The sequence below is a fragment of the Geobacillus sp. PK12 genome, assembly GCF_004123125.1.
Classification (GTDB): domain Bacteria; phylum Bacillota; class Bacilli; order Bacillales; family Anoxybacillaceae; genus Geobacillus; species Geobacillus zalihae.
Genome location: NZ_SDKL01000030.1, coordinates 1,186 through 101,252, shown reverse-complemented (window position 1 = coordinate 101,252; position 100,067 = coordinate 1,186). Strand labels below are relative to the sequence as shown.

Below are 100,067 nucleotides of genomic sequence, written 5' to 3'. Positions count from 1 at the left end.
ATACAGAAATATCCAGCGTTTTGCATTGCGGGTTCGGCTAGAAATAGCTAACATACTTTCATGACAGGTGCAAGTACAACTTTTGGTGATGAACCAACTATGAGCATACAACTAGAAAAATCAAGTCAGAAGTATTATCATAATTTTTACACAACTCTTATTCAACGCAGGCGGAGGCGTCACATCGCCGCTCCCCCTGCCATTTTTCCTTTTATGGGGGAAGGAGCGTGATTCATGGGCCAAGAAGCATTGTGGACAAAACACTTTGCCAGCCTTTTTATTTGCAATTTTTTCTTGTTTGCCAACTATTATTTTCTTTTGGTCACCATGCCGATTTACGCCATTCATGACTTGCACGTCGAGGAATCGCTGTCAGGGCTTGTGTCGGCTGTTTTTTTGGCGGCGGCCATTATCGTCCGTTTTGCCGCCAACCAGTTTGTCGAACGCTACGGGAAGCGATTGATGCTGAGATGGTCTCTTCTTCTTTTCATTACATCTTCCGTATTGTACCTATTTTCCCACAGCCTGCTCAGTTTGCTTGCCATCCGCTTTTTGCACGGCTTAGGGTTCGGCATTGCCACGATGGTAGGCGGAGCGCTCGTCGCTGATATCGTTCCATCGACACGGCAAGGGGAAGGAATGGGCTATTTTGTTTTGTCCTCCAATCTCGCTATGGTGGCTGGGCCGTTTTTCGGCCTCTTTTCTCTTGAACGCCTTGGGGCGTTTTGGATGCTGATCATTGCGCTTGTATGCACCGTCGCTTCTTTCCTTTCTGCGCTGTCTATCCGTTCGGCAACGCCGCAGGCGAAGCAGTCATCTTCGAAACTGCGAATCCAGCTGTCGCTGAAGCAGATGATCGAGCCTTCCGTGCTACCGCTGGCGTTCATCGGTGCATTGTTCGCTTTGACGTACGCGCCCGTGCTGTCGTTTGTGTCGGTCTACGCCAAATCGCTTCATCTTGGGGAAAGCAGCAATCTCTTTTTCGTGATTTATGCTGCGGTGCTGCTTGTTTCCCGTCCGTTTACCGGGAGATGGTTTGACGCACACGGACCGAAGGCGCTTATTGTATTTTGCACATCTTCATTTGCCGTCGGGCTGTTTTTGTTAAGCATAGCGAAAACGACAGGAATCTTTTTATTAAGTGCAGCTTTGATCGGAATGGGCTGGGGCAATTTGTTTCCGGTTTTGCAGACGATGGCGATTCAATCAGGCTCTTTGTCGCGCAGTTCTTCTTCCCTCGGCACGTTTTTATCGTTTTTTGACGTTGGCATCAGCGCCGGCTCTTTTCTCACCGGCGTGCTGATGGCCTCAATCGGATTCCGACCGCTTTACGCCGGAGATGCATTGTTTCTGCTCGCTGTTTTTGCCCTTTATTTCGCCATGATCGAAAAACGACGAAAACACAAACACCGCCACGCCCAACAACAGCAACGCGCCTGACCATACGACGGTTGCCGCCTGCCGCGAAGTATGGTACATTCAAAATGCAGACTGTACGGAAAGGAAGAAGAGGATGAAACAACTGACATGGATCGCCACATGCATGTTGTCGCTCAGCGTTCTGCTCTCAAGCTGCACCGATGACGGCGTTCAGGAACAAAGCCACTCGCAGATGACGAAAACCGCCACCGGCGATATTCGCGAAACAACAAAATCGATCGAGCATTTGCCAAGCTTTTTGAGCGCGTTTGAAGAAGAGATGGCGGTCTTGTACCAGCAGGCGGCCGAACACCGCGAGCTGCTTGAGAATATCCCTTGCTATTGCGGCTGCGGGCAATCAGCTGGCCATAAGAACAATTACGACTGCTTCGTCTATGAAAATAAACAAGACGGCTCGGTCGTCTGGGATGATCATGCGACCAAATGCGGCGTCTGCTTGGAGATCGCCGCCGAATCGATCGCCGCTTACGATCAAGGGAAATCGATCAAAGACATTCGGCATATGATCGATGAAAAATATAAAGAAGGCTACGCCGAACCGACGCCGACCAAACCGCTCTAATACCAGCAAAAAAAGCGCCAAACTTAGCGCTTTTTTTTTTTCGTTCAGCCGATGCCCTAGGCCAAAACGACATTGATCCTGTAAAATCAACTCTTTGTTCACGGCGAACTCGATCGCTTGGCGAACAATGACCATTCTCCACCAACCTTCCAGCCCTCTGCCCTGCCTAGGAGCGTCAGTGGCGGCTGAGCGCCGCGTACAAATCGTGCAACGTATCGATGCCGCGCCCGTGAAGCTCCTTAAGCAAAATCGCCCATAGCTTCGTCATCGCTTCGACATCGCCGTCGGCCGTATGGCGGCGCGGGCAACGGATGCCGTAACAAGCTAACGCATCGTCAAACGTCGGGCACGAATGGCCGATCAGCGTCATCATCGGCTGCAAGTCAAGAAATCGTCCGCTCCATTTTTGCCGATAATGACGCCAAAGGGCATGGCGCAAAAACGCCAAATCATGACCGATATGATAGCCAATTAAGACGCCGGCGGCAATAAACGGCACAAACGTGCGCAGCGCCTCGGCAAGCGGCGGAGCGAACACCACATCCTTCGCCTCAATGCCGGTCAAGGCGGAAATATGTTCCGGAATCGGCTTTTCCGGCTTGACGAGCGTCATGTACGCATCGGTCACGACTCCTCCAACCGTTTTCGCCGCCGCCATGGCCAAAATTTCATCGCCTTGCTCCGGGGAAAAGCCGGTCGTTTCCATATCGATGATGACAAACGGGATGTCAGTCAAACGGTCATGCCAATCGATGATGTGCTGTTTTTCCTTTTGCAGCGAGCGAAGCCATGTTTCCTGTTGCAGCGAATGGTCATGCCCAAATAAGGCGGATGATGCCTCGCGCGGAACGCCGAGCGACAACAAGCGGAGCGCCCGCTGCCAAAAACGGTGCCGCTCATGCATGAATGTTAGCCACCCGCCGGGCGACAAAGCGCTGCAACCGTTTTGCGGTGCGCATCGCTTGCTTCAGCTGCTTTTGCTCTGTCCGCTCAAGCGTCCGCCATAACACATATTCACGCCCGTCCCCCGCCTCGGTGCTGTACTTAAGACGAATCGAATAGTAAACAGACAGCGCCTCGCAAACGGCGGCGGAAAGCGGCGCCGTCAATACGCCAGCCGCCTCAAGCGTCCGTCGCCGCTCAGCCGTGTCCGCCGCCGGGACGCGCGCAAAACAGGCCAACCATTTTAAGGCATTGGTGAGCTGCACGTAGCCGCTTTGTTTCATATGAACGGCCCCGCTGTGCGGCCCCCATCGCTCCGTTTGCACGTTGCCCAGCCAACCGAGCGGAACCGGAGGAAATTGAACGTGCTCCCCCATGCGCGCCAACAGCGGCGGCCGTTTGGCCACCGCCGAAAACAGCATCCTCCTGCCCTCCTCAGCCAATTCCGTCTCGCCATAAAGCGGACGCATATCCATCGCGATCAACAAAAAGCGAATGTCGTTCGGCCACCCGCTGTCTAAATAGGAAGAAAGTTGTTGCTCCCAACCGCGGACCGACTGCGCCCACCGCTTGTTCGTCGCCATCACGTAACCGGAGCAGTAGGGATACCCAGCCTCATGCAACATGTCCACCCCAACCGCCGCCATATGGCGGATGAATTCATAACAAGCCGCCTCCTCTTCCTCAGGACAGTCGAATAAAATGCCGTGGTCCTGGTCCGTCCAAATCGTCGGCTCCCGTCGGCCGATGCTTCCCATCACATACCAGCACCACGCCGGGGGACGAATGCCGACCGACCGTTTCATCGTCTCCCGCTCCGCAAGGAAAAACGCGCGGCGAAGGATGGCTTCATGCACGCAAACGACGTCGCCTGCAAGCTGCTTCATTTGTTCAGATGCTAGACAGCGCCGCAGTTCGCGCGCCAGTTCATCATGACAAAAACGAAGTTCGGCGGCCGACTCGGCTTGGTTGAGCCGCTCGACCACCTTTGCCGCCAACGATTCCATCACCTTTCCCCTCCTGGCTACTGCTGGGCGAGGGTCTTGGGCTGATACGCCGGATCGAGCTGTTCCGGATAGCCATAAGAACCGTGCTCGCTAATATCAAGACCTGAAATTTCTTGTTCCGCCGTGACACGCAGCCCGATCGTTTTCTTCAGGGCATATAAGATGACAAACGAAACAGCAGCGACATACACCGCAGCGCCGAGCACCCCGACCGTTTGCACAATCAGCTGATCAAATCCGCCGCCGTAAAACAGTCCAGCCTTCCCGATGCCCGTGATCTCGACTAAACGCGGCGAGGCGAAAAACCCAGTTGAAATCGTGCCAATAATGCCAGCGACACCATGGACGGAAAAAGCATAAATCGGATCGTCAATCCCTTTGCGTTCAAAGTAGATGGATGTCCAGAACGTAAACGACCCCGCCACTGCACCGATCACAACCGCCGCCCACGGTTCGACGAACGCGCACGCGGCGGTAATGGCAACCAAAGCCGCGAGCACGCCGTTGACCATCGCTGGAATGTCCGCTTTGCCGACCAAAATTTTCGCCGTCACAATCGCGGCGATCGCTCCCGCCGCGGCGGCCAAATTCGTCGTCAGCGCGACATAGCCGAAAAATCCGTCGCCAACCGCCATCGTGCTGCCAGCGTTAAAGCCGAACCAGCCGATCCATAAAATCAATCCGCCAATGACCGTATATACTTGGTTATGCCCAGGAATGACGTTTGGAGTCTTATCTTTATTGAACTTGCCGATGCGCGGCCCGAGCAAAATGGTAGCCACGAGCGCCGCAATCGCGCCTTGCAAGTGGACAACGGTCGAACCAGCGAAATCTTGCATTCCCATTTTCCCAAGCCAGCCGCCGCCCCACACCCAATGGCCGATCACCGGGTAAATGGCGATCGTAAAAATCGTGCCAAAAAGAAAATAAACAGACAGTTTCGCCCGCTCAGCGAAGCCGCCCCAAGCGATGGCCAGCGACACGCCGGCAAAGCCGAGCTGGAATAAAAATTTGAGCTCGAGCGGCACATTCGCCCACGACAACGAGTCAAACGTTCCTTTTCCTTCTTTTAAAAACCATCCTTCCGTCCCGATGAAGCTATTCCCAGCCCCAAACGTAATCGCAAAGCCGAACGCCCAAAACGCCAATGAGGCGATGGCAAAGCTTAAAATTTGTTTGCCAGCCACATGCCCGGAGTTTTTCATGCGCGTTGATCCAGCCTCAAGCAAAGCAAACCCTGCCTGCATACCGATGACGAGCACCGCCGAAAGCATGACCCAGAGGGCATCCAGCCCAAGCGTCAACGTTTTTTCATCCATTTACGCATCCCCCTTTTTGTTATTTATCATTCCTTTTATATGTCATAATATATAACACAAATACACCAAAAGCAATGTCTGTTTTTGGTTGTAATCGGTTTCATTCACAAAAAACTTGTTAAATTTCCTGACAAAAAGAGAATGCCCTTCATCACGAAGGGCATTCCTCACAGTGTTACGCCACGCGAATCGGCTTGCCAAACGGCACGCGCGGCATATAATCGTCCGGCACAAGCCAAAACACTTCATAGTCGACTTCGAGTTCTTCATAAAAATAGCCGGTTACATCGGTGATGTAAAACAACGTATCGATTTTTTGCGCAGCGGCCCATTCCAGCACTTCGGTGTACGACGATTTCCCGTGCTTGAAATATTGAATCGTCGCCACGCCAACCGGAGATACATCGCGAATTTTAAAATCCGCTTGGACGAGCAGCGTGTCCGGGCGCAGCTTTTCAAACAGCTTCACAATGTTTTGAATGAGCATTGGCCGCTCCGGACGGTTTGATGTGTCGATCGCCAACGCGATGGAATGGTCTTTCCGCTCTTTGAGCAACGCCAATAAAGCCCGCTGCCATCTCACGATGATCATCCCCCTTATATCGGTGAATCGCCGTGCGCACTACTAGTATAGACGACGATGGGGGAAAGTACGAACTGTTTTTCTTTCCTTTTTCCCCTCCCGTTTCACAAACATCAACCAAAACGCCAAGGAACAGCTCCTTGACGTTTCTTACTCCCGCGGAGAAAGGGGGGAGTCTGAGCCATTTTTGTGTTCGATCGTGGCCTCGATGGTTCCCTCCGCGTACATATCGCTCACTTGTTCATGTGTTTCAGCCAATGCTGAACCAAGAAACGAAGCTGCCTCATCATTCGACGGGACATACTGCTGTAAAGCCATCTCAAGCGATTGTTTGTTTTCCGCCATCTGTATTCCTCCTTGTTCATGCCGTTCATTATATTAATGTAGAACAGGGGGGAAATAAAAAGAGGAAGTTTATGGATCATGTATGTATACATCAAGACAAACGCGGCAAACTAACGATAAACAAATGGAAAGAGAGGATGATGGCTAATGAGACATCCAAAGCAAAACAACAGCCCTGAACAACAAGAAAAAAAACAACAACCGGACAAAGACAGGGAAAAACAGCCGGGATACGGCGATAAAAAATTGGAAGGACCAAACCATCCAGCAGAATAAAGGCGGCGAATCCCAATGAGACATTTGCTTGCGTTAGTGCTGAAATATTTGCTGACCGCCACGGTGATGTTTGCCATTTTACCGCTGTTTTTGCGCATTTCATCGGCAGAGATTTTATGGTTTAGCCTTTGGCTGACGCTTGTCGCCTATGCGCTCGGCGACTTGTACGTTCTGCGGCGCCTTGGCAACGTCTCAGCGACGATCGCCGATTTTGGGCTTGTGTTTGTAGCGGTATGGATCGGCATCGGCGCGTTTTATGACATCGCCGGCGCCGCCATATTAAGCGCGGCGTTTTTTTCCGCCCTGCTTGCGGCGATGGGGGAATTGCTGTTTCACGCCTATGTGCTGCGATTTGTCACTGTCGAGCACGGTGAAAAAGACGCCCCGCTCATCGGCCGCCAATGGCAAACGGAGGCGGCGGAAGAGTTTGACGTCCGCGCCGCCCGTCCGGATGACAAAGATCGTGAACGAGCGGAACAAGAAAATGATCGGTACGGTCAAGAGCCTCCTCATCCCCCTATTCTATAAAGAAAATGGAGGCTGCACAGCCGGGATGCCGGCCGCTTCAGTTGACAGTCCGTCCTCCTCCCGTTCAAAACCAAACGGATGGCAAGTGAAAAAAACGGGTGTCTTCTCGTTCGCTAGACACCCGTTTCGCATGAGGCTCTTTGATTTTCTGGCGCTTTCTTCTACAGCCATGGACGGATCCATCGACCGCTTGGCCGCAAGCCGAAACAGGGCAATCTCCTATCCGCCCTTATTGCTCCGGTCGTTTCAGCGCAAGCAGCGTCTGTTTCAATTCCGCTTCCATCGCCGCCAGCTCGCGTTCGGCCTGCTGCCGTTTTAAGCGGCCTTCCGCTTGGATTTTCAACGTTTCTTCGAGCGTAGCGATCAAATTTTCTTGTGTTCGCTTCAACGTTTCGATATCAACCAAGCCACGCTCGTTTTCCTTGGCGATTTCGATGCTGTTTGTTTTTAACATCTCCGAATTGCGCAATAACAGCTCATTCGTCGTTTCGGCGACCTGCTTTTGCGCCGCAGCCGCCCTTTGCTGCCGAAACAGCGTCAAAGCAATCACGACTTGATTTTTCCAAAGAGGGATGGCATGCAAAATCGACGATTGAATCCGCTCGACAAGCGTTTCGTTCATATGCTGAATCATGCGGATTTGGGGCGCAGTCTGGATCGTCACTTGCCGGCTGAGCTTTAGGTCATGCACCCGCTTCTCAAGCCGCTCGGCAAACTGCCGCAAATCCTGTACATCCTGCCATGCCATTTGGTCGCCGGAGCGCTCCGCTTCCGCTTGCTTTTCTGGAATCGTCTTCGTCCGCAGCTCTTCGAGTTTGTATTCCGCTGCCGCAATATAAATATTGAGCGCTTCAAAATAGTCTTTGTTTTTTTCATAGAGCGTCTCAAGCATCATGATGTCGCGAAGCAACAAATGCCGGTGCTTCTCAAGCCGATCAGCGATTTTGTCAATTTCAACGCCGATTTTTTGGTATTTCGCCACCATCTCTTGCAGCGGCTTGGCCACTGCGCCGAACAAGCGGGACAGCCACCCTTTTTTCGCCGGCATTAGGTCATCGGGGTTGACCTCCTTAATTTTGGCCATCAGTTCGCTGATCACTTCGCCGACCGGCCCAGCGTCTTTCGTTTGCACATGATGCAAAATCGCATGAGAAAACTTCGACAGCTCGGCTTGCGCCGCCACACCGTATTGCAAGACGGCCTGATGGTTGGCCGGGTCGATTTGTTTGGCGAGCGCAAGCGCTTTTTCCCGATGCTCAGGCTTCAACGCATCAAGCGCGCGCGCCGGCTTTTCTTCCTCCTTGAGCCGCGGTTCGGCCGGCGAAGAAAACGGCTTTGCAAGCAGCTCATCAAGGGAACTTGTCCGTTCCAGCCCTTGCAGCCAATCCGTCGATTCCATCCCGTGATTCCGTTCGTCCATCGTCATTCTCCTTTCTTTGACAGCGGCAGACGAAGCCCATCCGATTGTCGGAGCGATCGCTCGAGCCATTTCGCTTCCGTTTGCAGCGACCAGATGTCGTTCGATAACACCTCAAGCAACTGCCGTTCAGCCGCTGAAGTCAGCTCGTCAAGCACTCTTTCCGTCTCCTGCAACGCTTTTGCCATATCGGCGCTTTGCACCGGCTGTTGCGCCAAATAAACGTATTTCTCCACCATCTCCACCGCCGTCGGCCATTCGTTTAAGAAAAATGGCTGGGCGAGGCGCAGTTGATGTGGTTGTTGCTCGATGGCGCGAATGATTCGATCGACGATGGCACTCAACCGGGAAACCGTTTGCCACATCACCACAGAACGAAGCCGATAGCGAGCGCGACGCAGCCGCTTCCATAACGCGCGCGCTTCGCCAAGCTGGCTGCGAACGTAGACAAGCTCCTCAGCGGACACATCAGCCGGCAGGCGATGATGCCGCCTTTTCATGATGGCGGACACCCCCCACATCGCCCCCATTCCGGATAAAATCGAAGGCCAAAAGCGAAAATCAGCAGCGATGAATACGATCACCGCGACGATGACCCCTGCGTTCCATGAGACAAACCAACGCCATATCGTACGAAGCAGCTGCTTCATGGTCCCTCTCCTTCTTTAATCTTTTCTTTCATTATAGCATGTCCATTCCATGATACGTACAAGCGCCCAAAGAAGTTTCATCGCCAACTGGACGGCGCGCATAGGACAATGGCCGTTTCGAATAGGCTATAGTAACAGGGCCATCGAAAGGGGAATCGGGATGAAAGCGATCAATTGGCAGCTTGTCTCCTTTGTCGCGATCTCGCTGTTGAAAGAATATTGGTGCTATGCCGGACTGCCGCGCGTCTACTATTGGCAGGCGGCGGATGATGACAAAAAAACTGCCTAACAGCAGAAGGAGGGAACACGATGCAGCCTTGGCACCGCCCCACACCGCCAACCGCCTCCCGCGCCGCACTGACCGTCACCGGCCAAGGGACAGTCAGCGCCAAGCCAGACACCGTCCTCATTGCGATCGGGGTGCGCACCGAACACGTCCATATTCAAGAAGCGCTTGCTGACAACGCGAAACGCACCGACGCAGTCATTGGAGCACTCAAGGCGCTTGGCGTGCAAACAGAAGATTTGGAGACGACGGCGTTTTCCATCTATCCCCAATACGAACATCACAATGGAGCCGACGTATTATCCAGCTATAGAGTCGAACATTGGCTTGAAATCACCGTCCGCGACCCTAAAAAAGCCGGCGCCATTTACGAGGCGGCCGTTGCCCATGGAGCAAACCTCGCCCGCGGCTTGGAATTCCGTCTAGCAAACGAACAAGCCCATTACCAGCAGGCATTGGCGTTGGCCGTGAAAAACGCCAAAGAAAAAGCGCTGGCCATCGCCCGCGCTCTCAGCTTGCCTCTTTATGACACGCCGATTGAACTGAAAGAACAGTCATCGATCCGGCCGTCGCCATACGGTCCGGCTGTTCTCAGCGTTTCCTCATCAGCGCCGCCTGTGCAGACGCAAGATGTTGTCATTACCGCCGTCGTGGAAGCGGTATTTGCTTATTCGTTCATTTCGTGATATCGACTTCATGGACGCGGGCGCCGCCAAACAGCTCGACGCGGACGGTTTTCTTTTTCCCATTCGAATGGACGACGGTTACAGCGTACGCGCCCGGCAAATACGGGCCGATTTTTTTGACAAATGGGTCTTTCGTCGCCTCCTCTTCCGTTTTCACCCCATTGACGACAAGCAACGCCTCCGGATCATCGACGCGCACATGGAGAAAATAGAGGGCTGGCTCAAACACATACCGGTCCTCAAACACGTGAATCGTAAACACCGGCGGGTGAGATGTCAATCCTTTAATATACACGTGGCCGCTCTTGCGCTGGCGGGCAAACTCCCGATCTAGCTGTTCATACGCTTCTGGGTGCCGTTCCACATACGCGAACAACGGCGCCAACGTTTTCTCGTTGATCGGCACGCTTTCCTCCGTCACCCGCAGCATCGCCTGCAAAGCGGCCACATCGCGGTCTTCGATCGCATCTTTTAAGCGCATAATCGCCATTTCTCGGCTCGCGGCCGTCTTCAACGCCCCATACCCGCTCCAAAGAAGCGTGCTCGCCCCCCACAGAACGACGATGGCGACAAGCAGCCAGCCGATGAGACGGTATTGCTTTTTTCTCCTCTTTTCCCGAGACAAAACGCGCGCCTGCTGCCTCTTTTCGCTGCGCGCCAACGCCGCGGCGCCGTTCTGACCGCCGCGGCTTCCCGTTCCCCCCTCAATGGCATCCGGTTCGAACACGCGCGGTTTCATGAGCGCTTCCCCTCTCCTTCTCGCTGTCTAGTTCCACTTTATGTCAGAGACAGGGAATATATGTTACACGAACAACGGTGCGCTTTTTATTATACCCGCCTGAGCGAAAAACGGATAGCCGTTTGCACCGCCCATTATCGCAAAAACGAAGCGTTCGGTCGCTCCATTCGCCGCCCGACTTGTTGAAACATCCAGGCGTATAAGGCCGCGCTTCCTAGCGCCAGCATCCCAAGGACAACGAACGTCCATGCATAGCCGATCCATTCCGCAGCGACGAGCGACAGCGGCGCCAACATCCGCCCGATCGTAAAACGGAGACTGGCGGCGGCAAAATATTGGCCGCGCATCACCTCCGGAGCCAAGCGGGAAATGAACGACTGCTGCAAGCCAGCTGTCATCAGCTCAGCCAGCGTAAACAGCGCCATGACCGCGATCAATCCGAGCAGCGAAGACGTTTGACTAAACAGCCACATCGAAATGCCGTATAAGAGGGATGAACCGACAAACGCCTGCCGCTCCGAGTAGCGAGACATCCAACGCGTCACAGCCACCGTGCATAGTGCGACCAACAGACCGTTTTCGGCAATGAGCCAACTAAAGGCGCTCGCGCCGTCAATCGTCCATCCTGCCAATGTTTCGGCTTCGACCGTTTCTTTTGTATATACCGGGATCAGCAAGTCAAGCTGTTTGACACTCCGCACGGCTAAAGCCGTGGGATTCTTGGGTCATTCGCGTCCTCATCCATTTCTGGTTCGGACCACGCCCAAGATCAGGGGTGTGTCATCACCCCGTCCCATCGGGTTAGAATGTACCCCGATGGGCGGCGCACCTGTGACCAGTGCGCTAGGTTAGGCGGCGAAGCCCGAAATTGCTTTGGCGATGTTGATGGCGCCATTTAAGTCGGCGTGGAGGGTGTATCCGCATTTTTTACACTGAAAGTGGATGCCATTGCGATTTCCCTTTTCCCGATGTCCACATTTACACGTTTGGCTCGTGTAGGTCGGCTTCACCCACTCGACCCGAATGCCTGCCATTTCCGCCTTATAGGCAATCATCGTTTGCAGTTGATGAAACGCCCAAGCATGAAGGCTTCGTCCTGCTTCTTTGGCCGATGTTGCCCGTTTCCGAATGCCCGTCAACTCTTCCATTCGAATCACGCCAACACCGTTGGCGAGCGCAAAATTCACGATTTGACGGCTGATTTTGTGATTTTGATCCTTCATCCAGCGGGACTCTTTACGGCCGATTTTGCGAATCATATGGAGCTTCTTGGCTTTTCCTAATCTCCTTCGCAAAGCCGCATATCGTCGGCGTACAAAGGCGCATTGGTTCCCTTTGAAAAACCACGATTTCGTTCCCACGCTGGCAACAGCGAGATAGCGAAGTCCAAGGTCAACCCCCATCACCTTTGTTTCGTGTCGCGGCTTGACTTCAAAGGTGATCGCGATCGCCAAGCACCATTTCTTTCTCTTTTTGTAGAGCTTGGCCGCCCCTTGTTTGGCGGTTCCGTTCAACAATCGATTCAGCCATGCTTCTTGATAGGGACGCGTGACCACCGGCACACCGACTCGCTTCTCTAATGTTGGGAATGAAACGGTGTAGAACTCTCCTTTCTTTTCCACCTTCACGTTTTGATTGTTAAAGCAACACCATAATGTTCGAAACCTCTTTGTTTTCTGGTTTTTCTTTTGGGACTTCACTTCTCGAATCGTTTGATTCACGACGGCGGAAGGAAATCGTTGTGACGAAAACGCTTTAAAAATTTTACTCGTCGCTTGATTCAGTTCTGGATGATCCAACAGCCAATTCGCAAACTCTGTGTTCACTTCTGTCATCCGTTCATACATTTCCTGTTTGACTTTCGTTGGGTTGTGCAGTTCCAGCCTTAGCGTGATCGTCGGCATGGATTCACCCCCTTTTCTTTTGAGATTCCACATAGCGTTTGATGATTTCACTTGATCCATTCCCTGCTGTACTCACGAAGAAAGAGCGTGTCCAAAGACTTGGCAGATGAGACAAGTGTTGAAATTCTTCCCTTCATCGTCGGGAAGTCACTCCTTTCACTTTTGTCATCATATCTGATGGAGAATCAGAAGGGAGGCCATTCAAGAACAAATGACAATGATCAGGCATCACTTCCATAGCAAGAAAGCAAGAATAATCCAATCATTCTCTTGGCAAATTTCTTCTACTAACTGCCTGAATCGCTCTTCCACTTTGTTCACTAACACTTTTCTTCGATAACGCGGGCAAAAAACAAAATGGTAGTTAATTAAAGATACAGTTGTTTTCGTTCTTCGATATTTTTGTTCCATATTATTAATTGTATCAGTTTAATGGTCATACTCAAACAATTAAAGATAAAAAATGGTTGCTCTAAGCAATCCCATGAAGAGATTACCGAGCAACGCCGTCTTTCATCCCACGATTCAAACCGTGGGCTTTCAGACGGCATTTTCTGTAAAACTAAGAAATCCAACAAACGGCGACGACCACCACGGGGAGCTGGCCAAGGCGAAAACGAAAAACGCCGCCCCCTGTCCGTAGGCGGATAACACCATCATCCGCTTGCGTCCGAATACATCAGCACAATAGCCGCCCATTAAATTGGTGATGACCGAGAACAACTGCGAAACAATCAACAACAACCCCGCTGTCTCTTTGCCAAAGGCATCGGCAAAATAAATCGATATAAACGGAAAAAACATCCAAAAGGTCGTATTCATGAGCGCCTCGCCAAACAGGCGCACTTTTAGGTTGCGGTCCCAATCGCGTATTCGCATCCGCTGTCCCCCTAATCTTTCGTCTTTCGAATTTCTTTGGAAATTATATCATATTTTGATAGGGGATCGGAGAAATATTTTTCAAATAAAAAAGGGCTGAACCAAAAGGGTGTTTTTCCTTAAACGAAACACAACATATTGTTTCATGACTATATAAAAAAGGTGTCCCGATCCTTTTGGGACACCCTCGACTTGCATTTCGTTTGTCTCTTACTTGCGGATGAATTGCTGTGTCCAAATATATCCATTTTCTTCAAAACCAACGCCGATATGCGTAAAGTTTTTGTTCAAAATGTTTGCCCGATGGCCTTCACTGTTCATCCACGCATTGACCACTTCTTGCGGGGTGCGTTGGCCTTTGGCAATGTTTTCCCCGGCAGCCGTGTACGAGATGCCGAATTTTTTCATCATCTCAAATGGAGAACCGTACGTCGGGCTGTTGTGCGAGAAGTAGTGGTTCACCGCCATATCGCGCGATTTTTCGCGGGCGACTTTGCTGAGGGCCAAGTCAACTTGAAGCGGCGGCAAGCCGTATTTTGCCCGCTCTTTATTCGTCAGTTCAACGACTTGTTGCTCATAGGCGTTTAAGCCAGTTGCTTTTTGCGGCGCTGCTGTTGGGGCCGTCGCTGGCGTTTTTGCCGATGCTTGCGTATTCGCAGCCGGTTTCGTCGCTGGCTGTTTGACCGTTGCCGGCGCCTGCGGTTTTGTCGTTGGCTGTTTTGCCGCCGGTTGTTGGGTTGCCGGTTTTACCGGTTGGAACGACACGAACGGGAAGTATTGTTGCAGCCATTTCTCAAAATCTTGAACGTTTGTGCTGACATATTTTACTTGATACGCATTCGCTGTCGGACACGTCGTCCCAGCTGCTTCCGTTTTCGTTGCCGCGAACGAAGCGCCGGCGAGTGCGACCGAAGCTGCGATTGTTGCTACCATTTTTTTCTTCATCGGAATTCCTCCTTGTATCCTCTATTTGAAAGTTTCAGAGATATTGCGTCCGTCAGTCATGCCTACACGATGAGATTCGAAGAGGAACGGTTTCGTTGTTCCCTTGCCTTCGCCCTCATTATAACACGGGTTTTTTGTAATATTTTTGGGCTAAAATGGAAAAAAACGCAGGCTGGCAACACCCGGAAAAACAAGCGCTTGTTTTCATTGCCAGTTGGCTGCCCATCACGGCAGTTGCAACGATTGGAAGCGGCATCCTTTCACTAACTGCCCTTCCTTTTTCCCCTCTATTATTCTAGCCACCCACATTTTTCTAGGAAAAAGGGAGTTGACAGCCTCTTTTTTGGACCATTTCGTTTAACAATTGTTACAGCTGTGTTACAAAACAGGGGAGATATTCACATTCTTGTTTTAAAAAAGAAGCTGGTGGCGATCAGCCCCAGCTTCTGTCATGATCTTTTTCGTTCCTAGTCGACAACGAGCACCGTTTGCACTTCATTCGGCTTCACCTCGACGGCAAACGTCCCGCATTCGTCCGCCGCGAGCGAGTCAAGCGGCTCCTCGTTGAGATTCGCGCGAAAAACGCCCGAAAACGGCTTGTTCCATTGGAACGCCGCCGTCGTTATCGTTGGCGTTGAATTGTAAAAGAGGAGCTTATCGGCATACAGCCGCACCCGTTCGACAAAGCGCATCGATCTCCATCCCCCACCGTCTCATCGTTTGCTACTATTTTAGCAAGAACGGATGGCGGTTGGCTATAGAGCGCCTCTTCTATTGCGATAGTTGATGCCCCTCAACCAACACCGGAATGCGTTCTTTATATTTCTCCACCCATCGGCGGTTATGTTCGTCCGCCCCCTCAATGTTGCCGCTTAAAAAGACGGGCGGCTCAAATCCATTTTCCACCATGAGGACAATCGCCTCGGCGAAAACGGCGTTTAAAATCGCGCTGCCGATCACGGTCGAAGTAGGGGCAAATGGAACGGAAACATTCGGATGAGCTAAAATCGCGTCTCCTCTCACACAATGATTGTCAATCACCAAGTCCACCACTTCATACAATAACCGACCGCTCTTATGCCGCGACGGTTGACTCTTCGAATATTCCAAAGATGTAATCGCGATCGTGTACGCCCCTTTCTCCTTTGCTGCCAACGCCACATCAATCGGAACCGGATTGCGCCCCGATGTGGACAAAACAAAAAACACATCTTCAGGACGGATATCCTCATGATTGATAAAATTTTGTGCCAAATCATTCATTCTCTCCAACATGGACGACCGCACCGCCCCTTCGTGAAGCATCAGCGGCTCGACAAAGATCGGTTTCACCGGAACAAGCCCTCCCGCCCGGTAAAACACTTCCTCCGTCAAAATATGGGAATGGCCGCATCCGAATAACTGAACGATTCCGCCGTTTTGAATCGCTTCGCTTACCATATGGGCGGCCTTTTTTAGATTGTCCTTTTCATGGCTTAAAACGAGTTCCAGATGTTCATTGATTTTTTGGAAATATTGATTGATCATCGGCCATTCGCCCCTTAAGCGCTTGATTTCCTATCCCTAAACTAGATTTAGCCCGCCGCAGCCACGGTTAGACCCGCTCCTGCAGCCAAAAAAACGGCTTCCCCTATAAAGGAAGCCGTCCGTCGGTTCCATCGCATTCCTTGCTTTACTGCCCTGTATATCCGCCAACCGGGATATTGTCCTTCCGCGCCACCCCAGTGCGGTAAGCGGCTTCGATGACCGCTTGTCTGACGCGTTCAACGACTTTGCTGTTGAAGACGCTCGGGATGATGTATGTTTCGTTCAATTCATCCTCCGTCACGACAGAGGCAATCGCCTTCGCAGCGGCAAGCTTCATTTCCTCGTTAATTTCTCTCGCCCGGCAGTCGAGCGCCCCGCGGAAAATGCCCGGGAAGCAAAGGACGTTGTTAATTTGGTTCGGATAATCAGAACGTCCGGTCGCCATAACGCGCACGTACGGTTCGGCCAGCTCCGGATCAATTTCCGGAATCGGGTTGGCCATCGCAAACACGATCGGGTCGCGCGCCATTTTTTTCACATCTTCCACTTTTAAAATGCCGGGAGCTGAGACGCCAATAAACACATCTGCGCCGGCGATGACATCGGACAAGCTTCCTTTCAGATTATCCGGGTTCGTGATTTGCGCATATTCTTGCCAATACGGATTTTCATACGTTTCATCGCGATGGATGGCGCCGTGGCGGTCGACCCCGATAATGTTGCGTACGCCGGCCGCAAGCAAAATTTTCGTGCAGGCGATGCCAGCGGCGCCAATGCCGGTGAGAACCACTTTAATGTCCTCGAGCTTTTTGTCGACGATTTTCAACGCATTAAGCAACCCGGCCAAGAGCACGACCGCCGTGCCGTGTTGGTCGTCATGGAACACCGGGATGTCAAGCTCTTCCTTCAACCGCTTTTCAATCTCAAAGCAGCGCGGAGCGGAAATGTCTTCGAGATTAATGCCGCCAAACGCCGGAGCGATCGCTTTCACAATTTGGATGATCTCTTCCGTATCTTTCGTGTTCAAGCAAATCGGAAACGCGTCCACTCCGGCAAACTCCTTAAACAGCATCGCTTTCCCTTCCATGACCGGCATCGCCGCATACGGGCCGATGTCGCCCAGCCCGAGCACCGCGGTGCCGTCCGAGACGACGGCTACCGTATTCCGTTTAATCGTCAACGAATACGCCTTGCGCGGATCTTCAGCGATGGCCGTGCAGACGCGCGCCACGCCAGGCGTATACACCCGCGACAAGTCGTCCCGCGTTTTCACTGGGATTTTTGAATTTGTTTCAATTTTCCCCCCGATGTGCATCAAAAACGTGCGGTCGGAAACGTTGATGATTTTGACGCCGCGAATTTTTTTCAGCGCCTCAATGATCAAATCGCACTGCTTCGTGTCGAGCGCGCTGACGGTGATGTCGCGCACCGTATGGACTTTGCTTGATGAAATGACGTCAATCCCGACAATGTCCCCGCCCGCTTTGCCAATCGCGGCGGCGATATCACTGAATGAGACGATATCTTTTTCGAACTGGAGACGAATCGTAATGTTCATCGCTGCCCCGCCTGGTAATGCCATAACAATCGTCCTTCCTTTTCTCTATTTTTGTTTAAATCAGTAAATCATCTTACGGTACAAATGTTATCCTATGAACCGGAAAAAGACAACCCTTATTGTACACCCCCTTTCGGCAAACGCATGCATCTTTCCGCCGAACGTGAAACAGCATGCGTCCTGAGCCAGCGCAGCCTTCTTCCCACCGTTCATGTTCGGCTGTTGGCAAAACAGCAACAGGGGTGGCTGACGGCAGAAAAACAACATGCAAGAAGGAAATCAGAGCAGCAATGAAGTAAACGTAAAAGAAAGGAAAAACTAGACAGGAGCGAAAAAGAATGAGAGAAAAGCTGTTTCTCGTGCTGGCCAACTTGTTTTGGGCCGGCAATTACGTCATCGGGAAGTCCATCATTGCGGAAACGGGCCCATTTTGGCTGACGTTGATCCGTTGGTGCGCCGCTTTTATCGTGTTGGCGCCCGTATCGTACTGGCTTGAGCGGCCGCGCTACCAGGACATCATCAAACAATATTGGCTGCCGCTCGCTGCAGCCGGAATTCTTGGCGTCATCGGCTATAATTTGCTTTTATACGGCGCGCTCGCCTATACATCGCCGATGAACGCAGCGATCGTCAATTCGCTCAATCCGGCGATCATCGTCGTGTTGTCGTATGCGCTGCTGCGGGAGCGGCTGTCAAAAACCAATATTGCCGGCTTTTTGTTGTCGCTGGCCGGTGTATTGTTTATTTTAACGGATGGGCATATAGCACACGTCTTCCGAATGAACTACAACCGCGGTGATTTGATGATGCTCGCCGCCGGTGTCGTCTGGGCGCTTTATTCGATCATCGGCAAAAAACTACCCGTCCCACCGATTACAGCGACAACGTGCTCCGTTTTTTTTAGCTTGCTGCTGCTGTGGCCGTTCGCATTCTTTTATCCGTTTCCAGCTGATCACATAAGTGCAGCTGGGCTCGCCGGATTGGTCTATATTTGCTTGTTTCCGTCCATTCTTTCCTTCTTATTTTGGAACATCTCAGTGCAAAAAGTCGGTCCGAGCCATGCCGGTGTATATTTAAACTTAATTGCCGTATTTACCGCTGTGATCACGTTTTTGCTTGGCGGTGCTCTATCCGTCCTGCAGCTGGCCGGCGGCGCAATCGTCTTGTTCGGCGTCTATTTGGCGACAAAAGCGCCGAAAGTGAAGACGGAACAAGTGGATATCGCAGGATGACGGCCGGGCCGTTTGGCGGACAGCATCATCAAAAATAAAACCCGCCATCACAAGCGGGAACCTTTAGCCATGAAAAACAGCGCCGCCCGCCGCACCCAAAACCCTGTTGCATGCACAAGCGGTCTCCCCTCACCCAAAGGGAGACCGCTTTTTGGCTATTGGAGCAATCGAAGGAACTCACGCATAAACGCCGGCAAATCCGGCCACGCATGGGCGGAGACGAGGTTGCCGTCAACGTGGACTGTATGGTCAGACACATACGTCGCTCCTAGCGCCTCAACCCCCGGCTTGCAGGCAATATACGCTGTCAAACTCCGTCCTTTCAACAAATCCGGCATCGTTTCAAAAATGAGCGAGGCGTGGCAAATTGCGGCAATCGGCTTATTCGCCTCAAAGAAATGACGGACGATGCGCTGCACGTTTTCATCAAGGCGAATGTATTCCGGCGCCCGCCCGCCTGGAATGACTAACGCATCGTATTGCGTCGGGTCGATCTCGGCGAACGATGCATGGGCGTCGATCAAATAGCCTTGTTTTTCCACATACGTATCCCAGTCGGCAAAATCATGGACAACGGTGTGCAGTTTCTTTTTCTTCGGCGCGGCAATCGTTACGTCATGCCCTTCCTCCAACAAACGATAATACGGATAATACACCTCCAGCGCCTCAACAGCGTCGCCGGTGATGATCAACACTTTTTTGCTCATGGATTTCCGCCTCCTTGTCCATTTTTTTCTTTCATTTCTATCATACTGGAAACGAGTGAAAAGGAAAAGTAAAATGATTGGTGGAAAGGTATGAAGCAGCAGAAACGAGAGTCGCTATGGTTGCGACAGTAAGGAGGGAAACAGAATGACCATCACCTCATGGCTGGCCGCCTCGCGCCACACCGTCGTGCTGACCGGCGCCGGCATGTCAACCGAAAGCGGGCTGCCCGATTTCCGCTCGCCGCGCACCGGGCTGTGGGCGCGTTTTAACCCGAGCGAACTCGCTACCATCGATGCGCTGTACCATCGCCGTGAATCGTTCGTCGAGTTTTACCAATATCGCATTCGCACCTTGCAACAATGCCAACCGCATGACGGACACCGCTTATTGGCCGATTGGGAGCGGCGCGGGATCGTGCAAACGATTGTGACGCAAAATGTCGATGGCTTTCACCAAGAAGCGGGAAGCCGACGCGTCATCGAACTTCATGGCTCGCTCCGCACCGTCCATTGTCAGCGGTGCGGGGAGTCAAAACCCAGCTTTGTCTATTTGCACGGTGTGTTGACGTGCGAATGCGGCGGAGTTTTGCGCCCGTCGGTCGTGCTGTTTGGCGAGCCGCTGCCGGAGAAAGCCATCGATCAAGCGTGGGAAGCGGCCCGCCAAGCGGACTTGTTCGTTGTGCTCGGCTCCTCTCTGCAGGTATCCCCAGCCAACCAGCTGCCGCTTGTTGCCAAGCGGAGTGGGGCTAAACTCGTGATCATCAATTGGGAACCGACGGAACTGGACGATCTCGCCGATGCTGTCATCCATCAGCGAAAAATCGGTGAAGTGCTGAACGAGCTCAATGAGCAGTTGGCGGAGGTGGATCCATGACCAAAGAAACGATGTTGCAAATGGCGCTCGAATCGATCGGCGACCACTCCCACATCCGCCATTGGCGCCGCGTCTCAGGCGGGGACATCAATGACGCCTATCGCGTCCAAAGCGGCAAGCAAACGTACTTTATCAAAATGCAGCACTTCCCGCCGGCCGATTTTTTCGCCGCTGAACAGATGGGATTGGAGCTGATCGGACAAACGGGCGCCATCCGTGTTCCGCACGTCTTTGGCTCTGGTGAAGCGGACGGCTGGGGCTGGCTCGTCTTGGAATGGGTCGAAGGAGCAGAAACGGAACGGACGGCCGAACAGCTCGGCCGCGGCCTTGCCTGCCTCCATCAATGCCGCGGCCCGGCGTTTGGCCTTGACCGCGATACGTACATCGGGACGCTGCCGCAGCGCAACGGTTGGTACGGCCGCTGGCCCGACTATTACCGCGACGCCCGCCTTAGACCACACATAACGCGAGCGGCGGAGAGAGGCCTCCTGCCCGCCAAGCGGCGCAAACGTCTCGAATGGCTGCTCGAGCGGCTTGACCAATGGCTCCCGGATGACTGTGTTCCGTCGCTTTTGCATGGCGACTTATGGAGCGGCAACTGGATTCCAGGGCCAGACGGAGTGCCGTATTTGATCGATCCGTCTGTTTTGTATGGCCATCATGAGTTTGAGATCGCGTTTACCGAGCTGTTTGGCGGCTTTCCGCTCCGGTTTTATGAAAGCTATCGCGAGCTTATGCCGCTCTCGGCTGATTATCATGACCGAAAACCGCTCTACCAGCTGTTTTACTTGCTCGTTCATCTCAATTTATTCGGCGAAACATACGGCAACGCGGTCGACCGCGTGTTAGAACGGTATGCGGGGGAGTAGTTTCTCCTGCTTTCCCCGCGCCATCTTTATTCAGCACGAATCGCTTCGAGCAGCGCATCCCCGCTTTCGCTCACGCGCACATAGGCAAACCGAACATTCTCTTGCCGTGTCATCCCCGTTTTTTCCGGAATGAAATACGATTCAATGCCATACACGACTTGCGGGCCGTGGAACGTGCCGGTGATGATCACATCCCCAGGCTGCGGCGTGTATCCCGGCCTTTTGTTTCCATTCACCATATATACGCCAGCCAAACGATGCACCCCATCCGCTCCTTTTCGCAGCCCAACTTGCACCCGTCCGCTTCCATCAAGCGACGGAATGGTGGAAATATCGTACCGAAGCTGAATATAATCCCCTTGCAGCATGGAACGCGGATCCACCGGCTCAAGCTCCAGCTTTACGACATCACCATATCGCAGCAATCGCTCTTTTTGCCAAACGGTATAACCTAAAAATGAAAATTGAGCGATCACGACTATGAGCGTCCACAATGAAACGCGCCGCCCCCAGCGCACTCCCTTGGCCCATGTGAAGCCATTCCGTTTCTCGAGCCACAATGTCCATGCAAGCAACGCCACGCCTGCCGCCAGCAAGCTGATCGATTTATGAAGCAAATTCCAGGCGAACTCGTAATATTTCAGCACGAGATAAAGCGCCGTGTACACCCAAGCGGTCTTCCGCTCCAGTTGCCGACCGCGGAAAAGAAAGAAGGCAAGCGCCAAGACCATGACGATATTCAACGCCACGTACAGTCCATCAGCCGCAAATACATCGGCGCTCGTCGCGATCCCAAGCGCTCCGAACGCCAAGACAAGCGGAGTGAGAAACGGCGTTCCGCGAAAGCGGCCATACGCATACAACCCGCCGTTGACCAAAGCCAAGGTGAGCAACACCGTCCGGCCGTCATCCATCGCCGAACTTAAGGCGATCCCGAAATAGACCGTCAGCGCCGCCGTCGTCAACCGGCGCACTCCGCTGTCTGATGACCGGATGATGCCAATCGCAAGCCCAATGGCATAGAGGAACAGAGCCAGCCGCGAGACCTCCCCCGCCATCGCCACCCCGAGCCCATAACCAACAGCCAGCAGAGTATAACGAACGACCGCATTCCAATGCCGGCCCAATGAGGCGGGAACGACAAATCCAAAGATGGAAATGAAAAAGAGCACATAAGGCGACCATGACTCTGTCCAAAGAAAATACAAGCCAAGCAGGCTTTGGATGGCCAACGCGGAAGCCGCAAGTGTGACAATCGCCTGAAACGCCGCCAAAAACCATTTCCCGGCTTTCGTCTTTGCTGAAAACAGCCCCGTGCGCCGCAATAGCACAACGCCCCCGTACAACACGGCAGCAGCCGCCACGAGCCCAATGAGAAGCAACCATGTTCCATAATGATCAGCGAGCAAGCGAATGTATTGAATGAACAAAAACAGTCCAGCAAACAAACTCGTCAACAACACATACAACCGCTGCTTGGCGATGACAAGAAAATAATAAAGCAACACAGCGAGCAACACGGCATACACGTATGGCCACCATGCGTCGCGCCCATAGGAAAACCCGGTTATGTCCATCACAAGCAGCCAACCTTGCATGGCTAGGTAAGCGAAACAACGGATGAGCGGTGTCCGAGCAAACACAACGAGCGCACCGTTTACGATCACGAATAACGACAGCACGCCAAACGAAGACCATTCCGTCCACTCAATCCGATAAGCGGACGGAAAATAATAAAACCAGCACGCAAGCTGCAACAACCCAATCGCGATCACGGACAGCACCCGTTCTTTTGTCAACAGCGCCAACAAAGCGGTTGGCGCAAGCCAGACAAGAAACAGCCAATAACTGTCCGCATGCGAGTTGTAAATTTGGCCGAGCAGCGCCAACGCAATGCCAAATGACAACACTCCGCTGATCAACATCCAACGCCCTAAGAAACGACGGCGGCCCCAAAGCGCCGCGCTTGCGATGTAAAACACCGCCATCATGCCGATGCTGATCCCGACTTTCACCTCTCGCCCCATCTCCGGCCAATTGGCGGCAAAAAAATACACCATCCCGGCAATCATGCACAAAAACGCCAACGCATACCCCGTTTTCACGACGCGGACCGCCATATCGCTTCCTCCCCTTGTGGCTCGAATCTTTCTCTCTATAAAATATGCTGAAAAAGCTGTCTAGAAGACCAGTGAAAACACGCCTCATTCCATCGTATTTTCCTAGTTGCCGCTCACCCTTTAGACTGTTTTCTTTATTGCAGTACAGGACACTATGGTTGGAGATCATTTTTTAAGTGGAAAATGTCCATATCATGCTCTGCCACTTTTTTGATCAAATAGTTGATCGATGACTGTTGCGAAGAGAACTGCCGCGAAGCCATGTCAAGAGCGGCCTGATGCTTATGGAGCATGTTCTCGATATAGCGAAAGTGGCTCCGCATTTCTAGTGTGAGGTTGTCAACTTTTTCTTCGACCCGTTCAACTTTCCCTTCAAGCCGTCGCTGTCCTTCTTTCAATGTTTGCACATCGCCTTTGACCGCATCCATGTCGGCTTTCAATGTTTGGACGTCGCCTTTGACCGCGTTCATATCCGCTTTTAATGTGCGCACATCCTCCTCAACCCGGTGAAGCCGTTGGTCCAAGCGGGCTTGTCCCTTCTGTAACAACTGCACTTCATCTTCCAGCCGCGCCTGTCCTTCCTTGAGCGCTTGCACCTCGCCTTCGAGGCGCGCTTGCCCTTCCTTGAGCGCTTGCACCTCGCCTTCGAGGCGCGCTTGCCCTTCCTTGAGCGCTTGCACTTCGCCTTCGAGGCGCGCTTGCCCTTCCTTGAGCGCTTGCACTTCGCCTTCGAGGCGCGCTTGCCCTTCTTGAAGCGCTCGGACATTTCCTTCGATCCGATCGAGCCGCACGTGGATGGGATTGAGCTTTTGGTCAAGCAGTTCGGCCATCATTTGCACGAGTTCGGCTTGGCTCATCGTTTCTCACCTCCTTTCCCCCATTGTATCATTGTCCCACACAACGTCATAGTATAGAAAAAGAGATTTTCTTCTCCTTTTCGACAAGATCAGACGCTAAATCAAACCGATGAATCGGCTTCATCATCAAATCAACATGGGGCAAAAAATGATTTTTTGATGATCAGCTACAAACGGCCGCCTCGATGAATCCACATCCGATAAAGAGCAAGACAGGCCGCCAAGTAAGCACCGCCAAGCACAAACCCGCCAAGCACATCAGACGGATAATGCACTTGCAAGCTTAACCGGCTTAAGCCAGTTAAGAGCGCCAGCGCCGCAAACACGCCGTAAATGGCCGCCCGTTCTCCACGCTTGGTGCGCGTTTGCGCCAAAAAATACGCTAAAAGCAGCAAGTAAATCGTCCCGATCATCGCGTGGCCGCTCGGAAAACTGAACCCCCCGATCTCGGCATGCGGCGGGCGCTCCCGCCCCACAACATGCTTGATCCATTCGTTGATGCCATACCCCCCACCAACAGCGACGACAACCAACACCATTCCATAGACATCGCGGCGGAAAAACCATAAACCAATGACAAGCATCACACTGATGATGCCTATTGTTTTCCCATTGCCGAGAAACGTAAACGGATCGAGCCATTGCCATGAATCAAACAGCTGCAGCCCACCTTCGTCAGCCGCCTTTGTCACCCCGGCTGCCACGCTTGCCCAAACAGCCAAAAAAAAGACCGCGCCGACAGCCGCTATCATCCATAATCGTCGGTTCACTCTGACTCACTCCTTGTTGATGCTTCCTCACAACCGCATCAGTCGGTTGCCCACCACTGGATATCAAAGTCGATTTGTACGGAGATCAAACCAAAAGGAAACATTGAAAGTTCCTCATTATAACTTAATATATTTTCATGAACAAAAGAAAAATCCTCCTTAAAAAGCAGCACTTTTTAAGGAGGAAACAACCGTTACGACGGCAGCTTCGTCTCTCCCATCAGGAACCGGTCCACTTCACGGGCCGCCCCCCGGCCCTCGTGGATCGCCCAAACGATCAGGCTTTGGCCGCGGCGGGCGTCGCCGGCCGCAAACACGCCCTCGATGTTTGTTGTATATTTGCCGTATGGGGCTTTCACTTTGTTGTTGATCGTTTCAACGCCAAACTGCTTCAACAACGGCTGCTCTGGCCCTTCAAACCCGATGGCGATAAACACCAAATCACACGGCCATACTTGTTCCGTCCCCGGAATTTCTTTAAAGATCGCTTTGCCGTTTTCATCAATGATTTTTTCCATTTGAATCGTATGCAGCTCTTTCACCCGGCCGTATTCATCCCCGACGATTTTTTTCGTCTGGATGCAATATTGACGCGGGTCGGCGCCGAATTTCGCTTTTGCTTCTTCATACGCGTAGTCAAGCGTAAAGACGAGCGGATATTGCGGCCACGGATTATCGTCCGGGCGCTTGTCCGGCAAGGCAGGGTGTTTGCCGAACTGGACGACGCTTTTGCAGCCTTGGCGCAGCGCGGTCGCCACACAGTCGGCCCCCGTGTCGCCGCCGCCGATCACAATGACACGTTTTCCCTTGGCATCGATAAACTGGCCATCGGCAAAGTTGGAATCCAATAAACTTTTCGTCACGCCCGTCAAATAATCCATCGCAAAATGGACGCCCTCCAGCTCACGGCCTTCAATGGCCAAATCGCGTTGCTTTTGCGCCCCGATGCACAAGACAATGGCGTCGTACTTGGCGCGCAGCTCCTCGGCGGTGATGTCCTTGCCAACTTCGGTGTTCGTGACAAACGTAATGCCTTCCTCTTCGAGCAGACGCACCCGACGCTCGACCACTTCTTTTTCCAGTTTCATATTCGGAATGCCGTACATCAACAAGCCGCCGATGCGATCGGTCCGCTCGTACACCGTCACCGAATGGCCAGCTTGGTTAAGTTGGTCGGCACAGGCGAGCCCAGCCGGGCCAGAGCCGACGATGGCCACTTTTTTCCCTGTTCTTGTTTTCGGAATGCGCGGTTTCACCCATCCTTCAGCAAACCCTTTATCAATAATGGCCCGTTCGATTCCTTTAATCGCAACCGCTGGGTCGGAAATGGCCACCGTGCACGATCCTTCGCACGGCGCCGGACAGACGCGACCAGTAAATTCTGGGAAGTTGTTGGTCTTTAAAAGTCGGTCAAGCGCTTCTTTCCAACGACCTCGGTACACCAAATCGTTCCATTCCGGGATCAAGTTGTGCACCGGACACCCCGAGGTAAGGCCGTTTAGCTCCAATCCCATATGACAAAACGGCGTGCCACAGTCCATACAGCGGGCGCCTTGGCGGGCCAGCACGTCTTCGGAAAACGGCTGCGTGTATTCTTTCCAATCATCGAGACGGGAAAGCGGATCGCGCTTTTTCTCTTCCTCGCGTGCATATTCCATAAATCCTGTTGCTTTTCCCACGATGGTTCCCCTCCTTCTTTCCGTACGTATCCTCTCTTCTCTCATGCGGCCTTCCCGCCTGTTGGCCGATCAAAAAGCGGGCCCCGCGAAGCCGCGGAGCCGAAGCGGCGTCGTCACTTCGCGGCCAATCGCAAGCCACAGCGTTACTTCGCCACCGCTTGCAGCTGATGGACGCCGCCGACAGCCGCTTTTTTCTGTTTTGCCACCGTTTCAAACGCCGCCATGACAGCTTCTTCGTGCGAAAGCCCGGACTGTTCGAGCGTTTCGATCGTCTCAATCATCAGTTTGTAATTGCGCGGAATAACTTTGACGAAGCGGCGGACGTAATCGTCCCACTCGTCGAGCACCAATGCAGCCCGCGGGCTTCCTGTATAGCGGTAATGGTTTTCGATCATCCGGCGCACGTCGCGAATTTCTTCCTCGTCTTCGAGCCGCTCAAATGAGACGAGCTCAAGGTTGGCGGTTTGCTGCCAGCTGTCTTCATCGGCAAGAACGTAAGCGATCCCACCGGACATGCCGGCGGCGAAGTTTTTGCCAACCGAACCGAGGATGACAACGCGGCCGCCGGTCATATATTCACAGCCGTGGTCGCCGACGCCTTCGACAACAGCATGGACGCCGCTGTTGCGGACGCAGAACCGCTCCCCAGCGCGGCCGCGAATGTACGCTTCGCCGCTTGTAGCCCCGTAAAACGCCACGTTGCCAATGATGACGTTGTCAGCCGCGGCAAACGGCGCCTCATGCGGCGGACGGACGATCACTTTGCCGCCGGAAAGCCCTTTGCCGACGTAGTCGTTCGCGTCGCCGACGAGCTCAAGCGTCATCCCTTTCGGCACAAACGCTGCAAAGCTTTGCCCGGCCGATCCGGTGAAATGGAGGCGGATCGTATCATCCGGCAACCCTTCCTCACCGTAGCGTTTCGAAATCTCGCTGCCGGTCATCGCCCCGACCGTGCGGTGGACGTTGCGGATGGCGAGGTGAAGTTCGACCGGCTCCTGCCGTTCAAGCGCTGGCTGCACCGCCGGCAAAATTTCTGTATGATCAAGCGTCTCTTCCAAACGATGGTTTTGCCCTTTGATGCAAGTGCGCGGTCCATCGACTTGGTACAGAAGACGCGACAGATCGAGATGTTTCGCTTTCCAATGCGCTTTCGCCCGTTCGCTCACTTTCAAGACGTCAACGCGGCCGACCATTTCGTCGATCGTGCGGAAGCCGAGCTCCGCCATAATTTCCCGCACTTCTTGAGCGACAAAGTACATAAAGTTGACGACATGTTCGGGCTTCCCGGTGAATTTTTTGCGCAGTTCCGGATTTTGCGTCGCCACGCCGACCGGGCATGTATCCAAATGGCAGACGCGCATCATGACACAGCCTAAAACGACGAGCGGTGCCGTCGCAAATCCGAATTCTTCGGCCCCAAACAGCGCCGCCATCACGACATCACGGCCGGTCATCAATTTGCCGTCGGTTTCTAGAACGACGCGGTCGCGCAACCCATTGAGCATGAGCGTCTGATGCGTTTCCGCCAATCCAAGCTCCCACGGCAAGCCGGCATGCTTGATGCTCGTTTTCGGCGACGCACCCGTGCCGCCGTCATAGCCGCTGATGACAATGACATCGGCGTTCCCTTTCGCCACGCCAGCGGCGATCGTGCCAACGCCGGCTTTGGCGACGAGCTTGACGCTGATGCGCGCGTCTTTGTTGGCGTTTTTCAAATCATAAATGAGTTGGGCCAAGTCTTCGATCGAGTAAATGTCATGGTGCGGCGGCGGGGAAATGAGCTCGACTCCCGGCGTTGAGCCGCGCACTTTGCCGACCCACGGATACACTTTATTGGCCGGAAGCTGGCCACCTTCACCTGGTTTTGCCCCTTGCGCCATTTTGATTTGCAATTCGTCAGCGTTAACCAAATAATGGCTTTTTACGCCAAAACGCCCGGACGCCACTTGTTTGATCGCGCTGCGGCGCCAGTCGCCGTTTTCATCTTTCACATAGCGGGCCGGGTCTTCGCCGCCCTCGCCGCTGTTGCTTTTTCCGCCGATCCGGTTCATGGCGATCGCCAGCGCCTCATGGGCTTCCTGGCTGATCGAACCGAACGACATGGCCCCTGTTTTAAAGCGGCGGACGATCGACTCGACCGGTTCGACTTCCTCAATCGGCACCGGTTGCCGGCTCGAATCGAAATCGAACAAGTTGCGCAAAAACGTCAACTGTTCTTCATTGGCCAGTTTCGAATATTGTTTATAGAGGTTGTAATCGTTTTTCCGGCACGCCCATTGCAACAAATGGATCGTCTTCGGATTGAACGCGTGATGTTCGCCGTTGCGCCGCCATTGCAGCTCGCTGCCTGCATCGAGCACATCGTCTTCATGCCGCGCGCCGAAAGCGGCTTCGTGGCGCATTTTCGCTTCTTTCGCAATTTCCGCAAGCCCGATGCCGCCGATTTGCGATGCCGTGCCGGTGAAGTATTCCTCAATGACATCGTCGCCGATGCCGACCGCTTCAAAAATTTGCGCGCCGCGGTAGCTTTGCACCGTCGAAATGCCCATTTTCGACATCACTTTGACAACGCCGTCAACGGCTGCCTTGATGTACGTTTTCGCTGCTTCCCGGTACGACAAGGCGATGACGCCGTTTTCTGACGCCTGGCGGATGGTCTCGAGCGCCAAGTACGGGTTGATGGCGTCCGCCCCGTAGCCGATGAGCGCCGCAAAATGATGCACTTCACGCGCTTCGCCGCTTTCGACCAGCAGGCTGACGTTCGTGCGCGTCCCGTTGCGGACAAGATGCTGGTGAAGCCCGCTTGTCGCCAACAAAACCGGAATGGCGACATGTGTTTCATCAACGCCGCGGTCGGACAGCACAAGAAGCGCCGCCCCGTTTTCGATCGCTTCATCCGCTTTGGCAAACAGCTCATCAAGCGCCGTTTTCAAATCGTCGGTAAATAACGTCGGCAGCACCGCGCACGCAAATTCCGGGTACGGATTGGCTTTTAACGCCGCCAGTTCTTCGTTCGTCAACAGCGGCGTCTCAAGGCGAATGCGCCGCGCCGCTTTGGCGTCCGGATGCAAAATATTCCCTTCTTTGCCGAGCAGCGTCATCGTTGACGTGACGACATATTCGCGGATGGCGTCAATCGGCGGATTTGTCACTTGGGCAAACAGCTGCTTGAAGTAGTTGAACAAGCTTTGCGGCCGCTCGGACAGCACGGCAAGCGGCGCATCCATGCCCATCGCCCCCGTCGGATCTTTCCCCTCCGTCGCCATCGGCAAAATCGTTTTTTCCACATCTTCAAACGTGTAGCCGAACGCTTTTTGCAGTTTGACGAGTTGCTTCGGCGCTTCGACGTCCTCCGGAATTTCCAGATCGCCAAGCGTGATCATTTGCTCGTTGATCCATTGGCGATATGGCTTTTCATGAGCCATTTCTTCCTTGATTTCCTGGTCGGAGATGATGCGCCCTTGCTCGAGGTCAACCAACAGCATTTTCCCCGGGCTCAGCCGTTCCTTATATAAAATGTTGTTCGGGTCGACATCAATGACGCCGACTTCGGATGAGAAAATAATGTAGTCGTCTTTGGTGACGTAATAGCGGGCCGGACGCAAGCCGTTCCGGTCCAAAATGGCGCCGATTTGCTTGCCGTCGGTGAACGAAATCGCCGTCGGTCCATCCCACGGCTCCATGAGACAGCTATGGTACTCGTAAAACGCCTTTTTCGCCCCGTCCATCTGCTCATCCCAAAACCACGGTTCCGGAATGAGCATCATCGCGACATGGGCCGGCTTCCGGCCAGCAAGAACGAAAAATTCGAACGCATTGTCCAAAATCGACGAGTCGCTGCCGTTCGTATCCAAAATCGGCACGACTTTTTCCAAATCCGCGCCGAACGCTTCCGACACAAATTGCTTCTCGCGCGCCGTCATCCAGTTGACATTGCCGCGCAACGTGTTGATCTCGCCGTTATGGATCAAATAGCGGTTCGGATGGGCCCGCTCCCAGCTCGGGAACGTGTTCGTGCTGAAGCGCGAGTGCACGAGGGCAAACGCCGAACGGAACCGTTCATCTTGCAAATCCAAATAAAACGCATCGATTTGTTCCGGCGTAAGCAACCCTTTATAAACGATCGTCCGGCTCGAGAAGCTCGCTACATAGCACTCGTTGTGTTCCACACATTTTTCGAATTGTTTGCGGATCACATACAGCTTCCGTTCAAACGCCAACTCATCAGCCACGTCATCACTTGCCGCGACAAACACTTGGCGGATGAACGGCTGGCTTTGCCGCGCCAGTTTGCCAAGCTTTTCACGATCAACTGGAACTGTCCGCCATCCGAGCAGCCGTTGCCCTTCTTGAGCGACGATCTCATTGAACATCGATTCATAGTACGCCCGTTTCGCTTCCTCTTCCGGCAAAAAGAACATCCCGACCCCGTAGCGCCCTTTTTCCGGCAAGTTCATCCCGCCGCACACCGCTTGAAAATACTCATGCGGAATTTGCGTCATAATGCCCGCGCCATCGCCCGTTTCCGGATCGCTCCCTTGTCCGCCGCGGTGTTCAAGCTGGCGAAGCATATGAAGTGCCTTTTTGATAATGTCGTGCGACGGTTTTCCTTTCAAATGCGCATAAAACCCGATCCCGCATGCATCATGCTCAAATTCCGGGCGATATAACCCTTGCGCTTCCGGTAATCCGTAGTGTTTCATGCTGCCTTCCCCTCCCGTTCCGAATTGTCTGTAATATTCATTGTAGTTTTCAAAATTAATATAAACAATATATAATTTAGATAAAATCCATCTCTTTTTGCGATCAATCAAAAGGAGGGAGAAAAATGGAGCTGCGGCAACTGCAATATTTCGTGGAAGTCGCCCGGCGCGAACACGTCTCCGAAGCCGCCGACGCCCTCCATGTCGCGCAGTCGGCGATCAGCCGGCAAATTGCCAACCTCGAAGCGGAGCTTGGCGTGCAGCTGTTTGAACGGGAAGGGCGAAACGTGAAGCTCACCCCGATCGGCCGCCATTTTTTGCCGCACGCCGAAGCGGTGTTAAAGGCGGTCGAGGATGCAAAGCAACAAATCGAAGAGTATTTGGACCCGGAACGCGGAACGATTAAAATCGGGTTTCCGACAAGCCTGGCAAGCCACATGATGCCGATGGTCATCTCCGCCTTTAAAGCGGAACACCCAAACGTCTCGTTCCATCTCCGCCAAGGGTCGTACTATTATTTAATCGAAGCGGTGAAAAAACGGGAGATCGACCTTGCCTTTCTCGGACCGATTCCGGTTCGTGAAATCGGCATTAAAGGAGAAATTTTGTTTTCCGAACCGTTTGCCGCCCTCCTGCCGAACAGCCATCCGCTCGCCCGCCGCGACCGGATCGTATTGAACGAACTGCGCCATGATCCATTTGTAACGTTTCCAAAAGGATACATTTTGCATCAAATCGTTATTGACGCTTGCCACCAAGCCGGATTTTCGCCCAACATTTCATCGGAAGGCGAAGATCTCGATGCCATTAAAGGGCTTGTCTCCGCTGGCATCGGCGTCACTCTCCTGCCGGAAAGCGCCCTGTCGGAAAGCCTCCTTCGCTACGCCGCCAAAGTGCCGATTGAGATGCCGCAAGTAAAGCGAAACGTCGGCATTATCATTTCCGACCACCACGAACTCGCTCCGTCGGTGAAAGTGTTTTACCAGTTTGTGAAAGACTTTTTCGCGGAGCTCGAGCGGTATCAATTGAGGGGGTGAACGCTCCCCCGCCTACGCTCACGTCGAAAAACGGATTCGAGATCACAAAAAAAAGACGCAGGTGCTTCACTCTGCGTCTTTCCTTTCTTCTTCTGCACACTTACCCTTTCCGGCGCCTTCACTCATCAAGGATCATTCAATAAAGAAGATGTGGAGAGCACCAAATTCGGACGCTGCTTCAGTTAGATTGCGTCCGAACGTCATCCTAACCGCACGACCGTCCGGCCGCGCAGTTCGCCGCGCAAAATGCGCTTAAGCGCTTGCGGCAATTCAGCGAGCGAAATCTCTTGAGCAATCCGCTCCAAATCCGGCTTTAAGTCGCCAGCGAGCCGCTCCCAAATGCGGAGGCGCAGCTCCATCGGGCAATAGACGGAGTCGATGCCAAGCAAACTGATGCCGCGCAAAATGAACGGATGGACGGTTGTCGGCACCTCGACGCCGCCTGTCAACCCGCTCACTGCCACCGCTCCGCCGTAGCGGATGCGGCTTAACACCGTGGCCAGCGTCCGACCGCCGACCGGGTCGACCGCCGCCGCCCAGCGCTGCTGATCAAGCGGACGAATGCGTTCAGCCGTGACGTCTTCGCGCGTCAACACTTCCTTGGCGCCGAGAGCACGCAAATAATCGTGCTCCGCCGCTTTTCCTGTGCTTGCTTCCACCGTATAGCCGCGCTTCGCAAGCATCGACACGGCCAAGCTGCCGACGCCGCCCGTCGCCCCCGTGACGAGCACCGGTCCGCGTTCCGGCGTCAGCCCCTGCTCCTCAAGACGGTGAATGGACAGCGCCGCTGTAAACCCAGCCGTCCCAATCGCCATCGCTTCTTTCAACGTCAACCCTTTCGGCAGCGGCACGAGCCAATCGCCATGCAGCCGGGCGTACTCGCTGTAGCCTCCGAAATGCGTCACGCCGATTTCATAGCCAGTCGCAATCACCTCATCCCCTTCGCGGAAACGCGGATGGTGCGACGAAACAACCACCCCGGCCAAATCAATTCCCGGCACAAATGGATACGTTTTCACAATTTTGCCGTCCGGAATGGACGCCAATCCATCTTTGTAGTTGACGCTTGAATAATGGACGCGGACAACGACGTCTCCTTCCGGCAAATCATCGATGGACATCGTCTGCACACCGGCAGTAAATTCTGTTTCGGTTTTGTTGACAACGAACGCTTGAAATACGGACATCATTCTCTCCCTTTCCCATACATTTTTCACTCATGTCATTCGACAACCAAACGCCAGATTCCTTTTCTGAACCAAAAAGCCCCTCACTTCCACCTGTGAGCGTAAGCGAACGATGAATAAACGTCTAATGAAAGGTCCTCCCTACACTTCCTTGATTTCTTTTGGTACACTGTAAACAAGCGTATCTTTAAAATGAAAGAGGGTGGAACAATGGGCAATATCCCTGACTCGAACAAAATTTACACGTACGCTGACTGGAAAACATGGGAAGGCCGCTGGGAACTGATAAATGGAAAAGCCTATAATATGACACCTGCTCCATCTTCGGAACATCAATTTGCCGTCGGAGAATTGTATTTTGCTTTGCGCCATTTTTTCCAAAACCAACATTGTTACGTCTTTATGGCGCCGTTTGATGTATTCCTTAGCAAAAATGAAACGTATGAAACCCCTGATGACATTGTCCAACCCGATATTGCCGTGATTTGCAATAAAAAACAGATTGTCCAAAAAGGATGTTACGGGGCGCCTGCGCTAGTTGTTGAAGTTTTGTCACCTTCAACCGCTTTAAAAGATTACAACGAAAAATTTTACACGTACCAACACTATGGCATTGCAGAATATTGGATCGTCGATACGGCTAACAAAATGATTCATGTATACCATTTGCACGAAGGAGCCTATCAACGGCATGCCACATACGGGCAACAAGACACGCTGCATTCCGCACAATTTGAGGACTTAGCTATTCCACTAACGTATGTATTTGGATGGAGTTAAAACGGTTCTGACCATTCAGTGTTCATGATCGATCTTTCGTCAAACGCACAGGAATCGATGATCGGGCAGCCGGCCCTAAGGCAGATGTCTAAGAATCTCCCATCTCGAAACCGGGAGAACGTCCAACCCTAGCGACAGCGGCCTGCTTCTATGTTTTTCCGAATGTCTGCACGAAGGCAAACAAAACACCAGCCTGTCGACCCAAGCTGGCGTTTGTTCTTCTTATTGAATGGCCGCTAGCGCCCCGCTCAAGACGCGGACCACAAACGAAAGTTCATCATCCGTGATGCAAAGCGGCGGCGACAAGGTGAGCACGTTGTTGTACCCGGCGACTGTCGTTCCGTTTTTGCCAATGATGAGGCCGTTTTCTTTGCATCGATGGATCACTTGATTGACAAGCGACACATCAAGAGGCTCTTTCGTCGCCTTGTCAGCGACAAGCTCAATGCCCACAAGCAGCCCTTTGCCGCGCACATCGCCGACATACGGGTGGCCGGCTAGGTTCGTTTTGAGCTCATCAAGCAGCCATTCCCCTGCCTCGCGCGAGCGGTCAAACAGCCGCTCTTCCTCCATAATCTCGATGTTTTTCAGCGCCACCGCGCACGAAGCCGGGTGGCCGCCAAACGTATTGACATGGCGGAAATAGTCGTATTCGCCTGTTCCTTTGAACGCCTCGTAAATCTCTTTCCGAACCGCCGTTGCCGCCAGCGGCAAATACGCGCTTGTAATGCCTTTCGCCATCGTGATGATGTCCGGCTTGACGCCGTAGTGTTGAAATCCGAACGCTTTTCCCGTCCGGCCGAAGCCGCAGATGACTTCATCGACAATAAGCAAAGCGCCGTGTTTTTCACACACTTCTTTGACCGCTTTCATATACCCGTCCGGAGGAATGAGCACACCGCCCCCGGTGATGATCGGCTCCATAATGACGGCCGCAATCGTTTCGCTCAACTCCCACGTCATGACATCATCAATGGCCTTTACCGCCCGCAGTCGGCGCGGATCGTCCGCCGCATCCGGGTCGCGGTACACATCCGGCGGCGGCACGTGGATGAAACCTGGGGCGAGCGGTTCGTATTTGTATTTCCGCTGCGCCTGTCCGGTGGCTGAGAGCGCCCCCATGGAATTCCCATGGTACGCCCGGTAGCGAGAAATGATTTTGTACCGATGATGCTCCCCGCGTTGCTGATGGTATTGGCGGGCGATTTTAAACGCCGTTTCGTTCGCTTCCGACCCGCTGTTGGAAAAGAAAATCACATACTCATCGCCTAACAGTTCGTTGAGCTTTTCCCCGAGCTCGATCGCCGGACGATGGCTTTGCGTGAGCGGGAAATACGCCAGCGTCTTCAGCTGCTCATACGCCGCTTCGGCGAGTTCCTCGCGCCCATAGCCGACGTTGACGCACCAGAGCCCCGCCATCGCATCCAAATACTGGCGTCCAGCTGCATCCGTCACCCAGCAGCCTTTCGCTTCGGCCGCAATCAGCGTTGCTTGTGGGTTATACGGCTTCATCGAATGCCAGATATATCGGTCGTCTTTTTCGAGCCACAGTTGGTGGGGTTGTTCCGTTTTCATCGCCGCTTGACTCCCCTCTATTTAGAATCGTTTCATGTTATAGCCATTATCGCTCAATTCACCATGCTGTTCATTAGACAGAGTGTAAAAACGGTGAACACATTTGCTCCACAGTTTGACCACTGCGTTCACTCCCAACCGCGACCGTAGGATATTTTTAAGCGAAAAGCTTTTTCACGAATCCGTCGTCTTGTCCGATCCTCCTCAATCAGCCCAACGCTGCACATTCCGATGTCTGTACGAAATCTCGTCCGCATCCATCAAGCAGTCGTACGCTTTGATCATCAGCTCAATGGCCAGCCGTTTATCAGGCGCCATGAAATCGGGGCCAAGGAAACTTTCCAGCTTCTCTATACGGTGATACAACGTTTGCCGGACAATAAACAGCCGCTTCGCTGTCTCTTGTTTCGAGCCGTTGCACTGCAAGTACACCTTGAGCGTTTCTAGCAGCTTCCCATTGTACTTCCTGTCGTACTCGATAATCGGCCCTAAATATTGACAGGCCGTTTCGCGCAGATTGCTATATTTATCTAGAACCATGATCATCCGATACAAATGCAAATCCTCGTAAAATGGACTGACCGTTTGATCCTTCAACCGGTTTCGAATTTTCAGCGCCTCCAGCGCGGCTCGATAGCTTTGATTCATGGCAGAAAGAGAGTTGACAAACGTTCCAACGCCTATGGATAAGGAGGGAAGACGCGTCCGTACAAAATCTGACGCCTTAATGGATTCAATTCCATCTTCGACCCGCTTTTTCCACGTGGACTCACCCCGCCAATCAAGGGCGATAAACGCCAGCTGCCGGCCTATCTCCACAGAAAACACGAAAAATCCTCGCTGCTCAAATAGCGAACGACATAAAAGCTTGAAATATGTCAAATCAAAATTTCCTTTTTGATGAGCCCTTTCCACCTTGCAAACCCACACAACTCCCCGACGGCTGTCAAAAGAGGGATGATGATCCAATAAAAAGGAAGAAATCTCTTGGTCTGAGTATTCCCCTTCAAGCCATCCTTTCAGCCACTCGTTTTCCTCCGTGCGCCGTTTCTCCTCAGCATAAAGGTTCCGCAATAAGTGTTGCGCCAAAGCAGTCGCAGTGCGATCCAAAATGAGAAGGTCAAACTCATTGACATCGCGGCCGTCAGGGAGAAGGGCCAGCTCCGCATACTCGGCGCCGAACAAAGAAATCGGCTTGACGACCGCATCTACGGGCCATCCGCTGTTCCCCGAACAGATGCTGGCCTCGCGTTTCTGCCTCGGCCGACATGGAATGTACTCCACATCCCCGCCCTGCATTTTAAAAGCCACGTGATGGCCTAAACAATCATGCAAACACGTTAAAATCTCCCGATGGTCATGAACGGTCAACAGCTTTTTGTTTAACTCTTGGGAATACGATTCAAGCTGGGAAATCATTTGATACTGTTGGTTGATCAAATGCGTATGGATGTCATGGGTGATTTCAACGAACGGGACTTCTTCAAGGAAAAAGATGATCGGGAAATCGTGCTGATCCGCCAGTTTTAACGCTTCATCAGGGATGGAAGAAGCATATGTTCCTAGTTCGATGCACAACCCGGAGGCATCGCATTCGATCAGTTGCCGAAGCAGCGATAAAAACAACGAAGCATCTTCCCGCCATCCGACTCCAGTGGATAAAATCAACTCTTTGCCCCGTAACAAATTGCTGATTTTCGTCACCTCGACGACATGCACCCACTTGACGATTCTGGACAACCCGCCTTTTCCAGCGGCAACAACGGCTCTTTCAAAATATTTTCTCCTTAAAACGTCAGCGACCGTAAGAGGAAAGCTGCATTCCATTCTTGCCTCTCCCCCTTTTGCTTTGTCTTTATTATCACAAATATTCGAAACTTTATAACTAAACTCCTTCTATAGCCGAGACGCCTATTGACAAATCGTCCAATGAAACTCCATTTTTAGTTGGCATTTTGTCTAATGTGTAGAGTGAATTTTTCCATATACACTAAAAACAATCGCGTAGTGAGATTATTTGAAAAATTTAAACTCTTTTTGAGAGGGGGAATAGGGATGAATGATTCCGGTCTGCAAAAAGGATTGAAAGAGCGCCATATGGCTATGATTGCCATCGCTGGGGTCATCGGCGCCGGATTGTTTGTCGGAAGTGGAGCTGTTATCCATTCGACAGGACCGGGAGCTGTGTTTTCCTATGCCTTAGCGGGTGCTTTAGTCGTTCTCGTGATGCGGATGCTCGGGGAGATGGCCGCGGCTCGTCCGACAAGTGGTTCATTTGCTGCTTACGCCCATGAAGCAATCGGTCCTTGGGCAGGATTTACGGTCGGATGGCTTTACTGGTTTTTCTGGGTGATCGTCATCGCCATTGAAGCGAACGCAGGAGCCGCCATCATCCAATATTGGTTTCCTTCCATTCCGTTATGGCTCCTAAGCCTTATCCTGACTATATTGATGACACTCACCAATATTTGGTCGGTTAAATCGTACGGGGAGTTTGAATACTGGTTCGCGTTCATCAAAGTAGCAAGCATTGTCCTTTTTCTTATTCTTGGTTTGGCCTTCATTTTCGGCCTTGCACCGGGCAGCGATCCGGTCGGCTTAAAAAATTTGACTGGTCACGGCGGATTGATGCCGCATGGCATCGGTTCCATCCTTGTTGGCATTGTCATCGTTATTTTCTCCTTCTTCGGAACGGAAATCGTCACGATCGCCGCCGGAGAATCAGCCGAACCGCAAGAAGCAGTATCCAAGGCAACTAAGTCGGTCACATGGCGGATTTTAGTGTTTTACATCGGCTCCATCGCCGTTGTCGTCACATTGCTCCCTTGGAACTCAGCGAGCGTGTTGAAGAGTCCGTTTGTCGCCGTGCTCGAACACGTCGGCGTCCCTGCGGCCGCCCAAATCATGAACTTTATCGTATTGACCGCCGTGTTGTCCTGCCTCAATTCCGGACTGTACACAACGTCGCGCATGCTTTACTCTCTCGCAGAGAAAGGAGAAGCGCCAAAGTCATTTTTGCGGCTGAGCAAAAACGGTGTTCCAGTGCGGGCGGTCATCGCTAGCACGTTGTTTGCGTACATCGCCGTCATCATGAACTACATCTCGCCGGACAAAGTGTTTCTGTTTCTCGTCAACTCTTCCGGCGCGATCGCGCTGCTCGTCTATTTAGCCATCGCCGTCTCGCAGCTCCGCCTGCGGAAAAAACTCGAACGCGAAAACAGCGATTCGTTAAAAATTAAAATGTGGCTGTTTCCCCACTTGACCTATTTTACGATTCTCATATTGCTCGTGATCCTCGCCTCAATGCTGTTTATCGATTCGATGGTGTCTCAGTTGCTGCTGACGTTGCTCATCACCGCCGTCGTCATCGTTTGCTACTTCGCCTTTGCAAGGCGCCGTCTCGCCCCAATCCATGAGCCAGCGTCATCCACAATAGCGAAAGATTGATTTTCACCACATGAACAGGCGTCCATCGGCACGGGCGTCTGTTTTTTCTGTTCCGCCCCGCCCAAACGGCGGCGGAACAGAAAAATGACAACTTTCCAAACTTCCGTCGCCGCCTATTACCTTCGCCGTCATTTCGTTGTATACTGACATTGAGAATAATTTCACAAATCAGGAGGCCTAAACATGATCGTCCACGAACTGACAGACATCGAACATCTATTCACTGAACAATTGCAGGAAGGCTACTACGTGATTCGCGAAACATACCAAAACGTACTCGTGGAGCCGGAAGACGGCGACACCATCCGGCAAGTGGACGCCGGAACGGAAGAAGTCGTCACCATCGTATTTGATCCCGGCGACGAATACTCCCTCATTTGCCTTGACACCTACACGTTCGCCGACGGCATCCCGTCTTTAGCGGAGCTCAAAGAAACGATTGCCGCGGAGTACGACGTCTTTGTCGACCACCGCTGGGCCGCGCCGTCATTGTAAAAAGCGCCTGAAACGACGGACATCAGGGACTCGGACATAGACGCAACGCCTGTTTTACCAAAGCGCTTTTCATCAGCCGAATCGAAAAGCAGCCCGTCCACCTAGCGAGCGGGCTGCTTCGATTTCTTCTCGAACCGAAACACGCGGAAGCCAATATCAAGCTCCGTCTTCCCCGTTTCATAAACGATTTTCTCCCCCGCGCGGCGAATGCGCTCGCGGCCGATGTCGCAAATCGTTCGAAACCCCACCCGATACGCCTCGGACGTTTCCGCAAGCCGTTCGGGAAGCTGCACCATGAGAAACGACCGCCGGCCGCCGTCTTCAGCGTTTTGCTGCATGACGGCATGGGCCGTTGTCGCCGAGCCGGAAAAAAAGTCGAGGATGATGTCATTGTCCTTCGTTGTCAACGCCACCATGCGCTGAATGAGCTTCACCGGCTTCGGGTAATCCATCACCGCCAGCCCGTCGAACAGCTCCTTCAGCTCCTTTTTCGCCTCCTGCGAATGGGACACCTCGTCATGCGTCCAAATCGTAAGCGGCGTCACCGTCGACTTCACTTCGCTTAAAAACCGCTTCAGGCGCGGCACCCCGTTTCCGTCTTTGCCAAACCAAATGCGGTTGTCTTCCACCAGTTCGGTGAAGCGCTCCTTCGTCACCCGCCAGCAATACCCGTTCGGCGGGGAGACGACCCGGCCGCTTGGCGTCACAATCTCATAAATCTTTTCCGGAATCGGCGGACCGACCGACAAATCACCTGACGTCCACGGCCCCCGCGGGTCATTGTCTGGGTTGGCATACCGCCCGTCCGCTTCCGGATGGCGCGGCAAGCCGTACCAAGCTAAACGGTCGATATTTTTCGCGTAACAGAGGATGAAGTCATGGTTGCGCGAGGCAAACTTGTTCATATTCACAGGCGAAAACGCCCGCTGCCAAATGAACGTGGCGACAAAATTCCGCTCGCCAAACAGTTCATCGCACATCTTTTTCAAATTCGCCTGTTCTGTATCATCAATGGAAATAAACATCGCCCCTGTCTCCGCCAACAGCTCTCGCGCCACCCAAAGGCGCGTGTACATCATGTTAAGCCAGCCGACATGGCCGCGCGCTTCTTCCTGGATTCCGCTAGGAACAACGGCTTTCCCCTTGCGCCAATTGTCTTTGTACGTGAGCACTTTTCCGGTATTGTACGGCGGGTCGATGTAAATCATTTGAATGGTTCCTGCATGCGTTGCTCGCAACAGCTTTAACGCCTCTAAGTTATCCCCTTCAATATACCAATTGTTCGTCGTCTCCCACTGTTTGCTCGCTGCCTGATCCGGCCGCAATACTCCGGACGCAGGCAGCTCAGCGAGCCGCCTCGCCTCCGCCTTCCCTGGCCATGTGAACTCATACGATTCTTCCCGGCCCCCACAGCCGAGTTCCTTCCGCAACCGATCCCAATCGATGTCCCCGTCCACCACCGCTTCCGGAAAGAGCTTCTTTACCGCTTCAAGCCTTGCATCCGCTACCTGTTTCCTTCTCCCACCGACGTTTGCCATGGCACGCCCCCTCTCTTGTCGCGTATTCCTAGCACAGTGCTTCTTATCGACAAATCTTATTTCCATTATTTCTCCATGACTCGGCGGTTTCCTCCCTTAATTTTCTTATCAACTATTCACCGTTCGTACATCAATCCCCATTCCGTCCCCCAAAAAATCGCCATGCCCCCTCTTCCGAACCGTGCGCGGCTGCGCTCAGCATGGAAACAAAACGAGCCAACAAACGGAGAAGGCGGCATGGCGGATGGTGACTGCTTATGCGGTTTTTGAGTAAGAAAATGGGGGATTCTCGGATGCATCAAAGAATTTCTCAAGTTGAACAGCGCCTTGATTCATCCTTTTTTCCTGTCAAACTCAGCAGCTTCATAGAGTGTCCATGTTTTCCATCTTCGGACGACTGACTCGGTACATTTGCAGCGCAACACCGTCGACCATAAACGTTTGCGCTTCCCCATGACGTAAAGCGTACTGCTCAAGCCCAACCATAAAGTTGACTCCTTCACGGTATTCCTCGTTGCCGATCACCTGAAGCGGCGGCGACATCAGTTGGCGCGAGAGGAAGAGGATCGCCTTTTTCCGCGCCCGCGTGAGCGACACGTTGAGGCGGTTCAAACTGTAGATGAACTCCCCTTCCATCACAGCCAGTTCCGGATCGGCGACGCCGTAGCTGATGATCGCCGTATCCGCTTCTTGCCCTTGCATTTTATCAACCGTATCGACGAAAAACGGCGGACGCAGTCCTTGGTGTTCAAGCTCACGGCGAATGGCGCGGATTTGCGCCCGATGCGGCGAGATGATAAACAGCCCGCGGCGCCAAAACGCTTGGTCGCCTTCTGATGAGTCATCGTACCGTTTTTCCTCGCTGTCGAGAAGCCGTTCCCGCAACACCTTCGCGATGCTCGCCACCCAGCGCGCTTCCGCCTCGTTTTCTTGGGCACCGTACACGCCGTCATACGTGCAGACGACAAGCGGATAGTCAGGGTCGATCGCTGCTTCCACCCATTCATCGGCAGTTGGGGCATCGGCGAGCGCCAACGTTTGTTCGGCAATCTGGCGGGTGAACGCGGTATACTGGGAGCTGTAAATCCGCTCGGCCGGGTAGCGGCAAAGCGCCTCGTTCATGCGGAAATTGTCCGTCAGTTGGCGGGTATACCGCTTCTCCACATCCGCGTCAAACAGCAGGCGGAAAATCGAGTCGAACAGGTGCGGTTCCCCTTCCGCGGCCGCATACGTCCCTTGAATGATTGGCGGCAGCTGGAAATGGTCGCCGACGATAAGCAGCCTGCCTGCTTTTTTGACATGGCGCAGCGCCAACAGTGAATCGGCCACGCGGATTTGCGACGCCTCATCCAGAATGACGACGTCAAACTCTTCTAGACAGCCTTTTTCATACGCTCTTTGAATGCCGTACAGCGTGGCGCCAAGCACCCGATGCCCACCGTTGCCCAGCCATCGGGGAAGGTCACGGTCCGCCACCTCGGCGATTCCTTTGGCGTTTTCCGTCTGAATCTCACCAAGTTTCGCGATATGGACGCTGCGCCGCGGCGCAAGCTCCTGAATTTTGCGCAGAACGTTTTCGATCGCCGCATGGGTGAAACCCGAAACAAGAATGGCAAGCCTGCGCCCCTGCTTTTCGTAAATCGGCATAAGCAGCCGAAGAGCGACGGCAATAAAATGCGTTTTCCCGGTGCCAGGCGGCCCCCAGACGAGCGTCAACGTATGGCGGAGAAAGTGGAGAAACGCCTGACGCTGGCTTTTTGTCAACCCGCTTCGGCGGAGAAGCGCCTTGACTTCCTCTGCATCCCAGTTGGGACGAAACGTTTTCCGATAGCGAATCGGATCGCGAACTAAGTCCAAGATGCGATGATTGTCCTTATCCAACTGTTGCAACGCCTGCAAGACGCGCGGGGTGGTAAAATCCGCATGCCGAAGCGACAGCCAATACTCCTCTCCTTCCACAAGCGGGAACCGGTCGAGCCATTTGGGCAACTCGAGCTCGAGTTCAGCTGTCTTGCCATTATCTTCGATGGCGCGAATGCGGGTAAAGTACAAATTGACCCGTTGGGGCGTCTTCCATTCACTGGCGTACTTATGATCAGGAAACGTCTGTTGCGCCTTTTCCCCTTCCTCATTGCACTCCGTCAAAAGCCAGCTCGCCTTCTGGTCGATCGCTTCAAGCGCCTGGCGGTTGTTCAATCGGAACCGATCGCCGCCAAGGTACGTGACATGAAGCGTCACTCCGTTCTCAAGCCGCTCCGAAAGCGGAAGCAGGCGCTTTTGGCGAATATCCAAGTAGTTTAATAGCGCCTCATAGCGCGCCATAAACGCCAGCTTGGACACAAGCGGATCACGGTAATCAGCCGAATGAGGAAACGCAAATTTTTCCGGCCAGACCATAAGCGGCGAAGGATGGACGCTCTCGGCCCACGCACGGATTCCTTGAATGATGCTGTGAGCGGCCCAAAGGCGGCGGCTCAGCTCCTTCTCAACCGCTTGTCGTGTTTCCATGTCCCCTGTTTGCCAGGCGTCGTGCAGCACATCCAGTTTCATGGCGTTTGTCAAGCGGAACGAAAAGCGCTCGCTCGCCGAGTACAGAAACGGCGAATCATGGTAGGCCGCAATATACCGCGACAAGTCTTCAAGACGGTACGCAACATGCGTCGGCAAGGCGAACAGCTGGCTCACGGCCGTTGTCAGAACAACGACAGGAAGCGGAACGATTTCATCTGGATGATCGCTGGCGCTTGATAGCACGCTGCTATGGAAATACGACAGCAACCGAACGGCTTTTTCGTTATAGTCTGGATCCAACAAAAGCTCTTGAAGCAGCTGCTGCACATTGTCCCATTCATAGTTGTCGGCGACATACGCCTGCACGGACTTTTGCGCCCGCCACTCTCGCGCTCGGTTGTAATCGTGCACCGTCTGAAGCAGGCGGTCCAGCGCATCGGCAAACTTTCGGCCGACCGCGTCGCATTCCTCAAACGAACCGGCGATAACATGATGCATTTCCGACCCTGTTCCAAACACATCTGTTCCACCAACACGGTACAACGATGCCGCCGCGATCTTGCCCGTCAACGGATCGCGTTGCGCGGTGAGAATCAGACGGATGTCTTCCCATATCGGCATATGCGTCACCGCCCGGTCATACGGAACGACTTTTTCCTCCGCAATCGCCTCAAGCTGCGCTTCAAGCCGCCGAAGTTGGCGCGCCAATCCAGCGTTTTGTTTCAGGACGTGTCTCGTTTCTTTACGCCCAAGAAGTTGGCGAAACTCGTCGATCGTCTCAGGCAGCTGCCGCTCGCGAATAAAGCGGGACGCATGGCTCGATAAGTACGGAACGAGGGAAATATGCGACTGTTCCCGCGCTTTGTCTAAACAATAATCGTAAAACGGGCACCATTCGCAACGGTAATCCAAGTGCCAAAACAGCTCATCAAGTTGCTTTTCGGCCAGTGCCGGCAGTTCGTCGGTCAAAAACGGTTCAAGAAACGGAAGCAACTGACTGATATCGGCTGCTTGCGGCTGCTCGGTTTTGTACGTCCATATCCCCGCTTCGCGCAAATCAACGCTGCCTTTAACGCCGTGCTCCTCTAAAACCGAGGATAAAATCAAAGCATACAACGCCGTTTGCACGCGGTGGGAAAGCTTCAACACATCTGATGATTTGATGTCGATGATGCGGAACACAAAGCCGTTTTGTCCCGGAATGCACTCAATCAAATCCGGACGGCACGCCGCAAATCGGATCGCCTCTGGATCCAACCCGTACTGTTTGTAAAAGCGCGGCGGCGCGATCAATGTCGGCTGGTATAAATAGCGCTTGCTCGGCTGCTTCAGCTCGCGGATCGTCTCCTCTCCATCCAAATAGCAGTGGGAAATCGGTGCGCCAGGCTCTCGCTTCCCCATCTGCACTTGGCCGGCCAAATAGGTCGTAATCACTTCCTCTTCCCACTCAACCCCTCGGCGCAGCACGCTCTCATGAACCGCAGGCTGCTCAAACAGCTCTTCCGGCACATCGAGCTCGCTGCGCCGTTCTTTCGCCAACGACTGAAAATAAAAATTCCGCTCGCACTCGTGATAAAAATAGCTTGCGATTTTGGCAGGAGAAACGTAAAGCATACATCGATCCCTTTCTAAAAACATACTAGCCGACATCCGCACTGGGACTTGTCAGTTTGTTTATTCATTGTATCATATGTTTGTACGCTTTCCTATATACACCATTCGTGCTTGTCCGACAAGAACATATGTGCTATAATGAAGGAAATTAGAATGAAAGAGGGGCCAACCATGAGCGAAGAGATCCTCTTGCAGTTGTTCAACCGCCTTGGTCATATCGAGAACACGCTGCACCTCCTCGTCGAAAGCCACAAACGGCTGGAAGCAGAACAACAAGAAATCCGAAAAGAACAGCAGGAGATCCGTAGAGAACAACAAGAAATGCGAAAAGAACAGCAGGAGATCCGTAGAGAACAGCAAGAAATACGGAAAGAGCAACAGGAGATCCGTAGAGAACAGCAAGAAATACGGAAAGAGCAACAGGAGATCCGTAGAGAACAGCAAGAAATGCGAAAAGAACAGCAGGAGATCCGTAGAGAACAGCAAGAAATGCGGAAAGAACAACAGGAGATCCGTAGAGAACAGCAGGAAATGCGCAAAGAGCAAGAAGAATTCCGGCGGATCCAGCAAGCTCTCCTTGAAGGCCAAAAGCGGTTAGAAGAAGAACAAGCCCATATCAAAGCCGGCCAAAAAGAACTGTATGATCTGATGTCTGCCCTGCTTCACCGCCAGGATGAAACCGACGCCGCACTCGACGCCCTCGCGATGGACGTGCACAAACTTCACGGTGAAGTTTCTTCCATCCACCAAAGACTCGACTCCTTAGAGAAAAAAGTCGATTCCCATGCCCAATCATTCAATGAACAGCTGAACAACATCAAACTTGACATCACCTTCCTCTCGAACAAAGTCATCGAACACGAACGGGAAATCTACAAAATTAAGAATATCATTTTATGACGATAAAGCAGGCGGGCCGCCTAAGCCCGCCTGTCCTTTTATTTCAATCCTTCTTCCACCTGTTTGATCATTTCCGACACCGACGTCAATCCGCCGCCTGAGAGATACCAATAATTTGGATCCAAGTAGACAATGTGGCCGTTTTGATATGCTTTCGTCTTTTTCACAAGCGCATTTTCAATCGTTTGCTTCGCTGTCGGCTTTCCTTCTACAACAGCGTCGCGGTCAATGACAAACAAGTAATCCGGGTTTTTCTTGGCAATGTACTCAAATGATACGCTTTGTCCATGAGGATTCGTCACTTTCAAATTCGGGTCTGCGGCTGGCACGCCGAGCACATCATGGATGAGCCCAAAGCGCGAACCTTTGCCGTACGCACTCACTTTCCCACCGGTCGTCAAAATGATCAGCGCTTTTTTGTCTGCAGCCTTTGTCTTCACTTCTTCGATTTGTTTTTCAATATTGGCCAGTTCCTCATCTACTTCTTTTTCTTTGCCAAACATTTGCCCGATCAGCTTCATATTGTTTGTAAATGAATCCCAATAATGTTGAGTGTCAATCCCTATATACACGGTTGGGCCAATCTCTTTCAACTTGTCATACAAATTTGCTTGACGACCGGAAATAAAAATGACATCCGGCTTGATTTCGCTCAATTTTTCAAAATCCGGCTCCATCAAGCTGCCGACGTTTTGGTAGTCGCTGCTTTTATATTTCTCCAAGTATTTCGGCACGTTCATCTGCGGCAAAGCTGTCACCTTCACCCCTAGTTTATCAAGGGTGTCCAGCACTCCGAAATCAAAGACAACCACTTTCTCTGGATTTTTCTTGACTTTCGCCTCTCCAAGCTGGTGCTTGATCGTCATTTCCTCGGCTTGTTCCGTTTTCTTCTCGTCATTCTTCCCACTTGCTCCGTTGCTTGTATTCTCCTTATTGCCGCAAGCAACCAGTACGACAAGAAGCAAAGCAACCACTACCATCAACCAACGCTGTTTCATTGGCTATACCCCCCTTTGGAAATTCAAATTATATGTTGACGGCTTTCGTATTCACTCGACAAGGGGCGCCCTTTCTTGCCGATGTCAACATGAAAGCCGGCTCAACCATTTTTTACTTAATTGGAATCTTCTTCATTTTGATCGCGTCTCCCCGTCCCATGTTTGAATCCGAGACGGAGCTCTTCACCAAGCAGGCCCATAGGCTTCCACAGCCCGCTTTTTCACTAGTCAAGATGGACGCTTTCTCATGGAAAATTGCTAAAAATACACACAGATGCGCCGATTTTCAATCGTCTGCACGCGCACATCCAAATCATAAATGCCGCGAAGCACTTCATTGCGCATGATCGATGAAACATCCCCTTCACAGACGACCGCTCCATCTTTTAACGCGACCATATAATCGGAATAACAGGAAGCAAAGTTAATATCGTGCATCACCATCACGATCGTTTTGCCAAGCTCATCGACCAGCTTGCGCAGCACCTTCATCATTTGCACGGCGTGTTTCATATCCAAATTGTTCAACGGCTCGTCCAAGAAAATATAATCCGTATCTTGCGCCAACACCATCGCGATATAAGCTCTCTGCCGCTGTCCGCCGCTCAACTCGTCCATATAGCGGTCTTGCAATGGCTCCAGCTCCATATAGCGGATCGCCTCACGCACATAGTCGCGATCTTGGCGCGTCAAGCGGCCGCGCGAATACGGAAAGCGACCGAACGACACCAATTCGTGTACCGTCAAGCGAGCCGCAATGTGGTTGGATTGCTTCAAAATGGAAATTTTTTTCGCCAACTCTTCTGTCCGATAACGAGCAATTTCCTTTCCTTCAATCCAGATTTCCCCGCCATCTTTTGGAATTAAGCGGCTCATCATGGACAAAAGCGTGCTTTTCCCCGCCCCGTTCGGGCCAATGAGCGATGTGAGCTTGCGGCGCGGAACAGATAAAGATACACGGTCAATCACGGTCTTCCCGCCGTATCGCTTCAATACTTGTTTCACCTCTACCATGCTTTTCGCTCCTTTAACAAAAGGTATAGAAAATAGACGCCTCCGACCATGTTGACAATGACAGACAACGTCGTCGAAAAGGTGAACACTCGCTCGACTACCAGCTGGCCGCCAACGAGGGCGATGATGCCGAACAGCGCCGCTCCTGCAAGCAAATAACGATGTTCATACGTTTGAAAAAACGCATACGCCACATTGGCGACTATCAATCCGAAAAACATGATGGGACCAACAAGCGCGGTCGAAACCGACACCAACACCGCCACAATCATCAGCAGCCGTTTGACGACCGTTTCATACGCCACGCCTAAATTGATCGCATGATCTTTGCCGAGCGACAGCACGTCCAACTCGTGAAGATGACGGTATGTATACAATGTCGCAGCCGCAATGAGCAGGCCTGCCGGCCAAAGCAAGTCTGTTTTTATATTGTTGATGCTCGCAAACATTCGATCTTGAATGATGGAAAATTCATTTGGGTCAATCAAATATTGCATGAAAGACGTCAAACTTTGGAAAAACGTACCGAGAATCATCCCAACAAGCAAGATGAAATATAAATTTTGCCCTTCACGGCGAAACAAAAACGAATACAATAAAACTGAAAAACCGATCATCGACCCAGCAGACAAGAGAAAGTGCAAGGTGTTGCCCATCATGGTCAACGTCGTCGAACCGAACAAAAACACCACAGCAGTTTGTACAAGCATATAAACGGAATCAAGCCCAATAATGCTTGGAGTTAAAATACGATTATTGGTCATTGTCTGAAATAAGACGGTCGAAACCGCCCCCGCCCAACCGACAAGCACCATCGCGACAATCTTTTCGCTCCGCGAGCGCAACACATAGTCAAAATCCCCTCGCAAGTGTGCAAACAAAAACAGCACGATCAATCCGAGCGCCAATACCACGAGCACAACCACTTTCATCCGATTAGACATACTGCTTCGTTCTCCTTACGAGCAAATATAAAAAGACACCGCTTCCGATTACTCCAACCGTCAAGCCGATCGGAATTTCGTATGGATAAATGGCGACTCGGCCAAATACATCGCAAATTAGCACAAACAAAGCGCCAAATATGGCTGTCAACGGCAATACTTTGCGCAAATGATCCCCATAATACATCGTGACAATGTTCGGAACGATCAGCCCTAAAAACGGCAGCGTCCCAACCGTCAACACCTCAACAGCAGAAACAACAGCGACAATGAGGAGACCGGTGTAGACAATCGAACGGTAGCGAACCCCTAAGTTCGTCGCCATCTCCTCCCCCATGCCGGCGATCGTAAACCGATTGGCGTATACATAAGCGATTGCCATGAGCGGAACGCTCACATACAGCATTTCATAACGTCCTTGCATCATAACGGAAAAATCGCCGTGCATCCATGCGGACATCGATTGAATCAAATCATATTTATAAGCCAAAAACGTCGTGACAGAACCGACAATATTGCCAAACATCAAGCCGATGAGCGGAATAAAGATCGAATCTTTGTACTTCACACGATCCAAAACCGTCATAAACAGCAGCGTCCCCGCAAACGCAAACACAACGGCAATAGCCGCCTTCACAAGCGGCCCTGCGGCAGCGAATGCAATCATGGACACCAACAGGCCAAGCCGCGCCCAATCCATCGTTCCCGCCGTCGTCGGCGACACAAATCGGTTTTGGCTCAACTGCTGCATGATCAAGCCGCAAATGCTCACGCTTGACCCGGCGATCAGAATGCTGATGAGCCTCGGCAAGCGACTGATCAAAAACACTTCCCACGCCTCACGGTCGCCGGCAAACAGCTCGCGAGGCGATAAATCATGCACACCGACAAACAATGATGCCGCAGCCAAAACAACAAGGAGCACCATCCATTTTTTCATGTTTTCTCATCCTGTCTTCCGTTCTATCCCATCATACAAGTCGAATGACGATGCCATGTCCAGAGGGCTGGTGAAAAACGACCGATTTCGCCGAACCCGTTGCTTTCAGCTGAAAGAGAAGCGTTGATTTTACAGGACTTCTCAATTTGAGAAGAGATTCCGTTTTCCGCGATTTTTCACTAAATCACCAGCCTTCCAGACTCAATTGCTTTACAGGTGCAATTATGATATTGATTATCTTTCCTAATTAAAAAGATAAATTCTGCTTGTGTTGAGAAGCAACCAGCACCGCCAAGATGGCTGGCATCTCCTCAATCGCTGTTCTTTTCAAGTCAAGCCATTCTGTCCGCATGCGGCCACCACATCTCACTCCATTCTTTTGAAAACCATGTTCCCGCCCAAACCTCTAAAAAGAGAAGGATTATCATTTTCACATACCATATTTTAATTGATAAAAATTATCATTGTCAATATTTTCATCATTTTTTTTTCTGTTTTCTTATTTTTTCTTCATTTATCGACAAAAATAAGGTTCTCTTTCGTTTGAGACACCCTTCCTCTAGAAGGACGATGGTGGGCAAAAGAGGGGCGAAATACGTTCAGCCTTCTAAAATTCCTGCACCTCTCGAGGTTGCCAATTTCGGCGCAGCATCCATTGTTGACCAGCAAGATCGGAAGGCTGGAAAATGTTGTACAACATGCTGTTGGTCCCAACATCTTTTTCATCTTGTATAATTCAGCTTTTTCTCGCGAAAATGCTGCCGATTTGTATGCAACAGCATGTTTTGTCCAACCTTCCCGTATCTAGACTTATATTCCTTTCTGCAACTCAATCTCCATCTCGAGCAAAGCATAGCTTAACGTTTTGCCATGCGGGTCAAGGGCCAATGAGGTAGTGACGCCGCCTTCAAGCGCATCTTGACAGACAAATTGCAAGGAGGCGATGTTGGGAAGTTCGTATCGAACCACATCCCCTTTCACAATCGAGCTCAAATGCTCCTTCACTTTTTCTGCGGTTACCATTTGGGACAGCAGAGGATAATCCGTTTCCCGAAAAGGAATAAGCGACAAGATTAACGTATTTCCTTTGTCCCCGGCCCGGCAGTGGGCCAAATCATACAACTTCACTCTCATCGTCGTCACTCCCGGATCGTTATTTGTACATTGACCATTTGGCGTGGAATCAATGTCGAAATAATGCCAATGACCTCATGCACGTATTTCCTTGCCCCGCCGCCGCCTGCCGGGCCGTTTGTGTACAGCGATTCCACTTCCTCACCAATCAGTTCAGCCTGTTCTTTTGTATCCGCTTTCCCTGCCACCCGCAACCGGACTTCATACGGCTCGCCGCCCTGTCCTAAAAATGACCGATGGGCTGATGATAAGCCAATATAGTCCACCTTCAGATTCACAAAACAGTCTTTTAACCGCTCATACACAATTTCCCCGGCAAGCTGCGCCCGCCGCAAAGCGTTCGGCCCCGCATACGAAATTTCGCCTTCCCCGACAAAACCGCCATGATAGCCAATGCTCACCTTTAACATATCTGGTTTTGTTTTGCCACTTCCTCCGGTGATCTCAACACGGTCCGGACCGATTTCGCGCAGTTGGACTGTTGTCAAATCAACAACCACATCAGGGGTGATATAGGCTGTCGGGTCAGTCACTTCATATAACAGTTGCTCTTTGACAGTCATCGGGCAAATGATCCCTCCTGTTCCGTCTACCTTGCTGATCACAGCCGTACCGTCAGGCATCACATCAGCAAACGGAAACCCAAGTCTAGCCATGCCAGGGACGTCTTTCTTTCCCGGATCCGCAAAATAGCCGCCGGTAATTTGTCCGGCACACTCGAGCAGGTGACCGACAATCGCTCCCTTAGCTAAACGTTCTGTATCATCAAGCGGCCATCCATAATGGTAAATCATCGGCGCAAGAAATAACGACGGATCCGCTACACGGCCTGTCACGATTACGTCTGCCCCCGACTGCAGCGCAGGCAGGAGCGCATCAGCACCAAGGTAAGCATTCGCGGATAATATCGTTCCGTAGCTATCGATCGGTTTCCCTGACTCAATTGCCAACATTTGTTTATCAATCTTTTCCATTACATCATCCCCGATGACAGCCGCTACTTTTATTTTTAGTCCCTTCTCCCGCGCCATAGCGGCGATGCGCTCCGCTGCCGCTACTGGATTGGCAGCCCCCATATTCGTAATCAGGCGGACGCGGTGCTTCACAATGAGCGGAAGAAGCAGTTCCATTCTTTTTTCTAATAACGGGTCATACCCGCGGGAAGGGTTTTTCCATTTTTGTTTTTGCGCCAAAGCAATCGTTCGCTCCGCCAAACATTCCAAAACAAGATAGTCCAACTGTCCCTTCTCTACTAAAATCGCGGCAGGCTCCAACCGATCACCGGAAAATCCTGCTCCAGCTCCTATTCTGACCATTTTCTCGCCTCCGTTTGCTTTCTTGTTACATTCCTTGTTATTATCAGAGAGAAATCGCCCCCGTAGCTAAAGCGACAATCGTCATCACAATAGTCGTTCCGAACGCCCATTTAAAAATAAATCGTTGGTGGGCACCAAGATCGACACCTGACAAGCCGATAAGTATAAAGGTGGATGCCGTCAGCGGGCTGAGCGGAAAACCAGTTGTCATCTGTCCCAAAATGGCAGCGCGCCCGATTTCGACGGGATCGATGCCGAATGAAGCCGCCGTTTCGCTTAAAATCGGCAAAACTCCAAAATAATACGCATCAGGGGTAAAGACAAGACTTAACGGCATGCTTGTGACCGCCACTATAAGCGGCAAATAAGATCCCATCGCGTCAGGAATGATCGAAACCATCGCTTTCGCCATCGCATCAACCATTTTTGTACCGGTTAAAATGCCAGTGAAAATGCCGGCTGCGAAAATCATCGTCACCACCAATACAACATTGCTCGCATGAGACGTGAGCCGCTCTTGCTGATCCTTGACATGCGGATAATTAACAAGCAAGGCAATCGCAAACGCAAGCATAAACAAAACCGGAAGCGGCAGCCACCCTTTAATTAAGGAAACGAGCAACACAATCGTCAAAATGACATTAAACCAAAATAAGTTAGGCCGTTTCGCCTCTCCCCCGTCAAGTGACGGTGTCAGTTGTTCCGTATCCAGTTCGACGACTCCCACTCGTTCCCGTTCCTTTTTGCCGAGCCAATAAGCAGCAAACAACACCCAAACAATCCCCGCCAACATCGCTGGAAGAACAGGGTTAAACAACTCGGTTGAATCGACATGCAGTGTTGCCATAGCTCTAGCCGTCGGACCACCCCAAGGAATCATGTTCATTACTCCAGCCCCTAAACAAACGACACCCGATAGTGTAAGCGGATTCATTCCTAAACGCCGATAAAGAGGAAGCATCGCCGAAACGGTAATCATAAAAGTCGTCGCCCCGTCGCCGTCGAGGGCAACCAGCAATGTTAGCGTTGCTGTGCCGATGACAATCTTTAACGGATCACCTTTTACTAAACGAAGGATGCGCGAAACAATCGGATCAAACATGCCGCTGTCGATCATCAACCCGAAATATAGGATGGCGAATGCAATCATAATCCCCGTCGGAGCTACTTTTTGAATTCCTTCCAACATCATCGTTCCCATCTGCGTCCCAAACCCGCCGATCAGCCCAAAAACCACCGGTACAAGCACTAAGGCAATCAATACCGAGATTTTTCTTGCCATGATTAAAGCCAGAAAAACACCAATCGTTAAAAACCCCAATAACGCCAACATTATCCCATTCCCCCTTCAAAATTGTTTCGTTCTATTTTCTTGCAAAATAAGTGCCAATGCCAAAAACAAAAACATCCGCTTTACATTCAATACAGCGGATGCGCCTTTTCTTATTCTTTAGAAAATGAATGGCTAAAACATGAATGCACTCCTTGTTGCTGCTCATTTCTAAAAAACTAGAATCGTTTCTAGGAAATTAAAAAAGACAATGAGCGATTGATTGCCAAAAAAGAAAAACCTTAACAGGCAAGGTTTAGTGGATAGCGCTTACAAATCAAGAATATTTGCTTCACCACAGCTCCCCTCTAATATTTATCATCCGTTAGGAGCAGAAGAAGGCAAATCCTCGGAAATCCCTAACTTTTTCAATTTGTTATACAACGTGGCGAGTGACACGCCAAGCTCTTTAGCCGCTTGTTTCTTCCCTTGTACATCGGTGCCAAACTGACGAAGCGCTTCGACAATCAAACGCTTTTCTGTTTCTTCAAGCATCTTTCGTAACGGTTGGATCGATGTAGAGGAACGGAAAACCTCCGGGTCTTTCATGATCGATGGGGGAAGATGATGCAGATCAATTTCCATTCCATCAGTCATGCAAATGGCATAATCAATCACGTTTTTTAATTCTCTTATATTTCCAGGCCAATCGTATGATTGCAACAAAGCCATTGCAGCCTGGCTGATTGAGCAAACAGGACGCTGTCCCCCACCACCTGAGGCTTGTATTATAGAATGAGCCAAAAGAGGGATATCTTCCTTCCGCTCACGGAGCGGGGGGAGATGAAGCGTAATTACATGAAGGCGATAAAACAGGTCTTCCCGAAAATACTGCTTTGCTACAAGCTGGCGCAAATCCTTATTTGTTGCGGCAATGATGCGCACGTCAATCCTCCTTTCGTGTGTATCTCCAACTTTGCGAATTGTCTTTTCTTGCAGCACACGCAATAGCTTTGCTTGCAAATCATACGGAAGATCCCCGATTTCGTCCAAAAAAATCGTTCCCCCGTCCGCCAGTTCAAACAGCCCGATTTTCCCTCCTTTTTTCGCATGTGTAAACGATCCCTCCACATAGCCGAACAATTCGCTTTCCAGCAAAGCGGCAGGAATGGCCGCACAATTTACAGGAACAAATGGATGTTCAGCACGCGGACCCTCCTGGTGAATCGCCTGAGCAAACAGTTCCTTGCCGGTTCCACTTTCCCCCATAATTAACACTGGCAAGTCCGACTCTGCCGCCCGTTTCGCGATACGGATCATTTCCTTGATCTTGTCATTATGGCCGATGATATGCGCAAACGTATAAGTAGCCCGATAAATCGAATAGACGGTCCTTTTCAATTCATTCAATCTTTCTTTGTTTCGCTTCAGCTCCTGCGTCAATTTGTGCACTTCCGTCAGCCCTTTGCAAACTGATACCGCTCCAATCACTTGGCCATGGACAACAATCGGTGCCATATCAACGACATACTCATTGGAACCTTCCTTGCGGTACACCCCGGTTCTCACTTTCCCGTCCTTCAACGTTTCTGGGAGAAGGGCGTTAGGCCGCACATCGCGCAGCCGTTTACCTATAATCTCGTTTTCCTTCACACCTGTTATGCGTGTATACTCCGGATTGACAAGGCGCACAACCTCACAGTCATCGATCACTAGTACGCCGTCATGGACGGACTGAAGAATGGCGAACAGCCATTGCGCTTGTCCATCAGCATCTTTGACGAGCTTGTCGAAACGACTCACCACTTTCATTCCCCCTTCCACAAAGAAAAAAGCTATTTCTCCCCTTTGTCTTTGATTTCTAAGCGTTTCTGTCAGCCAAGCAACAGCAGACTTTTGGAGCGAAACGTGTTTGTTGTTATTTTGTATGCAGCTTCACCGCTCTTCACGACGTCAAAAACGCAAAAATCTCCTTCACGGAAAAGCGCACCTCGGGAAACGTGGTCGATGCAGCCGCCCCGTTGGCTGCATCGTACACGTCTTCTAGCTGAAACGTCCCCGATTGCCAAACATATTTTTCCATCACCTGGTGCTGATAATCGACAATCCAATACTCACGGACTCCCGCCTTCTCATAATAATGGCGCTTCAGCAGCCGATCGTTGCGGGCCGTGCTTGGCGACAACACTTCCACCACCAGGTCGGGAGCGCCGTAACACCGACCTTGGCGCAGTTTCGTTCGATCGCAAATAATGGATAGGTCGGGCAGCACCGTTACATTTTTCGTTCCTTTTTGTTCATCTTCAAACAAAAGGACGACTTGGAGGTTGCTTCCGAACACAAGACAAGGACTTCCTTTTAACGCCATGCGAAACTCGGCAATCAAATTGGCGACCACCCCTTCATGCTCATAAGGAGCTGGGGACATCAACACAATCGTTCCTTCGTACAGCTCCATCCGCTCATCTCCAGCCAAAGAAAAAAACTCGCCGAGCGTATACCGGCGTTGTTCGCCTGGTTGGCTCATGCCGTTCTCCCTCCCTGCACATGCTCTTTCTTCTATTGTAAGCAAACCGTTTGCTCGCCGACAATCGCCTTCGCCAATGGCTTGACGCTAAAAAAAGCGCCCTGCCTAAACGGCAGCGCACTTTGCTCCATTTCTTATCCTTTGACCAACACCGTTTTCATCGCCGTGAAAAACTCGATGGCCGCGCGCCCTTGTTCCCGCGAGTGGGAGCTGGACTGCTTCATCCCGCCAAACGGCGCTTGCAGTTCGACTCCGGCGCTTTCTTCATTAATCCGGACGAGCCCGGCTTCGATGTCTTGGATGAATGCAAGCATCTTGCCGATATTTTGCGTAAAAATCGAGGCGCTCAATCCAAATGGCGTGTCATTGGCCAGCGTGATCGCTTCCTCGAACGTATCGACTTGGATCAACGCGAGCACGGGGCCAAAAATTTCTTCGCGGGCGATCGTCATGTCGGGCGACACGTTTTCAAAGATGGTCGGCTGCACATAAAACCCTTTTGCCCGTTCCCCATCGGTCAAACGTTGCCCCCCGTAAACGAGCGTCGCCCCTTCTTCGATTCCTTTTTGGATATAAGAAAGGACCGTCTCGAGCTGCTTTTGGCTGGCGCACGGCCCCATCCAAACGCCGTCCTCGAGTCCATTGCCGATGTTCAGCTGCTTCACTTTTGCCAACAATTTTTCCTTAAATTGATCATAGATGGTACGCTGGACGAACACACGGCTTGTCGCCGTGCATTTTTGTCCCGTGGAACGCAGCCCGCCGCTGATTGTTGCCTCGACGGCGCGATCAAGATCAGCGTCCTCGAGCACGATCACCGGATTCTTTCCGCCCATTTCCAGCTGGTATTTCGCCCCTCGGGCCACCGCTTTTTGGGCGATCGTTTTGCCGACTTCATTGGAGCCGGTGAAGGTGATGCCGTGAATGTGGGGATGTTCGGCGATCGCATTGCCGATGATCGATCCTTTGCCTGTCACCAAATTCACCACACCGGCCGGCAGCCCCGCTTGATCAAAGCACTCCACGATTTTCGCTGCCGTGACCGCCGTTTCCTGCGCCGGCTTAAACACCACCGTGTTTCCATAGACGATGGCAGGTGCGATTTTCCAAATCGGAATCGCGACTGGAAAGTTCCACGGCGTGATGACCCCAACCACGCCAAGAGGCACGCGCGTCGTAAACATCAACGCTTCGCTGTCCATGGATGGAATGACCTCGCCGATGGACCGCATCCCCTCCCCAGCATAGTAGCGCAAAATATTGACTCCCCGCTGCACTTCCCCTTTTGCTTCCGGGAGCGTTTTTCCCATTTCTCTTGTCATCGTTTCGGCGATCTCGTCAAGCCGTTTCTCAAGAACGTCAGCCGCGCGGAACAAATACTCTCCGCGTTTCGGGCCGGACAGCTTCCGCCATGCCGCCTGCGCCCGCCGCGCCGCCTCCACCGCGGCGTTTACATCTTCCGCACTAGACTCTTGGACATAGCCGACGATGTCATCGATGTCGGCTGGGTTGAGGCTCGCTTCTGTTTTCCCGGATGCAGAAGGGACCCATTGTCCGTTGATGTAGTTCAAGTATGTTTGTTGCTTTGTGCGTACCGTCATTGCACCTTCTCCTTTCCATAAATAAGATTGCTACCGTATATGATTTGAGAAAGAATTTTCGTTCCTGTCATGTTTCGGAAATATTGCCTCGCTTCCTGTTCACAATCAAACTCAAACATTTTGAAACTGCCATCCGGTGCGTACAAGGTAATAATCCACATTTAGAACACTCTCCACATCACCGTCATGAACGTTGCCCTACTTTTTTTGGGAATCGTTCAAACGCGGTTTGAATGATCGCTTCTAATTGCCGGTAATGTTCCTTTTCCACGCGGACGATAGGCGGACGGACATATGGCCCGACCGGCAGGCCGACAATTTCCATCCCCGCTTTGACAAGAGCGACTTCGTATCCTTTTCGTTGCTTCCGAATGCGATGGATCGGAAGGATAACATGCTCATAAAGCTCTCCTAACAACGCCTTGTCACCGTCAAGCAGCGCCTGATAAAACAACCTAGAAATATGAGGAATGTAATTGGAAATCGCTGATGAATAGCTGGTAAATCCTAGCTGAATATAAGCAGGCATTGTCACCTCTGCCATTGGCATGCCGTTCAAATAATGCAGCCGTGAGCCGATCGTTTGAGTGATTTCAATGTTCAATTCCATATTTCCCGTGCCGTCTTTCAAGCCGACAATTTGCGGATAGTGAAGCAATTTTTGGAGCGTCTCGACTGTTAATACACTATTGGCCCGCTGATAGACAATGGCGTTGAGCGATGTGCTTTTGACAATCGCAGAAATATATTCGTATAGCCCTTCCTGATGGGGTTCAATTAAATAAGGCGGCAAAATCAAATATCCGTCTGCTCCTTTCCTTTCGGAAATCTCCGCCAATCGAAGTGCATAGATAATATTTCCTCCAACCCCCGTATACACAGGAACCTTCCCACCAACGATCGACACGGCTGCTTCCACCATTGCCTCGTACTCTTTTTCGCTAAGCGATTGAAATTCTCCAGATCCACAAGCAATGAAAACGGCGTTTAACCCCTCTTTAAGTAAAAATTGGATATTCCGCTCCAAAGCTTGGAAATCTATCTCTCCATTTTCGCGCATCGGTGTAACCGGAAATCCTAAAATTCCATTTGGTATGTGTTTATTCGCGTTTCTTGCCACTGATTCCTTCCCCTCTCCACAAAACATATTTATATTACAATTTTATTGTAAGACAAATTTAATATAATATCAATCTATATTACGTCAGCGGGGCTGGATTAAATAAACATAAATCATTGTGTATGCCGTGCTGTTCTGCCTTTGTGCGCTTTCCGCTCGCGGTATCAATGATAAAACGGAAAATTTCCCATCCAATCTCTTCTATCGTTGCTGTTCCCGTGGCAATTCTTCCGGCATCAATATCAATTAAATCATGCCATTGCGTCGCCAATTCCGTCCGCGTCGCCACTTTAACGACTGGAGCCATGGCTAAACCATAAGGCGTTCCTCTTCCTGTTGTAAACACATGCACATTCATTCCAGCTGCCAACTGTAGCGTTCCGCATACAAAATCGCTGGCCGGAGTGGCCGCAAACACAAGACCTTGTTTCTTCACCCTTTCGCCAGGGGGCAACACATCAACAATAGCGCTGCTTCCCGATTTCGCAATCGATCCTAATGCTTTTTCCACAATATTGGAAAGTCCGCCTTTTTTATTTCCAGGCGACGGGTTGGCGCTTCGGTCAGCTTCTCCCCGTTGCAAGTATCGGTCGTACCATTCCATTTCTCGAATGAGCGCATGTCCTACTTGTTCATCGACAACTCTTGGTGTCAGCAAATGAACCGCGTCTCTGACTTCTGTCACCTCGGAAAACAGTACAGTCGCTCCGGCGCGAACAAGCAAATCGGCCGCGTAGCCGACCGCAGGATTCGCCGTCACACCGGAAAAAGCATCACTGCCGCCGCATTGCAGTCCAACCACTAACCCAGAAAGAGGACATTCCTGACGTTGACGTTCATTTAACCGTTTTAGCCGCTCCTCTGCTTTTCTCATAATAGTCTCAATCATATCCGCAAATCCTTGATAATCCTGCAAAACGACAAGACTGTCCTCTTCTCCTTTGGCATTGAGCGACTGCGGCGATAATTTCTCACATCCAAGCCCGACGACGAGCACTTCGCCGCCAAAGTTAGGATGGGTCGAAAGGTTTTGCAATGTGCGAATCGGGATCACGGCTTCCGGCGCATGGATGGCTACGCCGCAACCGTAATGATGCTCCAATGCCACGACATCGTCCACATTTGGATATTTGGGAAGCAACTCCTTCTTGATTCGCTGCACTGCAATATCCAACACCCCTGCAACACATTGAACACTTGTCGTAATACCTAAAAGATTGCGCGTGCCAAAACTGCCATCAGCATTCCGATAACCTTGAAAGGTGTACCCTTCTAACGGTGGTAAAGCGACAGGCGTTTTCGTCGCGATGGGCAACTGGTGCAAATCTGGCGGATGTGGAAGACGAATGGACGATTCTTTGACCCATTCTCCTTTTTGAATGCGTTTTTGCGCGTAACCGATCACTTCCCCGTAGCGGACAATGGGATCGCCTTCACGAAAATCTGCTAAAGCAACTTTATGCCCTTGAGGAATATCTTCCATCAGCGTCAATCCACACGGAAAACGCGTCCCTTTCGTCAATCCGCCGGCATTGGCTACAATAGCAACATTATCCCGATCATTCACCTTAATATAAAGAGGCATTTGTTTCACCATCGAACATCCCTCCATAAAAAATGGATTCCTAAAGGCCGCGGATCATCCATGACCTTTAGGAAAAATGATCGCTAGCGGACGAGACAAGGCTTTTTCGGATGAAAGGTCCATCCAGGAATTAAGTACTGCATAGCCATGGCGTCGTCGCGAGCTCCTCTTCCCCATTTTTGATACAGCTGATGCGCTTCTTCAATTCGCTCCATATCAATCTCAATCCCTAAACCTGGTCGATCGGGAACATCAATCAGGCCATTCACAATTTGAAACGGCTCTTTCGTTAATCGCTGCCCATCTTGCCAAATCCAATGCGTGTCAATCGCCGTAATCTCTCCCGGCGCCGCAGCAGCAACATGGGTAAACATGGCTAACGAAATATCAAAATGGTTGTTGGAATGCGATCCCCATGTCAATCCCCATTCATGACACATTTGCGCCACACGGACGGAACCTTGCATCGTCCAAAAATGCGGATCAGCCAACGGAATATCTACGGCATGAAGCTGAATGGCGTGCCCCATTTGCCTCCAGTCCGTAGCGATCATATTTGTTGCTGTCGGCAAGCCGGTCGCTTTGCGGAATTCCGCCAATATTTCACGCCCAGAATAGCCGTTTTCAGCACCGCACGGATCTTCTGCGTAAGCCAAGATATGATGCATATTCCGGCATAAACGAATAGCTTCTTCCAATAGCCATGCCCCGTTTGGATCCAAGGTGATTCGCGCTTTAGGAAACCGTTTGGCTAGCGCCGCAACAGCTTCTATTTCTTCCTCTCCCGGCATCACGCCGCCCTTTAATTTAAAATCCGAGAATCCGTACTGTTCATAGGCGGCTTCTGCGAGCTGAACAATCGCTTCTGCTGTCAATGCTTCTTCATCCCGCAAGCGGAACCATCCATCCCGGTCTTGCGGTTCCCGATATGGCAAATCCGTTTTCTTGCGGTCTCCAATATAGAACAAGTAACCGAGAACTTTCACCGACTGCCGCTGTTGCCCTTCACCCAGCAAAGCTGCAACTGGGACTTCCAAAAACTTCCCTAACAAATCAAGCAGTGCGGCTTCGATGGCTGTTATGGCATGTACGGTTGTCCGTAGGTCAAAGGTTTGGTTTCCCCTGCCGGTTTTATCTCGATCGCCAAAAGTTTCGGATATCCGACGCAAAATGTTTTTGTAATCGCTGACCGCTCTTCCCACAACAAGAGGTTTCGCTTCTTCTAGCGTTTTTTGAATCTTTTCTCCCCCCGGCACTTCTCCGGCTCCTATATTTCCATAGTTGTCTTTCAACAAAACAATGTTTCGTGTGAAAAATGGTGCATGAGCTCCACTTAAGTTAAGGAGCATGCTATCATAGCCTGCAACCGGGATGACGATCATTTCCGTGACAACAGGAACGTTCCTTTTCATCAACGCTTCGACTCTCCCTTTCCAATTAAGCGTTTACACTTTTCGCTGTTTGCCCTTGCTCATGCGGAAGCTGCAAACGCTCCACTTTGTTGACGATAAACATATAGGACAGTGCGCCAATCAACAACACAACGCCGATAAACAGCAGTGCGTAGCTGAACGAATGGGTATGTTCAAGAATAAAGCCTACAACAATGGGAGTGACAATCCCCGCCAAATTCCCAGAGGTGTTAAATATCCCTGCACTGAGCCCAATGATCTCTTTTGGCGACATATCCCCGACCAGCGTCCATGTCAGTCCTGCCATCCCTTTGGCGAAAAACGAAACACATAAAATCAAAACAATGAGCGCGGGCGAATTTGTATAGTTCGCCAATAAAATGCAGCTTGATAGCAGGAAACCGATGATGATCGGTGTTTTTCGGGCCACCGCCAGCGATTTGCCGCGCTTCAGCATCGAATCCGACCAATAGCCGGCCAATATTCCACCCAAGAAGGCAGCGGCATATGTGAGCGATGTAACGAAACCTGCTTTCAAAATGGATAAATGCTTTTCTTGCACAAGATACGTTGGAAGCCATGTTAAGAAAAACCATACGATCGTATTTAAGGAAAACTGGGCAATGTAAATGCCGATCATTTGTCGATTCGTCAGCAACAAGCGAGCGTGCGACCATTTAATAGGCGATTTTTGTTCACTCGCATCCACTAAGGCTCCGCCTTGTTCGATATACTCAAGCTCTTTTTGATTGGCCAGCGGATGGCGCTTTGGATCATGGATCAGCTTAAACCAAACAAACGTCAAAATGATCCCCATTCCCCCTGCCACATAAAAGATGGCTGGCCACCCATAAACATTGAGGAGAGAAGCTAAAACGGGAGTGAATAAAGCGAGCCCGAAATATTGAGACGAATTGTAAGTGGCCACCGCTTTCCCCCGCTCATTGGTTGGAAACCACATCGTTGTCAGGCGGCTGTTGCCAGGAAACGAGGGAGCTTCGGCAAGCCCGACAATAAACCGGAATAAAAACAACATGGCAACCCCAGTAACGAGCCCTTGCAGTCCCGTAAACAGCGACCATGTAAACAACCCTATGCCATACACAAGTCGTGTGCCAAAACGATCAAGCAGCCAGCCGCTTGGAATTTGCATAAACGTATACGCCCAGTTGAACGCTGAAAATGCAAACCCTAAAGCGACCGCATCCAATGCTAAATCTTCCTTCATCACCGGAGCGGCGATGCTTAACGCTGAACGATCAATATAATTGATAGCGGTTACAACAAATAAAATCGCTAAAATAAGATAGCGAACTCTCGTCCTTTTTACCGTCTCCCCCATTGTCTGACCCTCCCTAATCGTTTTATCCCGCAAACTCAACCAACGCCGCCAACAGCGCTTTCATATATCCAATCGAATAGGCATAACCAACATTGTTGTAACTCCAGTGGATGCATGTGTTGGGCCAAGAAGGATGCTCTGTATATGCGGCTCCTTCTAAAATCGGAACATGATCTGGATTTAAGCAACCACGAAAGCCTACTTTATATAATTCTAGCAAGATTCTGCACATATTCAGATCGCCGTCATCGAGCAACGCCTCTTCAAACGCTTTTGTCGTCGGCAAGCTGCCGCGGACATTGCGGAAATGAACGAGGAAAATTCGCCCTTTTCTCCCATAGTGGCGTATTTCATCATAGACGAGCGAACTCCCTCCCTCTTCTGCCCGCGTCCCGATGCAATATATATAGCCGACATGCCGGCTGGGAAATTCATCAATAATTCGCTGGTAGCCAAGGCCGCCAAATAAAGTGCCGGGATGAGGAACATCGGATGGATGCATGCCAATGGACACCCCATACTCCTCAGCAATCGGCACAAGCCGTCGATATGCTTCACAAAAACGCTTCCAATTTGTTTCAAACGACTTTACCAATTGTTCACCATTCATCTCGTTCGTCAGAAGCATTTCGCCGCGCGCGATGGCTCCTCCCCTGTGCAAAGCTCGATACTTTACAGTTAGATGCGGAAATGTATCTCCTTCAAATCGCTGTCTAACAATTGGAATACCTGCTTCGCCAAATACTTTCAGCGCCTGAACAGAATTTTCCAGCTCTTTTTCACCATCATGGTTCCCTTCCATAAAATTCTTTGTTAAATCAGGAAGTGTGACACGGTTGATGTCAAGTCCAAAAGAACGCAAACGCCGCTTCAGTTTCAGCAGTTCGTCAAGATCCGGGTATCCTTGTTCTTTCACCCCTCGAAATGCCGATCCGCTGCCAAAGTCAATACAATCGACGCCAAGCTGACTCAACTGTCTCAATTCCGCATCACTCAAATCCGTTGAATAAACCGTCACTGAAATTTTCATCATCGTCGCTTCCTCCTTTGCGTATGAATCGAAATGTCCTCTTCGATATAGCCTCCCCTCTAAAAATATGTAATATTGTATTCATGTAAAATTGTAATACAAATTTATTTTATAGTCAATTCCGAAAATAAAAAATAAAAGGGCAAAAGCCCTTTCCCCTTACATTGGATCGCTGGTCAAAACTGTTGTGTTTTCTAACCACTGTTGCTCGTAACTCAAAAGTTTTTCCCTTACAAAGCTTAAATGCCGATACATTTGCGCAAAAGCCTCATATGGGTCTCGCTTCTTTAAAGCATGATAAATGGCCAAGTGATGTTCAACTGTTATCTCACGATCGCGCGTCCGAATGAGCCGATCCATTTTCTCATGAGTGATGAGCAAAGAAAAAATCATGCCTTCTACGACAGGATTGTTGGCGCTTAGCGCAATAATTTTATGGAAACGCTTGTCGTACACTCCATAATTATCATCTTCGCTATCCGCGATCATATCAATCGTTTCTTTCAATTGCTCGAGCTGCTCATCGGTGATTTTTTCTGCAGCTATTGTCACAAGCCCCAACTCTAACGCCATTCGAGCTTCAATAATAGCAGGCAAATTGTCGATCGACAATGCCAACATCACCGAAAATGGCTCACTGCCGATTTTGTCGTTAAAATACGTCCCGCCCCGCGTCTTTCGTGTAATCACCCCCATTGTCTCAAGCGAGCTCAACGCTTCGCGCAGTACAGGCCGGCTGACCCCTAACTTCTCCATCAATTCCATCTCTGGCGGCAATTTATCGCCTGGCTTCACTTGACCGCTTGCCAAAAGCTGAACAATCTGTTCAATGACCTGTTTGGACAACGTATTTCGATTTACCGATTTTACAAATATGTCGTGTTCACTCATGTTCCTCACCTTCCCTTCACTATATTATGATTGTAAGACAAATTCGAACGCTTCACAATATAGAAATTACAATAAAAACCAGCCCCTCCTTTTCATTTTCGCCAAGGAGAAGCTGGTTTTGATCCATTATTCGCCCTCAATCATGAAAATTCGTCCCATCCGTCACTTCTTTGACGATGCCGGCGCGGATGACGAAGTCGCCGAAATGTTCACCGTCAAGACGCTCTTTCGCATAGCGGGATAGGAGCATGCGCAGTTCGCGCAAAATTTCCTCCTCGCCGATGTTTTCGCGGTACAGTTTGCCAAGGCGCGTGCCGTTGAACGCGGCTCCAAGGTACATGTTATATTTGCCGACCGCTTTGCCGACGAAGGCGATTTCCGCGAGCACGTGGCGGGCGCAGCCGTTCGGACAGCCCGTCATGCGGATCGTGATTTCTTCGTCGCGCAAACCGTTTTCATCGATAATTTCCTCGATTTTATCGAGCAGTTTCGGCAAGTACCGCTCCGCTTCCGCCATCGCCAAACCGCACGTCGGCAAGGCGACACAGGCGAGCGCGTTGCGGCGCAAGGCGGTGTACCGGCGGCCGTCGGTCAAGCCGTATTTGGCGATGAGCGCCTCGATTTCCGGCTTTTTCTCGCTCGTGACATTGGCGATGATCAAGTTTTGGTTTGGCGTCAACCGGAAATCGCCGGTATGGACTTTCGCGATTTCGCGCAGGCCGGTCATCAGCTTGTAATCGTCGTAGTCTTTGACGCGGCCGCCTTCGACAAAGAGCGTGAAATGCCATGTCCCATTGACGCCTTCGACCCAGCCGTAGCGGTCGCCGCTATGCTCGAAATGGTACGGGCGCGCTTCGCCGAGCCTCCAGCCGAGGCGGCGCTCAATTTCTTCTTTCACCGCTTCCAGCCCAAGCCGATCGATCGTGTATTTGAAGCGGGCGTGTTTGCGCGATGAGCGGTTGCCGTAGTCGCGCTGAACGGTCATAATTTTCTCCGCCACCTCGACCACTTGATCCGGCCGGCAGAAGCCGATCACCTTGGCAAGCTGCGGATACGTCGTTTTGTCCCCATGGGTCATCCCCATGCCGCCGCCGATGGCGACATTAAACCCGGCGAGCTTGCCGTCTTCGACAATGGCAATGAACCCGATGTCTTGCGAGAACACATCGACGTCGTTCGACGGCGGAACGGCAATGCCGATTTTAAACTTCCGCGGCAAATACGTCGGTCCGTAAATCGGCTCTTCTTCGCCGTCAACCGCCGGCGTGCCCGCCACTTTCTCGTCGTCCAGCCAAATTTCGTAGTACGCCCTCGTCCGCGGCAACAAATGGTCGCTGATCAGCTTCGCCCATTCATACACTTCCGCATGCACTTCCGATTGGTACGGATTCGGGTTGCACATGACGTTTCGGTTGACGTCGCCGCAGGCCGCAAGCGTCGTCATCAGCGCGTTGTTAATGGCTTGCATCGTTTTTTTCATGTTCCATTTTAAGACGCCGTGCAATTGGAACGCTTGGCGCGTCGTCAGCTTCAACGTGCCGTTCGCATACTTGCGGGCGAGCTCATCCATGACAAGCCACTGTTCCGGCGTCGCCACCCCGCCCGGCGTGCGGACGCGAACCATGAACTGGTATGCAGGCTCCAGTTTTTGTTTTTGCCGCTCGGTGCGCACGTCGCGGTCGTCTTGCAAATAGCTGCCGTGGAATTTCATCAACCGGTTGTCATCCTCTGGAATTCCTGCGCTGAGCGGGTCTTCCATCGTTTCGGCAAGCGTGCCGCGCAAGTAACGGCTTTCCTGCTTGATGCGCTCCACATCGCTTGGCGGTCCGTCCGGCGCTTTTAACTCGACTTTCGCCATTTCCGATTCCACTCCTTCTTTGAGATTAATAGACGTCGCGTTGGTATCGTTTTTGCTTTTGCATCTCCGTGACATACGCTTCCGCCTGTTCACGGCTCATTCCGCCTTCTTTTTCGATAATCTCGATCAACGTCTGATGGACGTCGCGCGCCATGTGTTGTTTGTCGCCGCATACGTAGACGACAGCACCTTCCTCAAGCCAACCGAACAGCTCTTTGCTTCGTTCAATCATCCGGTGCTGCACATACACTTTCTTCTCCGTATCGCGAGAGAAGGCGACATCCATTTTGGTCAGCACACCGCTTTTCAACCATGCGAGCCATTCGGTTTGATACAGGAAGTCGGTCATAAAGTGTTGGTCCCCGAAAAAGAGCCACGATTTTCCTTTCGCCCCGATGGCCTCGCGCTCTTGCATAAAAGCGCGGAACGGCGCAACCCCAGTGCCTGGACCGATCATAATGATCGGCGTCGATGGGTCTTTTGGCAGCTTAAAATTCGGGTTCGGCTGCACAAAGACCGGCAACGTATCGCCGATTTGGACGCGTTCGGCGCAGAACGTCGAGCACACCCCTTTGCGCAGGCGGCCGTGCGACTCATAACGGACCGCGCCGATCGTCAAGTGCACTTCATCTGGATAGGCCGCTAAGCTGCTCGCGATTGAATACAGGCGCGGAGGCATTTTGCGCAAAATCGAGATGACTTGTTGCGGCGCCGCATCCCATGGGCCGAAGTCGCGGAACGCATCCAATAAGTCGCGGCCTTTGGCGTATTCTTTCAGCTTCACCTCATTGCCTGGGGCAACGAGCGCTTGAAGCTCGCTGTTTTTCGACAGCGGCGCAAGCTTTTGCAACAGCGCTTTGGTCAACACAGTGATTTCAAAATGGGACGTGAGCGCTTCTTTGAGCGACCGCACTTCCCCGTCTTTGTCGATCGTCACCGTTTCTTCCGGGTTCCATTTCATTTCTTGAATGATGAGATCGACAAGCTCCGGATCGTTTTTCGGGAAGATGCCAAGCGCATCGCCCGGCTCATACTTCAACCCCGATCCTTCAAGAGACAATTCGAGATGGCGCGTTTCTTTGTTCGATCCGCGGCCGTTTAAGTTGATGTTTTCCAGCACCTCAGCCGGGAACGGATTTTTCCGCGAATAGACGACCGCCGGTTCGGCTTTCGGCACGGCCGCAGCGGCCGACAACACTGGCGCGGCCTCGGCATTGATCCCCTTGCTCAGCTCGGCAAGCACGCCGTCAAGCCATTTCGCCGCCGCTTCCTCGTAGTCGACGTCACAGTCGACGCGCGGATAAAACCGCTCTCCCCCGAGCTCCTCGAGCCGCTTGTCAAAATCTTTCCCCGTCTGGCAAAAATGTTCATACGACGTATCGCCAAGCGCCAAGACGGAAAAGCGTAAATGATTCAGCTTCGGCGCCCGTTTGCTGTGGAGAAACTCGTAAAACGACACCGCGTTGTCTGGCGGATCGCCTTCCCCATGCGTGCTCACGACGATAAGCAGCGTCTCGACTTTCTTCAATTCATTCGGTTTAAAGTCAAGCATGGACAACACTTTCGCTTCAAACCCACGCTCTTTGAGCGCTTTGCCGGCTTTCTCAGCCAACTTTTGTGCATTGCCGGTTTGCGAGCCGTACAATACCGTCACTTCTTTCGAAACCGGTTTGCTGCTTCCAGCAAACAGCGCTGGCGCTTCGGCATCCAAAACGGCAACCGCCGCCTCGGCAGCAGCCAAATACCCGCTCAGCCAAAGCTTTTGCGACGGCGTCAACGTCGGCAACAAACGATTCAAGAGCTCAATCTGCTCCTGGGTAAACGGACTGTTGGTTACTTGCAGCTGCAACGGTGTCCACCTCACAATATAAAATAAAATGGAACGATTGACGTCGTTTCGGTCTCAACGACAGAACGAGCGTCAAATTCCATTATTCCTATAAGGCAAGTATACTTTATCGAAGATATCATATTTACACTTTACCGCAAAACAAAACATTAGTAAAATAAATATAAATTATTGAAACTATTAATTTTTATAATAGATACTCTCTGCAACAACGATCGAGCGATGGGCAGGAGGAATGAAGATGTACTATGACGAACTGAAAACATTTATTACATTGGCGGAAGTGAAAAATTTCACAAAAACAGCGGAAATTCTCCATTTGTCGCAGCCAAGCGTCAGCTTGCACATCAAAAATTTAGAACAAGAGTTTCAAACGAAACTGTTCATCCGCTCCCCAAAGCGGCTGCGCATGACGCCGACAGGTGAACTTTTGTACGATCGCGCCAAACAAATGATGGCGCTCTATGAACAAACGAAGCAAGACATTTTGGAGCACCATCACTCAGTGAAAGGCAAATTGACCATCGGCGCCAGCTTTACGATTGGAGAGTATATTTTGCCCCCGCTTTTGCCCGATTTCCAAAAGCGCTATCCAGAATTGGAGCTTGAGGTGATGATCGGCAACACGAAAGAAATTGTCGAACTCGTCAAATCGTATCAAGTCGACATCGGCTTGATCGAAGGGCAAACGAACGAAAAAGAATTGTCCGTCCACCCGTTTATGCAAGACGAGCTCGTCATCGTCGCCTCCAAGCGGCACGAGCTAGCGCAAAAAGGCGAAGTCACGATCGGCGAGCTGCAAAACGAGGCGTGGGTGGCGCGCGAAGTCGGGTCGGGAACAAGGGAATATTTCAACCATTTCATCCGCTCGAACGGGCTGAAAATCCAATCGCTCATGATCATCAGCAGCAACCAAGGCATTAAAGAAACGCTGATCAACGGCAACGCCCTGTCCTTGCTGTCGCGCAGCGTCGTCGCCCGCGACATCGAGCACGGCCACCTGTCCATCGTTCACTTGAACCATCCACCGTTTTACCGAATGTTTTCCTATATTTGTGCACCGATTATGGAAAACAAGCAAAATGTACGTATCTTCCTTGAAACGTTGCAACACAATTGGAGATCCTAAAAAACACGGGGAGAAGCTTGGCAGCCCTCCCCTATACTTCCATCTCCCCATGGCGAATATGCGGCATTTCGATTTGAATCGTCGCATGGCGAATGTGAAAGCGCGTCTCGATCAAATCAATCGCCCGCTGCAAAACCGCCTGCCCATCGCAACCTTCCTCAATGAGCAAATGGCAGCTTAACGAATCAAGCCCCGAGGTGATCGTCCAAATATGCAAATCGTGCACATCGATCACGCCATCAATGCCGGAGAGCGCCGCTTTTACTTCCCCATGGTCAATCGCCGCCGGCGTTCCTTCCATTAAAATATGCACCGTCTGTTTCACCACGGCCAACGCCCCTTTTAAAATCAGCACCGACACCGCAATGGAAATGAGCGGATCAGCCGCGTACCAATCGAACAGCCAGATGACAAGCCCCGCCGCGATCGCCCCGACCGAGCCTAACGCATCGCCAAGCACATGAAGATAGGCGCTGCGGACATTGACGTTCTCTTTGACATCCCCTTTGCGCATTAACACCCAAGCGCTTGCCAAATTAGCCAGCAACCCTATGACAGCAATGGCCATCATCGGCCCGCTCGCGACAGCAGGTGGATTCACAAACCTCGCGACCGCTTCCCAAATAATCCAAGCGGCAATCCCCACCAACGTGACCCCGTTTACTAGCGCCGCTAAAATCTCGAACCGGTAAAATCCATACGTTCTCTTCGGCGACGCGGGCTTCGCCGCCAGCCAAACCGCCGCCAGGCTTAACAGAAGCGAAATGGCATCACTCAGCATATGCCCCGAATCCGAAAGAAGAGCAAGGCTGTTCGTCACAAGCCCGCCGACAAACTCGAGCACCATGATCCCGATCGTTACACCGAGGGCAATCGCCAGCCCTTTTTGATTTCCTTCTCTGCCGTGATGATGCCCGTGATGGTGATCACAATGGCCGTGCGCGTGATGATGCATCCATCTTCTCTCCTTATTTATTGGTGTTGTGCGTGATCAATCGCCTGCTTTAGCAACGATATGACATGTTCGTCATCACATGAGTAAACCAACATCTTCCCCTCACGGCGATATTTCACAAGCCGCAACGTCCGAAGCAGCGCCAACTGATGGGAAACCGCCGATTGCGACATGCCGAGCACTTCCGCAATATGGCCTACATGGCATTCTTCCTGCGACAACAAATACAACATCTTCATCCGAGTCGGATCCGCTAGGGCTTTAAAGATCCGTGACACTTCCTCAATCACACTTTCATCTAAAAACGAATGATCCTCTGCGTTCATGGCTGTTCCCTCACATTTTAATATATGAGCATTTGTTCATATATGCGAATCATAAACCGCTTTTTTTTCTTCTGTCAATCCTATTTCAAGCTGCAAAACCCCATCAGCATCAACAGCCGATGCACTGACACCCCCACAACGACAGCCGACAAAGCAAAAAAAAGCAGGGGCCGATAGACCCGCTGCTTTCCCATTACGATTTCAGCCGCACCGCCGTCCCCGTCGCAATGCACATCATCATGCCGTCGCGCAGCGTTTCAAAATCGAGATCCACCCCGATGACGGCGTTGGCGCCAAGGCTTCTCGCCTTATTGACCATCTCCTTGATCGCCATCTCCCGCCCTTCGGCCAGCTTGCTTTCATACGTTCCGCTCCGCCCGCCGATGATGTCGGTGATGCTGGCGAGAAAATCACGGACGACATTGGCGCCCAAAATGACCTCTCCCGCTACGATGCCCAAATACTCTTCAATTTCTTTTCCCTCAATGGTATTGGTGGTCGTGACAATCACAGCTATGTCCCCCTCGTGGCTCATCATAATAGGTGGAAGCACCCAATTCCATTATACTACATTGCATCTATGACGTCGCCGATGAATCTGTCCGCAGTGCAGCCAATGCCGAATGAGTACCGTACAGCAACAACTGCGCGATGCCGACAAAATACTCCGATTCGCGAATGATGTGATCGAGCACCACCTTGGCGGTCGGGTTTTGGCTGACGGCTTTGCTGCGGGTTTTGATTTGCCGGCATAATTCGATGAACTGAAGGCTCTGCTCTAGGCAGTACGACACAAAATGGAGCACTTGTTGATGCAGTTGTTCAGGAACATAATGGCCGGCCCGAACCACCGATTCGATATAACGGACCGCGTGCTGATGCGCAGCCGAAAGCGCCTCCTCCCATTTTTTCAACGCTTCTACATATGGCGCTTCCAATCCAGACGCAAGCTCGCGAATGACGACCGTATGTTCTTCCTCTTGGTGCTTCCAGAATTCAATCTCATCCAAAACGCGCAGCGGCATGTGTGGGCCGTAGTAAAATTGCACGCTCTTCCCTCCCTGTTTCCCCTCTTCTTTCAATGTATGGATCGATCAGTGGAAGTATGCACTAATATAAACTAGAAAAATATTTTGATCTTTCCTGTGACAAAAGACAAGCGCATGGGTACAAAATGGAAAAGATAATGTTTTGAAATTAGGGAGGAGCTTGCGCTATGAAATTAGAGGGAAAAGTTGCCGTTGTTACTGGAGGCGCCTCAGGGATGGGAAAAGCGATAGCACTGTTGTTTGCCAAAGAAGGAGCAAAAGTAGTCGTCTCAGACATTCACGAAGAAGGGCAGTCTGCTGTGGTCAAAGAGATTACAGAAAACGGTGGAACAGCTATCGGCATCACCGCCAATGTCGCTAATAAGGAACATGTGGAACGATTAATCGATGAGACGTTGCAAGCGTTCGGCTCACTCGACATTTTAGTCAACAATGCTGGAATTATGGACAACTTTGTTCCTGCTGCCGAGGTGACGGACGAGCTGTGGGAGAAAGTGTTTGCGGTTAATGTAACAAGCGTCATGCGTACGACTCGTAAAGCACTATCCATTTTTCTCCCCCAAAAAAGCGGGGTGATCATCAACATCGCCTCCGTTGGCGGACTTTATGGCTCGCGAGCCGGAGCCGCCTATACTGCTTCAAAGCATGCTGTCATTGGACTGACGAAAAACGTGGCATTTCAATATGCAAAAGAAGGTATCCGCTGCAACGCCATCGCACCGGGGGGCGTCAGTACAAACATCGGCGCCACGATCACTGCGCCCAATCCATTCGGAATGGAGAGGGCCATGGCAGGTGCGGCTCTCAACCCTCGTGCAGGCGAGCCGGAAGAAATCGCCAGCATCGCCTTGTTTTTAGCTTCCGACGATGCCAGTTTTCTAAACGGCGCCGTGATCGTTGCCGACGCCGGCTGGACAGCGTATTGACAACGACACTGCTGCCACCCACCTTTTCGGTTATAGGCGAGATAGATCTTTCAGAAACAAAACAGAAAAGGAAAAGCCGCCCCAACACGTTTCGTTCCCCTTCGGGACCGGCTTTTTCCTTTTCCTTTTTGTCAGCCGCGAACCATTTGGTACACGTGCATTACCAAAGCGACGACCGCTGCCACTCCAACAAACGACACCAAATACAAAATCGGCGACCCCGTGTGGCCAAACACCACTTCATTTTGCAGCATGGCCGCTTTCTCCCAAGCATTCTCCACATCGGGCTTGTAAAGCTTCGTTTTCCAATACCCTATGCCGATGGTGGATGCCAAATACACGACATGAACGATGATCGAAATGACGAAAGCGTGAATAACGGTTTTCATGAACATCCCCTTCTCACCTGTCGGAAATATGGACGGTCCTCCATTGGAGGCGTCGGCGCAAATGTCCATCCATTGCATCCGCATTCCGATACGATCTTCTATCATTTTATCATACAAGTTGCGCAAAACCATCCCCTGCATATTTCCGAATCGTTCCTTTTGATCAAACGTTCAATCCCCCAAAAGAGGGGATATTCACAGACGCTTGATTGAAGTAAGCTTAACTGTAGCATCGCTTTTCTCCATCCCATCAAGCACATGATGCGTGTGAAACGCCAATAACAAATGAATGAACATTCATTCTGTTGTGGTATAATGGTCACAACATCCTCACACCAATAAGGAGGCCCGTTCGCCATGCTGATCGAGAAAGTGATCAAAAAACGGTTTGAAACAGAAGTGGTTCAAAACGTGCATATCGCCAAAGGAACGGCGACGTTTCAAGGCGTCCGCCTCACCGTCCGCTGCTTTGTCATCGATGGGGTGCTGATTGACACCGGCGCCAAATCAATGGAGCACGAATTCACCTCGTTTTTTCAACACCAAGACATCGATCAAGTCGTCATCACCCACTATCACGAAGACCATACCGGCTGCGCGGCATTTTTGCAGCGAAAGATGGGGCTGCCCATCTACATGAACGAACCGATGATCCATTATTGCCAGCAAAAGGCGGACTATCCGCTCTATCGAAAAGTGTTTTGGGGCAAGCGCGACCCGTTCGTTGCCAAACCGATCGGCGCGACGTTTTCCTCGCGAAGCGCAACGTGGGACGTCATCCCGACGCCAGGTCATTCCATCGATCATGTGGCGTTTTTGAACCGCGAAACGGGGCAATTGTTCAGCGGCGACTTGTACTGTCAGGAGAAAACGAAAGTCATCTTGCGCGAGGAAAACATCCCGGCGATCATCGCCTCCTTGCAACGCACGTTGACATACGATTTCGGCGACGTCTTCTGCGCCCATGCCGGCTATCTCCCAAACGGGCGCGAGGCCTTGCAGCGAAAACTCGATTACTTGCTTGAACTTCAAGGCAACATCATCGATTTATACGAAAAAGGCATGCCGCCGAAACAAATTCAAGAAACGCTTTTCCCGAAAAAATATCCGATCGTCTTTTTTTCGGCGAAGGAGTGGGACTCCCTTCACATTGTCCGGTCGGTCATTCAAGAATATCAAGCGAAACGGGCAAGCTGAAGCGGACGCTTCCCGGAAATGGCCATAGACCATTAGGGCAAGCCCATATTCCGTTTTCTTCCATTTCAAATGAAAAATTACTATCTTCGCCAGCAACGGGACAAATTAAGAAAAAACGAAAGGATGGGTCCCGTCGATGAACGAAACACCGCGCGTCAAGCTGCACGGGTTCAACAACTTGACGAAATCGCTCAGCTTCAATATGTACGATATTTGCTATACGAAAACGGCGAAGGAGCGGGAGGCGTATATCGAATACATTGACGACGTGTACAATGCCGAACGGCTGACGAATCTTTTAAAACGTGTCGCCGACATGATCGGCGCCCATGTGTTAAACATCGCCAAGCAAGATTACGTTCCGCAGGGCGCGAGCGTGACGATGCTCGTTTCCGAGGGGCCGGTCGTCGAGGTGCCCGAAGATGACGGCCCTTTGCCGGAGGCGGTGGTGCTTTCCCTTGACAAAAGCCATATCACCGTCCATACATACCCAGAATATCACCCGAATGACGGAATCAGCACGTTCCGCGCCGATATTGATGTCGTCACATGCGGGGAAATTTCGCCGCTCAAAGCGCTCGACTATTTGATTCATTCATTTGACGCCGACATTATGATCATCGACTACCGCGTGCGCGGATTTACGCGCGACATTCACGGATACAAGCTGTTTATCGACCATGACATTACGTCGATTCAAGATTATATCCCGGAGCACATTCGCGAAAAGTACGATATGATCGACGTAAACATTTACCAAGAGAATATTTTTCACACAAAATGCAAGTTGAAACAGTTTGACTTGGACAACTACTTGTTTGGCTATGCAAAAGAGGATTTGAGCGAACAAGAAGCGAATGAAACAACCGCCAAGCTGAGAAGGGAAATGGATGAGATCTTTTACGGAAAAAATATGCCGAACACCGTTTGACGCGGGCGCCTTTTTGACGCCTGCCGGCTTTCGGGCCGGCCCACACCGGTTCCCGATTGGCGCCGTCTATGGTATGCTAGTAGAAAAAAGGAAAAGGTGTTCATGAATGAAGTACATCATCGTCGGAGCCGGCATTTTAGGGGCCTCGACCGCTTACCATTTGGCCAAGGAAGGCGCAAACGTGATCATCATCGACCGCGGCGACAAAGGGCAGGCGACCGGTGCGGCGGCGGGGATTGTCTGCCCTTGGCTGTCGCAGCGCCGCAACCAAAAATGGTACCGATTGGCCAAAAACGGAGCGAAGTTTTACCCCTCCCTCATCGAAGAACTGCAAGCGCTCGGGGAAACGGACACCGGTTATGCGCGCGTCGGCGCCCTATGGCTGCACACGGACGAACAGAAACTGAAACAAATGGAGGAGCGCGCTCGCAAACGGCGCGAAGACGCGCCGGAAATGGGAGAGATCGTGCGGCTTCATCCCCATGAGGCGAAGGAGCTGTTTCCGCCGCTTGGCGGTGAGCATCATGCCCTATATGTGAGCGGCGCCGCCCGTGTGAACGGCCGGTCGGTGCGGGACGCCCTCACAAACGCGGCCCAAAAGCTTGGCGCCGCCTACATCCGCGGAAACGCCCAGATCCTGTTTGAAGGCTCCCGCGTCATCGGGGCGAAAGTCAATGGAGCGAAATACACGGCCGAAGCGGTCATCGTCACAGCCGGCGCATGGGCTGGCGAACTGCTCGAACCGTTGGGCGTTCGGTTTGCCGTCAGCCCGCAAAAAGGACAAATCGTTCATCTCGAATGGTTGGCAGGCGAGACCGACCGATGGCCGGTCGTCATGCCCCCGAACAATCAGTATATGCTCGCCTTCCCTGGAGGGCGAATCATCATCGGAACGACCCATGAAGATGAAGCGGGGATGGATGTCCGCGCCACCGCCGGCGGCATCCACGAAATACTGGACAAAGCGCTCGCCGTCGCGCCAGGGCTGTCGGCGTGCACCTACGTGGAAACACGGGTCGGGTTCCGCCCGCGCACGCCTGGATTTCTCCCTGTCTTCGGGGCTCTTCCCGGTTTTACTGGCCTTTACGCAGCCAACGGCCTTGGCTCTTCCGGGCTCACCGTCGGGCCATATTTAGGCGCAGAACTTGCCAAGCTTGTGCTCGGCCGCCCGACTGAACTTGATTCGTTCGACTACAACGTCGCCGAGGCCATCATCCCGCCTTCCTGACGCTGCCTCACGGTGCAACACTAGCACTCCCACCCGATGCCCAACTGCCGCGTTCAGCGGCCAGCGCCGGCTGCGGGCTTGCCCCATGCAGGCCCGCAGCCCGTTTAGCTGTTTTGTCCTTCGTATTTTTTCAACTGTTCCGTCAGCTGTTGAAACAACGCCATATCTTTTCGGTCAAGCGCCTGGTCAATTTGCATTTTCAACACCGATAGTTCATGACGTTTCAGCGCCTCATCCAACACTTGCTCGGCCGCCTTCGCCATTTTCTCATGCCGCTCGTGCCGCCTGACATTTTCAAACGCTTGGTGATCAATAAGCCGAAGGTACGAAAAATTCCTTGCCTTTCCTGGAAAATGGAGCGTCAAATAGAGCGTCTCGTTCGGATGCAGCGCCAAATCGCCCATAATCGAGGCAAGGCTCGTGCTTTTTTGACCGCGCCGATAAAAGACGAGCCCTTCCTCTTCCGCCATCGCAGTCGAAATGATCAGCCACCGCGCCTGCTTTTGCTCGGTTTCCGTAAAATGGACGTTCTCAAGCAAATGGGGGTGTTGAAGCAAGTATTGCAGCACAAATCGGGCATCGGGATGCTTCAAACGATGCTGCTGCAAAAACGTTGTTAAGAACTGCCGCTTTTCTGAATAGGACACCCATCTCGTCATAGCCTCACCCCCTTCAACTGCTTCTCCATGGAAGATAACAGCGGCCGCAGCGCAAGATCGTCTCAACAAGCCTCGATGATCCATTGCTATTCCATTCACGTCTTTGTTTTCCAGTATACTTGATTGCGCCCCGCCGTGCATCTGAAAACCACAGGGCAAGGCCCCTTTCATTCCGACACCAAGCGGCAAACGAAATAGAAAAACAGCCGCCCTTCATTTCCAGGCGGCTGCTCCTTCTAAGCAACGGGCTCTCGGCTTTCCTTTCCATTGCTAAGACCTATGGCCTACGCCAACTGCATCGCAAAGTGGCCGTTCAATCCGAGCGCTTCGGCTGTGGATGCTTGCACTTGCCGCAACAGCGCTTCGTTTTTCATCAACGACTCGCCGTAAGACGGAATCATCTCTTTCACTTTCGCCCGCCATTCGTTCATCCGTTCTGGGAAGCACTTCTCCATCACTTCAAGCATGACATGAACCGCCGTCGATGCCCCTGGCGACGCGCCGAGCAACGCCGCGATCGAACCATCAGCCGCATGGACGACTTCCGTGCCAAACTGCAGCGTTCCTTTGCCGCCAGCTTCCGTGTCTTTGATCACTTGCACGCGCTGACCCGCCACGACGATGTCCCACTCGTCGCTTTTTGCCGTCGGGACGAATTCCCGCAGCTCTTGCATGCGCTGTTCTTTCGACAACAGCACTTGCTGGATTAAATAGTTGGTCAAGGACATATTTTTCACGCCCGCCGCCAAGATCGTCAAGACGTTATGCGGCTTGATCGAGGTGAACAAGTCGAGCATCGAGCCGTTTTTCAAAAACTTCGGCGAAAACCCGGCAAATGGCCCAAACAGCAGCATCTTTTGATTGTCGATAAACCGCGTGTCCAAATGCGGCACCGACATCGGCGGCGCGCCGACTTTCGCTTTGCCGTACACTTTCGCATGGTGCTGCTCGACGACCTCGGGATTGTTGCACACCATAAACAACCCGCTCACCGGGAAGCCGCCGATTCCCTTCCCTTCCGGAATGCCGGACTTTTGCAACAGATGGAGGCTGCCTCCCCCGGCCCCGATGAAGACGAACTTGGCCGCATGAAGCTCCACCGCGCCCGTGTCCAAATTCCGCACTTTCAGCTCCCATAAGCCGTCGCTTGTCCGTTTGATATCCTCGACATGATGGCGGTAGCGGATCTCCACGTTCTTCCGTTTCAAATGTTCAAACAGTTGGCGCGTCAACGCCCCGAAGTTCACGTCCGTCCCCGATTCGATGCGGGTCGCCGCGATCGGCTCGTCCACCACCCGTCCTTCCATCATGAGCGGCACCCATTCGGCCAGCTTCTTCGGATCATCTGTGAACTCCATCCCTTTAAACAGCGGATTGGCCGCCATCGTTTCGTGGCGCTTCTTCAAAAACGCCACATTGTCTTCCCCTTGCACAAAGCTCATATGCGGCAGCGGACGGACGAAATCTTTCGGGTCACGAAGAATACCACTGTTGACCAAATAAGCCCAAAACTGCAAAGAGACGTAAAACTGCTCATTGATTTTAATCGCTTTGCCGATGTCAATCGACCCATCGGCCTTCTCAACCGTATAGTTCAACTCACACAGCGCCGCATGCCCCGTCCCGGCGTTGTTCCACTCGTTGGAGCTTTCCGCTCCTGCCTCTTCCAGTCTTTCAAAGACGACAATGTCCCACTCGGGCGCCAATTCCTTCAAGAGCGTCCCCAACGTCGCGCTCATAATGCCCGCGCCGATTAAGATGACATCCGTTTTGGTTTGTCTGTTTCCCATGTTTACCATCCCTATCCATGAATAGTTGTAAAAGACCATCGAGCGAGCGCTCGAAATGATTCCACCGATACCCCTTTTATTTTTGAGGGCGATTTCAACATTTATTATAACACAATTGATTAATAGTATGTCACTATTATCAATTTGAACAAAATATATTACTATAATTCAATGCAACATCGTATATCCATAACATCAACACAGCCATCCCAACATCGCCCTTCATAATAATTTTACAAAATCGTTGAATATTTCGCCACCATCTCGAGAAAAAACGCAGAGATTTTTCAAGAAGGCTGATGAAAAACACATTTTATAGCAGCAAAAAAGACGGCTCCATGCCGCCAAAGCGTCATATAAGCCATCTACACCCGAAACATTTCAAGGTGACATCCATCGTATTAGGCAATCGTTTTTTCAATTTCTCTAACAAATGGCTCGTGCGAAGTATTCTCTAAAAAATCTTCGAATATTTCATCAAGTTGCAAGTTGAGATCTTCATTGACCTCATTCCCGTCCTCGTCATAAATCTCAAAGTGGCTGTACTTCCATTGATCAAATGTTTCCCTAAGCAAGTCACAGTATGTCACCCAATGCTTTCCATAGTTAGACATATACGTCGGCACCCATTGATCAATGTAAACGTTGTTTAACAACTCATCTAACGGAGAACAATAAAATCGCGAGCCCTTACTTCTCCCCAACGATCGGACAAGCTCGGCAAACTCTTCCTTCTTCATTTTCCTCACTTCACCGGAATAGTCATAGCTGATCTTGCCGTTGGGGTTGATGAATGGTTCAGCGTTGTATATCCATTGGTGCGGTATATGCGTTTGAATCACTTCCATGAGCATTTGGGCAATGAGTTGCGGGATATCACGGAAATCCAATTTCCTCTCCCTCCCTCTAGAAATGTTGATCTATCAAGACTTTTCGGCCCCTCAGGGGTGTCCAAAAAATATTTTCCGACAAAATCCCTTACATCATTTTTCAGTTTTGTTGATATCTTACAGACCCAAGGTGCGCTCCTTTCTAGCTAAGATACTTCGATGAGCACTCTCGTTTCCCATTGTTCAATCACTTTTTCTCGGCTCGGCTGATGTTTCCAAACTGCTTTTTCGGTCAAGTCAAACATATGGGGATGCAAATCGTTCACTTCCAGTATACTCCATTCAGCAACCGGATTGTCATACTGAATGTCATTCCGTTAGTGTTGCTTGCACAGCTCCACAGGGAAAAGCGAAACTGCAACACTTCGCCAAAGGGAAACACCATTGAAAACACGGAAAGTTCATTGCTGAGGGCCTCACAGCTGAAGAGAGCAATTGGTGCAATGTTGCGGTGGCATTTCTCAAACAGGCGGCTGAAATCGAAAAAAAGCGCCCTTAGGAAATAACAATTGTACACAATCGCCTTCTCATTCCCGTCGAATGCTGTGGAGAAATTCCGCATCGATTACTTTCCTGTCATCGACAAGATCTAACAGTTCATCGTGCGGGCGAATCTCATCATTGCTGTCGGAATAATAAAGGGTGATATGCACTCCTTCTGATTGGGGCGATTTGTAACGCGGGCAAAAAATCACTGTCCCACGAATAAGGCAATTCGCGAATACAAAGCATTCCCTCCCGTCCATGGCAATGAATACAAAAGGAGCGGCGATGCCGCCCCCTCTCTTGACCTGCCATCCATCCGAACGGCAACGGTTATTCTAAATATCATTATAATTGGAAAAACGGTGCATGTAAATCCCTCAGTTGAGATGAACAGGCCATTCGCATCGAGCCAGTTGGCCCCGAGAAGCTTATGTCCCGTGCGTCAATCCATGCAAAAAGGCGGAGCGATTCGCCTTTTCTTTACCCAAAATAAAGCGATCATTACCCCCCCTGACAACAATGACCTACACTTCTTCCAGCTGAACCTGCTTGCAAATAATTTGCAGCAACGGCTCTGTATAATCAAAGGTATAGATACGAAAATGCTGAAATCCGCTTGAATCTGCTGCTGCATGTTCGAAGCGAATCATGGTAAACAAGCTGTCAAAATGGAGATCCTCCCTCGACATTCCTATGACTTCCTTCCTCATTGTGTACTCTACAGCCAAGCAATCCGTAAAATGCAACACGAATGTTCTATTTTCCTCTCTATTCTCCTGTACATCCCAATAATAGTCGATTGTGATAGACAAATCTAACGGATTGTTCCACTTGATATCCGTTATAATGCTATCTGTGAAGTCAAAATGGTCTTTGATTTCTTTATAGTTGTTGGCAATGATCATTTGACTCCCCCTCCTCTCCAGCATGAAAATGCCTCTTCTTTTCAGGAACACCGATCGTCACAACACCATCATGAAAACATTCGATTGCATACTCTCCATGTTGGCAAAGAATAAAAGTGTCTGACCCCACTGCCACCACATCATCAATAGCATGCAGAACTCTCTCTAATGTCGTCTGGATGCCAGGGTTATCAGAATAATTCCATAGCACAATCACATCGTAATGATCAATTCCCCTTTGCCGCAGCCAATCAACTACTTCCGATGCATGCTTTATGTGTTTCTTTTCCGATACCTTTTCCCAATCGATTCTCCCCCAAGGCAAGATCGGGAATCATGTGCACAAATAATCAAAATATGTTTCGGTTTCCCCGCTCGTTAACATCCTCAAGTTCTCATGGCCTATTGCATAAACACACTCTTCAAATAATGTCATGTTTGTCCCCCGCTTCTCGTTCGACACCACTGTATGTACTGTATATATTTTCATGTCTTTTCCACATGCATTGAACTCAACGTGAGCGCCACTCTACATTCCTTGCCTCAATAAGAATGATATTCACCCCATCGGATTCCCAAAAAATGAAAAACGACTGCAAACGCAGTCGTATCAAGGGGTTTACGAATGTTCATCCGAACTAGTCGGATCATTGGAACGGCCCCGAGAGGATTCGAACCTCCGACGCACGGTTTAGGAAACCGACGCTCTATCCACTGAGCTACGGGGCCATATGGCTCTCCTTTTTCATTCTATCCATCTGCGCCTAAAAATTCAATAGCTGATAGACAAACAAAATAGAGAACTCCACCCCCGATCTCTCCAAAGTTCGCTCTTCGTTCCCGGCAATTCAACCGCCGACGGCTTCTTTGCACGACGATCCATCCCCACCGATCGCTCCAATCCGCATCGATCAGCCGAATCCCTCTTCGTTCCGAGGCAATGGAATAGAACGTATAGGTGACGATTCGCAACATTCATCCCCTCTCAAAAACACCATCTTTACAGCCACACACCGCCATTGCCCCCGCATTTCTACGAGGCGCCCCGTCTGCACGGCAACGCGAAACGATGGGATTCGCCGCAGCCTTGAACCGCTGCTTCCCTGATCGCAGGCAAGACGACCTTCTCGCGCCACCGCCCTTGCAAACACCGCAACTTGATCAGCGTCCTTAGGGAGCACCATCCGCACGACGAACGGTTGGCCGTTTGTCATCATCAACATCCTTGGCCGAATCGTCCCCCACGTGGAAAGAACGGTTCCTCACGGAGGAAACCAACATAAGGAATACCATTCGTGAACATAAGGTCGAAATCCTGCATGAATGAAAAAATGGAGAGCTGGGGAAAGCTCTCCGTTTTTCGCTTGTGTGTTCCATCCAAGTCAATACGACGAAATCCCTGCCTTGGCATAAAGGCTCAACAAACATCAACTCGCTTAATCGGGAAAACCTCGAGCAACTAGGAAATCGGCCCCAAACGGCTTTTATTCAGGCACATACATTTTCTGCAGCGGAAGCAGCGCTCTCGCATCGCTGGGCATGTTCTCGTACCAATGGACAAGCAAGTTTACTAATTCTTCTAAATCAATCAGTTTCACGGAATTATGTTTGGCGACTGCCTCTGCATGGGACGTGAAACCGCCTGTTGAGACGAACAGGCAATTGGCATCAATCGGGTTGGCTCCGAGAAGCTGTTGGATTTCCGGAGCCGAGGCGGCGCTTTTGCGATGCTTCACTTGCACCTTAATTATGGGTTTTTCAAAGCCAAACGCATCCTTATAGGCGAGCACATCCACACCGCCGTCAGGGCCTTTCGGACTCACTTGCACGTTGTACCCCATCGCTTGAAGCAAGCCCGCCACTAAATCTTGCATTTGCCACGGATCAAGCTTGTCCACTTTGTCCTGGATCATCATCAACGCTTTTCCAACAAGGTCTTCGACGATTTCTTCCGTTTCCCCCTCTTCAGGTTGAGGTTTGGGGAATGGTTCACTGTGTAAACGCTGCTCGATTTCATCGCCCCATTCGTCCACTCGAAACACCGTCAGCGTCGAACCTAAACTGTTCTTCGCTCCGTCTGACAACGAATCCCTTGGAACTGTCGCATTTTCCCATTTTACCCGGATGAGGTTCGGATAATAGGGATGCCCGATGGCAGGATCGTAACGATGCTCTTCTGTCACGGTTCCAACAATGTACTCCCTTTTCTCTTTCGAATATGTGATCACACGATCGCCTTTTTTGATTTCATGGGCAAAACGCCATACTTGATTCACCCAGCTCGTTCTCGATTTTGGTTTTGACTCGGCGAACACTTCATCTGCCTTTCGCTGCAGCTGTTCTTTCGACCGAACGTTCTTCGGGTCGCCCAATCTTGCCCAACCGATCGATGCAATGCCCTTTTCCAGCCAAAGCGGAATGAGTTCATTGCGGTCGCCCGCGCGGATCATCCACCATTTTGACATCCAGCTTCCCCCAAATAACAAAATCCTTTTGTTTTAGGCAGTTTTCTGCAATAAAAACCTTTACTTTTTTCCTCCGCCGTTTCTTCATTTATCCAACTCCGCTAGACGGAATATTGCCATCCGAATAGACAATTTCTATCTTGATCCCCCACGCACCGCCCTCCTCAGTCTGTCAACTGTTTTCACTTCCCTAATTCCAGTCTATCTGTCACAAACGCTTCAACTCACCAAACACCCTATCCTTAATGTTCGTTGATGTAATGGATAATAAATCAATTTCCTTTGAAATAACTTCTTGAATTTTACCATATTTTTCTGAAGTTTTTTCATCATTTGGAACAGTTCTAAACATTCCGTTTTCAAGTTCATGATCAGTAAAGTTATCGCCATCGTATAAAGGCCAATAGAAAAACCAATGTTCAGAAACGCTCGGCGGTTTATCCCAATGTTCAAGGGTTGAATACATGTATTTACACAACGTCATCCTTGGTTCTTCTTCAAATGAGATTTCAACTGCATAGATTGGGTCGTTTTTCAACCCATTCCCCGACTGGCAAGGAGGGGCGGAATCTCTCTGATATAGCTTGATAAAAGATTGAATGAACCAGCCTCGATACTCTCGGTCCGATTTCCAACGCAAAAATTGCGGGATCACCGGAACAAATCCACATTCGACCGATTGACGGTCCATTTCCGCCAACAGTTTATCGACACTCTCGTACGTTTTTCGCACAACCTCAAAAGCGTTTTTTATGTTTTCTTGTACGCTAACAGAATTCATAATACCCCTCCTTTTCAATACGGTTGGCACTTAAATGAAAAAACTGTTCATCCATATAAAAATGAAAATAGAAGCAACGATCAACTAAAGGGTGGGCAAGGTTTTGAAAGCTTTGAAAACGATCAAATCCCTTTTTTTTCAATAAAGCCACCAAATCTCTCGGCATTAACCTTTCAAACTCATTCCATGTTTCACTTTTTTGCACGTACACCATTTGATGGAGCACTTCTTGCCACGATAAATACCCGAAATGAACACCGCTTGGCAGTTTTCCGTCCTCCCTCACCTTTTTAGCCATCATATTCACTTCTGGTTCCGTTCCTAATAAGAGCAAGAACTTTGGCGTTTGTCCTTTACCGTTTAATAAATCGCTTGCTTCTCGCTCCAATTGATCATCTGATGATAAAGGGCTATGATATTTCACTTCGATTCCTATGGTCAAATGATCCAATTCCAGCAAAACATCGATTTCGCTTCTTTCCCCCTTGACCCAAAAATTAACTTTATCCCCTATAAATTCGTCTTTTTGCGCCGCCAAACCGTTTATGAACACCGTTTGATCAGTTTGAGAAAAAAATACGGCCTTGCTGAAAATCGGCTGAATCCCTTTGTGAAAAGGGAGATAACGCAACGTGCCAAATACGTTCGCTGTCAACTGATCCTCAAGCCGCTCGCTTAAATTCGAACCGTCTGAAGATATTTTTCCATGTATTTCCGCTAACAAACTTTCTCCCCCTGGTCTCCATTCATACATCATCACTTACTGATTCCATTCTGAATAATCGGCGCGCAAATAAATTTTATAGTCGCTTATTTTCAAATTGTATTCTTTTAAAAGCTTAATGACTAAATTTCGGAATCCGTTGCTGCTCATGAGCACTCCAACAAAACCATCTCTCATAAAAAGCGGCTTCCACCACCAAATTTCTTTATCCTTTGAGCGTAATATCATCATCCAATATATGTGGAAGCGATTGTTTTATTTTTCCTCCCTTTCGATTCTCGACAAACCATTGATATCCTTTATCGCCGCCTTTAGCAGTTCTAGGATAGGAAATATTTTTTGGTTCATCACCAAAAGATGTACGTGACTTTTAAAGGCAAACATGATAGCAATGTTGCTCAAAGAGATGTGTGGTATAAAAAGGAAAAAGGCTGTTTTCGTTTTTATCATGGTCATCTTTCTTTGCCAAGTACATTTTGTGGTGAAGAGTCATTTTTCTCTTAAAATGGAAAGGATTTTGTTAAATCAGTCTTCTCTTGTGGAGAAATGTGACCGATTTGCTCTTGGCAGCCGTTTTTCACCGACCTTCTAACCTTTTGGGAAATTAGCGTTTCATGATGATAATTTTTTGCCTTGATTTTTCAGCTGCTTCCCGATCCGATAACTTCACCTGTTTAGTGCAACATACACAGATCTGCCGAGAATTTGGCTTAGGCCAACTTGACATGGATTGGGGGCGTGATAGATTTTTAGGGATAGCCAGCCCTTGATATTGCCAGCTTTTCCATCACGTCCTCAAAGATTCCATGTCATGTTGTCATTCTCTGCGCTTTCCCTTGCAAAATTCTGCACTTTTTCTTTGCAAAAAGCAGTTTTTTCTCTGAGCGGCTTCCTCTTGACTGGAAATCGAGGAGGGCCGCTGCTTTGTTTGAGTATGCCCAAATTGATGGAAGGCGTATGTCTAATTTTGTATAATCAACCCTCATGTAAATTCATGTTATTGATTTTGCTCATCCACAGTTAATTTTGTAATTTTGCTAAAATCGAGATTTTCATCAGCTCTTCGTTTCCCTTTTATAAAAGTCACATTGTAATAAAAATCTTCAAGCGGAATAAATAAGCCATTGGTTTCAGCAAATCCCTTTAGATCTTTATGTGTTCCATGTTCCCACGATATTACTTCCACATTAAACCCCTTTTTCTTGATTAGTTCCAGATCATTTAAAAATCCTTGACCTAACTTCTTTCCGGCTCCATCACCTGTCAACACAACGAATGTGTGATCATGTCCATCGTTTTTTACAGCTTCTCTAAACATCGAGACTTGAAGCGTTTGGTCAACCCCCACTTCTTTATTTGAAGCTGAACGTTCAAGTAACTCTAGCGTAACGCCTAACCGCCGAACGTGATCCCACAAGTTGGAATTTGGAGGGGGAATACTTCCTACAACATAAGCACTGCCAATCGGGCGATTCCTATGCGCCAACAAAAATAGATTCTTAAAATAGCTTCTAAATAATTTTTGATCTTCCTCTGGTTCAAACTCCTTCATGACATGGTTGCGCCCAACAATATGAATATTACTATTATCCCAAAAAATATGTACCTTGCACATAACATTCCTCCTTCTCTCTACTTACTTCGACAAAAGGAGGAATTTTCCTACATCGTTTTTTCGTCAAATTCCGACATTGATCAAGTTACGCGTTTTTATCACGGATTCAGGTATTTTATATCGTGCAACATGATCTCCAGTGCATCAATCCATGCACAAAGGCGGAGCGATCCGCCTTCCTTTAAACAATTCCCTCTTGAACCTCCAGTTGCGTTAGGGTGTATGATAAGGGAGAGACTAGCAAAAGAAAAAAGGAGGACAACTGTCATGGAGACGTATTCGATCGGCGAAATCGCCAAAAAGACAGGTGTATCCATCCGGACATTGCGGTATTATGATGAAATTGGACTGCTGCAGCCAACGAAAGATCCGTCATCAGGACATCGAATCTATACGGAAGAGGACATTCTTCAATTGCACAAAATTATGAGTTTGAAGTTTATTGGGCTTAGCTTGGAAGAGATTCGACAATATATTCACCAACCAACATACGACCTTACCTTAAAAGAAACGTTGATGCTGGAAAAAAACATGCTAGAACAGAAACGAAGACAGTTAGAAAGATCCATTCAAGCCATTGAATATGCCATCACCCTTTTAGAGGAAGAAGGAGAAATTGACAGCCTTCTCTTGATGAGCTTAATCCGCAGCATTCAAACAGAAGATGATCAAAAACGATTGATGACACATTACCTAGACCAAGAAACGGTTGATGCCATCTTCCATAATGAAGAACTCAAGCAAAAAGAGAACGAAATGATCAAATCCTATGCCCAATTCGTCAAACAAGTTCACGAACTGTACGGACTCCCCGCCGACCACCCTGACGTACAGCACATGATTGAAACGTTCCTGCGCTCTACTTTTGGTCTTTTGAGCTTGGAGACCGTTGAAAAGATTACCGAGCTACTTAACCAGAACCAATGGGATTCTTTTGAGTGGAAAGAAGAATGGGATGTTCTTAGTCCCCTCCCCTTTTCCAAAGAAGAGACGCAGTGGCTTGAACAAGCGATGGATGACTACATGCAACGTCTTGAGCACATGGGTATAGATATGAAGGAATCAAAGGAAGGAGAGAACAGTGGATATGAAAAATAGGATCGAAACGAAACAAGGCAGTCCAAAACCATTTTGGTATTTGCTCAAACAAGGAAAATTGAACAAATCGCTCATTGCTTTCGCCCTCATTCTTGGATTGATTGAAAGCGGGGCTGGGTTGATCATCCCCCTGTTTGCGAAAGACTTTATTGATCTCTTAGCCCATGGCGGAATGAAGTGGCAACAAATTTTTTGGCTCTTATCTGCTTTTCTCATTCAAACGGCGGCAGGCGGCATCTCGTTTTATCTCATGTCGTATGCCGGAGAAGCTCTAGTAGCCCAGATTCGAAGTCGATTATGGAACCACATCCTTCATTTGCCTGTTTCCTTTTTTGACCGCTATGAATCGGGGGAAACGATGAGCCGCATTACTCAAGATACAGCAGTCATCAAATTGCTTATTTCCAACCATCTCGTCACATTTTTTAGTGGCATCGTCTCTGTGATCGGTTCCATCATTTTACTGATTATGATTGATTGGCGAATTACTCTCTTTATCTTTTTGGCCGTTCCCGCTGCTATGCTCATCATCATGCCGTTGGGAAGAAAGATGCATCAAATTTCTTTGCGCACGCAAGATGAACTGGCCAAGTTTTCGGGACATCTTGGCCGGATCTTGCAAGATATCCGTCTCGTGAAATCTTATAACGGTCAACACATGGAAGCAGAAAAAGGAGATCAAGAGATCAAAAATTTAATGACCTTCGGTTTGAAAGAAGCGAAAGTCTATGCCGTCATCTCACCGATGATTGCCACCGTCATGATGCTCGTTGTCGTGATCATTGTCGGTTATGGCGGCGCCCAGGTTGCATCTGGGCATTTGACGGCGGGAGAGCTTGCGGCCATCATCATTTATATTTTTCAAATTGTCATGCCTTTCACTGCTACAGCTTCCTTTTTCACCACCTTTCAAAAAGCATTGGGGGCTACAGAGCGGATTAATGAAATCTTTCAAGAGCAACGGGAACTGCTGGGCTCACAAAAAGAACCCGACTTCAATCAAACATTGCAGTTCAAACATGTTTCCTTTTCTTATCATCAAGATAAACCGGTGCTAAAAGGCATTCATTTTACCATTGAGCCAGGCAAAATTTACGCTTTTGTTGGCCCCAGCGGCGGCGGAAAAACCACCATTTTTTCACTGATTGAACGCTTTTATCTGCCAGACGAGGGACAAATCTTGTTAGGAAACATACCTATCCATGAAATCGATTTACAAAAATGGCGACAAGCGATTGGCTACGTTTCTCAAGATATTCCCATTTTGTCAAGCACCATTCGAGAAAATATTTGTTATGGATTCGAAAGCATGCCTGAGCATGAAGAAATCGAACAGGCCGCTCGGCTGGCCAACGCTCACGAATTTATTCAAAAATTGCCGAATGGCTATGAAACAGAAGTCGGCGAACGAGGGATCAAGCTTTCAGGAGGGCAGAGACAACGTATTGCGATTGCTCGAGCCATCTTAAAAAACCCAAAACTCCTGCTATTAGATGAAGCCACTTCTAACTTGGACAGCGACTCAGAAAGCCTAGTGCAAGAAGCGCTGAAAAACGTGATGAAAGGTCGAACGACGTTGATTATTGCCCATCGGCTTTCTACCGTCACCGATGCAGACACGATCTTCGTTGTCGAAGACGGGCGCATTACTGGACAGGGAAACCATGAATTATTGCTGGCTACCCATCGTTTATATCAAAAGCTGGTCACCCATCAGTTTTCCCAAGGCAAAAGGTAATTAGGCAGCCATATACTCACCGACTTTCCAACTCACATTTCGCACCTTAACAAGAGGAAGAACAAAGGACTTTGTGAGCCACTGAACGCCAGCACCAGCAGGAGGCTGGCATTGAGAGTCCACCGCACCCAGCCGGTCAATCAATGGTGGAAGACCAAGATCTTACGAATGCGGATGTCCATAGGTGCAACCCTCTTTGCTCCCCTTGCGTGTCAAGGATTCATTCTGTGAAGCAACCATTCTTCCAAAAACAGGAGCTGAAACAATGAATCAGCTCCCCACTATAGGCAACACGTTCAATTTGATTGTATCAATTTTTGTAAAACATTGCCGTCGAACTTTGTCGACCGATCAAAAATACAAAAAGAGCGGTGCGATGCCGCTCTCTTTTCTACACCGATGGCGAAGCGATGAAAACTCGCAACGCTTCCGCTTTGAAGCTCATTTTTTATCAACTCCTATTTCTCTAAGTGTGCAATACACTAGCGCCCTGTTGCTGCTCGGGAATGTGCTCTTGGATGTCTCAAAGATTTTGCATTCAACCGGGTCAATTCATAATGTGATGCTAAGACAAAGCAGAAGCCCGCTTGGCTTCTGTTTTGTCCCCACCTTCAACGGCTTAAGGCTCGTAACATAAACCGCTCGACATCATTCTCCGGTCCGATGAATTCCACGTCTGTTCCGATGGCTTGGAAGTGTTTGCGGGCGAAGGCAATTTTCGCTGCTTCACCGGGACGCAGTTCGTCCTCCCATTCCTGTCCTTTCGTCTCGAGGACGAAGTACAGTTTTTCCTCTCCATCCTTTTCGATGACAAGCGCCCAGTCGGGATTGTAGGAGCCGATCGGTGTGTCAATTTTAAACCAACTCGGCAGTTTGACGTACACTTTTACGTTCTCATCGTGTTCAAAACGTTTGGCGAACCGCTCTTCCACATCGGAATCGTAAAGGATATGGTCAAACGGCGATTTTTCGCTCGGGATGGCGTTGTCGTTCAAATAGGCGAGCAGCTCTTCGTTTTGGAACAGTTCGACCGCGTAATACGCATCATCACCAATTTTGTAATATTTCACGCCATCTTTCAGCAACAGCCTCATTTGGCGCTGGATGATGTTTGCCACTTCTTCAATAAACTTCTGCGGATTGTTTTTGAAATCATCGAGCCGTTTGCAGCCGGTTAAGATGCGGACAATCGTCTTGCGTGTTAAATTCGTGCGGTTTTGCAGCTCCGTGATGACATCCGGAAGCGTATGGTGCAAGCTCACGTAATCCTCCACTTTTTCGCTGACCACCTGAGCCTGTACGCCTGTCACATGATCAATTTCCACCCGTCCTTTCCGGCTGACAATGCGGATTTTTTCAATGGGCTTCATTTCCTGAATGGCGGCGATGCACAAGTCAATGAGCTGTTCGCTGTCAAAATCGACCGAATAGACGGTTTTGTATTTGATTTTGTCCCACAATTGCCGAAACTCTTCTTGATTGAGAACCGCCATATTGACATGGACTTTTTTCTTTTTCGTCCCATCTTTGATCGGCAATGCTTGCAAACGGCGTTTGATCTCTTTCACGATGGACGACCGCCACGGCTGGAATTCGTCGCCTAAACGGAGGTCGTAGTCTTCAATGGCCTGCTTGAGCTTTTCCGTTGCTTTGCCCTGTTTGTCAATATAGCCGTTTTGTTTTAATTCCTCATACAGCTTCAATGATAAATCATAACCCATTTGCACCGGCTCGTCCGTCGCCTCGTCCAAATAGATGAGTTTCGCAAAGACATGCTTTTCAATTTTGCCGAACCGAATGCCCGTATCCTCTTCAATCTCTTTTTGCAACGTAGCGACGAATTCTTCATACGACTCATTCGCCATCACCGTTAATATGTTGACATGATCGTCATGCACCCGCTCTCCGTTTTGATCGACAGCCAACCGCAATCCGCGCCCGATTTCCTGGCGCCTCGATACGTACGTGCCGGAGGAGTCTTTCAACGTGCAAATTTGGAAGACGTTCGGGTTGTCCCATCCTTCACGGAGCGCGGAATGGGAGAAAATGAAGCGGAGCGGCTCATCGAGGCTGAGCAGCCGTTCTTTGTCTCTCATAATAAGGTTGTATACATCCGTATCCGCCTCTGTATTTCCTTTTGTATCTTTCAACCGTCCTCTTTTATCTTGGGCAAAATATCCGTTATGCACCTTCTCGATATCTTGGTCAATGCCCGGATCTTCCCAGAGGGGACGGTATTTCGGCTTTTGCATTAAGTTCCGATACTCTTCTTCAAACATCACCGCATATTTTCCTTTGATTGTATTGCCGTTTTGATCATAATCACGGTAATGAGCGACTTTGTCGATGAAGAACAGACTTAATACTTTAATCCCGCGCGGGCGAAGCCACAATTCTTTATTTAAATGCTCTTCAATCGTTTTGCGGATTTGATACCGCTTGATGTCATCGTCATCGACATCCCCAATCGCCTCGCCCACCCTGAGTCGATAGCCGTTGATTTCAACCGCTTCATTTCCTTCCGTCCAATCGATTTGCTCGACGATATAGCCGCGGTACAGTTCGCGCTCCCCCGAAACGTCATACAAGTCATCGCCGTATTTGACCGTTTTCGTCGTTCGCTTCACCTTTCCGCGCGATTCGACATCGAGCTCAAGTTTCGCTTTCCGCTCTTTCACCTCGACAAGTTTGATGTACGGCACATTGAACGACGGCTCAGAGCGGACAGACATGACCTCAATTTTTTTCACAAGCTTTTGATTGTACGCATCGACCGCATCGAGGCGATATATCATATTGTATTTATCCACATGCGTCGCCGAGTAGCGCAGCGTACAAAGCGGGTTCAGCGACGCAATCGCTTCCCTCGACTTCGGCGTCGTATCGACGCTTTGCGGTTCGTCGATGATGACAATCGGATTCGTCTGTTGGATAAATTCAATCGGGCGGTATCCGTTTAGACGGTCGTTCGGCCGATGAATGACGTTCGCTTTATCTTCTTTTTCTGGATCTTCAAAGCTTTTGCGGAACGCATCGATATTGATGATCATAATTTGAATCGTTGTCGCCGTCGCAAAATTGCGGACTTGATCAAGCTTCTGCGAGTCGTAAATAAAGTACTCAACCGGCGTGCGGTCGTACAGTTCTTCAAAATGGTCGCGGGTGATTTGCAGTGTTTTATACACCCCTTCACGAATTGCCACTGACGGGACGACGATAACAAATTTTGTAAACCCATAATGTTTATGGAGCTCATAAATCGTCCGCAAATATACGTACGTCTTTCCTGTTCCGGTCTCCATTTCAATCGTAAAATGCATGCCATCGAGCCGTTCGCTGCGTGGCAGTCCGTTTCTCACCTGGATGTCTTGGACGTTTTTTAAAATTTCCTCAGGCGTCAGGTCAAGCCGATTCCCGACGCCTAAGTCCGTTTGAAGCATTCCCGCATCAGGGCCGTACGAAACGGTGAAGTTCGACTGACTCAGTTCCTGTCCTTTGAAAATATGCACCACCGACTCAATCGCGCGCCGTTGGTAGTCCAAATCCGCGTGAAACTTCAGCTTCATCGGTTATACACTCCTCACATCCGTGATGCCGTGCTTTTTCAATGTTTGCAAGGCATTCGTTTTCACCGCGTCGCTCATAAAGCCGGATTCTTTCAAAATAACTTTCGGCGGCATATGCTCAGAACGGTGTTTCAACATCTCCTGAACAAGGTCAAGATCGATTTCGTCTTCCAAGCAAATAAGTACGGAACCATAGGCAACGTTGTAAATCGTTTTGCCGCGGCAGTCGATTTCCTCAATCGGCACCGTCAACGGCAGCCCGATTTTCAGTAAAATCTCATACAACAAATCTTCTTTCGTCCGATCTTCCTTAATATTGTTTTGCAAGTCGAAAAGGTCCCGCTCGAGGTTTTCAAAATCCGGATCCCATTCTTTAATATTGGAAGAATCGAGCTTAAACACTTTAAAGCCGATATCCAAATCCGTCTTCCCGGTTTCTTGAACGATCTTCTCCCCCGCACGGCGGATGCGTTCCTTGCCGATTTCGCAAATGTTTTTATATCCCGCTTTATACGCATCGGACGTTTCATCCGTTTTTTCCGGCAGCTGAACCATAATAAACTTCCGATTGCCGCCATCCTCCGCATTTAACTGCATGACTGCATGGGCAGTTGTGGCGGAGCCGGAGAAGAAGTCTAATATTATATCATTCTCCCTTGTTGATAACTCTAAAATTCTCTTCATCAACTTTACTGGTTTAGGATAATCCATCACTGACTGGTCTTCAAATAATTCTTTTAATTCTTTTTTTGCATCTTGTGAGTGCGATACCTCTTGATGCGTCCATACAGTCAATGGAGTAATAGTAGATTTTACTTCACTTAAAAAACGCTTTAAACGTGGAACGCTATCACCATCCTTACCAAACCAGATACGATTATCAGCTAAAAGTTCGGCAAACCTCTCCTTGGTTACTCTCCAGCAATATCCTTTAGGCGGATAAACGACTCGTCCACTTGGTGTAACGATTTCATAAATTTTTTCTGGCACAGGCGGCCCAACTGATAAATCTCCTGATGTCCAAGGACCACGTGGGTCATTGTCGGGATTGGAATAACGGGTGTCAGCTTCCTGGCTACGCGGTAATCCATACCAAGATAGAAAATCAGTTTGTTTTGCATAACACAAAACAAAATCGTGATTACGAGAAGCAAACTTATTCATATTAACAGGGGCAAAAGCTCTTTGCCAAATAAATATTGTTATAAAATTGACTTCACCAAATATCTCGTCGCATATTTTTTTCAGGTTTGATACCTCCGTATCATCAATACTTATAAATATAACCCCATCCTCCCGCAACAAATTCCTCGCCAACTTCAACCGCGGGTACATCATATTCAACCAATCGGTATGGTAGCGCCCGTTTGTCTCCGTATTTGCCTTAGTCGTTTGCTGCGTGATTTCTTTGTAATTTCGGATATTGTCGCGAAAGTCGTCTTTGTACACAAAGTCTTTCCCCGTATTGTACGGCGGGTCGATGTAAATCATTTTGATTTTGCCGAAATACGATTTTTGCAATAGTTTCAGTACTTCCAAGTTGTCGCCTTCGATATACAAGTTTTCCGTTGTCTCCCAGTTTTTGCTTGATGCTTTGTCCGGCCGCAAGGTGCCAGTGGACGGCGTTTGGGCGAGTTTCATCGCTTGTGTTTTGCCGTGCCAGGTGAATTCGTACTTTTCGTTGCGCGTTTCGATCTCTTCGCCGAGAACAAGCTTCAATTTGTCAAAATCGATTTTCCCCTCCGTGACAACTTCTGGGAATAGTTGCTTTAACGCTTCAATGTTTGTTTTGACAAGGTCGAGCGATTTTCCATCCAGTTTCTCCATCGTGCTGCTCCTTTCCGCGCAATTGTTGCTTCCATTGTTCGATTTGCTTCGTTAGCTGTTGAATTTTCATATGGTATTCTACTTTTCGATTAAACTGTGTTTCTTTTTTGATTTCGTTTTTCCATTTTGCGATTTCGACTTCCGCCTGTTCGATTTGCGCGACGAGCTGTTTGGATTGTTCATCAGCGGCGATGTAAAAGGCGCCGATCGCTTTGGCGTGCTGGAACGCCTGCACCGCCAGATGGATGTCTTGATAAAACCGAAAAAAGTTGGCGAACGACAGCTTCGTCATATGGACGGCGCGAAGAAACTGCTTGACCGTCTCGTCAGCATGATCGAGTGAAAACCACGGCGTATACGCCCATTCTTCGGCCACGGTTTTGGTTCGGTCGTTTTTGTTCAGCCGCTTTCGGCATGTTCCAATTCGAACGTTTCCTTCTTTTTCAAACACGATAACGGTCGGATTGGGCACTGTTTTTTGGATGATTTCCCCGATCACGGAAACGTGCGCATCCTTTGATTCCGTGCGCAGCCGAACGGTGATAAACATGACCCCTTCGTAATGGTAGTCGTCGTTGACGAACGGCTGAATGTTGATGACCCTTGAGGTCAACAAGTATGTCAACTCGATCCGCTCGATGTCTTTCGTCATATAGTCCTTTTCTTTTTTCGTCAAATCCGCATAGTCGTAAAACATTTTTTTGTCAAGCTTTTTATGCAACGGGCGGACGCGCTCGTCCAGTCCTATTGTAGCATAAAATGCGGATGCGGCCATGATCCTCACCCTTTAATGATCAAATACGAAACGATCTCAAAATCTTGCAAGCTCGTGTTGGCGTTCGTCACGAAGGCGTCCAAGTTCCCTAGGCTGAAGATGTTGAGCATCAATTGCTGATCCATCTTGCCGACGATCTCTTCCACCGCTTTTTCCAGCAGGGCCTTGTATCGCCCCATGTCTTTTCCGTTTTTCGTCTCTTGGTAAAACGCCTTGTACAAGCCCCATTCGACGTCTTTTTTGCCGTTGCAAAGCGAGCGATACAGGTCCAACATTTTCTTGACATGCCCAGGATGGTACAACACCGTGCCGTCTTTGCGGACATACACCAAATAATAGGGATGAAGCGCGTTTTGTTCATGCGCAGATGCCATCGGCGCCGTTTGTTTTAGGCAGAAAATGACGCCTGGCTGAATTTCGTCTTTCAGTTTTTCATTTTGATTAGCGGTAATGCTGAACAGTCCAAACGGCGCCCGCTCGAGCTCTTCTTTATGTTCCTTCATGAAATTCAACAAATCCATCCGGAAGTCGTCTAAATAAATATCCCGCTTATAAATTCACGATACCGAGCCGCCGTACACCACCAAATACATATCCATCCCTTTTCTGCGCGCAGAAAAATCTTTTTGCTCCCATACAAACACATACATAAAAACAGCCAACTCTCCATAATAGGGAGCTGGCTGCTCTTTTTCCTCTCAACGAGGTCAGCTTAAAAAAATCTTGAAAAGAATTTTTTGTGTGATTAAAGAGAGATGCTTCAATCCTCTAAACAAGACCTGCTTTAAAAAAGGTTTATGAACCGTTTCATTCACATCAAAGCGGAAGCGTTTCAATCCTCTGAACGAGGCCAGCTTTTAAAAAGAGCACCTTCATTTTACCATGATTCTCTAGGGCGGCAAGGTGCTTTTTTGCACAATCCTGCGAATCTCTTGAAATTGAAAAGTAAGTAATGTTATGTTGATTGGAAGATTGGCTCGTGACCTGTTCTCGAAAAAACACTTTTTGGCCACGAAATAGGAGAATTGTCTTTTTTACTTGCCTGATTGGCTGGCTCGATGATAGCACATATATTCGCTTTTATGAATCAAAAACTTCCCGATTCATCTCCCCCCTTGCCTTCGTTTCAAGGAGAGAGACTCTTCGGGACAACGTTAAACTACCTGCAGCGCCTGCCACACATCCGCTTTCAGATCATCGATATGCTCGATGCCGACCGAGAATCTCACGAAGTTGGACGGAATCCCAGCTGTCTTCATCTGCTCCTCGGTCATCACTCCTTCCCACATCGCTGCTGTATGCACCACAAGGGAATCGACGCCACCCAAACTCACCGCGTTAGGCGGCAGTTTCAATGCAGAAACGAAGCGCTGAGTTTCTTCATAGCCACCTTTAATGGCAAAGGCAATGACTGCTCCGAACCCTTTCATCTGACGTTTTGCCAACTCGTGTTGCGGATGGCTAGGAAGACCTGGATAATATACACGCTCTACCTGTGGCTGCTGCTCTAAAAACTCAGCCAGGGCTAAAGCGTTGGCATTAATGCGTTCCATCCGTATCGGAAGCGTACGCAGACCGCGCAATAATAGCCATGCATCCATTGGCGAGAGGACCGAACCGATGGAAATATGCGTATGCCAAATACGCTCGGCTAACTCCTCGCTGGTGCAGATGACACCAGCTGTCAAATCATGGTGTCCCCCCAAATATTTTGTTGCGCTGTGAATAACGATATCGACACCTAGATCATGAGGCCGCTGATTGATCGGCGATGCGAAGGTGTTATCGGCCACGACGATAATTCCATGCGGGCGCGCCAACTCCACCACAGCAGCCAAATCCGTCAACACCAAAGTCGGATTGGCAGGCGTCTCGACCATGATGAGCTTTGTGTTAGGCCGTATCGCTTCTGCAAAGGCGTTGATGTCCGCTTGTTCGACCAGAGTCACTTCCACGCCAAACCGCGGCAGCATCTCATCCATAATCTTGGCGGTGCTCATATAATGCCGCGTTTGGGCAATCACATGATCTCCCGCGCTGACTAGAGCTAGAATGGCCGTGGCAATTGCCCCCATCCCGGAGCCAGTTACCAGTGCGGTTTCTGTACCTTCCAGTTCAGCCATAATCTTCGCAACGCGCTCATGCAATGGATTGCCGTAGCGCGTATAATACCGAGAATGGCGGGGTGTTCCCGCCATTTCTGCGAATTCACGGGAATTATGCGCACGAAACGTAGCTGTGTAATAGATGGGCGGAGCCACCGTCCCATCATCGGTGACCCAATCATCGCCATGGACAACCAAGGTTTCAGTTCGAAGTCCTTCAAGATTCATTTTCTCACGATTATCACGTTTGTCCATCTATTCTCTCTCCTTTGCTTCTCTAGATACCCGGCTCGACAAGAGTTCTTGATAAAAATAGTTGGTATCGGTCAAAAAAATCAATCTTTATGACAAAGAATTTTATTACCCTTTTCTCGAAGACTACATAACAAAATGATCGATGAAACAATTTATGTATGCTGGCTTGTTTATGAACCTCTTTTATTTTGATTTGTCTGGATTTATCTTTTATAGACAGAATTTTTGTTTATTTCAGAACTTAATAGATATTATATAATTTTTTTTTAAAAAAGTAAACCTATGATTTTGATTTTGATAAAGTTGCCAACTATAAAAACGTCCTTGCATGGGGTTGTTTCCTTAAGGAATACATGTGATACGCGAGCCCATCGCCAGTGCCGCGAGTTGGCGTACGGCGCGATATCCCGTAAATGATCATTTCCAGCTTGGCATAAGAACAAACAGCAAAGCATAGCGGAACTCCTATATTGCTTCTTGTTGCTAAGATGTGTTATTGTTTCAATCCTTTAATGAAGTCTTCCTTTATTTAAAAAGCCCCTCCATTTTGCCATTGATTTTCTAGAGATACAAGGAGCATTCCCGTTAGGAGCTTTTCCGGGGACTTGATCAAAAAAAGCCCTCTTGGTATGATGCAGGGGTGTCAACCACATCACTCACCATACCAAGGAGGACTTCAGATGAATTGTACACAAAACTATAAAATTGATCAAGTCACCGAACAAACGCTTGTCGTGGGTATTGATATCGCGAAACGAACCCACTACGCCTGCTTCGTGGATGACCGGGGGCGCGTGCTTCGCAAGTCGTTCACGATCTTCCAGTCGAAAGAGGGGTTTCAGCAGCTGTATAAAGCGATTCAGGAGGCGATGCAAGCGTTCGGGAAGTCAGAGGCGATCGTCGCCGTGGAGCCGACCGGGCACTACTGGTTGAACCTGG

At 50.3% G+C, this 100,067-nt stretch carries 84 protein-coding genes, 1 tRNA gene and 4 pseudogenes (1 of these 89 running past the window's edge); 23 read left to right on the top strand and 66 right to left on the bottom strand.

The features are described from left to right. Positions 1-234 precede the first annotated feature (234 nt). Both ETR37_RS11360 and ETR37_RS11355 read left to right on the top strand, forming a co-directional pair. Entirely contained in the window at positions 235-1,440 is a 1,206-nt protein-coding gene (locus ETR37_RS11360; protein WP_013523552.1) for an MFS transporter, read from the top strand. Positions 1,441-1,513: 73 nt separating this feature from the next. Further along, positions 1,514-2,002, top strand: a complete 489-nt coding sequence (locus ETR37_RS11355; RefSeq protein ID WP_081212818.1) for a PCYCGC motif-containing (lipo)protein — start codon at positions 1,514-1,516, stop codon at positions 2,000-2,002. A 175-nt stretch (positions 2,003-2,177) separates the two neighbouring features. Here ETR37_RS11355 and ETR37_RS11350 read toward each other — a convergent pair whose 3' ends face one another. From ETR37_RS11350 to ETR37_RS11330, 5 genes are all read right to left on the bottom strand, one after another. Further along, entirely contained in the window at positions 2,178-2,906 is a 729-nt protein-coding gene (locus ETR37_RS11350) for a 3'-5' exonuclease (RefSeq protein ID WP_033006931.1), read from the bottom strand. After that, the gene (locus tag ETR37_RS11345) at positions 2,899-3,951 is read right to left on the bottom strand and encodes a DUF294 nucleotidyltransferase-like domain-containing protein (protein WP_015374638.1); all 1,053 of its coding nucleotides are present in this window, start codon (positions 3,949-3,951) and stop codon (positions 2,899-2,901) included. The genes ETR37_RS11350 and ETR37_RS11345 overlap by 8 nt, the downstream gene beginning before the upstream one ends. A gap of 17 nt (positions 3,952-3,968) precedes the next feature. Then, positions 3,969-5,270, bottom strand: coding sequence for an ammonium transporter (locus tag ETR37_RS11340; protein WP_020756901.1), 1,302 nt, complete (start codon positions 5,268-5,270; stop codon positions 3,969-3,971). A 175-nt stretch (positions 5,271-5,445) separates the two neighbouring features. Beyond that, entirely contained in the window at positions 5,446-5,853 is a 408-nt protein-coding gene (locus tag ETR37_RS11335) for a VWA-like domain-containing protein (protein ID WP_015374636.1), read from the bottom strand. A 150-nt stretch (positions 5,854-6,003) separates the two neighbouring features. Beyond that, positions 6,004-6,198 (bottom strand): YozQ family protein, encoded by a 195-nt coding sequence (locus tag ETR37_RS11330; protein WP_081132498.1) that lies wholly within the window; start codon positions 6,196-6,198, stop codon positions 6,004-6,006. A 147-nt stretch (positions 6,199-6,345) separates the two neighbouring features. On the opposite strand from ETR37_RS11330, the gene ETR37_RS20020 reads away from it, so the two are divergent. Then, positions 6,346-6,474 (top strand): hypothetical protein, encoded by a 129-nt coding sequence (locus tag ETR37_RS20020; RefSeq protein WP_255411657.1) that lies wholly within the window; start codon positions 6,346-6,348, stop codon positions 6,472-6,474. Between the two features lie 15 nt (positions 6,475-6,489). Next, positions 6,490-7,002 carry a YndM family protein gene (locus tag ETR37_RS11325; RefSeq protein ID WP_081132497.1) on the top strand — a complete coding sequence of 171 codons (513 nt, stop codon included), beginning with the start codon at positions 6,490-6,492 and terminating at the stop codon, positions 7,000-7,002. A 229-nt stretch (positions 7,003-7,231) separates the two neighbouring features. On the opposite strand, the gene ETR37_RS11320 is transcribed toward ETR37_RS11325, so the two are convergent. Together ETR37_RS11320 and ETR37_RS11315 are read right to left on the bottom strand one after the other, a co-directional pair. Then, positions 7,232-8,422, bottom strand: coding sequence for a toxic anion resistance protein (locus ETR37_RS11320; protein WP_013145585.1), 1,191 nt, complete (start codon positions 8,420-8,422; stop codon positions 7,232-7,234). 2 nt (positions 8,423-8,424) lie between these two features. Continuing rightward, positions 8,425-9,069: a 5-bromo-4-chloroindolyl phosphate hydrolysis family protein gene (locus ETR37_RS11315; RefSeq protein ID WP_013145586.1), complete on the bottom strand. Its 645-nt coding sequence runs from the start codon at positions 9,067-9,069 to the stop codon at positions 8,425-8,427. Positions 9,070-9,229: 160 nt separating this feature from the next. On the opposite strand from ETR37_RS11315, the gene ETR37_RS20015 reads away from it, so the two are divergent. Continuing rightward, positions 9,230-9,358 (top strand): hypothetical protein, encoded by a 129-nt coding sequence (locus tag ETR37_RS20015; RefSeq protein ID WP_013145587.1) that lies wholly within the window; start codon positions 9,230-9,232, stop codon positions 9,356-9,358. Positions 9,359-9,378: 20 nt separating this feature from the next. Continuing rightward, positions 9,379-10,041, top strand: coding sequence for an SIMPL domain-containing protein (locus ETR37_RS11310; RefSeq protein WP_015374632.1), 663 nt, complete (start codon positions 9,379-9,381; stop codon positions 10,039-10,041). On the opposite strand, the gene ETR37_RS11305 is transcribed toward ETR37_RS11310, so the two are convergent. The 9 genes and pseudogenes from ETR37_RS11305 to ETR37_RS11265 all read right to left on the bottom strand — a co-directional run bounded on the left by ETR37_RS11305 (position 10,031) and on the right by ETR37_RS11265 (position 17,617). Next, on the bottom strand, positions 10,031-10,780 hold the full coding sequence (locus tag ETR37_RS11305) for a zinc ribbon domain-containing protein (RefSeq protein ID WP_081212879.1): 750 nt from the start codon (positions 10,778-10,780) through the stop codon (positions 10,031-10,033). The two genes, ETR37_RS11310 and ETR37_RS11305, sit on opposite strands and share 11 nt — an antisense overlap. Positions 10,781-10,914: 134 nt before the next feature. Further along, positions 10,915-11,469: pseudogene (locus tag ETR37_RS11300) on the bottom strand (MFS transporter); the annotation flags it as partial. Positions 11,470-11,628: 159 nt separating this feature from the next. Next, positions 11,629-12,684 (bottom strand): RNA-guided endonuclease TnpB family protein, encoded by a 1,056-nt coding sequence (locus tag ETR37_RS11295; RefSeq protein ID WP_033005928.1) that lies wholly within the window; start codon positions 12,682-12,684, stop codon positions 11,629-11,631. Between the two features lie 4 nt (positions 12,685-12,688). After that, positions 12,689-13,095: pseudogene (gene tnpA / locus ETR37_RS11290) on the bottom strand (IS200/IS605 family transposase). Positions 13,096-13,239: 144 nt separating this feature from the next. Then, a pseudogene (locus ETR37_RS11285) lies at positions 13,240-13,563 on the bottom strand (MFS transporter); the annotation flags it as partial. Between the two features lie 210 nt (positions 13,564-13,773). Beyond that, entirely contained in the window at positions 13,774-14,508 is a 735-nt protein-coding gene (locus ETR37_RS11280; protein ID WP_129447280.1) for a CAP domain-containing protein, read from the bottom strand. 467 nt (positions 14,509-14,975) lie between these two features. Then, a complete protein-coding gene (locus ETR37_RS11275; RefSeq protein WP_129447279.1) occupies positions 14,976-15,200 on the bottom strand; it encodes a glycosyl hydrolase-related protein in 225 nt (74 codons plus the stop codon). Between the two features lie 79 nt (positions 15,201-15,279). Further along, complete coding sequence (locus ETR37_RS11270; RefSeq protein ID WP_129447278.1) at positions 15,280-16,035, bottom strand: SIS domain-containing protein; 756 nt, start codon at positions 16,033-16,035, stop codon at positions 15,280-15,282. 145 nt (positions 16,036-16,180) lie between these two features. Further along, positions 16,181-17,617 carry an NAD-dependent malic enzyme gene (locus ETR37_RS11265; RefSeq protein WP_033025224.1) on the bottom strand — a complete coding sequence of 479 codons (1,437 nt, stop codon included), beginning with the start codon at positions 17,615-17,617 and terminating at the stop codon, positions 16,181-16,183. Between the two features lie 314 nt (positions 17,618-17,931). Here ETR37_RS11265 and ETR37_RS11260 point away from each other — a divergent pair, with 314 nt between their 5' ends. After that, positions 17,932-18,825, top strand: coding sequence for a DMT family transporter (locus ETR37_RS11260; RefSeq protein ID WP_023634139.1), 894 nt, complete (start codon positions 17,932-17,934; stop codon positions 18,823-18,825). A gap of 155 nt (positions 18,826-18,980) precedes the next feature. On the opposite strand, the gene ETR37_RS11255 is transcribed toward ETR37_RS11260, so the two are convergent. Continuing rightward, positions 18,981-19,532, bottom strand: coding sequence for a DJ-1/PfpI family protein (locus ETR37_RS11255; RefSeq protein WP_033025223.1), 552 nt, complete (start codon positions 19,530-19,532; stop codon positions 18,981-18,983). Between the two features lie 145 nt (positions 19,533-19,677). On the opposite strand from ETR37_RS11255, the gene ETR37_RS11250 reads away from it, so the two are divergent. Further along, positions 19,678-20,406, top strand: a complete 729-nt coding sequence (locus tag ETR37_RS11250) for an NAD-dependent deacylase (RefSeq protein ID WP_014195614.1) — start codon at positions 19,678-19,680, stop codon at positions 20,404-20,406. After that, on the top strand, positions 20,403-21,275 hold the full coding sequence (locus ETR37_RS11245; RefSeq protein WP_129447277.1) for a fructosamine kinase family protein: 873 nt from the start codon (positions 20,403-20,405) through the stop codon (positions 21,273-21,275). The genes ETR37_RS11250 and ETR37_RS11245 overlap by 4 nt, the downstream gene beginning before the upstream one ends. A 26-nt stretch (positions 21,276-21,301) precedes the next feature. Here ETR37_RS11245 and ETR37_RS11240 read toward each other — a convergent pair whose 3' ends face one another. From ETR37_RS11240 to gltB, 5 genes are all read right to left on the bottom strand, one after another. Then, positions 21,302-23,395 (bottom strand): GDYXXLXY domain-containing protein, encoded by a 2,094-nt coding sequence (locus ETR37_RS11240; protein WP_129447276.1) that lies wholly within the window; start codon positions 23,393-23,395, stop codon positions 21,302-21,304. A gap of 152 nt (positions 23,396-23,547) precedes the next feature. Then, positions 23,548-24,252, bottom strand: a complete 705-nt coding sequence (locus tag ETR37_RS11235) for a hypothetical protein (RefSeq protein ID WP_129447275.1) — start codon at positions 24,250-24,252, stop codon at positions 23,548-23,550. Between the two features lie 167 nt (positions 24,253-24,419). Then, the gene (locus tag ETR37_RS11230; RefSeq protein WP_020278734.1) at positions 24,420-25,004 is read right to left on the bottom strand and encodes a phosphatase PAP2 family protein; all 585 of its coding nucleotides are present in this window, start codon (positions 25,002-25,004) and stop codon (positions 24,420-24,422) included. Between the two features lie 212 nt (positions 25,005-25,216). Further along, on the bottom strand, positions 25,217-26,701 hold the full coding sequence (locus ETR37_RS11225) for a glutamate synthase subunit beta (RefSeq protein WP_129447274.1): 1,485 nt from the start codon (positions 26,699-26,701) through the stop codon (positions 25,217-25,219). A gap of 143 nt (positions 26,702-26,844) precedes the next feature. Continuing rightward, positions 26,845-31,404 carry a glutamate synthase large subunit gene (gene gltB, locus ETR37_RS11220; protein ID WP_129447273.1) on the bottom strand — a complete coding sequence of 1,520 codons (4,560 nt, stop codon included), beginning with the start codon at positions 31,402-31,404 and terminating at the stop codon, positions 26,845-26,847. Positions 31,405-31,529: 125 nt separating this feature from the next. Between gltB and gltC the strand changes: the two genes are divergently transcribed. Next, positions 31,530-32,441, top strand: coding sequence for a glutamate biosynthesis transcriptional regulator GltC (gltC, locus tag ETR37_RS11215; protein WP_020755536.1), 912 nt, complete (start codon positions 31,530-31,532; stop codon positions 32,439-32,441). 200 nt (positions 32,442-32,641) lie between these two features. On the opposite strand, the gene ETR37_RS11210 is transcribed toward gltC, so the two are convergent. Then, positions 32,642-33,628 (bottom strand): NADPH:quinone oxidoreductase family protein, encoded by a 987-nt coding sequence (locus ETR37_RS11210; protein ID WP_033005923.1) that lies wholly within the window; start codon positions 33,626-33,628, stop codon positions 32,642-32,644. A 210-nt stretch (positions 33,629-33,838) separates the two neighbouring features. Between ETR37_RS11210 and ETR37_RS11205 the strand changes: the two genes are divergently transcribed. Further along, complete coding sequence (locus ETR37_RS11205; protein WP_129447272.1) at positions 33,839-34,408, top strand: Uma2 family endonuclease; 570 nt, start codon at positions 33,839-33,841, stop codon at positions 34,406-34,408. 222 nt (positions 34,409-34,630) lie between these two features. Here the strand turns inward: ETR37_RS11205 and ETR37_RS11200 are convergent, their stop codons facing one another. Both ETR37_RS11200 and ETR37_RS11195 read right to left on the bottom strand, forming a co-directional pair. Beyond that, entirely contained in the window at positions 34,631-35,983 is a 1,353-nt protein-coding gene (locus ETR37_RS11200) for an aspartate aminotransferase family protein (RefSeq protein ID WP_129447271.1), read from the bottom strand. A 204-nt stretch (positions 35,984-36,187) separates the two neighbouring features. Next, positions 36,188-37,810, bottom strand: coding sequence for a PucR family transcriptional regulator (locus ETR37_RS11195; RefSeq protein WP_129447270.1), 1,623 nt, complete (start codon positions 37,808-37,810; stop codon positions 36,188-36,190). Positions 37,811-38,038: 228 nt separating this feature from the next. Here ETR37_RS11195 and gabP point away from each other — a divergent pair, with 228 nt between their 5' ends. After that, on the top strand, positions 38,039-39,430 hold the full coding sequence (gene gabP / locus ETR37_RS11190; RefSeq protein WP_129447269.1) for a GABA permease: 1,392 nt from the start codon (positions 38,039-38,041) through the stop codon (positions 39,428-39,430). A gap of 183 nt (positions 39,431-39,613) precedes the next feature. Next, entirely contained in the window at positions 39,614-39,925 is a 312-nt protein-coding gene (locus ETR37_RS11185) for a hypothetical protein (RefSeq protein ID WP_011230913.1), read from the top strand. A gap of 101 nt (positions 39,926-40,026) precedes the next feature. Here the strand turns inward: ETR37_RS11185 and ETR37_RS11180 are convergent, their stop codons facing one another. Both ETR37_RS11180 and ETR37_RS11175 read right to left on the bottom strand, forming a co-directional pair. Further along, positions 40,027-41,463 (bottom strand): site-specific DNA-methyltransferase, encoded by a 1,437-nt coding sequence (locus ETR37_RS11180; RefSeq protein WP_129447268.1) that lies wholly within the window; start codon positions 41,461-41,463, stop codon positions 40,027-40,029. Positions 41,464-41,826: 363 nt separating this feature from the next. Further along, the gene (locus ETR37_RS11175; RefSeq protein WP_129447267.1) at positions 41,827-45,588 is read right to left on the bottom strand and encodes a bifunctional RecB family nuclease/DEAD/DEAH box helicase; all 3,762 of its coding nucleotides are present in this window, start codon (positions 45,586-45,588) and stop codon (positions 41,827-41,829) included. Positions 45,589-45,759: 171 nt separating this feature from the next. Between ETR37_RS11175 and ETR37_RS11170 the strand changes: the two genes are divergently transcribed. Next, a complete protein-coding gene (locus ETR37_RS11170) occupies positions 45,760-46,488 on the top strand; it encodes a coiled-coil domain-containing protein (RefSeq protein ID WP_129447266.1) in 729 nt (242 codons plus the stop codon). A gap of 38 nt (positions 46,489-46,526) precedes the next feature. On the opposite strand, the gene ETR37_RS11165 is transcribed toward ETR37_RS11170, so the two are convergent. The 18 genes from ETR37_RS11165 to ETR37_RS11080 form a co-directional block, all read right to left on the bottom strand. After that, a complete protein-coding gene (locus ETR37_RS11165) occupies positions 46,527-47,486 on the bottom strand; it encodes a siderophore ABC transporter substrate-binding protein (RefSeq protein WP_129447265.1) in 960 nt (319 codons plus the stop codon). Between the two features lie 258 nt (positions 47,487-47,744). Then, complete coding sequence (locus ETR37_RS11160) at positions 47,745-48,500, bottom strand: iron ABC transporter ATP-binding protein (protein ID WP_033017401.1); 756 nt, start codon at positions 48,498-48,500, stop codon at positions 47,745-47,747. Then, entirely contained in the window at positions 48,494-49,444 is a 951-nt protein-coding gene (locus ETR37_RS11155) for an iron chelate uptake ABC transporter family permease subunit (protein WP_129447264.1), read from the bottom strand. The genes ETR37_RS11160 and ETR37_RS11155 overlap by 7 nt, the downstream gene beginning before the upstream one ends. Further along, complete coding sequence (locus tag ETR37_RS11150) at positions 49,437-50,384, bottom strand: ABC transporter permease (RefSeq protein ID WP_013145615.1); 948 nt, start codon at positions 50,382-50,384, stop codon at positions 49,437-49,439. Before ETR37_RS11150 ends, ETR37_RS11155 begins: the two co-directional genes overlap by 8 nt. Before the next feature lie 810 nt (positions 50,385-51,194). Next, entirely contained in the window at positions 51,195-51,518 is a 324-nt protein-coding gene (locus ETR37_RS11145) for an AtuA-related protein (protein WP_015374603.1), read from the bottom strand. A gap of 5 nt (positions 51,519-51,523) precedes the next feature. Continuing rightward, entirely contained in the window at positions 51,524-52,834 is a 1,311-nt protein-coding gene (locus ETR37_RS11140) for an acyclic terpene utilization AtuA family protein (RefSeq protein ID WP_015374602.1), read from the bottom strand. Positions 52,835-52,877: 43 nt separating this feature from the next. After that, a complete protein-coding gene (locus ETR37_RS11135; protein WP_015374601.1) occupies positions 52,878-54,167 on the bottom strand; it encodes a CitMHS family transporter in 1,290 nt (429 codons plus the stop codon). A 315-nt stretch (positions 54,168-54,482) separates the two neighbouring features. Continuing rightward, positions 54,483-55,916, bottom strand: coding sequence for a sigma-54 interaction domain-containing protein (locus tag ETR37_RS11130; protein WP_020278757.1), 1,434 nt, complete (start codon positions 55,914-55,916; stop codon positions 54,483-54,485). Between the two features lie 133 nt (positions 55,917-56,049). Further along, positions 56,050-56,631, bottom strand: coding sequence for a Uma2 family endonuclease (locus ETR37_RS11125; RefSeq protein ID WP_129447263.1), 582 nt, complete (start codon positions 56,629-56,631; stop codon positions 56,050-56,052). A 134-nt stretch (positions 56,632-56,765) separates the two neighbouring features. Further along, complete coding sequence (gucD, locus tag ETR37_RS11120) at positions 56,766-58,232, bottom strand: alpha-ketoglutaric semialdehyde dehydrogenase GucD (RefSeq protein ID WP_129447262.1); 1,467 nt, start codon at positions 58,230-58,232, stop codon at positions 56,766-56,768. Positions 58,233-58,416: 184 nt separating this feature from the next. Beyond that, entirely contained in the window at positions 58,417-59,379 is a 963-nt protein-coding gene (gene kdgD, locus ETR37_RS11115; RefSeq protein ID WP_020755078.1) for a 5-dehydro-4-deoxyglucarate dehydratase, read from the bottom strand. Positions 59,380-59,431: 52 nt separating this feature from the next. Continuing rightward, entirely contained in the window at positions 59,432-60,949 is a 1,518-nt protein-coding gene (gene garD / locus ETR37_RS11110) for a galactarate dehydratase (protein ID WP_015374595.1), read from the bottom strand. 71 nt (positions 60,950-61,020) lie between these two features. Further along, entirely contained in the window at positions 61,021-62,349 is a 1,329-nt protein-coding gene (gene gudD / locus ETR37_RS11105; RefSeq protein WP_033005630.1) for a glucarate dehydratase, read from the bottom strand. Between the two features lie 25 nt (positions 62,350-62,374). Next, complete coding sequence (locus ETR37_RS11100; RefSeq protein WP_129447261.1) at positions 62,375-63,691, bottom strand: MFS transporter; 1,317 nt, start codon at positions 63,689-63,691, stop codon at positions 62,375-62,377. A gap of 22 nt (positions 63,692-63,713) precedes the next feature. Then, positions 63,714-64,724, bottom strand: a complete 1,011-nt coding sequence (locus ETR37_RS11095; RefSeq protein WP_015374592.1) for a mannonate dehydratase — start codon at positions 64,722-64,724, stop codon at positions 63,714-63,716. Positions 64,725-64,880: 156 nt separating this feature from the next. After that, entirely contained in the window at positions 64,881-65,612 is a 732-nt protein-coding gene (locus tag ETR37_RS11090) for a FadR/GntR family transcriptional regulator (RefSeq protein WP_015374591.1), read from the bottom strand. 136 nt (positions 65,613-65,748) lie between these two features. Next, positions 65,749-67,470 carry an assimilatory sulfite reductase (NADPH) hemoprotein subunit gene (cysI, locus tag ETR37_RS11085; RefSeq protein WP_081132482.1) on the bottom strand — a complete coding sequence of 574 codons (1,722 nt, stop codon included), beginning with the start codon at positions 67,468-67,470 and terminating at the stop codon, positions 65,749-65,751. 25 nt (positions 67,471-67,495) lie between these two features. Then, entirely contained in the window at positions 67,496-69,319 is a 1,824-nt protein-coding gene (locus tag ETR37_RS11080; protein ID WP_081132481.1) for an assimilatory sulfite reductase (NADPH) flavoprotein subunit, read from the bottom strand. Between the two features lie 241 nt (positions 69,320-69,560). Here ETR37_RS11080 and ETR37_RS11075 point away from each other — a divergent pair, with 241 nt between their 5' ends. Beyond that, on the top strand, positions 69,561-70,448 hold the full coding sequence (locus ETR37_RS11075; protein WP_081132480.1) for a LysR family transcriptional regulator: 888 nt from the start codon (positions 69,561-69,563) through the stop codon (positions 70,446-70,448). A 31-nt stretch (positions 70,449-70,479) separates the two neighbouring features. Here the strand turns inward: ETR37_RS11075 and ETR37_RS11070 are convergent, their stop codons facing one another. From ETR37_RS11070 to ETR37_RS11055, 4 genes are all read right to left on the bottom strand, one after another. Beyond that, complete coding sequence (locus ETR37_RS11070) at positions 70,480-71,403, bottom strand: cation diffusion facilitator family transporter (RefSeq protein WP_081132479.1); 924 nt, start codon at positions 71,401-71,403, stop codon at positions 70,480-70,482. 17 nt (positions 71,404-71,420) lie between these two features. After that, positions 71,421-71,729 carry an ArsR/SmtB family transcription factor gene (locus ETR37_RS11065; protein ID WP_011230902.1) on the bottom strand — a complete coding sequence of 103 codons (309 nt, stop codon included), beginning with the start codon at positions 71,727-71,729 and terminating at the stop codon, positions 71,421-71,423. A gap of 193 nt (positions 71,730-71,922) precedes the next feature. Next, complete coding sequence (locus tag ETR37_RS11060) at positions 71,923-72,240, bottom strand: YbjQ family protein (RefSeq protein WP_011230901.1); 318 nt, start codon at positions 72,238-72,240, stop codon at positions 71,923-71,925. Between the two features lie 67 nt (positions 72,241-72,307). Beyond that, positions 72,308-72,778, bottom strand: a complete 471-nt coding sequence (locus ETR37_RS11055; RefSeq protein ID WP_011230900.1) for a DUF2935 domain-containing protein — start codon at positions 72,776-72,778, stop codon at positions 72,308-72,310. 167 nt (positions 72,779-72,945) lie between these two features. Here ETR37_RS11055 and ETR37_RS11050 point away from each other — a divergent pair, with 167 nt between their 5' ends. Further along, positions 72,946-73,704, top strand: a complete 759-nt coding sequence (locus ETR37_RS11050) for an SDR family oxidoreductase (RefSeq protein ID WP_020755091.1) — start codon at positions 72,946-72,948, stop codon at positions 73,702-73,704. Positions 73,705-73,835: 131 nt separating this feature from the next. On the opposite strand, the gene ETR37_RS11045 is transcribed toward ETR37_RS11050, so the two are convergent. Continuing rightward, positions 73,836-74,093 (bottom strand): hypothetical protein, encoded by a 258-nt coding sequence (locus ETR37_RS11045; protein WP_015374580.1) that lies wholly within the window; start codon positions 74,091-74,093, stop codon positions 73,836-73,838. A gap of 357 nt (positions 74,094-74,450) precedes the next feature. On the opposite strand from ETR37_RS11045, the gene ETR37_RS11040 reads away from it, so the two are divergent. The 3 genes from ETR37_RS11040 (at position 74,451) to ETR37_RS11030 (ending at position 77,449) form a co-directional block, all read left to right on the top strand. Beyond that, positions 74,451-75,290 carry an MBL fold metallo-hydrolase gene (locus ETR37_RS11040; protein WP_015374579.1) on the top strand — a complete coding sequence of 280 codons (840 nt, stop codon included), beginning with the start codon at positions 74,451-74,453 and terminating at the stop codon, positions 75,288-75,290. A 136-nt stretch (positions 75,291-75,426) separates the two neighbouring features. Further along, entirely contained in the window at positions 75,427-76,221 is a 795-nt protein-coding gene (gene speD, locus ETR37_RS11035) for an adenosylmethionine decarboxylase (protein ID WP_015374578.1), read from the top strand. A gap of 106 nt (positions 76,222-76,327) precedes the next feature. After that, the gene (locus tag ETR37_RS11030) at positions 76,328-77,449 is read left to right on the top strand and encodes an NAD(P)/FAD-dependent oxidoreductase (RefSeq protein WP_015374577.1); all 1,122 of its coding nucleotides are present in this window, start codon (positions 76,328-76,330) and stop codon (positions 77,447-77,449) included. A gap of 104 nt (positions 77,450-77,553) precedes the next feature. On the opposite strand, the gene ETR37_RS11025 is transcribed toward ETR37_RS11030, so the two are convergent. From ETR37_RS11025 to ETR37_RS10970, 11 genes are all read right to left on the bottom strand, one after another. Next, positions 77,554-78,108 carry a YpiB family protein gene (locus ETR37_RS11025; protein ID WP_015374576.1) on the bottom strand — a complete coding sequence of 185 codons (555 nt, stop codon included), beginning with the start codon at positions 78,106-78,108 and terminating at the stop codon, positions 77,554-77,556. A gap of 284 nt (positions 78,109-78,392) precedes the next feature. Further along, positions 78,393-79,907, bottom strand: coding sequence for a malate:quinone oxidoreductase (locus tag ETR37_RS11020; RefSeq protein ID WP_190300167.1), 1,515 nt, complete (start codon positions 79,905-79,907; stop codon positions 78,393-78,395). A 392-nt stretch (positions 79,908-80,299) separates the two neighbouring features. Continuing rightward, a complete protein-coding gene (locus tag ETR37_RS11015; protein ID WP_129447260.1) occupies positions 80,300-80,788 on the bottom strand; it encodes a hypothetical protein in 489 nt (162 codons plus the stop codon). A 1,010-nt stretch (positions 80,789-81,798) separates the two neighbouring features. Continuing rightward, positions 81,799-82,179, bottom strand: a complete 381-nt coding sequence (locus ETR37_RS11010) for a hypothetical protein (protein WP_050488640.1) — start codon at positions 82,177-82,179, stop codon at positions 81,799-81,801. Further along, entirely contained in the window at positions 82,157-82,504 is a 348-nt protein-coding gene (locus tag ETR37_RS11005; RefSeq protein WP_020755101.1) for a CDI toxin immunity protein, read from the bottom strand. The genes ETR37_RS11010 and ETR37_RS11005 overlap by 23 nt, the downstream gene beginning before the upstream one ends. Before the next feature lie 331 nt (positions 82,505-82,835). After that, positions 82,836-82,908 (bottom strand) — tRNA-Arg (locus tag ETR37_RS11000). Positions 82,909-83,663: 755 nt separating this feature from the next. Then, positions 83,664-84,644: a restriction endonuclease gene (locus tag ETR37_RS10990; protein WP_129447259.1), complete on the bottom strand. Its 981-nt coding sequence runs from the start codon at positions 84,642-84,644 to the stop codon at positions 83,664-83,666. Continuing rightward, on the bottom strand, positions 84,604-84,732 hold the full coding sequence (locus ETR37_RS20010; RefSeq protein ID WP_255411656.1) for a hypothetical protein: 129 nt from the start codon (positions 84,730-84,732) through the stop codon (positions 84,604-84,606). Before ETR37_RS20010 ends, ETR37_RS10990 begins: the two co-directional genes overlap by 41 nt. 120 nt (positions 84,733-84,852) lie before the next feature. Continuing rightward, positions 84,853-85,425 (bottom strand): hypothetical protein, encoded by a 573-nt coding sequence (locus tag ETR37_RS10985; protein ID WP_074044782.1) that lies wholly within the window; start codon positions 85,423-85,425, stop codon positions 84,853-84,855. Continuing rightward, positions 85,412-86,149 (bottom strand): hypothetical protein, encoded by a 738-nt coding sequence (locus ETR37_RS10980; RefSeq protein ID WP_129447258.1) that lies wholly within the window; start codon positions 86,147-86,149, stop codon positions 85,412-85,414. The genes ETR37_RS10985 and ETR37_RS10980 overlap by 14 nt, the downstream gene beginning before the upstream one ends. A gap of 997 nt (positions 86,150-87,146) precedes the next feature. Beyond that, entirely contained in the window at positions 87,147-87,764 is a 618-nt protein-coding gene (locus ETR37_RS10970; RefSeq protein ID WP_129447256.1) for an NYN domain-containing protein, read from the bottom strand. Positions 87,765-88,031: 267 nt separating this feature from the next. Here ETR37_RS10970 and ETR37_RS10965 point away from each other — a divergent pair, with 267 nt between their 5' ends. The 3 genes from ETR37_RS10965 (at position 88,032) to ETR37_RS19375 (ending at position 91,237) form a co-directional block, all read left to right on the top strand. After that, a complete protein-coding gene (locus ETR37_RS10965; RefSeq protein WP_033004934.1) occupies positions 88,032-88,862 on the top strand; it encodes a MerR family transcriptional regulator in 831 nt (276 codons plus the stop codon). Continuing rightward, positions 88,852-90,600, top strand: coding sequence for an ABC transporter ATP-binding protein (locus ETR37_RS10960; RefSeq protein ID WP_033004936.1), 1,749 nt, complete (start codon positions 88,852-88,854; stop codon positions 90,598-90,600). Before ETR37_RS10965 ends, ETR37_RS10960 begins: the two co-directional genes overlap by 11 nt. Positions 90,601-90,784: 184 nt before the next feature. Further along, entirely contained in the window at positions 90,785-91,237 is a 453-nt protein-coding gene (locus tag ETR37_RS19375; RefSeq protein ID WP_205728144.1) for a hypothetical protein, read from the top strand. Here ETR37_RS19375 and ETR37_RS10955 read toward each other — a convergent pair. The 5 genes from ETR37_RS10955 to ETR37_RS10935 all read right to left on the bottom strand — a co-directional run bounded on the left by ETR37_RS10955 (position 91,212) and on the right by ETR37_RS10935 (position 99,128). Beyond that, entirely contained in the window at positions 91,212-94,166 is a 2,955-nt protein-coding gene (locus ETR37_RS10955) for a type III restriction-modification system endonuclease (protein ID WP_129447254.1), read from the bottom strand. The genes ETR37_RS19375 and ETR37_RS10955 overlap by 26 nt on opposite strands. Before the next feature lie 3 nt (positions 94,167-94,169). Then, positions 94,170-95,993, bottom strand: a complete 1,824-nt coding sequence (locus tag ETR37_RS10950) for a site-specific DNA-methyltransferase (protein ID WP_060787980.1) — start codon at positions 95,991-95,993, stop codon at positions 94,170-94,172. Continuing rightward, complete coding sequence (locus ETR37_RS10945) at positions 95,944-96,768, bottom strand: DUF4391 domain-containing protein (RefSeq protein ID WP_060787981.1); 825 nt, start codon at positions 96,766-96,768, stop codon at positions 95,944-95,946. The genes ETR37_RS10950 and ETR37_RS10945 overlap by 50 nt, the downstream gene beginning before the upstream one ends. A 5-nt stretch (positions 96,769-96,773) precedes the next feature. Then, positions 96,774-97,280 carry a hypothetical protein gene (locus ETR37_RS10940; protein WP_223810898.1) on the bottom strand — a complete coding sequence of 169 codons (507 nt, stop codon included), beginning with the start codon at positions 97,278-97,280 and terminating at the stop codon, positions 96,774-96,776. Positions 97,281-97,922: 642 nt separating this feature from the next. After that, positions 97,923-99,128, bottom strand: a complete 1,206-nt coding sequence (locus tag ETR37_RS10935; protein WP_015374550.1) for a trans-sulfuration enzyme family protein — start codon at positions 99,126-99,128, stop codon at positions 97,923-97,925. Positions 99,129-99,808: 680 nt separating this feature from the next. On the opposite strand from ETR37_RS10935, the pseudogene ETR37_RS10930 reads away from it, so the two are divergent. Continuing rightward, positions 99,809-100,067: pseudogene (locus ETR37_RS10930) on the top strand (IS110 family transposase); it runs 798 nt beyond the window's last position.

Excerpts from the sequence above, each read along its gene's own strand:
- speD (WP_015374578.1), top strand. The coding sequence starts at position 75,427 with ATGAACGAAACACCGCGCGTCAAGCTGCACGGGTTCAACAACTTGACG.
- ETR37_RS10945 (WP_060787981.1), bottom strand. The coding sequence starts at position 96,768 with ATGGCCGCATCCGCATTTTATGCTACAATAGGACTGGACGAGCGCGTC.
- ETR37_RS11155 (WP_129447264.1), bottom strand. The coding sequence starts at position 49,444 with ATGTCTAATCGGATGAAAGTGGTTGTGCTCGTGGTATTGGCGCTCGGA.
- kdgD (WP_020755078.1), bottom strand. The coding sequence starts at position 59,379 with ATGTTTTGTGGAGAGGGGAAGGAATCAGTGGCAAGAAACGCGAATAAA.
- ETR37_RS10950 (WP_060787980.1), bottom strand. The coding sequence starts at position 95,993 with ATGGAGAAACTGGATGGAAAATCGCTCGACCTTGTCAAAACAAACATT.
- ETR37_RS10970 (WP_129447256.1), bottom strand. The coding sequence starts at position 87,764 with ATGTGCAAGGTACATATTTTTTGGGATAATAGTAATATTCATATTGTT.
- ETR37_RS11250 (WP_014195614.1), top strand. The coding sequence starts at position 19,678 with ATGACCATCACCTCATGGCTGGCCGCCTCGCGCCACACCGTCGTGCTG.
- gucD (WP_129447262.1), bottom strand. The coding sequence starts at position 58,232 with ATGACGGTACGCACAAAGCAACAAACATACTTGAACTACATCAACGGA.
- gabP (WP_129447269.1), top strand. The coding sequence starts at position 38,039 with ATGAATGATTCCGGTCTGCAAAAAGGATTGAAAGAGCGCCATATGGCT.
- ETR37_RS11320 (WP_013145585.1), bottom strand. The coding sequence starts at position 8,422 with ATGGACGAACGGAATCACGGGATGGAATCGACGGATTGGCTGCAAGGG.
- ETR37_RS11200 (WP_129447271.1), bottom strand. The coding sequence starts at position 35,983 with ATGAAAACGGAACAACCCCACCAACTGTGGCTCGAAAAAGACGACCGA.
- ETR37_RS11235 (WP_129447275.1), bottom strand. The coding sequence starts at position 24,252 with ATGAGCCAAGCCGAACTCGTGCAAATGATGGCCGAACTGCTTGACCAA.
- garD (WP_015374595.1), bottom strand. The coding sequence starts at position 60,949 with ATGGTGAAACAAATGCCTCTTTATATTAAGGTGAATGATCGGGATAAT.
- ETR37_RS11020 (WP_190300167.1), bottom strand. The coding sequence starts at position 79,907 with ATGGTAAACATGGGAAACAGACAAACCAAAACGGATGTCATCTTAATC.
- ETR37_RS11025 (WP_015374576.1), bottom strand. The coding sequence starts at position 78,108 with ATGACGAGATGGGTGTCCTATTCAGAAAAGCGGCAGTTCTTAACAACG.
- ETR37_RS11360 (WP_013523552.1), top strand. The coding sequence starts at position 235 with ATGGGCCAAGAAGCATTGTGGACAAAACACTTTGCCAGCCTTTTTATT.
- ETR37_RS11305 (WP_081212879.1), bottom strand. The coding sequence starts at position 10,780 with ATGAAACCGCGCGTGTTCGAACCGGATGCCATTGAGGGGGGAACGGGA.
- gltC (WP_020755536.1), top strand. The coding sequence starts at position 31,530 with ATGGAGCTGCGGCAACTGCAATATTTCGTGGAAGTCGCCCGGCGCGAA.
- ETR37_RS11310 (WP_015374632.1), top strand. The coding sequence starts at position 9,379 with ATGCAGCCTTGGCACCGCCCCACACCGCCAACCGCCTCCCGCGCCGCA.
- ETR37_RS11280 (WP_129447280.1), bottom strand. The coding sequence starts at position 14,508 with ATGAAGAAAAAAATGGTAGCAACAATCGCAGCTTCGGTCGCACTCGCC.
- ETR37_RS11205 (WP_129447272.1), top strand. The coding sequence starts at position 33,839 with ATGGGCAATATCCCTGACTCGAACAAAATTTACACGTACGCTGACTGG.
- ETR37_RS20020 (WP_255411657.1), top strand. The coding sequence starts at position 6,346 with ATGAGACATCCAAAGCAAAACAACAGCCCTGAACAACAAGAAAAAAAA.
- gltB (WP_129447273.1), bottom strand. The coding sequence starts at position 31,404 with ATGAAACACTACGGATTACCGGAAGCGCAAGGGTTATATCGCCCGGAA.
- ETR37_RS10965 (WP_033004934.1), top strand. The coding sequence starts at position 88,032 with ATGGAGACGTATTCGATCGGCGAAATCGCCAAAAAGACAGGTGTATCC.
- ETR37_RS11135 (WP_015374601.1), bottom strand. The coding sequence starts at position 54,167 with ATGTTGGCGTTATTGGGGTTTTTAACGATTGGTGTTTTTCTGGCTTTA.
- ETR37_RS11095 (WP_015374592.1), bottom strand. The coding sequence starts at position 64,724 with ATGATGAAAATTTCAGTGACGGTTTATTCAACGGATTTGAGTGATGCG.
- ETR37_RS11050 (WP_020755091.1), top strand. The coding sequence starts at position 72,946 with ATGAAATTAGAGGGAAAAGTTGCCGTTGTTACTGGAGGCGCCTCAGGG.
- ETR37_RS11340 (WP_020756901.1), bottom strand. The coding sequence starts at position 5,270 with ATGGATGAAAAAACGTTGACGCTTGGGCTGGATGCCCTCTGGGTCATG.
- ETR37_RS11165 (WP_129447265.1), bottom strand. The coding sequence starts at position 47,486 with ATGAAACAGCGTTGGTTGATGGTAGTGGTTGCTTTGCTTCTTGTCGTA.
- ETR37_RS11325 (WP_081132497.1), top strand. The coding sequence starts at position 6,490 with ATGAGACATTTGCTTGCGTTAGTGCTGAAATATTTGCTGACCGCCACG.
- ETR37_RS11075 (WP_081132480.1), top strand. The coding sequence starts at position 69,561 with ATGTACTATGACGAACTGAAAACATTTATTACATTGGCGGAAGTGAAA.
- ETR37_RS11145 (WP_015374603.1), bottom strand. The coding sequence starts at position 51,518 with ATGAGAGTGAAGTTGTATGATTTGGCCCACTGCCGGGCCGGGGACAAA.
- ETR37_RS20015 (WP_013145587.1), top strand. The coding sequence starts at position 9,230 with ATGAAAGCGATCAATTGGCAGCTTGTCTCCTTTGTCGCGATCTCGCTG.
- ETR37_RS11210 (WP_033005923.1), bottom strand. The coding sequence starts at position 33,628 with ATGTCCGTATTTCAAGCGTTCGTTGTCAACAAAACCGAAACAGAATTT.
- ETR37_RS11130 (WP_020278757.1), bottom strand. The coding sequence starts at position 55,916 with ATGAAAGTGGTGAGTCGTTTCGACAAGCTCGTCAAAGATGCTGATGGA.
- ETR37_RS11315 (WP_013145586.1), bottom strand. The coding sequence starts at position 9,069 with ATGAAGCAGCTGCTTCGTACGATATGGCGTTGGTTTGTCTCATGGAAC.
- ETR37_RS11065 (WP_011230902.1), bottom strand. The coding sequence starts at position 71,729 with ATGAACGCAGAGGATCATTCGTTTTTAGATGAAAGTGTGATTGAGGAA.
- ETR37_RS11180 (WP_129447268.1), bottom strand. The coding sequence starts at position 41,463 with ATGGCAAACGTCGGTGGGAGAAGGAAACAGGTAGCGGATGCAAGGCTT.
- ETR37_RS11245 (WP_129447277.1), top strand. The coding sequence starts at position 20,403 with ATGACCAAAGAAACGATGTTGCAAATGGCGCTCGAATCGATCGGCGAC.
- ETR37_RS11345 (WP_015374638.1), bottom strand. The coding sequence starts at position 3,951 with ATGGAATCGTTGGCGGCAAAGGTGGTCGAGCGGCTCAACCAAGCCGAG.
- ETR37_RS11240 (WP_129447276.1), bottom strand. The coding sequence starts at position 23,395 with ATGGCGGTCCGCGTCGTGAAAACGGGGTATGCGTTGGCGTTTTTGTGC.
- ETR37_RS10990 (WP_129447259.1), bottom strand. The coding sequence starts at position 84,644 with ATGTCAAAATGGTGGATGATCCGCGCGGGCGACCGCAATGAACTCATT.
- ETR37_RS11255 (WP_033025223.1), bottom strand. The coding sequence starts at position 19,532 with ATGAGCAAAAAAGTGTTGATCATCACCGGCGACGCTGTTGAGGCGCTG.
- ETR37_RS11175 (WP_129447267.1), bottom strand. The coding sequence starts at position 45,588 with ATGCTTTACGTTTCTCCTGCCAAAATCGCAAGCTATTTTTATCACGAG.
- ETR37_RS11355 (WP_081212818.1), top strand. The coding sequence starts at position 1,514 with ATGAAACAACTGACATGGATCGCCACATGCATGTTGTCGCTCAGCGTT.
- ETR37_RS11185 (WP_011230913.1), top strand. The coding sequence starts at position 39,614 with ATGATCGTCCACGAACTGACAGACATCGAACATCTATTCACTGAACAA.
- ETR37_RS11010 (WP_050488640.1), bottom strand. The coding sequence starts at position 82,179 with ATGATCATTGCCAACAACTATAAAGAAATCAAAGACCATTTTGACTTC.
- ETR37_RS10960 (WP_033004936.1), top strand. The coding sequence starts at position 88,852 with ATGAAAAATAGGATCGAAACGAAACAAGGCAGTCCAAAACCATTTTGG.
- ETR37_RS11230 (WP_020278734.1), bottom strand. The coding sequence starts at position 25,004 with ATGATAGCGGCTGTCGGCGCGGTCTTTTTTTTGGCTGTTTGGGCAAGC.
- ETR37_RS11125 (WP_129447263.1), bottom strand. The coding sequence starts at position 56,631 with ATGAGCCAACCAGGCGAACAACGCCGGTATACGCTCGGCGAGTTTTTT.
- ETR37_RS20010 (WP_255411656.1), bottom strand. The coding sequence starts at position 84,732 with ATGAAGAAACGGCGGAGGAAAAAAGTAAAGGTTTTTATTGCAGAAAAC.
- ETR37_RS11350 (WP_033006931.1), bottom strand. The coding sequence starts at position 2,906 with ATGCATGAGCGGCACCGTTTTTGGCAGCGGGCGCTCCGCTTGTTGTCG.
- ETR37_RS11090 (WP_015374591.1), bottom strand. The coding sequence starts at position 65,612 with ATGAGTGAACACGACATATTTGTAAAATCGGTAAATCGAAATACGTTG.
- ETR37_RS11330 (WP_081132498.1), bottom strand. The coding sequence starts at position 6,198 with ATGGCGGAAAACAAACAATCGCTTGAGATGGCTTTACAGCAGTATGTC.
- ETR37_RS11030 (WP_015374577.1), top strand. The coding sequence starts at position 76,328 with ATGAAGTACATCATCGTCGGAGCCGGCATTTTAGGGGCCTCGACCGCT.
- gudD (WP_033005630.1), bottom strand. The coding sequence starts at position 62,349 with ATGAAAAGGAACGTTCCTGTTGTCACGGAAATGATCGTCATCCCGGTT.
- ETR37_RS11275 (WP_129447279.1), bottom strand. The coding sequence starts at position 15,200 with ATGCGCTTTGTCGAACGGGTGCGGCTGTATGCCGATAAGCTCCTCTTT.
- ETR37_RS11170 (WP_129447266.1), top strand. The coding sequence starts at position 45,760 with ATGAGCGAAGAGATCCTCTTGCAGTTGTTCAACCGCCTTGGTCATATC.
- ETR37_RS11070 (WP_081132479.1), bottom strand. The coding sequence starts at position 71,403 with ATGCATCATCACGCGCACGGCCATTGTGATCACCATCACGGGCATCAT.
- ETR37_RS11045 (WP_015374580.1), bottom strand. The coding sequence starts at position 74,093 with ATGAAAACCGTTATTCACGCTTTCGTCATTTCGATCATCGTTCATGTC.
- ETR37_RS10985 (WP_074044782.1), bottom strand. The coding sequence starts at position 85,425 with ATGAATTCTGTTAGCGTACAAGAAAACATAAAAAACGCTTTTGAGGTT.
- ETR37_RS11160 (WP_033017401.1), bottom strand. The coding sequence starts at position 48,500 with ATGGTAGAGGTGAAACAAGTATTGAAGCGATACGGCGGGAAGACCGTG.
- ETR37_RS10935 (WP_015374550.1), bottom strand. The coding sequence starts at position 99,128 with ATGGACAAACGTGATAATCGTGAGAAAATGAATCTTGAAGGACTTCGA.
- ETR37_RS11140 (WP_015374602.1), bottom strand. The coding sequence starts at position 52,834 with ATGGTCAGAATAGGAGCTGGAGCAGGATTTTCCGGTGATCGGTTGGAG.
- ETR37_RS11150 (WP_013145615.1), bottom strand. The coding sequence starts at position 50,384 with ATGAAAAAATGGATGGTGCTCCTTGTTGTTTTGGCTGCGGCATCATTG.
- ETR37_RS11260 (WP_023634139.1), top strand. The coding sequence starts at position 17,932 with ATGAGAGAAAAGCTGTTTCTCGTGCTGGCCAACTTGTTTTGGGCCGGC.
- ETR37_RS11270 (WP_129447278.1), bottom strand. The coding sequence starts at position 16,035 with ATGATCAATCAATATTTCCAAAAAATCAATGAACATCTGGAACTCGTT.
- ETR37_RS11295 (WP_033005928.1), bottom strand. The coding sequence starts at position 12,684 with ATGCCGACGATCACGCTAAGGCTGGAACTGCACAACCCAACGAAAGTC.
- ETR37_RS10955 (WP_129447254.1), bottom strand. The coding sequence starts at position 94,166 with ATGAAGCTGAAGTTTCACGCGGATTTGGACTACCAACGGCGCGCGATT.
- ETR37_RS11100 (WP_129447261.1), bottom strand. The coding sequence starts at position 63,691 with ATGGGGGAGACGGTAAAAAGGACGAGAGTTCGCTATCTTATTTTAGCG.
- ETR37_RS11040 (WP_015374579.1), top strand. The coding sequence starts at position 74,451 with ATGCTGATCGAGAAAGTGATCAAAAAACGGTTTGAAACAGAAGTGGTT.
- ETR37_RS11195 (WP_129447270.1), bottom strand. The coding sequence starts at position 37,810 with ATGGAATGCAGCTTTCCTCTTACGGTCGCTGACGTTTTAAGGAGAAAA.
- ETR37_RS11265 (WP_033025224.1), bottom strand. The coding sequence starts at position 17,617 with ATGGCATTACCAGGCGGGGCAGCGATGAACATTACGATTCGTCTCCAG.
- cysI (WP_081132482.1), bottom strand. The coding sequence starts at position 67,470 with ATGGCGAAAGTCGAGTTAAAAGCGCCGGACGGACCGCCAAGCGATGTG.